Raw genomic sequence first — 113,647 nt, 5'->3', positions numbered from 1 at the left:
CGTGGACCGGATCTCCGGGCGACTCCCCCGCTGCGGTCGGTGCCGCCGCGACGGCGGCGACGCTGCGGGCCCACGGCCTCGATGCGTCGGTGGCGGCGATGGCGCAGTCGAGTCCGCGGTGGCTCGCCGAGGCGCTGACGCGGTCGTGGCGAGCACAGTGGCCGCAGCTGCCGACGGCGCTGGACGACGCCGCCCGGTACGTGGCACCCACCCTCGACGACCTGCGATCCCTCGCGGTGCCGGTCGGCGTGGTGGCAGCGATCGACGACCCGGTGCATCCGCTCGGCGTCGCGCAGGACTGGTGCGCGGCTCTTCCCACGGCGCACCTCGACACCTTCGCGCTCGACGTCCTCGCCGCGTCCCCGGGCGAGCTCGGCAGGCTGGGCGTCACCGCGTTCCGGCGTGCGACGGGCGGGTCCTAGTCGAGCTGCTCTCGCCGAGAACTCAGTCGAGCTGCTGCATCGCCGAACCGGAGGGCCCGCGCCGACGTTGCGCCTCGGCAGCGGCGTCCACGTCGGGGGCCTGCTGCTGAGGTACCTGCTGCTGGGGCACCTGCTGCTGCACCGCCGCCTGTGCCTGCGCCTGTGCGGCCGCCATCTGCTGTTGCTGCGCGGCCGCGAGTTGCTGAGCGAGTGTCGGCGGCAGACTGATGGGCAACGGCGTCCGCACCGGGTGCGGATCCGAGCCGCGATCGACCACGGTCGCCGCCACGACGGCACGCGCCTGCTCGACCAGCGGCGATCCGGCCTCGACACTGCCTGCCGGTCCGCTCGCCACGCCGCGGATCATCCAGCGGTACCCGTCGACGCCGATGAAACGCAGATCCCCGCCGGCCGCGGAGCCCACCACCTCACGGCCCCACGGGCCGGTCTCGGTGGCCACCCGAGCGTTGTCGCGGCGCAGCGTGTCGGCCAACTCGGCGGCGACGTCACGCCACTGACCGGGCGACTTCGGAGCGGCGAAGGCCGCCACGGTGATGCGCCCGTTCGGAGTGACGATGTGGACGGCCTGGGGTGCGCCGGCCTGCGTCATCTCGACCTGCAGCTGTCCGCCGGCCGGAAGCATCAACAGCACGGATCCCAGATCGAGCCGTCCCTCCGCGATGCTCTCGCGGTCGCCGTCCAGGTCGTCGATCGACCACGGCCCGGTGGTGTCGTCCGCCGTACCGTCCACCTCGTCGACCTCGTCCACCTCCTCGACCTCGACGTCCTGTGCGGAGTCGAGATCGGTGGCGTCGACGTCGTCGCGCCCCTTCTTCTTGCGTCCGAACATGCTCAGTTCTCCTTCTCGCTGGCGGTGACGGCATCGAGAACCGCGTGTCCGCCGCTGGAGCCGTAGCCGCCGACACCACGGGTGGTGTCGTCCAGCTCCGCCACCTCGACGAAGTCGGGCAGTTCGACCCGCTGCACCAGCAGCTGGGCGATGCGGTCCCCGCGCCGCAGTTCGATGGGGGTGCGTGGATCGTGGTTGATGAGGCAGACCTTGATCTCGCCGCGATAACCGGCATCGACCGTTCCCGGCGTGTTGACCACCGACAATCCCGCTCGCGCGGCGAGGCCGGACCGGGGGTGGATCAGGCCGACGGTGCCGACCGGCAGCGCCACGGCGATGCCCGTACCGACCATGGCACGCTCACCGGGTTCGATGACGACGTCGACGGTGGAACACAGGTCCACACCCGCGTCACCGGCGTGTGCACGGACGGGCAGCGGGATGTCCGGATCGAGTCGTCTGACGGCCACCGTCTCGACGGCCGGTGCCGATCCCTGGTCTCCGCGGGTCGTGCGTGTCGCCGTCTCGGCCGTCAGATCGCTCACATCGGTCGAGATTACTCGCAGATGCACCGTCGACCTCCCGCCCGTCCGACCCTCTACTCTGGAGACGTGTCCGACGCAGCTTCGAGAGAGACCTCAGCAGATCACGCAACCCGGACGTCCGGGACGGCACACGACGGCGGGGGTGAGACGGTCGTCTACAGCGAACGGCTCCGCGTACCCGTCTGGTACTGGGTGGCCGCGATCGGCGTCGCGGCGATCCTCTCGGCCGAGGTGCACATGGGATCACCCGGCGTGATGGCCTGGCTGCCGTACGTGGTGCTGGTGCCGTTCGCGATCTGGGTAGTCACGTACCTGGGCCGGATGCGCGTCGAGGTGACGGAGCAGAACGGCGAGCGCATGCTGCACGCCGGCAAGGCTCGGCTCCCCGCATCGGTGATCGATCGGGTGGCGGTGGTGCCGGGGACGGCGAAGAGTGCCGCCCTCGGACGCCAGCTCGACCCCTCCGCCTTCGTTCAGCATCGTTCGTGGGTCAAGCCGATGGTGTTGGTCGTCCTCGACGACGAGAACGACCCGACACCGTACTGGTTGGTGAGCACCCGGAACCCGGATGCAGTGGCTGCGGCTCTGACTCCGCAGCCACCGACCTCCTGACGGAGGTCTCCTCGGTCAGGCCGCGCAGTCGCGGCAGACCAGAACGCCGCCGTTGTCGGACGACAGCCGCGAGCGGTGATGCACCAGGAAGCAGCTCGAGCACGTGAACTCGTCGGCCTGCTTGGGCACGACACGCACGGACAGTTCCTCACCGGACAGGTCTGCGCCCGGCAGTTCGAAGGACTCCGCGGTGTCCGTCTCGTCGATGTCGACGACGGCGGACTGCGCCTCGTTGCGGCGTGCCTTCAGTTCTTCGAGGGAGTCCTCCGACACGTCGTCGGACTCGGTACGGCGTGGTGCGTCGTAATCGGTGGCCATGTTGTTCCCCTTACCTTCCTGCTGAGACCGGGTGTGCCCGGTCTCCTTCGATCGCCTTCATGGGGGATGTTCAAGACGTCGACCGCTTCTTGTTCGACGAACTCGTCCTCTGTCGGACTCACACCCTCGGATCCCGATGCAGGTCGTTCGTGTTCCTCGTCTGCTGTTCGTGGCAGAACATCGATCCGGTCGGACTTCTTCCCGACTTCCGCCGGGAGGATCTCCGTCCTTCTCGCTCACCTATTCGCAGCCGTCGTCCTGACGGATGACGGCCGGCGTGCGGGTGAGCCGACTGTGCCCGAATCCCCGTGACGGGAAACATTCTCTTGCTGCGGGCGTGCAGGCCCGAGGAGCCCGACCGGCCGTGAGTTCGATCCGCCGGGCCGCCAGACAATAGCCGACGACGAGCCGGTGTGGAAAACACCCTGCCCAGCGCGGTGTGTCGTGGCGCGAACGGCTCCCGCAGGAACCGCATCTCCCCTGTTCACCCCGCCCAACGCCGTCGACCGTGCAGACGTTCCCACCCGCCGTGCGTCGCGCATCACATGCCGGCGCGGCCCACTACAGTGAGCGAGTCACCGCCCGTGACACGACAGCGCGACACGTATCAGCAGAAGGGCACGCTCCCGTGGTCTCACTCATCACTCACGGCTCCTCGACCGACGACAAGGGGCGGCCGTACGCGCGGCGTCGGGCCTTCCCGATCCTCGTGGTGCTCGTCGTGCTCGCCCTCGCCGGTGCGGCCGTGTGGGTGAACATCCTGACCACGACCGAGACCGGCACGGACGCCGTCGCCTGCAACGCCCCCCAGCCGGCCTCCGATCCCGCCGCCCCCGCGGCCGCCGAGCCCGGCAGCGTCGTGGACGCCTCGGTGGTCACGGACACCCAGCCCGCCCCGTTGTCCGCCACCCGCGTGCGCGTGTTCAACGCGAACGGACAGGGCGGCCAGGCCGCCGAGATCGCCGCCGATCTCAGCGATTTCGGCTTCGCCAGCGCACCGGACGTGCAGGTGGGCAACGACCCGGTCTACGTCGACCAGAACATGCAGTGCATAGCTCAGATCCGGTTCGGCGCGGCCGGCGTGGCCGCCGCGGGCACCGTCGCACTGGTCGCGCCGTGCGCCGAGTTCGTTCAGGACACCCGCGAGGACGACACCGTGGATCTCGCGCTGGGCACCAACTTCCGTGCGCTGGAACCGAACACCGACGGTGAGGAGGTCATCCGCTCGCTCGCGGACGTCGCTCCGGGCGCCGCGGCACCGAACCTCGACGTCGATCTGCTCGCCGCCGCGCATCGCGTCAACTGCTGACGCGGGTCAGGCCTTGGCGATGGCGGCGACGCCACCGAGACGGTCGAGTACGGACAGGAACCCGTCCGCCACACCTTCCGCCACGGCGATCGTCACCTCGCCGTCGTCGCTGCGGGAGTGCGGCGACGGAGTGATCACCCGCGCACCCGCCTCCGCCGCGACCAGAGCGCCCGCCGCCCAGTCCCACGGGCTGAGCCCGTGCTCGAAGTGGGCGTCGACGCGCCCCGCCGCCACCATGCACAGATCCAGTGCCGCCGAGCCGATGCGACGAACGTCCCGCACCTCGGGGAGCAGAGCCGCGATCAGCGCGCCCTGACGGCGGCGGCGCGCCGCGTCGTAACCGAATCCCGTGGCCACCAACGTGAGTGCCACGTCGTCGATGTCGTTGACTCGCAGGCGCACCCAGTCTCCGCCCGCGTCCGAGCACCACGCGCCGCCGCCGAGCGACGCCGCGTACGTGCGATCCCCCACCACGTCCTCCACGGCGCCCGCCACCGACGCACCGTCGATCTGCGCGGCCACGGAGACCGAGTAGGCCGGGATGCCGTAGAGGAAGTTCACGGTGCCGTCGATCGGATCGAGGACCCACCGGACACCGGACGGGGCGATGTCCTCCCCGCCGCCCTCCTCGCCCAGTACCGCGTCGTCGGGACGCAGCCGGCTCAACAGGTCCCGGATGACGTGTTCGGTCTCGGTGTCGACCACCGTCACCGGATCGGTGGGCGTCGACTTCGACCGGACGGCGTCCACCGCCGCACCGCCCGCGCCGAACACCTCCGGCCGACGCCGACGTACGTGGCGTCCCGCCTCACGTGCGACGTCGACGGCGATGCGGCGCAACATCTCCGGGTCGAGGGCGCTCGTCGAGTCGTCCTGCGGCAGATCGTCATGAGGAGTCACCCGGTAATCCGAACACATCGGGCGGCGGAACGGTACGGCGCGCCACCCGCCGCGGTGCCGCGCGACCGGGAACGCCGCCAGCAACTAGGGTGACGTGCGCGCACCAGATCTCGCACGAACGCGCCGGTCGCCGACGCGTGCGTACGCCACCAGGAGGTTCTGTCATGACGAACGACCACACCGAACCCGGCCCGGTCTCCATCGCCGGGAAGACGGGCTCGCACCCCGAGGGCCGAGGCTTCGGTGTCGACGTCGGTGGCAGTGGCGTCAAGGGTGGCGTGGTCGATCTCGCCACCGGCGAACTGATCGGCGAGCGCTACAAGATCGAGACCCCGCAACCGTCGACTCCCACGGCCGTGGCCGAGACGGTCGCGGCCATCGTCGACCACTTCGAGTGGACCGGGGACGTGGGCATCACCCTCCCCTGCGTCGTCACCGGTGGCGTGGCGCGAACCGCCGCGAACGTCGACAAGGGCTGGATCGGGACCGACGCCGGCGCGCTGTTCCGCGACCATCTCGGGGGTCGTTCGGTGACCGTGCTCAACGACGCCGACGCCGCGGGTATCGCGGAGGACAAGTTCGGCGGCGGCAAGGACTCCAAGGGTGTGGTCATCCTGCTGACCTTCGGCACCGGCATCGGATCCGCGATCCTGCAGAACGGTGTCCTCCTGCCCAACACGGAGCTCGGGCACATGGAGGTGGACGGCAAGGAGGCCGAGCACCGCGCCGCGTCGTCGGTCAAGGACGACAACGGACTGTCGTACAAGGCGTGGGCCAAAGAGGTCTCGCGCGTGCTCGAGCGCATCGAGGATCTGTTCTGGCCGGACCTCTTCATCGCCGGCGGCGGCATCAGCCGCAAAGCCGAGAAGTGGATCCCCCTGCTCACCAACCGCACCCCGGTGCAGCCCGCGACGCTGCGCAACGCCGCCGGAATCGTCGGCGCGGCCCTCGCCGCACAGTCCGGTGTGGCGCCCTGATTCTCGTCGAGGGCGACCACGCGCCCCTCTGACCTGCGCCGCGTCGGCTCGCCGATGCGCGATGTGACTCACACCCCACTGCCGGTGAGCCGGGAACCTCGGCGTCCTCCCGCGCGTTGGTGCTGTGCACTCGCGGCGGTCGTTACAATGGTCCACGCCCCGGTTTCACGCCGGGAAATCCACAGACCTCTCCGCCGGATCATCACTCTGGCGTGACGCCGCACGACACCGTCACGAAAGGGCGTACGTGGCAGCCATCGATATTCGTCAGACCGCGGACACCGCGCCGGCAGTCGACAGCACTCCGGCCGTCGACACCGCGTCGGCCGACGGCACCGCACCCGGCGCCGTCGGAACCGCACCCGCGAAGGCCCCGGCCAAGAAGGCGGCCCCGCGCAAGGCAGCAGCCAAGAAGGCCGCGCCGCGCAAGGCCGCAGCGAAGAAGACCGCAGCGAAGAAGGCGACGTCTCCTGCGACCGGCGACGACGCCGACGAGCCCACCGCGGACATCGAGGACATCGACGTTCCCGAGGGCGAGCTCGCAGCCGAGTCGGACGTCGTCGAGGTCGTCGCCGTCGGCGACGAGGTCGAGGACGACGCGACCACCGAACCCACGCCGGAGGACAAGGCGTCGGGCGACTTCGTGTGGGACGAGGAGGAGTCCGAGGCGCTGCGACAGGCCCGCAAGGACGCCGAACTCACCGCCTCCGCCGACTCCGTCCGCGCCTACCTCAAGCAGATCGGCAAGGTCGCCCTCCTCAACGCCGAGGAGGAGGTCGAGCTCGCCAAGCGCATCGAGGCCGGTCTCTACGCCGTCCAGCTCATGGCCGAGTCCGCCGAGAAGGGCGAGAAGCTCCCCGTGGCCCAGCGCCGCGACATGACCTGGATCTGCCGCGACGGCAACCGGGCGAAGAACCACCTGCTCGAGGCCAACCTGCGCCTCGTGGTCTCACTGGCCAAGCGCTACACGGGCCGCGGCATGGCGTTCCTGGACCTCATCCAGGAGGGCAACCTCGGTCTGATCCGCGCGGTGGAGAAGTTCGACTACACCAAGGGCTACAAGTTCTCGACGTACGCGACGTGGTGGATCCGTCAGGCCATCACCCGCGCCATGGCGGACCAGGCCCGCACCATTCGTATCCCGGTGCACATGGTCGAGGTCATCAACAAGCTCGGACGCATCCAGCGTGAGCTCCTGCAGGACCTGGGTCGTGAGCCCACTCCCGAGGAACTCGCCAAGGAGATGGACATCACGCCCGAGAAGGTGCTGGAGATCCAGCAGTACGCTCGCGAGCCGATCTCCCTCGACCAGACCATCGGCGACGAGGGCGACAGCCAGCTCGGCGACTTCATCGAGGACTCCGAGGCCGTCGTCGCAGTCGACGCGGTGTCGTTCACCCTCCTGCAGGACCAGCTCCAGTCGGTTCTCGAGACTCTCTCCGAGCGCGAGGCGGGTGTCGTGCGACTGCGTTTCGGCCTCACCGACGGCCAGCCGCGCACGCTCGACGAGATCGGCCAGGTCTACGGGGTCACGCGTGAGCGCATCCGACAGATCGAGTCGAAGACCATGTCGAAGCTGCGGCACCCGAGCCGGTCGCAGGTGCTGCGCGACTACCTCGACTGACAGTTCCGCACCTCACCCGACGGCGACGAACGTCCCGTCGTCGTCGGGCAGATAGGGCTGCACCTCGACCACCGCGGTGAGCGGGACCGGTCCGTAGAGGTGCGGGAACAGCATCGAACTCGGATCGCCGGGTACTCCCGGCTCCCATTCCAGACGGTCCTTCAGTCGAGTGGGGTCCAACGACAGCAGCACGATGTCCCGGCGCCCGGCGAACAGCCGGTTGGCCGGGAGATGAACCTGCTGCGGCGTCGACAGATGGACGAACCCCTGCTCGGCGAGCGACGCGGGTGCCACCTCCCCCGCGGCCACACTCGCCTCCCAGTCCGCCGCCGGGCACATGTGTACCAGGATCTCGGTCATCGGCCGTCCTCTCGTGTCGGGTCCTGCAGTCGCGTCGTGTCGGCCGGCGGCGCCGGTCGTGCGCGTCGTTCCACACCGCCCAGCGCGACGGCGACGATCACACACAGGATGCCCGCGAGTTCGGCGATCGAGGGCACCTGCCTCAGCACCACGACGCCGACCACCGTCGCAGTGGTGGGCAGCAACGCGAGCAACAACGCGAACCGTGCCCGTCCGACCGTACGCAGGACCACCTGGTCGAGCGCGTAGGGGATCACGCTCGACAACACACCCACCCCGACACCCAGCAGCCACGTGGACGGCGCGGTGAACACCGACGGATCGTCGAGTACCTGGGGCGTCAACGCGAGCGGGGCGAGGATCACCGACGCCACCGCCATGCCGACGGCGAGGGAGTCCAGCCCGTCGCCCGCCGTCGCGACCGACTTCCCGAGCACCACGTAGCCGGCCCACAGTCCGGCGGCGAGGAGTGCGAAACCGACCCCGACCAGGCCCACGTCGAATCGCGCTCCGGCCACCAGCGCGACTCCCGCGACCACCAGGACGAGTGCGAGCACGTCGCGAGCGCGCCGCGATCCGAGTGCGGCGACGAGGACAGGACCGAGGAACTCGATCGCCACGGCGGTGCCCAACGGGATGCGGGCGATCGCCTCGTAGAACGCCAGGTTCATTCCCACCGTGACGACACCGAACCCACCGGCCACCGCGATGGTGCGGGCCGTCCATCGCGTGCGCCAGGGACGACGCCAGGCCAGCAGAACGGCCGCTGCGCCTGCCGCGCGCAGCCACGCCACGGCCGCCGGCGAGATGGTGTCGAACAGATGGACGCCGATGGCGGCACCGAGATACTGCGCGAGCGCTCCGACCACGAAGACGAACGGCACCGACCACGGCGGGAACGAACGCCCCACCGACGCGAGGCCGCGCGCGTCCACATCCGTCATGGTCGAACCGTATCCACCGGTCGCGACACGGGCGCACAGGGGCGGGTGAGTTCTGCCGACAGCGAACGATGCTCGGGAGGGACGTGATTCACCAGCATGTTTCGTGTCTGTGACAACACACGGCCATCCGCGTGGGAACAACGCACGAACCCCATACGTCTGTAAGAGTGAACGAACCGCGTCGAACCGACGTGGCGGACCGACCCCAGGACCGTGGTAGTCACGGTCAGTACGGAGGAGTCATGCCCGAATTGTTGACCGACACCACCCTCACCGCTGCCGACAGGTGTGATCGTTGCGGAGCGGGAGCGCGGGTGCGTGCCGTCCTCCCCACCGGCGGAGAACTGCTGTTCTGCCGTCACCACGCCAACGAGCACGAAGCGCGTCTCCTCGAGATGAACGCCACCATCGTCGCTGACGCGGATTCCGACGCCATGGCGTGATGACCGGGGCACTCGGTCCCACAGCATCAGCACTCGACTCCTGACACCACGAAGGGCGACCACCGATCCGGTGGTCGCCCTTCGTCGTGCGCGGGGCTCGCGCAGTGCTGCGATCACCACGAACGCAGGGCCGAGATCCTCTCGGTGAGCTGCTCCGCCGTCGCGATCGCGGTGGGCGGCCCACCACAGCTCCGTCGGAGTTCGCCGTGGATGATGCCGTGGGCCTTGCCGGTGCGGTGGTGATGCATCGCCACCAGGCCGTTGAGCTCCTTGCGCAGATCGGCCAGCTTCGCGGCGTCCGCGGACCGCCCGGCGGGCGGGAGGGTGACCGGAGCCGGAGTCTCCGTGGGCGTCGCCGGGCGTGCCAGCTGCGTCTCCTGCCGTTTCCGCAACAGCGCGCGCATCTGGTCGCCGTCCAACAGGCCCGGCAGGCCGAGATAGTCCGCCTCGTCGTCGCTGCCCGAGAACGTCGCGGTGCCGAAGGAGGAGCCGTCGAAGATCACCTGGTCGAGCTCTGCGTCGGCACCGAGCGAGGTGAACGCCTTCTCCTCCTCGCCGGGCTCGTCCTTCTGCTGGTTCGCCTCGATGAGCAGGTCGTCGTCGAGACCGTCCTTCTCCCGGTGCGGCTTTCCGATGACGTGGTCGCGCTGCGCCTCGAGCTGGCTGGCCAGGTCCAGGAGCACCGGCACCGAGGGCAGGAACACGCTCGCAGTCTCACCCTTGCGGCGAGAACGCACGAAGCGCCCGACGGCCTGGGCGAAGTACAGCGGTGTGGAGGCGCTGGTCGCGTAGACGCCGACCGCGAGGCGCGGGACGTCCACGCCCTCCGACACCATGCGCACGGCCACCATCCAGGTCGACGTTCCCGCGCCGAACTCGGCGATGCGGGCCGAGGACCCGGGATCGTCGGACAGCACGAGCGTCGGGGTCTCCCCCGTCGCCGCCTCGAGGATTCCCGCGTAGGCGCGCGCGGTGGTCTGGTCCGACGCGATGACGAGGCCACCCGCGTCGGGAATGCCGCCCTGCCGGAGTTGGTGCAGCCGGGTGTTGGCCGCGGCGAGCACCGACGGCACCCACTCACCGGACGGGTCGAGAGCGGTACGCCAGGCCCGCGCCGTCTGCTCGGCGCTGAGCGGCTCCCCGAGACGGGCGGCGAACTCCTCGCCCGCACTGTTGCGCCAGCGTGCCTCGCCCGAGTACGCGAGGAAGACGACCGGCCGCACGACACCGTCCGCCAGCGCGTCGGCGTAGCCGTAGCTGTGGTCCGGGCGCGACCGGGGCAGGCCCTCGTCGTCCGGCTCGTAATTCACGAAAGGAATGGGGCTGTCGTCGCTGCGGAAGGGCGTTCCCGTCAGTGCCAGGCGGCGCGTCGCGTCGCCGTAGGCCTCGCGAATGCCCTCGCCCCAGCTCTTGGCGTCACCGCCGTGGTGGATCTCGTCGAGGATCACGAGCGTCTTGCGGTTCTCGGTCCGCACCCGGTGGCGGGAAGGGTGCGACGCCACCTGTGCGTACGTGACGACGATGCCGTGGAAGTCGCTGGACGTCTGCCCAGTGCTGTTGGAGAAGCGGGAGTCGAGGGCGAGTCCGACGCGCGCCGCCGCCTCCGCCCACTGGTGCTTGAGGTGCTCGGTGGGAGCGACGACCGTGACCTGGTCCACGGTGCGGTCGCTCAGCAGCTCGAGCGCCACGCGAAGCGCGAACGTGGTCTTGCCGGCTCCCGGAGTGGCGACGGCCAGGAAGTCGGTCGGACCCGCCGACAGGTACTTCGTGAGCGCTCGCCGCTGCCAGGCGCGCAGTGGCGGCAGGGTGACTCCGGCCGGCCCTGTCACAGGGAGACCTCCTGCGCTGTCGACCTTCTCGCCGATCTCGGCCGTCATGAACGGGCCTCGTCCGGCGCCGTACGTCCACCTGAAAGGATGCGAACCACCCGTGGCATGGAACTCCCGTTCGGCTCGTCGTCTCGTGTGCACATCCGTCGATCAGACTATCGCGGACGTCGGCACGCCCACCAATGCGCACGTCGCCGCCGGTGCCCGCGACGGCGACACACCGGGCCGGGACGTGCCCGAGCGACGCCGGTGGGCCATGCTGGAGTCATCATGAGCGCACCCGCCGACAACACGTCCGATCGGGACACCGCGGCAGCGTCGACGCCCGACGGAGAGCCGGGGCCCGGTCCCGTCCCGGGACGGCCGCTGCGCACGGCCTGGCGCGTCGTCGCGAGGACGGCGGGCAAGGCGTGGGACGACTCCATCTTCGGCAAGTCCGCCACCGCGGCCTTCTGGCAGACCCTGTCGCTGCCGCCGCTGGTGCTCGCACTCCTCGGCAGCCTCACCTACATCGCGGGGTGGTTCGGACCGAACACTCTCGACATCATCGAGTCGAAGATCGTGACGTTCAGCTCCACGCTGTTCAGCGACAACGTCGTGGACGAGATCATCGCCCCCACGCTGACGGACATCCTCAACAGCGGACACGGTCCCGTCGTGTCCGTGGGCTTCCTGCTGTCGTTGTGGGCCGGCTCGTCGGCGATCTCCACCTTCGTCGACTCCATCGTCGAGGCACACGGTCAGCAGGACGCGCGCAACCCCGTGTGGCAGCGCATCTTCGCCCTGCTGCTGTACGTCGCGTTCCTGATCGTCGCGGTGTTCGTCCTGCCCCTCGTCGCGCTGGGGCCCACCATCATCGGTCGGGTGCTGCCGTCGTCGTGGTTCGAGATCGGCTCGCAGGTGATCGACATCGCGTACTACCCGGGTGTCGGACTGCTGCTCATCGTCGGCCTGACGACGCTCTACAAGGTGGCTCTGCACACCTCGCTGCCGTGGCACCGCCTGCTCGGCGGATCGCTGCTGGCCGGAGTGTTCTTCATGCTGGCGAGTGCGGTGCTGCGCACCTACCTGTCCTGGGTGACCGGAACGGGCTACACCTACGGCGCGCTCGCGGCTCCGATCGCCTTCCTGCTCTTCACGTTCTTCCTGGGATTCGCGGTGGTGCTGGGGGCGGAGTTCAACGCCACGGTCCAGGAGTTCTGGCCGGCGCGCGCCACACGCATGGACCAGGTCAAGGGATGGATCGCCGAGAAAGCAGCCGATCCGGGTGCGGGCACCGTCGGCGCTCTCGGCCGGCTGGCCACCGGCCCGATCCGCATCGCACGGTCGGATCGGGACGGCGGCGAGTCACCGGAGAAGCGTCAGGTGACGCGTGATCGGCAGGATCACTCGCCCTTGCGCAAGCCGTCGTAGACCTTCTTGCAGTCGGGGCACACGGGTGACCCGGGCTTGGCCGACTTCGTGACGGGAAAGACCTCGCCGCACAGTGCGACGACGTGGGTGCCCATCACCGCGCTCTCGGCGATGCGGTTCTTCTTCACGTAGTGGAAGAACTTCGGAGTGTCGTCGTCGGTGGTCTCGTCGGTGCTGACGTCGGGGCGTTCCTTGGTCTGCGTGCTCATGCATCGATTATGACGGTTGTTCCCGACACGCGCGTCGCACATCTCACCACCTCCGATTACTGCACACTTCGTTCAGTAGTGACACAGTGGAGTCATGGCACACGACGGCATCTCACCCCGCGACAGCGTTCGCGAGGCCGTACTGATCACCGAGGCACGAACGTCGGTCGAGGAACAGCACCGAGCGCGCGTGCGCAAATACCTCTTCATCATGTCTTTCCGTATCCCGGCGCTGGTCCTCGCGGCGCTGTCGTACGGCGCGTGGCAGAACCCGTGGATCGCCATGGCCATCGTCGGCGTGTCCATTCCTCTCCCGTGGATGGCAGTCCTGATCGCCAACGACCGACCGCCGCGGACCGCGGACGAGCCCAGCCGCTACGGCTGGCGGGCGACCGACTCCACCGCGCTGGAGGCCCGCAGCCACCCGGTGGTGAACCTCGACGAGGAACCCGATCTCGACCGCCGCGCGATCTCGAATCCGCGCGCCACGTCCTGAGACGGGTCCGTCCCGAGATCGGTCTGCTGACACACTGACGCGGTGACCGACTCGAACCACCGCACCTCGCCTCCCCCGTCCGTCCCGGTGGACGCGGACCGCCTCGTCGACCTCGCGTCCACGTTGCGGGTCGCGTTCGACCGAGCGGACTTCACTGCGGACGGGATCCTGGAGGCACTGGGCGACTCGGTTCATGCCGCGTTGGGACGTGGCGAACCCGCACCGGTGCGACGCCGGTGCGGAGAACTCGGTCCCCTCGGCACTCTCGTCCTGCTGTTCCTGCTCTCCGACGACGTGGCGATCGATGCCGCGACCACCGCCCTCGCGCCGACGACACTCGACGGAGCGGTTGCTGCCGGCCTCCTCGAGACCGGCAGCGACACCGTGCGCAGTCTGCTCGACATCCGCCCCCTCGATCTCGGCACGGGCACGCGGTGGGTGGTGTCCGACATCGACGGCAGCATGCGCGACGTCCGTATCGGATCCGATCACGTGCTCGGCGTCGGGCACGCGTCGCTGTCGCTGGTCCGCGGGACACCCACCCGTGTCGACGGGAGTCTGCCCACCGTCCTGGATCTCGGTACCGGCTGCGGCATCCAGGCGCTCCACGCGGCGCCGTACGCCCGGTCGATCACCGCCACCGACGTCAGTGATCGGGCCATCGCCCTCACCCGCATGACGGCTGCCCTCAACGGTCTGGACTTCGAGACGATCCCGGGCTCGTGGTTCGCACCCGTCGCGGGGCGGACCTTCGATCGCATCGTCGCCAACCCGCCCTTCGTCGTCGGATCGGGCCGAGTCTCCCACTCCTACCGCGATTCCGGCCTGGACCTCGACGGTGCCAGCAGCCTCGTCGTGGGAGCGGCACCGGACCATCTCGCTCCCGGCGGGACCGCGTCGTTGCTCGCCTCCTGGGTTCACGTGGACGGTAAGGACTGGCGGTCACGGGTCGCCTCCTGGCTGCCGGACCACGGTGTCGACGCGTGGATAGTGCAGCGCGACATCGCGGACCCCGCTCTCTACGTGGGCACGTGGCTGCGGGACGGCGGACTCGATCTGCGAGACCCGGCCGTCGACGAGACGGCGACCGCCTGGCTCGATCACCTCGACGCCGCCGGCGTCACGGGTGTCGGCTTCGGCTTCGTGTACCTCCGCCGGACCGACCGGCCCACCAGCGTCCTCGCGGAGGACCTGATGCACGGGTACGAGGATCCCCTCGGCGACGAGGCACTCGACGTCCTGGACCGGGTGGACTGGCTCCGCACACACGATCTGCTCGACGAGTGTGTGGCCGTCGCCCCGACCACGGCACTCGAGGAGGTCTCCACCCCCGATCCGGACGGTGGGTGGACCACCGTCGTACGCCGGGTCCACCGCGGCGACGGGCCCGCGTGGTCCCACGAGATCGATGCGGACGGGGCGGCACTCCTGGCCGGGATGCGCGCGGGCGGACTGACGGTCGGCGACCTCACCGAGCTTCTCGCGGCCGCACGCGGTGTGGACGCCGCGGAGCTGACGGACTCGGTCGTCGCGTTGGTCGCGGGGCTCATCGTGCACGGGTTGGTGATCCCCACCTGAGCCGAGCAGTCGTTTCTCTCAGCAACTTCTCAGGGCTGAGGTGGTGAAACCGCAGCTCAGAGTGTTTGACGGAGGTGGGCTTCGGGAACTTTTCTGACGTGTCCCGGCGTTGTAGCCAGTGAGACACCACCGATCAGGAGGCACGTCATGACCAGCCCCACCACCATTCGCCCTCGACCGAGTGATGCCGACCTGGATGCACAGAGCCCGGCAGCGGACCTCGTTCGCGTCTACCTCAACGGTATCGGCCGCACGGCTCTGCTGACGGCCGCGGAGGAAGTCGATCTGGCGAAGAAGATCGAGGTGGGTCTGTACGCGACCCATGTGCTCGCGACCGGGAAACGCCTCTCCCCCGCCAAGAAGCGTGACCTCGCGCTCATCGTCCGCGAGGGCCAGTCCGCTCGGGCACACCTCCTCGAGGCCAACCTCCGTCTCGTCGTCTCACTCGCCAAGCGATACACGGGCCGCGGGATGCCGCTGCTGGACCTCATCCAGGAGGGCAACCTCGGTCTCATCCGTGCGATGGAGAAGTTCGACTACGCCAAGGGCTTCAAGTTCTCGACGTACGCCACCTGGTGGATCCGTCAGGCCATCACGCGCGGCATGGCGGACCAGAGCCGCACCATTCGTCTCCCCGTGCACCTGGTGGAGCAGGTGAACAAGCTCGCGCGGATCAAGCGTGAGCTGCACCAGCAGCTCGGCCGCGAGGCCACAGACGACGAGCTCGCCGAGGAGTCCGGCATCCCGGTCGAGAAGATCGCGGATCTGCTCGACCACAGCCGAGACCCGGTGTCGCTCGACATGCCCGTGGGCAGCGACGAGGAGGCGCCGCTGGGCGACTTCATCGAGGACTCGGAGGCCACGTCCGCCGAGAACGCCGTGATCGCCGGGCTGCTGCACACCGACGTGCGCAGCGTGCTCGCCACGCTGGACGAGCGTGAGCAGCAGGTCATCCGGTTGCGCTACGGCCTCGACGACGGTCAGCCGCGCACCCTCGACCAGATCGGCAAGCTGTTCGGCCTCTCGCGTGAGCGCGTTCGCCAGATCGAGCGTGAGGTCATGGGCAAGCTGCGTCAGGGCGACCGCGCCGAGCGACTGCGGTCCTACGCCAGCTGATCGACCCCCGCATCACGAGACAGGCCCCCGGCTCTCGCCGGGGGCTGTCGTCGTTCACGGGCTCAGCGCAGGCGACGGGGGCCCAGATCGATACGGCTGGGCTCGGGCCCGATGCGGATCCGTGCGTCGGTGGTCTCCGCGCCACTCGGTGACGCGAGGACCGGGTCGCACACCAGCTCGCGCACCTCGGACAGATCGTCCGCCAGTGTGGAGACCCGGAGCACGACGTCCACCAGCGCGCCCTTGTTCACCGGGGACGCGGTGCGGTACCCCGACAGCATCGGCGCCGCCCGCGGCGCGTCGATGAGCTCCGCGGCTTCCCTCTCGGTGAGTGGGAGCACGCGGTACGCCCTGTCTCCCAGCAGATCCGACATGATGCCGGACAGCCCGAACGACACCAGTGAGCCGAACGACGGATCGTCCTGGACCCGCACCAGGCACCCGATCCCCTTGGTCGCCATCCGCTGCACCTGCATCACCGGGGTGCCCGATGCCTCGAACAGATCCCGGTACGCGCGGGCGACGGCGTCCGGCCCCACGACGTCGAGGCGGACACCGCTCAGGTCGGGGCGGTGTCGCCACTGATCGCCGGTGGCCTTCACCGCGACGGGTCCTCCCAGCTCGCGGGCCGCCTCCACCGCCTCGGCCTCGTCCGTCACCGTGCGGAAGGCGGCGATCTCCACGCCGTAGCACCGCAGCAACTGCTCGGTCTCGACGTCCGAGAGCCACCGCCCCGAAGGACTGGCCGCCATCCAGCCGGCCACCAGTGCGCGCGCCGCGTCGGCGTCGACGCCGCCGGGCCGCACCACGCTGTCGGCCGGTCGATTCAGCCACGAGGCGTACCGCCACGCCTTCTGCAGCGCGTAGACCGCCCGCGCCGGGTCGGGATACGACGGCACCGATCCGCGGATCGGCGTTCCGTCGTCGCCGCGGACCGCCAGCACGTCCGGAATGCCCTCGGCGGCGAGGAAGGTCGTCAGCACCGGCTTGTCGGCGCCGCGGACCGCCGCGCCGAGTGCCTCGGCGTAGGAGGCGACACGGACGGCGACCGGAGGCACGAAGACCGCGAGAACGGTGTCCACGTCGTCCGACCGCAGCGCCGTGGTGACCGCGGCCGCGAACTCCTCGGGCGTGGCCTGCGCGCCCACGTCGACCGGGTCCGGTGCGGTCATGCCGCTGTCGCGTGCGGCGTCGACGGCGAGGACGCCGAGCGCCGTCGAGTTGCCCACCACCGCGACCCGCGGACCTGCCGGCAGCGGCTGATAACCCAGAAGGATGGCGCAGTCGAACAGTTCCGCGATCGAGTCGACCTGGATCACCCCCGCCTGCTCGAAGAGGGCACGCACGATCGTGTCGTCGATGTCCGTGCCGGTCGCCAGCGCGGGCGGCACGGCTCCGCGTCCGCTCTTGACGGCGACGATCGGCTTGGACCGCGCGACCCGGCGCGCGATGCGCCAGAACTTGCGGGCGTTGCCGAAGCTCTCGAGGTAGAGCAGGACCACCTCGGTCGCCTCGTCCTGGTCCCAGTACTGCAGCAGGTCGTTGCCGGACAGGTCGGCGCGGTTGCCGGCGGAGACGAACGTCGACAGTCCCAGGAGCCGTTTCGACGCCTGCGCCAGGATGGCGATACCCAGGGCACCCGACTGGCAGAAGAAGCCCACGCGTCCGCGACCCGGGAGGTCCGTCGCCAGCGTGGCGTTGAGCGACACCGCGGGATCGAGGTTCGCGACGCCGAGAGCATTGGGGCCGACCAGGCGCATGCCGTGTGCACGAGCGGAGTGCACCAGGCGCCGTTCGTTCGCGCGCCCGTCCTCTCCCGTCTCACCGAACCCGGACGAGACCACCACCAGCGCCTTCACGCCCTTGGCGAGACAGTCGTCGAGCACCGCGTCGATCTGGTCGGCCGGCACGGCGGCCACCGCGAGATCCACCTCGTCGGGAATGTCCCGCACCGTCGGGTACGCGCGCACTCCGCGCACCGACGTGTGTTCCGCGTTCACGGGATAGACAGGTCCGGTGAACGACCCGCGCAGCAGGTTGGTCAACACCGCGTTGCCCACCTTCTCGGGGTCCGTCGAGGCACCGATGACGGCGACGGAGCGTGGGCCGAGCACGTTGCGGACGCTGCGGGCCTCGGCCGCGCGCTCGCGGGAGTTGCGCACCTGGACGAGCGCGTCGCTGGGATCGATGTCGAAGTCCAGGTTGAGCACGCCGCCGTCGAAGCTGCGACTGACCTGGTAGCCGGCCTGCCGGAACACGGTGACCATGTTGCGATTCTCCGCGAGCACCTCGGCGACGAAGCGGCGCACCCCGTTCTCCGCGGCCGCCCCCGCCAGATGCTCGAGCAGGATCGGACCGAGCCCACGACCCTGGTGCGCGTCGGCGACGACGAAGGCCACCTCGGCGGAGTTGCCGTCGCCCTGCGGCAGGCGCTCGTACCGGCCGACGGCGATGATCTCGTCGCCGAGCGTCGCGACGAGGGCCACCCGCGACGTGTGATCGACCGTCGTGAAGTTGAGGATGTCGCGCTTGGGCATGGTGGGGTACGGACCGAAGTAGCGCAGGTACCGCGTCCGCTCGGACAGCTTGCCGTGGAACTCGACCAGGGTGTCCGCGTCACCGGGCACGATCGGCCGCAGATGCACCACGCGGCCGTCGGACGCGAGCACGTCGGCGGCCCAGTGCCGCGGGTAGTTCTCGGCCCGCTGCCGCTCGAGCTCCTTCGGATCCGGCGGCGTCGGCGCGTCCGGTGCCGTCTGCGCTGTCGGTGTCTCGGGTGCGGGTGTCTCGTCAGTCACGCGGATCCTCCGGGTCGAGTCCCCACAGCGGGTAGACGGCGCGGCGGGTGGCCACGATGGCGGTGTCGATGCGTTGGATGGCGCGATCGACGTGCTCGACACCCGACTCCGGGGAACCACCCGGCCCGTCCCACGGCGGGTAGTCCACGTCGCCGTCGTCGCTCATCGTGGACGGCAGGTCGATGCTCGGCGCGGCGAGCCGCACCTTCTCGTGCCACTCGTCCGGAATGGACGTCGTCGGATCGAGATCGCGGTCGAGCACCGCGGCGATGAGATGGGTCCAGGCACGGGGCACCACCCGCACCAACCCGTATCCGCCACCCCCCACCGCGAGCCACCGACCCTCACAGACCTGGTCGGCGAGGTCGCGCATCGCACGGAACGCGGCGCGCTGCCCGTCCACGGTGAGTCCGAGATCGGCGAGCGGATCCTCCCGATGACTGTCCACGCCGCACTGGCTGATGATGATCTGCGGCTTGAACGCCGCCACCGCTCCGGGCACCACCGCGTGAAACGCTCTCAACCACAACCGGTCTCCCGTGCCGGGCAGGACCGGCACGTTGACGGAGGTGCCCTCCGCGGCGTCGGCACCCACCTCGGTGGACCATCCGGTGTTGGGCCACAGCGTGGCCGGGTGCTGGTGCACCGAGACCGTCATGACGCGGGGATCGGCGAGGAACGCCGCCTGGACACCGTCACCGTGATGAGCGTCCACGTCGATGTAGGCGATGCGGTCGTACCCGTTGTCGAGCAGCCACGAGATGGCGATGGCCGCGTCGTTGTAGACGCAGAAGCCCGACGCCCAGTCGGCCATGGCGTGGTGCATGCCCCCGCCGATGCTCACCGCGCGGCGCGAGCGTCCCGACGCGATGGCCCGCGCGGCGGTCAGGGTGCCACCCGCGATGACCGCGCTGGCCTCGTGCATGTCGGGGAACACCGGGTTGTCCTCGGATCCGAGACCGTGCAGCACCTCGGACGCCCGCGAACCCAGCGGCAGGTCACGCGGCGCGCGTTTGACCGCTTCGACGTACCCCGGTGTGTGCACCCGCAACAGCTCACTGTCCGACGCGACCTCCGGCGGCAGCAGTTCGGTCCCCTCGAGAAGACCGATCCCCCGTGCCAGATCCATGGTGAGTGCGAGACGGGTGGGATTCATCGGGTGGTCGTCGCTCCACCGGTAGTTCAGGTAGTCCGCGCTCCAGACCAGAGCGGGCTGCCCCGGAGGCGACTGCGATGTCGAGGACGACTGCAGAGTCATGGCCCTCAACCTACGTGTCCGATTCGGCGTTCGTGATCGACTCGCGCACACGTGCTCGACGGGTCGTGGCAGGGCGGACGCACCGCGGCTCACCACGCCGCACCTGGACCCACCGGTGAACCGTCCGTACCGGTAGAATCCACGACGACGAAGGGTGTGATTGTGAAGGATCTGGTGGACACCACCGAGATGTATCTCCGGACCATCTACGACTTGGAAGAAGAAGGGGTCGTTCCCCTGCGCGCCCGCATCGCCGAGCGCCTCGAGCAGAGCGGACCGACCGTGAGCCAGACCGTGGCTCGGATGGAGCGCGACGGGCTGCTCCTGGTCGCGGGCGACCGGCATCTGCAGCTGACGGAGAAGGGCCGCGAGCTCGCGGTCGCCGTGATGCGCAAGCACCGGCTCGCCGAGCGGCTGCTCGTGGACGTGATCGGCCTGCGCTGGGAGGACGTGCACGCCGAGGCCTGCCGCTGGGAGCACGTCATGAGCGAGGAGGTCGAACGTCGCCTCGTCGAGGTGCTGGACAACCCGACCACCTCGCCGTACGGGAACCCGATTCCCGGTCTGGCACTGCTGGGTTCGTCCCGGCCGACCGAGCAGCCGGAGGATCTGGTGCGCCTCAGCGACATCGCGCCCGGAACGCCCACCGCCGTGGTGGTGCGCCGCCTCGCGGAGTACGTGCAGTCCGACCCCGACACGATCGCGCGCCTGCGCGAGGCCGGAGTCGTCCCGGACGCGCGCGTCACCGTGTCCGTCACGCCGGGCGCGGTCACCATCACCGTGCCGGGCCACGACGACGTCGACCTGTCCGAGGAGATGGCGCACGCCGTTCAGGTCCGCACCATCTAGCTGCTCGGGTCTCTCGCGGAGTTCCCAGACACAGGAATCGGAGTTCGAGTGAAGTTCGTGGTGACCGGCGGCGCCGGCTACGTCGGCAGCGTGTGCGCGGCCGTCCTGATGGAGAACGATCACGACGTCGTCGTGGTCGACGATCTGTCCACCGGCAACGCCGACGGGGTGCCCTCGGGTGCGGAGTTCGTCGAGGGCCCCGTCGCCGAGGTCGTCTCGTCCGTGCTCGGACGCGAGAAGGTCGACGGGGTCCTCCACTTCGCGGCTCAGTCGTTGGTCGGCGAGTCGGTGGAGAAGCCGGAGAAGTACTGGCGCGGCAACCTCGGTGCGGCGCTGGAACTGCTCGATGCCATCGTCGAGCACCAGGTTCCGCGCCTCGTGTTCTCCTCGACCGCCGCGACGTACGGGGAGCCCGAACGCACGCCCATCACGGAGGACTTCCCCACTCGGCCCACCAACCCGTACGGAGCCAGCAAGCTCGCGATCGACCATGCGATCACGGGATACACGGCGGCGCACGGGTTCGGGGCGACCAGCCTCCGGTACTTCAACGTGGCCGGAGCACACGCCGGCCTCGGCGAGAACCGTGTCGTCGAGACCCACCTCATTCCTCTCGTCCTGCAGGTCGCTCTCGGACACCGTGAGTCCATCTCGGTGTTCGGCACCGATTGGCCGACACCGGACGGTACGGCCGTCCGTGACTACATTCACGTCCGCGATCTGGCCGACGCGCACCTGCGCGCCCTGTCCCAGAGCGTCCCCGGGAGTCACCGGATCTTCAATCTGGGTAGTGGCGAAGGGTTCTCGGTGCGCGAGGTCATCGACGCGTGCCGCCGCGTCACCGGGGTCGACATCGCCGTCACGGACGCACCCCGGCGAGCCGGCGATCCGGCAGTGCTCGTCGCGTCGAGCGAGAAGGCCATGGCCGAGCTCGGCTGGAAGCCCGAGCTCACCGATCTCGACGTGATCGTCGCGGACGCCTGGGCGTTCCTGCAGTCTCTCGGCGACAGGGCGCACTCCGCCCGTCGTTGACCCCGGGCCTCACACCGCGTCCGGCGGCAACTCGACCCCCAGGTCCTCCGCCAGTGACCGCGCGGACAGCACGAGCTCACGCACCACGGTGGGTCGCACACCGTTCTGCAGAGCCGTGTCCAGCAGTTGCGCGAAGCGGTACTCCGGATCCGCGGTCAACGCCGTCTGCAGCGCCACCCCGGCGAGCGGTCCGTCTCCGCGCAGGTACGCCCACGCCCCCAGCATCGTCGCGGGGTGCGCTCGGTCCGGTCCGCTGACCCGCCGCGTCAGCTCGACCCACACCGCCTCGGCCGTGGGTCCCAGCGCGGTCGTCGCGAGGCCGAGAACGGCGTCCCGCACCGCGATCGTGCTGATCGCCACCATGATGCGTGCCGCCGTCAGGTGGTCGAGCTCGTCGGAGGCGTGCAGTGCCTCGAGGAAGACGACCGTGTCCGCCAGCAGGTCCGAGTGGCCGACCGGCCCGTCCTCCAGCTCGACCCGCAGTCGGCTGTTGCGGAACCGTTCGCACTCCGACTCCGGAACGGGTTGCAGCAGCAGCGCGATCTCCGACCGGGACGTGCGGATCTGCCGTCCCGCCATCACTCGGCACGCCGCGACCTGCGACGAGCCGGGATCGGGCAGCGTGCCGCACCGCGGATCACCACCCAGGCTGCGCCACCGCTGACCGACCGCCAGGTGGGACACGTGGTGCACACCGAACAGGTCGATCCCGCGCGGGTCGAGTGTGTCCCGCAGCGCATCGGCCACCACCTCGTACGGCATCGTGAACTTCGACCCGGTGATCAGCACCGCGACGACCGCGTCCAGACCCTCTCTCGTGCAGACCTCGCCGCACCGCTCGATCACGTCGGCGAGCTCGGGTGAGTCGAGCCGGTCGGAGAGGTCCTGCCGCATGCACATCTCCACGACGGTGGGGCTGCCGGTGCTGAGGCAGATGAGCACGATGGACCGCGCCGGCACGAAGCCGAGCAGAGCCGGAACGGCGGCGATGAGGTCGCCCACCGACGTCACGACGGGGTGGTCCGCCGTCGTGGACGACGGGGATCGATGGCGGGGAACGGGGTACGGGCGTCGAGTCATGAGGAGGACTGTCCGCGTGCGGCCGACAGGTCCTCCGGGGTCGACCTGGGCCGATGAAACGGCCTGTGGATCGGCCCGCGCCCGGGGATGGACGCTCGCGCGGCTGCCACACTCGTCAGGAGACGACGAGAGGCAACCGTGCGCGCAGTGATTCAGCGAGTGAGCGAAGCGACCGTTCGAGTCGACGGCGTGGAGGTCGGACGTATCGGCGCCGGACTCCTGGCCCTCGTCGGGGTGTCACCGTCGGACGGCGCCGCGGACGTCGAGCACGTCGCCCGCACGATCGCGGATCTCCGCATCCTGCCGGACGAACGATCCGTCTCGGACGATCCCGACGCAGCCGAGGTCCTCGTCGTGTCCCAGTTCACGCTGTACGGGGACACGCGCAAGGGCCGTCGGCCGTCGTGGAACGGTGCGGCGTCGGGCGACATCGCGGAACCGCTGGTCGATGCGGTGGTGGCGTCGCTCCGTGCGCGCGGCATCACGGTCGCGACAGGTGTGTTCGGCGCACACATGGCGGTGCAGTCGGTCAACGACGGGCCCATGACCGTCCTCGTCGACAGCCCCTGACTCATCGGCCTCGTCGGCGCCGCGGACGGCGCCACACCACTTCCTCCGGCAACATCCAGCCGCGACGGCGCGCGAGGAGACACAGGGCCGCGCCGACCACGGTCGCGGCGATCAGAGCGATCGTCGGTTGCCCTGCAGCTTGCACCACCACGAGGGTGGCGCTCGCGATCAGGGCGCACGACGCGTAGAGCGTGTTGCCACCGAAGATGGTGGGGATGCGCCCCACCGCGACGTCGCGGATCGCACCGCCGCCCACCGCGGTGACGGCGCCGAGCCCGATGGCCGGGAGCCACCCGAGCCCGACGCCCAAGGTCTTCTGCGCTCCCGCCGCGGCCCAACAACCGAGTGCCAGCGCGTCGACGTAGGGGAAGACGCGGTCCCACCCACGCCCTTCGAAGCGCACGGCGAACGCGACGACGGCACCGATCAGCGCCACCGTCAGATAGCGGTAGTCGGTGAGTGCGACGGGCGGCCCGGCCTGGAGCAGCGTGTCGCGGATGATGCCGCCGCCGAGCCCCGACACGATGGCGAGAACCGAGAAGCCGACCAGGTCGAAGCGGAAGGCCCGAGCGACGGCGCCGCCGAGAAGGGCATTGGCGAAGACACCCGTGAGGTCGAGGACCCGGAACAGCTCGGGCACTGCCCATGACATGGGCTATCCCCCGGCCTTGACCTTCTGCACCGCGGCGGTGAACGTCCGGTCGAGCGTGGCGGAGTCGGGCGTCAGTTCCCCGAAGGACATGTACGTCGCCGTGACGCGGACGTCGTCGACCTGGGCGAGCAGCGACAGCATGGACTGCGTGACCTCGCCCGCCTGGCCACCGGAGGTGACGGTACGACGTAGCGCGAGGGTGTCGTCGGCACCGATGGGCGGGGGCGGGACGATGTCGGTGGTCACCAGGCTCGTCACACCGGCTGAGGTGGCCTCGACCTCGGAGCACTGCTCCCAGAGTGCCTTCCGATCCTCCAGCGTCGTGTCCACCCGCGACAACTCGATGGAGATGGTGGCCCGGTCGTCGGGATCGGTCGCGACGAGCAGTGCCGTCGAGTCGGGATCGGACGATCGTGCCTCGGGCTTGCATCCCGTCGGTTCGACGGACGCGTCGGCCGCGATGCCGTCGAGGTCCTGAGCCGCCTGCGCCACGGCCTGCGGGGGCAACACCACGGCCTGGTACGGCGCCGTGAAGGTGCTGGGATCGAGGAGCAGGGCCGACAGCGATCCCGCCGCGTCGGGACTCGCCGAGGTGCTGGACGAAGAGCTCGACGGTGTGGTGGTGGTCGACGACGACGAGCCGGGTGCACTGGACGGCGCGGCGGAGGGCGGCGGACCGCCGGCCTCCGGCGTCCCGCTCACCGTGGAGCCACCGCATCCCGCCAGCACGGCGGCGGCGAGGGCGACGAGCGCACCGGCACGCACCGCGGACACTCTGCTGGTGGCACCGGTACTCGTCGCTCGCGTCTGCATGTCTCCCCTGTCGGTGAGGTCCCCGGGCGTCCGGTGACCGTGCGTGGCCTCGACGCTGCCACACCGGCGCCCGCCCGCCCGCGGGCCACACCGAGGGGTGTCCGGTTCGTTACCCGGCACTCGGCTCAGGATCCGCGTGCGATCCATTCCTCGAGATGGGGCGATTCGTCGCCGATGGACGTCCCGTCCCCGTGTCCGGTGTTGACCACCGTCTCCGGTGACAGGGCGAACAGTCGTTCCCGGATGCTGCCGATGATCGTCGGGAAGTCCGAGTAGGACCGCCCGGTGGCACCGGGCCCGCCGGAGAACAACGTGTCGCCGCTGAAGAGCTGACCGGCCTCGGGGAGATACAGGCAACTCGATCCCGGTGAGTGACCCGGCGTGTGCAGGACCTCGATCTCGGTGCCGGCGACCGAGATCCGGTCCCCGTCCGCCAGATCACGGTGAGCCAGTCCCGGGTGCGTCTGTTCCCAGAGCACGTCGTCTGCCGGGTGCAGCAGGATCGGTGCGTCGAGCCGCTCCGCGAGCTCGGGCGCGACCGTCACGTGGTCGTTGTGTCCGTGGGTGCACACCACGGCGACGACCTTCCGGCCACCGACCGCGTCGATGATCGGGGCCGCGTCGTGCGCTGCGTCGACGATCACCACCTCGGAGTCGTCGCCGACGATCCAGATGTTGTTGTCGACGGCCCAGGATCCGCCGTCGAGCTCGAACGTGCCCGTGGTGACGACCTTCTCGACACGGAAGCCGGAAGGCGTGGTCACAGGACCACCACCGAACGCAGGACCTGACCCTTGGCCATGGTGTCGAACGCCGCCTCGACGTCGTCCAGCGCGATGCGCTCGGTCACGAACTTCTCCAGCGGCAGACGACCCTGCTGGTACAGGTCGACCAGCATCGGGAAGTCGCGCTCGGGAAGGCAGTCGCCGTACCAGGAGGACTTGAGTGAACCGCCGCGACTGAAGAAGTCGATCAACGGCATCTCGAGCGTCATGTCCGGCGTCGGGACACCGACCAGGACGACGGTGCCGGCCAGGTCGCGGGCGTAGAAGGCCTGCTTCCACGTCTCGGGACGTCCGACGGCGTCGATGACCACGTCGGCACCGAAGCCGCCCGTCAACTCCTGGATGGCCTCGACCGCGTCCACGTCGGAGGCGTCGACGGTGTGCGTGGCACCCAGGCCCGTCGCCCACTCGAGCTTGCCCTTGTCGCGGTCCACCGCGATGATCGTGCCCGCTCCTGCCAGCCGGGCACCGGCGATGGCGGCGTCGCCGACACCACCGCAGCCGATCACTGCGACCGAGTCGCCGCGACCGACGTTGCCGGTGTTCATCGCCGCACCGAGGCCCGCCATGACGCCGCAGCCGAGCAGTCCGACGACGGCGGGGTCGGCGGAGGGATCGACCTTGGTGCACTGGCCCTCGTGCACGAGGGTCTTGTCGGCGAAGGCGCCGATGCCCAGTGCGGGCGAGAGTTCCGTGCCGTCCTCGAGTGTCATCTTCTGCGAGGCGTTGTGCGTGTCGAAGCAGTACCAGGGCTCACCGCGCTTGCAGGCACGACACTGACCGCACACCGCGCGCCAGTTGAGCACCACGAAGTCGCCGACCTCGACGTGGGTGACCGCGTCGCCGACCGTCTCCACGATGCCGGCCGCCTCGTGGCCGAGCAGGAACGGGAACTCGTCGTTGATGCCCCCCTCGCGGTAGTGCAGGTCGGTGTGGCAGACGCCGCAGGCCTGCACCCGCACGACCACGTCGTTGGAGCCCGGATCGGGAATGACGATCGTCTCGAGGGACACCGGAGCACCCTTGCTCCGAGCGACGACGCCGCGGACCTGCTGTGGCATTTCTTGCCTCCATCTGTCGGTACTGCCGGGTGCTGCGAACGTGACCGCCACCCTAACGATGCACAGGTGCGAACTGCTGCATCGGAGAGGTGTTCACCCAGTCGTGACACGCACGGCACACCGGATTCTCCTGACGGGACTACTTGTTGGGGCATGTCGGACCAACTCGAATACGACCTGGTAGTCATCGGTTCCGGACCGGGAGGGCAGAAGGCCGCGATCGCGGCGGCGAAACTGGGCAAGCGCGTCGCCATCATCGAGAAGGGCAGCATGCTCGGCGGCGTGTGCGTCAACACGGGCACCATCCCGTCGAAGACGCTGCGCGAGGCGGTTCTCTATCTGACAGGCCTCAATCAACGCGAGCTCTACGGAGCGAGCTATCGCGTCAAGGCGAACATCACGCCGTCGGATCTGCTGGCCCGGACGTCCCACGTGATCGGCAAGGAGGTCGAGGTCGTCCGATCGCAATTACTGCGCAACCGAATAGAGATGATCACCGGCGAGGGCAGGTTCCTCGACGCGCACACCATCGCGGTGGACGACCGCAGCCGCGGCGAGCGCATCACGGTCGGCGCGCGGAACGTCGTGATCGCCACCGGGACGGCGCCTGCCCGTCCCGACGACGTCGAGTTCGACAACTACCGAGTGCTGGACTCCGACGGCATTCTGGATCTGCAGTTCATCCCGTCGTCGATGGTGGTGGTCGGAGCCGGCGTCATCGGGATCGAGTACGCATCCATGTTCGCGGCGCTCGGATGCAAGGTGACCGTGGTCGAGAAGCGCGACACCATGCTCGACTTCTGTGACCGTGAGATCGTCGAGTCGCTGCAGTTCCACCTGCGCGACCTCGCGGTCACGTTCCGCTTCGGCGAGGCGGTCACGGCCGTCGACGTGGGTCCGTCGGGAACGGTGACCACGCTGGCGAGCGGGAAGAAGATCCCGGCCGAGACGGTGATGTACTCGGCCGGACGTCAGGGCATGACCGACGGGCTGGATCTGGAGAAGGCCGGACTCGAGGCGGACGCCCGAGGACGGATCGACGTCGACGACGACTTCCAGACCAAGGTGGACACGATCTACGCGGTCGGTGATGTCATCGGATTCCCCGCGTTGGCCGCGACGTCGATGGATCAGGGCCGACTGGCTGCTTATCACGCCTTCGGCGAGCCGGGGAACAAGCTCACCGACCTCCAACCCATCGGCATCTACTCCATCCCGGAGGTGTCCTACGTCGGCGCGACCGAGGTGGAACTGACGAAGAACTCGGTTCCCTACGAGGTGGGCGTGTCCCGCTACCGCGAACTCGCGCGCGGACAGATCGCGGGAGACTCCCACGGGATGCTGAAACTGATCGTGTCCACCGTCGACCGACGGGTCCTCGGCGTGCACATCTTCGGTTCCGGCGCGACCGACCTCGTGCACATCGGCCAGGCGGTCATGGGGTGCGGGGGCACGGTCGACTATCTGGTCGACGCCGTCTTCAACTATCCGACCATGTCCGAGGCGTACAAAGTCGCGGCACTGGACGTCGCCAACAAGATCCGGGCTCTGGAGGCCTTCACGCGCTGACCGGCGACGGCGGGGAATGTCGGGGTCCCCGCCGTCGTTGGGAGGAGAAACGGGTGAAGCCCGGTCGCGCAGGGTCGCTGTGGGAAAATGGGGTAACCGCACAGTGGTGACCCGGCAGGACACGCACGGCGACGAGGAAGGACACCGGCATGGACGAGAAGTCGAGAATGTACGAGCTGGAGTTTCCAGCGCCCCGAGTGTCGTCCGAGGACGGTGTGGGCCCGGTGCTGGTCCACGGCCTCGAAGGTTTCTCCGACGCAGGTCACGCGGTCAAGCTGGCCACCACGCATCTGCGCGAGACCCTCGAGACCGAACTGGTGGCGTCCTTCGACGTCGACGAGCTTCTCGACTACCGCTCGCGTCGCCCGATGATGACGTTCTCCGCCGACCACTTCTCCGACTACGACGAGCCACACCTCAACCTCTACGCGGTGCAGGACGCCGTGGGTACTCCGTTCCTGCTGTTGGCGGGTCTCGAGCCCGACCTGAAGTGGGAGAAGTTCACCACCGCGGTGCGTCTGCTGTCGGAGCAACTGGGAGTGCGCCGCACCATCGGCTTGAATTCCATTCCGATGGCGGTGCCGCACACCCGGCCGCTGGGCGTCACCGCCCACTCCAGCGACACCGACCTGGTGGGTGAGCACCACAAGTGGTCGGGCGAGCTGCAGGTGCCGGCCAGCGCCTCGTCCCTGCTCGAGTACCGCATGGCTCAGCACGGCCACGAGTCGATGGGCTTTTCGGTGCACGTGCCGCACTACCTGGCACAGACGGCGTACCCGAGTGCGGCGGAAACGCTGCTCGAGCTGGTCGCGGAATCGTCGAAGCTGACCATCCCGTTGAACGCACTGACGGAATCGGCGGCACGGGTACGCGAGCAGGTCGACCAGCACGTCGAGGGCAACCCCGAGGTCCAGTCCGTGGTCCAGGCACTCGAGCGTCAGTACGACACCTTCGTCACGGCGCAGGAGCAGCAGTCGACGCTCCTCGCCGCGGACGAGGAACTGCCCAGCGGCGACGAACTGGGTGCCGAGTTCGAGAAGTTCCTCGCGGAGCAGACCGAGTTCGTCGAGGACGAGCCGTCGCCCGAGGGTCCCGAGGACGGAACAGACCGCTCCTGACGTCACGAGTTCTTACCCAGCCGTAACCCGAGGGCTGTGTGAACGGTGAGGATCCCGGTTTAGGCTCGGTCGGCGACACACACGGTGCCGCCGATCGAGAGGGGCCGGGATGTCCGACACACGCCGCCGCGCCCTGCGTCCGGTTCCCGATGCGGAGCCGCGGCTGCACTTCCGCACGGTGCACGGTTATCGACGTGCCTTCCGGATGGCGGGAGAAGGGCCGGTACTGCTGCTGATCCACGGCATCGGTGACAGCTCCGAGACCTGGCTGGACGTTCTCCCCCATCTCGCGTCGAAGTACACCGTCATCGCGCCGGACCTGCTCGGGCACGGACTGAGCGACAAGCCTCGTGCCGACTACTCGGTGGCCGCGTACGCGAACGGCATCCGCGATCTGCTCGTCACCCTGAACATCGATGCGGTGTCCGTGGTGGGCCACTCGCTCGGCGGCGGTGTGGCCATGCAGTTCGCGTACCAGTACCCGGACATGGTGGAGCGCCTCGTCCTCGTCTCGGCGGGCGGCGTCACCAAGGACGTCCACCCGGCATTGCGACTCATGTCCACGCCCATCGTCAACGAGGCGTTCAAACTGCTGCGCCTGCCCGGAGCCATGCGCCTGCTGCGCATGGCGGGCGCTGCGATCGACCAGTTGGACGGCACTCCCCTGCATCCGGGAGCCGTCCTGCACGACACGCCCGATCTGGTCCGCGTCCTCGGCAACCTCCTCGACTCCACCGCCTACGACGCCTACCTGCGCACGCTGCGGGCCGTCGTCGACTGGCGCGGGCAGGTGGTCACCATGCTCGACCGGTGTTACCTGACCGAGAACCTGCCCGTGCAACTCATCTGGGGTGATCAGGACACGGTCATCCCCATCGCCCACGCGACGCTCGCGCACGCCGCGATGCCCGGCTCCCGCCTCGACGTCTTCGCCGGCGCCGGCCACTTCCCGTACCGCGACGATCCGATGCGCTTCCTCGAGGTCCTGGAGAACTTCCTCGGGACGACGATGCCGCTGAAGTTCGACGAACAGCGATGGCGGCAGATGCTCGTCTCCGGTGTCGGCGAGGACGCCATCACCGGCAGTGCGACGACGAGGCAGGCGGTCCTGGGTGCCATGGGGTCGGACGAGAGGTCGGCTACGTAACCTGTAGTGATGCTGCTGACCGAGATGGTTCCTGACTCCGCGTCGGCCGACGATCTGTACGACGCGTTCACCACCTGGGTCTCCGACCGTGGACTCGAGCTGTATCCGCTGCAGGACGAGGCCGTCATCGAGTTGGTCTCCGGCAACAACGTCGTGCTCGCCACCCCCACGGGGTCGGGAAAGTCGATGGTGGCCATCGCCGCTCACTTCGCCGCGTACGCGGCCGGCATCCGATCGTTCTACACGGCGCCGATCAAGGCGCTCGTCAGCGAGAAGTTCTTCGCACTGTGCGAGATCTTCGGTGCGGACAAGGTCGGCATGGTCACGGGCGACGCCTCGGTCAATGCGTCGGCACCCATCATCTGTGCGACAGCGGAGATCGTCGCCAACATGGCACTGCGGGAGGGGCCGGACTCGTCCATCGGCCAGGTGATCATGGACGAGTTCCACTACTATTCCGAGCCCGATCGCGGCTGGGCGTGGCAGGTGCCGCTCATCGAACTCCCCCACGCCCAGTTTCTGCTGATGTCCGCCACTCTCGGCGACGTCTCCTTCTTCCGCGACGACCTGACCCGCCGGACCGGACGGGTCACCACCGTCGTCGAGGGCTCCGAACGCCCTGTGCCGCTGATGTTCTCCTACCGACTCACACCCGTCGTCGAGACCATCGAGGAACTCGTCTCCACGCACCTCGCACCCGTCTACGTCGTGCACTTCACGCAGGCCTCGGCACTCGAACGGGCTCAGGCGCTCACCTCGATCACCGTCGCCTCCAAGGAGACCCGTGCGGCCATCGCCGAGGCCATCGGTGGCTTCCGGTTCACCACCGGATTCGGTAAGACGTTGTCCCGCTTGGTCCGTCACGGCATCGGCGTGCACCACGCGGGCATGCTGCCGCGCTACCGGCGGCTCGTCGAGAAGCTGGCGCAGGAGGGTCTGCTCGCCGTGATCTGCGGAACGGACACTCTCGGCGTCGGAATCAACGTGCCCATCCGCACCGTGCTGCTCACCGGACTGACGAAGTACGACGGTGTTCGCACGCGCCAGTTGCGCGCCCGCGAGTTCCATCAGATCGCCGGTCGCGCAGGCAGAGCCGGGTACGACACCCTGGGTACCGTCATGGTGCAGGCACCCGAACACGAGGTCGAGAACGCCCGACTCGTCGCCAAGGCGGGCGACGATCCCAAGAAGCTCAAGCGGATCCAGCGCAAGAAAGCACCGGACGGGTTCGTCTCGTGGGGCAAGCCCAGTTTCGAGAGGCTCGTGGCGGCGAGCCCCGAGCCGCTGACGTCGAAATTCACCGTCAACAACTCGATGCTGCTCAACGTCATCGCCCGCCCGGGCAGTTGTTTCGACGCGATGCGGCATCTGCTCGAGGACAACCACGAGACCAGGGCGAACCAACGGCGACACATTCTCCAGGCGGTGCGGTTGTACCGGGGTCTACGCGACGCCGGCATCGTCGAGCAGCTTCCCGAGCCGGACGAGGACGGGCGCACCGCACGGCTCACCGTCGACCTGCAGCGCGATTTCGCTCTCAATCAGCCGCTGTCGCCGTTCGCCCTCGCGTCGTTCGAGCTGCTCGACCAGGAGTCGCCGTCCTACGCGCTCGACGTGGTGTCCGTCATCGAGGCCACCCTGGACGACCCCCGCCAGATCCTGATGGCCCAACAACACGCGGCGCGCGGCGAGGCGGTGGCGCAGATGAAGGCGGACGGTCTCGAGTACGAGGAGCGTATGGAGCTGCTCGAGGAGGTCACGTGGCCCAAGCCGCTGGCCGATCTTCTGGGCCCCGCCTTCGAGATCTACCGCGGTGGGCACCCCTGGCTGTCCGAGTTCGGCCTCTCCCCCAAGTCCGTGGTGCGCGACATGATCGAGAAGTCGATGACGTTCACGGAGCTGATCTCACACTACGGCCTCTCCCGCTCGGAGGGCTCCGTGCTGCGGTACCTCGCCGACGCGTATCGCGCTCTGCGACAGACGGTTCCACCGGAGGCGCGGACCGAGGACGTGCAGGACATCACCGAGTGGCTCGGCGAGACCGTGCGCCAGGTCGACTCCAGCCTTCTCGACGAGTGGGAGAACCTCACCGATCCGACGTTCGAGGAGGACGGCACACCCGTCGTCGCGTACGGAGCAGACACACCGAAACCCATCTCTGCGAACCCCCGAGCGTTCCGAATCATGGTGCGCAATGCCCTGTTCCGACGCGTCGAGCTGGCGTCCCGTCGTCGCTGGGACCTCCTCGAGGAGCTGGGCGACGAGGTCGACTGGCAGGACGAGCTCGAGCCCTACTTCGAGGAGTACGGCGAGATCGGCATGACGCCCGCCGCCCGCGGACCGCACTTGTTCTCGTTCGTCCAGACCCGCGAGGAGACCACTGCGCGTCAGGTTCTCGACGATCCGGACGGCGACCACGGCTGGTCGCTGGACGCGACGGTGGACGTCGAGGAGTCCGACGCCCTCGCCGAGATCGTGTTCGACGACATCACCGTCACCGCAGGCTGAGAGGAAGACCATGTCATTCGACGTCCATGTCGTGCGGGTGTTCACCGACGACCAGGGTCGATGGGGCAACCCCCTCGGCATCGTCGACGCTGTGTCCGTTGCCCCGGTCGACCGCCAGTCCGTGGCGCACGACCTGCAGTACAGCGAGACGGTGTTCGTCGATGTTCCCGAGGGCCCCGTCGACTCCGCCGCCCTCCGCATCCACACGCCCGCCGTCGAGTTGCCGTTCGCCGGGCACCCCACCGTGGGCACAGCAGCATGGCTGGCCGGCCGCGGCACTCCGGTGGAGACGTTGCTCGTCCCCGCGGGCGAGGTTGCCGTCCGAGTCGCCGGCGACACCACCTACGTCCGTGCACGGCCCGAATGGGCACCACACTTCGAGTTCCGTCAGGTCCGGGGCGCCGACGACGTTCTGGCCGTGGACCCCGCCGAGTTCACCACGGGCCACCACTACGTCTGGGCATGGGTGGACGAGGAGCGCGGGGCGATCAGGTCACGCATGTTCGCCCCCGACATGGGCGTCCCGGAGGACGAAGCAACGGGCGCGGCCGCCGTCCGGGTCACCGAACTGCTCGGGCGCGATCTGAGCATCGTGCAGGGCCGCGGGTCGGTGCTGTCGACCACGCTGTCCGACGACGGGTGGGTGGAGCTCGGCGGGCGGGTGGTGGTGGACGAGTCGCGCACTCTCTAGTCCAGCACGACCGCGATCTCACGCCCCAGCTCGACGCCCTCCGCCAAGGGAAGGTGATCGCCGCTCCAGAACCGGCCGGGGTCGTACCAGTTCGCGCGGCGCCGCGGTGGCTTCAGGCCCACCTTGTCGAAAGGTTTCAGCGGCGTCGGTGACTCTCGTGGATCGAGCAGGCCCATCGCCTCGTACGTCAGGGCCACCACCTCCGCGCAGTAGGCGGTCTCGAGTCGACGGTCGTCCTTGGCCGACACCGCAGGGAGCCGCCCCGCGAACCATCTACCCGCCAGCTTCGCGGTGGTCGGGAATGCGGTGCCGTCGAGTCGCGCGATGGTCCGCATCAGCTCGTCTTCTTGTTCACGCGTGATCGGCGACTGCAGTTGCCGGAACCAGCATTTCTGGTCGTAGCGCTCGCCCCAGTGAGTGACGGCGTCGCGTAGGTCGTGCAGCTGCACGCCGCGCTGATGGCGCCCGGTCCACATGTCGGGCAGTGACTGGCCCAACTCGGCATGCCACATCAAGGGCGGCAGGTCGTCGAGGACCACGGCCATGCCCACGTGATTCACCGGGCTGTTCGTCAGCGTCTGGATCGCTCGATCCGCCGCCGACCGGCCGCGGAAGATCCAGAGATCGCCTGTCCGCGTGGTCTCCACGGCGGTGGCGAGGTTGACTGAGGACACTCCGTCGACGCTCATCGACGACGAGCCTAGTTCGTGGCGCTAGCCTTCATGAATGGCTGCACGATCCCGAAAGATCTCCGTGCGCGGTCTGCTGAAGGTCGCAGGTCTCGCCGGCGCCGTCGGCGTGGCAGCGTCCGGCGTCCTCGTCGCCCGCAACGAGCGTCAGCGTCGTCAGTACGAACCGGACGAAGTGCGCGAGCGGTTGCACCAGCGGCTGGCCGTGGCCACGTCCACGAAGCGCTAGCGTTCGATCGTCACCTCGTAGCCGATCGGAGTGGTGATCGAGCGAGCGAGCGCAGTCGCGGGAAAACGCTCGTCGCGCCGATAGTCCCCCAGTCGGCGCGCGAGCGCCTCGGCAACCTGTCCGGGCGCGTCATCGCCCACCAGCAGTCGCAGCCTGTCGTCGCCCGGGCTGCGGACATGGTCGACGATCGCCGCCGCAGCATCCGCGGGCGCCGTCCCACCGCCCGTCCCCTCTCGCGGCCACGGCACGGCGGGAGTGCCGAACACCGCGGTCCGCAGATCGTCGTAGTCGGGAGACGGAGCGCTGAATCGCATGCTTCCTGTGCCCCACTGGGTGTCGACCGCGCCGAGCTCCGCGATGCTCACGCGAATCCCGAAATCCTTCACCTCAGCTGCCATCGCCTCACTGAAGGCTTCGAGCGCCCACTTCGACGCGGCGTACAGACCCAGGGTGGGCATCGTGCCGACGGCTCCGACGGTCGATATCTGCACGATGTGGCCGGACCGCCGAGGCCGCATGACCTCGACAGCCGCTTGACTGAGCCAGAGCGCACCGAAGAAGTTCGTGTCGACGATGTCGCGGGCCTCCTGCTCCGTCGTCTCCTCGATGGCACCCACCGCCCCGTGACCCGCGTTGTCGACCAGTACGTCGAGGCGGCCGAACTTCTCGACGACGGAGGAGACGACCGCCCGCGCCGCGCCGCGATCGCGCACGTCCAGGTGATCGACGACGAGTCTCTCGTGTGCGGGAAGGTCCGCCTCGCCCCTCACGGTCGCGATCACGGTGTCCCCCACGTCGAGCACACGGTCCACCAGCGCGCGACCGAGCCCTCGACTCGCACCGGTGATCAGCCACACCCGGTCGCTCATGATCCGACCCCCGCTCGACGGGTGTACTCGGCGATGACGACACCGGAGTCGAACGCCCGCAGTCGGGTGCGCTCGAACGATCGATCGGCGTACCGAGCACCGGCGAACAGGCGCACACCGTCTCCGAGAACAACCGGGTTGATCTTCAGGACGAGTCGGTCGATCCGGTCGACGAGGTCACCCGCCAGCGCTCCCCCACCCGCCAGCCAGATCCCGGCGCCGTCCTCCCCACGAAGTCGGTCTAGGGTGGCTGCCGGATCGTTCGTGACGGTCACGTCGTCGGACTCGGATCGGCGGTGCCGGGATGCCACGAACTGCCGCAGGTGCGGATAGGGGCTGACGATGCCGACGTCCAGGGCCGCGGAATATGTCGTCCACCCCATGATCACCGTGTCGAACATCGTTGCGTCCGAATGGATCCCGAGCGCGTCCTGCACGTGTCCGGGAAGAGTGTCCGCGAACTCGTCCAGGAGCACTTCCATATGGTCGCCCTCGTCGAGGAACGCGCTCCAGGTGCCGTCGGGAGCCGCGATGAATCCGTCGAGGCTCGTCGCCACGTAGTACGTCACATCGCGCATGGGTGATCCCCTTTCGATCGGGCCCTTGCACGGTAGGTGCTCGACGGCCCCGCGCGCGACCCATTTCCGCAGTGGCGCAGGTCCTCGGCCGCATCTGATGCCACCCGATCGTGGTCGATTCTGCCGATTGGCAGAATTTCCGACGATCGGGTGCCGAAAAGTGCACAGTGCACGGGTCACTACGTGTCCGAACACACGTATCCCGACGTGAAGGAGTTTCGTACGGTCTAGCGGTGCGGCTTCGTCGATCTGTTCGGGACAACCTGGTCGCGCCCGGGGCGATCCGTGCGGCCGCGCACGCCGACGGCCTCACCCTGGACATGTATCAGCTCGCCGCGGCCGACGCGCTCGAACAGCTTCGGAATCGCGGCGTCTACCTGTGGGGTCCGCCCGGTCGCGGCAAGACATGGCTGATGGATCAGTATTTCGCGCTGGCGTCGACCGACCGGAAGACGCGCACTCACTTCCATCGCTTTCTCGCCGACCTCCATACGGTTCTACACAAGAACCGCCACGACCTGGCTGCCGCACTGGACCATCTCGTCGGCGACGTCGATGCCCTGTGCTTCGACGAACTGCACGTCCACGATCCAGCGGACGCGATCTTCGTCAGTCGACTCCTGACAGCGCTGTTCGAGCGTTCGACGGTTGTCGTTGCGACATCGAACTACGCTCCCAGCGGACTACTTCCGAACCCGTTGTTCCACAACATGTTCGAGCCGGCAATCCGTCTCATCGAACGGTCGATGAACGTCGTGTGTGTCGACGGACCGATCGATTACCGCACCGTCGAACCCCCGTCGACACGCACCGGCTTCGCTGCAGGTCGGTGGATCAGCCTCGAGGACACCCAGCCGAGCCGGATGCCTACTCCCGAACCTCGAGAGGCCGAGCTTCTCACTATCGGCGGTCGAACCGTCGAGACACTCGCCGTGCGCGCAGACCTGGTGTGGTTCACCTTCGACTCGTTATGCGTCCGGCCCCACGCCCCGACAGATTTCCTCGCCCTGGCAGAACGCTTCCCCCGGTGGGTGATCAGCGAAATCCCGGGGCCGAGCCGACTCGCCCGCGACGCTGCTCATCGTTTCGGCAGTCTCGTCGACATCCTTTACGACGCGTCCATCCGAACGGACTTCCTAGCGGATGTCCCTCTGAAGGAGTTCCTCGGCAGTCGACACCTGCCCATCGACACCAGTCGCATGGCCAGCCGGCTGGGTTCGGTCGACGCAGCGACGCGGGACTGACACGCTCGACACGTGCCGACTGCTGTGCGTCACACAAGCTACGGTTTCAAGAATCTGCTGACATCCCCGGGAGCCGCTGATGCTGCAACATCCGTACACCCCGGGTAAGTCAGCGAGCAGGACCTTCCCGCAACTCTGCCCCTGCAGGGAAGGCGAGAACGAACTCCTCACCCACGTCTCCCACCGCGTCCGAGACTGCTGTGGTCACGACGATGCGGTGATCGTCGACGGTCCGGATCCGCACCGTTCGACCCTGATATGTGAACTTGTCCATCAGGAATCGGAGGCCGCGGGGCTCGAGCGCCTCTTCGGCCTCTGGCCACTCCGATACCGCGGCCAACGGTCGGCCGAGCCGGTCGACCGGCACCAGATCGGGTGCCTGCGACTGCATGTCGATCCACCCGATCACCTCGCCGTCCTCGCGGGCGTGCGGGATCCAGTGATCGGGAACTGCCACGACGCTCAGCTCACCGTGGCGTCCAGCGCCCGCGCGGTGGCGGACGCCATCTGTTCGACCTGCTCGTCGGTCATGACGAACGCCGGCGAGAACTGGATCGCGCCGTTTCCGGCCGCTCGCGCGGAGACACCTTCGCGGCGCAGAGTCTTGACGAACGGCATCGCGTAGGACGGATCGGCGAACTGCACCGCGGCGACGACACCCATCCCACTGCGGACCTCGCTGACCAGGTCGTGCGAGGCCAGGGGCGAGAGATGCCGGTGCAGCGTGGCTTCGAGGCGCGACGCGTGCGTCAGCAGGTCCTCGTTCTCGATGATGTCGAGGTTGGCCATGGCCGCGGCAGCGGCGCCGGCGTGACCGCCGTACGTGTAGCCGTGGCGCCACCAGGCGCCGCCCTCGTAGAACGGCTCGGCGACCCGCGGGGCGACGAAGACCGCACCCATCGGCACGTAGCCCGACGTCAGACCCTTCGCGGTGCACATCATGTCGGGCTCGAGGCCCAGCTTCGACGACGCGAACCACGCTCCGCCGATACGACCGAATCCGGTCACCACCTCGTCGGCCACGAACAGGATGTCGTGGTCGCGGCAGATCTGACGCACCTCGTGCAGGTAGCCCTCGGGCGGCAGGTAGACCCCGCCGGCACCGATGATCGGCTCGGCGAAGAACGCGGCGATGGTGTCCGCGCCCTCCTTCTCGATCAGTTCGAGCAGCGCCTTGCCCTCGTCCCACGCGACCGTCCGCGCGTCCGTCATCAGCTCGCCGTAGTTCTCCCGGTTCAGCGGGAGTCCGGACAGTGCGGTGCCGGCGACGTGCATGCCGTGGTACGCCTTCTGGCGGCCGACGACGACGGTCTTGCCGGGCTTGCCCATCTGGTGCCAGTAACGCCGGGCCAGTTTGGCAGCGGTGTCGATCGAGTCGGAGCCGCCCGAGGTGAAGAAGATCTTGCTGCCCGCGACGGGCGCGATCGCTGCGAGGCGGTCGGCGAGTTCCAGCGTCACGTCGGGAACGACGTCGCCGAACGTCGAGTAGTGCGCGAGCGTGGACAGCTGCCGCGCCACGGCGTCCGCGATGGCGGTGCGGCCGTGACCCACGTTCGTGAACCACAGACCCGCGGTGCCGTCGAGATACTCGGTGCCGGCCGTGTCCCAGATGCGCGCGCCCTCACCTCGGGCGACGACGAATCGGCCGCCGGACTCGACGGTGTGCATGTCGGCAAAGCCGTGCCAGAACGCGGAGGACGTGTGCTGGGGAGTGGTCACGAGAGGTCAGCCTAGGCCACTCGTGGCGTGCTTCCGCGACCGGCGGGACGCCGCCAGTTCGCCCACTCTGTCGACCGCCAGGGCGATGAGCAGGAACGCCACGACCAGGACGGCGAGCCCGATCGCGAGGGGGCCGTACCCCCGCTCCCGCGGGTCCAGGAACGGATACGGGTACCACTCGACGATGGGCCCGCGGATCAGGCTGTAGACCCCGTAGACCACGGGAAAGACCAACCACAGCACCGGCCCGCTCTCCGCGCTGCGACGACGTGGTGGCGCCAGGATCCAGTCGAGAACGATGAGGACGGGCACGATGCGGTGCAGCACCGAGTTGGTCCACGCGTCCTGGATCTGCACGTCGACGTTCGACAGCAACACCGCGTACACGATCCCGGTGATCACCATGTAGGTCGTGGCCGCCCCGCGAAGCCTGTCGAAGGTCTCGGAGCGGGGATCGACGACCCCGCCGATCACGAAGACCACGACGGCCAGCACGTTGCTCAGCACAGTGAAGTAGCTGAAGAAGTTGGCTAGCGAGAATCCGGGGACGTCCGCGGACCGGACGGGGATCCAGATCAGGGCGGCCAGCCCGAGCAGCGCGGCGACGACTCGGAGAACGCGCAGCGCGACAGGGGTGGCGACGCGATCGTCCGGCGGAGTCATGGAGCGATCCTCACACGAGCGCGGTCCTCGGCGCCGAGCAACGAAGCACTAGATCGCGACGCGATGCTCCCTGTCGCCCTGCCATGCGTCCACCGCGTCGGAGACCGGCAGTCCCAGTGCCGCACAGATCTGCAGCACGGTCCCGAAGCTGGGGCTCGCGATCCGACCCACCTCGATCTTGCGGAGCGTCTCGGGTGAGATCCGGGCGTCACGGGCGACGATCTCGGGGTCTCGTCCCGCTCGTGCGGCGCGCAGGACGGCGCCGAGGCGACGACCGGCCTCGACCTGCTCGGGACTCAGGGGAATGCGGACCACGAGGTCAGCATAGCGGTATTCCTGTACCGGTCTGCTACCGTTCGTTGGTATTGAAATACCGACAGGAAGCGATGGACGGATGATCGAGCTCAAGGGCCCTGCCGAGATCGACAAGATGGCGGTGACCGGCGCGTTCGTGGCCGAGACACTGACGACGCTGTCGGAGCAGGCGCAGCCCGGCGTGAACCTGATGGATCTCGAGCATCACTGCCGCGACCTCGTCGCCACCCGCGGCGCGGTGTCCTGCTACTGGGACTACGCCCCCGAGTTCGGCAGCGGGCCGTTCCGCAACGTCATCTGCCTGTCGGTCAACGACCGTGTACTGCACGGCCTCCCGTTCGACCACACGCTCGCCGCTGGGGACGTCCTGAGCCTGGACTTCGCTGTCTCCATCGACGGATGGGTCGCCGACTCGGCGCTGACCGTCGTCGTCGGCGACAACCCTGATCCCGCGGACGTCGAATTGATCGAGAGCACCCGGCGCGCACTGGATGCCGGCATCGCCGCGGCCGTCGTCGGTGGGCGACTCGGGGACATCTCGGCGGCGATCGAGAACGTCGCCCGGGAGACCGGAAAGCAGGTCAACACCGATTTCGGTGGTCACGGCCTGGGCCGGACGATGCACGAGGACCCGCACGTGGCCAACGCCGGCCGTGCGGGATCGGGATTGACACTCCGGGCGGGCATGACACTCGCGTTGGAACCCTGGTGGTCCCGCGGGACGGCGAAGCTCGTCATGGACCCGGACGGATGGACCCTCCGGTCGGCCGACGGATCCATGACCGCCCATTCCGAGCACACCATCGCGATCACGGACGACGGGCCACGCATCCTGACGCAGCGGTGACGGATAAACTGGCGTGAGCCATGTCGACATCTGCTCCCCCGTCCTCCGGACCCACCCGCCGCGACCTCACGGCCCGCCTGTCCGACCTCACCTTCCGTGACGCGCACAGGCTGCGCCGTCGGCTCGACCGCAGCCGCAAGCCCGCCGAACTCGCATCGATCGCTGCCGACATCGGCCGCGCCGAAGCCACGATCGCGGCTCGTCGAGCCTCCGTTCCCACGATCACGTATCCCGAGGCACTGCCGGTGTCCGCCCGCAAGGACGACATCGCAGCCGCCATCGCAGAGAACCAGGTCGTCATCGTCGCGGGCGAGACCGGCTCGGGCAAGACGACACAGATTCCCAAGATCTGCCTCGAGCTCGGTCGCGGCGTCCAGGGCGTCATCGGACACACACAGCCCCGGCGACTGGCCGCCAGGACGGTCGCGGAACGTATCGCCGACGAACTAGGGCAGGAGATCGGCGACGCCGTCGGTTACACGGTGCGCTTCACCGACCACTCCAGCGACAACACCCTCGTCAAGCTGATGACGGACGGCATCCTGCTCGCCGAGATCCAACGGGATCGGCTGCTGCGTCGGTACGACACGATCATCATCGACGAGGCGCACGAGCGCAGCCTCAACATCGACTTCATCCTGGGCTATCTCGCCCGGTTGCTCCCCCAGCGTCCCGATCTGAAGGTCATCGTCACCTCGGCCACCATCGACCCTGGCCGCTTCGCGCACCACTTCGCGGTGAACGGGGTCGACGCGCCGATCGTCGAGGTGTCGGGCCGGACGTTCCCCGTCGAGGTCCGGTATCGGCCGCTCACGGTCGAGAACGGCGAGCAGACCATCGAACTCGACCCGGTCGACGCCACGTGCGACGCCGTCGAGGAACTGCTCACCGAACCGGAGGGCGATGTCCTCGTGTTCCTGTCGGGCGAGCGCGAGATCCGCGACACCGCCGATGCTCTGAAGGATCGCCGACTGCGCAACGTCGAGATTCTTCCGCTCTACGCCCGGCTGTCGGCAGCCGAGCAGCACCGCGTCTTCACCGGCCACACCGGTCGACGAGTCGTGTTGTCCACCAACGTCGCCGAGACGTCGCTCACCGTGCCCGGCATCCGGTACGTCGTCGACCCCGGAACCGCGCGCATCTCGCGGTACTCGCTGCGCACCAAGGTGCAGCGTCTGCCGATCGAACCCATCTCGCAGGCGTCGGCCCGCCAGCGTGCCGGCCGGTGCGGTCGCGTCGCGGACGGCATCTGCATCCGGCTGTACTCGGAGGAGGACTTCGAGGCCCGCCCCGAGTACACGGATCCCGAGATCCTGCGCACGAACCTCGCATCGGTGATCCTGCAGATGGCCTCGCTGGGACTGGGCCGCATCGACGCGTTCCCGTTCGTCGAGGCACCGGACCCGCGCAGCATCCGTGACGGCCTGGGCCTGCTCGACGAACTCGGGGCGCTCGAGTCGCAGGGCGAGGACGGGCCCGTGCTCACCTCGCTCGGCAAGGAGCTCGCCGGCCTCCCGGTCGACCCGCGCATGGCGCGCATGCTGGTCGAGGCCAACCGCAACGGATGCCTGCGGGAAGTTCTCGTCATCGTCTCGGCGCTCTCGATCCAGGACGTGCGCGAGCGGCCCGCGGAGCATCAGCAGGCCGCCGACGAGATGCACAAGCGTTTCGTGGTGGAGGGTTCGGACTTTCTCGCACTGTGGCAACTGTGGACGTATCTGGGAGACCAGCGCCGAGAGCTGTCCTCCAACCAGTTCCGACGCATGTGCCGATCGGAATTCCTGCATTACCTGCGCATCCGCGAATGGCAGGACCTGCACGGTCAGCTGCGCCAGATCACGCGCGGCCTGGGCTGGACCATGCCTGACGCGGGCGACTCCTCGGAGCCGAACCATGCCGTGATCCACCAGGCACTGCTGCCGGGCCTGTTGTCGCACATCGGTCTTCGTGAGGGCGACAAGAAGGATTTCCTCGGAGCACGTGGGTCGACCTTCGCCGTCTTCCCCGGTTCGAGTCTGTTCCGCAAGCCGCCGCGCTGGATCATGGCGGCCGAACTCGTGGAGACCAGCAGACTCTGGGCCCGGATGGGTGCGCGCATCGAACCCGAATGGGCCGAGAAGCTGGCCCCGCACCTGATCAAACGCCAGTACTCGGAGCCGCACTGGTCGACGAAGCGCGAAGTGGCGATGGCCTACGAACGCGTCACGCTGTACGGCATTCCTCTCGCCGCCCGCCGGCCCGTCACCTTCAGCGGTATCGATGCCGAGGTGTCTCGCGACTTGTTCATCCGCCACGCTCTCGTACAGGGCGAGTGGCGGACGCACCACCGCTTCTTCCACGCGAACCAGGAGATGCGCAGCGACGCCGAGGAACTGGAGTCGCGCGCCCGCCGACGCGACATCGTCGTCGACGACGACACCCTCTTCGCTTTCTACGACGAGCGTGTACCTGCGACCGTGGTGTCGGCCCGTCACTTCGACCGGTGGTGGAAGAAGGCGTCCCGCACGACGCCGGACCTGCTCGACTTCGACCGCGCCACCGTCGTCAACCCGGACGCCGCCGCGGTCGTCGAGGGCGACTACCCCGACGCCTGGCGTCAGGGCGAGGCGCAGTTCCCCCTGACCTACCAGTTCGAGCCGGGCAAGGAGGACGACGGCGTCACCATCACCATTCCCATCGCCCTCCTCCCCCGCGTCGCCGACGTCGGATTCGATTGGCTCGTCCCCGGCATGCGCGTCGAGTTGGTGACGGCCCTGATCAAGACTCTTCCGAAGGAGTTGCGCCGCAACGTCGTCCCAGCGCCCGACCACGCGGTGGCCGCCGTCGCGGCGATGCGACCGAGGACGGAACCACTACTGGTCGCACTGTCGCGTGAACTCACCCGCATGGGCGCCGTGCCGATCGCACCGTCGGATTTCGACCCGTCCGCGCTGCCCCGCCACCTGAAGATGACGTTCGTGGTGGTCGACGATCGCGGCCGTCGACTGGACAAGGACACGTCCCTCTCCGCCTTGCGCACCCGACTCGGTGCTGCCGCGGCCGCTGCGGTCGGCGTCGCCGCCAAGGACTCGGAGAAGGCCCCGGTGACACGGTGGACGTCCGAGACCATCGGCACACTCGAGCCCACCGTCACCCGAACGGTCAACTCGCAGAAGGTGACCGGGTATCCCGCCCTGGTTCCCGAGAAGGGCGGGGTCGCCGTTCGTGTCCTGGGCACCGCCGCCGAGCAGCGAGCAGCGATGCGCGAGGGCACCCGACGCCTCCTGCTCGACGCCATCCCATTGTCGACGAAGAACCTGCTCACCGGACGCTCCCCGGCTCAGCGGCTCGCGCTGGGGCAGAATCCGCACGGAAGCATCGAGGCGTTCGTCGAGGACTGCCGCACCCTCGCGGCCGACGAGCTCATGATGAAGCACGGCGGCCCGGTGTCCACGCCCGAGGCGTATGCGGTGCTGGAGAAGGCGGTCCGGGGCGAGCTCGCCGGCCGGACGGCCGCGGTGCTCCGGGTGGCGGAACCATCTCTCGGTGCCGCGACGAGGGTCCGCCTTGCACTCGACGACGCGACGGGAGATGCCGCGGACGACGTGCGCCAGCAGCTGGACGGGCTGATCTTCCCCGGATACGTCTTCGAGACCGGCGAAGCGCACCTGCCACATCTTCCGCGCTACCTCGAGGCGGCCGAGCGCCGACTTCGCGCATTCCCGTCCAGCGCTCGCCGCGACGCGGCGGGGATGGACGTGCTGGACCGCGTCTATGCGGACTACGACGCCCTGCTCGGGTCGGTACCGGACTCGGTGGGCCGCAGCGATGCCGTGCGGGAGATCGCCTGGATGATCGAGGAGCTGAGGGTCAACCTGTTCGCTCAGACCCTGGGAACGCTGTACCCGGTGAGCGAGAAGCGGGTGCGCAAGGCCATCGACGACGTCCGACGTGCGGTGCGGCGCTGACTCACCGCTGAGCGGCGGGCTCCGCGTCCTCGGCGAGGGCAGCATCGTGCTCGGCGCGGTGGCGACGAAGGTCCTCGATCTCGCGCTCGAAGTCGTCCGCACTGCTGAACGAGCGGTAGACGGAGGCGAATCGGAGGTAGGCCACCTCGTCGAGATCGCGCAGTGGCCCGAGGATGGCGAGCCCTACCTCGTTGCTGGGGATCTCGGCCGACCCGGAAGCCCGCACCGTGTCCTCGACCTGCTGGGCGAGGAGGACGAGCGCGTCGTTGTCGACCTGGCGGCCCTGGCAGGCCCGACGGACTCCCTTGACCACCTTCTCGCGACTGAACGGCTCACTCACGCCACTGCGTTTCACGACGGAGAGCACTGCTGTCTCCACCGTGGTGAAGCGTCGACCGCACTCGGGGCAGGAACGACGCCGCCGGATCGCCTGGCCCTCTTCCGCTTCACGCGAATCGACGACGCGCGAGTCGGGGTGACGGCAGAACGGGCAGTGCATCGGACAGAGACCCCTCGATGGCTCGGGCATTTCCCGAGCGCCACGGCGGCTCTCGGTGTGTCCAGCGTACCGGGACGGCCTTCCGCGGCCCCGGGGGCGTGTCCGGCCGGTGTCAGCGTCCGGAGACGACGCCCATCTCCACCTGCTCCGAGATTGACGGCTGTGCCGGAACGTCGGCGGAGCGCATGTTCGCCAACCCCACCAGCCCCAGAACGGACACTGCTGTGATCAGCGCCACAGCGATGGGCGTCGCGAATCCGTGCCCCCGACGAGTGCGGTGTTCGACCTGCGAGACACCGTTCGAGCGGCGACGGTAGTCGACAGTGCCGCCGTCGGGGCGGCGGGAGTCGCGCGGAGCGGGGCTGCGGCGGACCGTGGTGCGCTCGCGCACGTCGGTCGTCGTGGACCCGGCCGCGCGGTCGGCCACACCCCAGTAGGAATCGTCGTCGCAGGTCCAGCGCGTGCGAACGGGTGCATGCATGTCGATGGAACGTGCGGTGCCGACAGTCAGCAGGTCACTTCGAGTCATTGCAACCACTCCTCGTGGATAGCCGGTGGCCGTCCGCGTCGCCGATGCACCGAGGTGTTCGAACAACACATTCGCCCACGCGTTCGAATGAACGCATGTTCGATGTATAGCAGTCCGGTCCGACAAAGTGCATCGAACACGCGACACGCTTCGAACAGGTGTTTGATCCGAGTCCCGTTTCGGTTTAGGTTCGACACACGCACAACGGACGTGACACCAGCACCACCTGCCCCACGTCCACTGCTACCGATGGAGGTATCTCGATGAAGGACGACAGCTCATCCGGCACGGTCGGCGGGCGCGCGTCAGCGACCGGCTCGGCCACGACCGCCGACACCGAGTCCGGTCTCACCGAACGTCAGCGGCGAGTGCTCGAGGTGATCCGTGCGTCGGTCGTCGAGCGCGGCTATCCGCCGAGCATCCGGGAGATCGGTGACGCCGTCGGATTGACGTCCACCTCGTCGGTCGCGCATCAACTGCGCACCCTCGAACGCAAGGGGTTCCTGCGCCGCGACCCCAACCGTCCCCGCGCCGTCGACGTGCGTCTGCCGGGCGAGAACGGGCGCCCCGAAGAGGTCTCTGCCGTCGCGCAGGACGATCTCGTCGCCACGGACACCACGAATCACCTCGACAGCGCGGACACACCGTCGTCGGACGACGATCGCCTGCCCGCACCGACCTTCGTCCCCGTCCTGGGACGTATCGCCGCGGGTGGTCCGATTCTCGCGGAGCAGGCCGTCGAGGACGTGTTCCCGCTTCCGCGCGAGCTCGTCGGGTCCGGCTCGCTGTTCCTTCTCCGCGTCGTCGGTGAGTCGATGATCGACGCCGCCATCTGCGACGGTGACTGGGTGGTCGTGCGTCAGCAGAACGTGGCCGACAACGGGGACATCGTCGCCGCCATGATCGACGGAGAGGCCACCGTCAAGACGTTCAAGCGGACTGGTGGGGACGTCTGGCTGCTCCCCCACAACGACCTGTTCGAGCCCATTCCCGGGAACGACGCCGTGGTGCTGGGCAAGGTCGTCACCGTGATGCGCAAGCTCTGATTCCGGACACACGAACGCCGGCGCTGGATGTCCAGCGCCGGCGTCGTCGTGTTCGAGGTTCCTACAGGTCCAGACCGCGACCAATGATCTCCTTCATGATCTCCGTCGTGCCGCCGTAGATGGTCTGCACGCGGGAGTCCATGTACGCCTTGGCGATCGGGTACTCCTTCATGTAGCCGTAGCCACCGTGCAGCTGCAGGCACCGGTCGATGAGCTTGACCTGGTTCTCGGTGGTCCACCACTTCGCCATGGCTGCTTCCTGGACCGACAGCTCGTTCGCGTTGAGCTGCTCGATGTACTTGTCCACCATGATGCGGACGGCAGTCGTCTCGGTCGCGCACTCCGCCAGCACGAATCGCGTGTTCTGGAACTTGCCGATCGGCTTGCCGAACGCCTTGCGGTCCTTGCAGTACTGGATCGTCATCGCGAGCGCGGACTCCATCGCGGCAGCCGCGACGACGGCGATCGACAGGCGCTCCTGCGGCAGGTTCTGCATCAGGTAGATGAAGCCCATACCCTCCTGACCGAGCATGTTGGCGGCAGGGATGCGGACGTCGGTGAAGCTGAGCTCCGCGGTGTCCTGCGCCTTCATACCGATCTTGTCGAGGTTGCGGCCGCGCTCGAAGCCCGGCATGTCGCGCTCGACGACGAACAGGCTGAAGCCCTGCGCGCCCTTCTCCGGATCGGTGCACGCCACCACGATGACGATGTCGGCGTTGATGCCGTTGGTGATGAACGTCTTGGAGCCGTTGAGCACCCAGTCGTCACCGTCACGGACGGCCTTGGTCTTGATGCCCTGCAGGTCACTGCCCGTGCCCGGCTCGGTCATCGCGATCGCGGTGATCAGCTCACCGGAGCAAAAGCCGGGCAGCCAGCGCTGCTTCTGCTCGTCGTTCGTCAGCTCGATGAGGTACGGAGCGACGACGTCGTTGTGCAGCGTGAACCCGATGCCGCTGTACCCACCGGCCGTGGTCTCCTCGGTGACGATGGCGTTGTAGCGGAAGTCCTTGACTCCGCCGCCGCCGAACTCCTCCGGCACTGCCATGCCCAGGAAGCCCTGCTTGCCGGCCTCGACCCAGACACCTCTGTCGACGATGTTCTGCGTCTCCCACTCCGCGTGATGCGGCGCGACGTGCTGCTCGAGAAACTTCTTGTACGAGCTGCGGAACAGGTCGTGCTCGGGCTCGAACAACGTGCGCTTCATGATTCTCCTCGTCGTGCGTACGGCGGATCTGTCTCGAGCCTAGAACCAGGTACGAGCGGGGTCGATGACCAGTGCGAGCACGTTCGGTGACCTCGGCGTCAGCCGATATCACCTGGCCCGTCCGCAATCGGCTCCGTAACCTCTGCGCGATGCCTTCTCACTTCCATGTCTCGTCGTCACGTAACCGCAACTCGATCTCGCGGTTCGGGCTGGACTGGCAGCGCATGGGTGCGGCACGGGGCATCGCAGGCAGCACTGAGCCCGAGCAGCAGGGATGCTTTCTGGCGCGAGACGAGTGGGAGTGTGACTGGTTCGTCCGGATGAACAACACCGGCGGGCCGGTCGATGTCTGGGAAGTGGCAGGTATCCGTTCCTCCGATCTCGTCGAGTCGCCTCACCACTACTTCTACTACCCCGGCGTGATTCCGCCCGCGCAGCTGACACGGCGTCACTGACTCGAATCCTGTGTGCTGAGCCGCGGTATCCGCGGCTCAGCGCACCCAGCCGCCCTAGAGCTCGAGCACCCATCGGTGCCCGACGCGCTCGGCCACCACACCGCCGCTGGTCGCGGACGCGAGGACACCGTCGATCCGGTCGCCGTCACCGATCACCCGGAGCCGCACGTCGGATCCGTAGGCGACGTCGTCGACGGCGAATCCGTGCACTCGCAGAACGCCCTCCACCCGACCGGCATCAGCATGGGACAAGCTCATCTCGAGAACGTCGACTCGCGCGAGTTCGCCCACCTCCACGCGGTCGAGCGCCGCACTCACCGCGCCCGAGTAGGCGCGCACCAAGCCACCGGCGCCGAGCTTGACGCCCCCGAACCACCGACTGACGACGGCCACCACATCGACGAGGTCGCGGCCGGTCAGCACGCCGAGCATCGGAACACCTGCCGTACCGCCAGGTTCGCCGTCGTCCGATGCGCGCTGACGACGGTGCTCCTGATCTGCGCCGACGACGAAAGCCCAACAGTGGTGGCCCGCATCGGGGAACTCTGCCGACACCGCAGCGACCACGTCGAGCGCCTCGGACTCGGTGTGGACGGTGACCACGCGGGCGAGGAACCTGCTCCGCTCGATCACCGTTTCCGCATCGACGTGTCGGGTCGAGACGAGGGCATGCGGCACGGAGCCAGCCTAGACGCGGCGATTGTGCCGAGCCTGCAGGACGAGGGGCGGCAGAACCCAGGCGACGATTGCCAGAGTCACCCACCAGTACTGACCCGGCACGCCGTTCAGAGCGAAGCCGACGACGACCACCGCCGAACCACTGGCACTCCGCAGCAGGTCGACGTCACGGCGACGCACCGCGGGGCCGCGCAACCAGGAGATGCGCTGGTCGCCGCTCTCGCGCACGGTCCGCCTCGTCGACGCAACGGCGAGAACCACAGCAACGATCAGGGCAACAGCCGCAACGGCCGCACGAGCAACAGAGTTCGGCAGCGCGAAGGTCGCCACGACGATTGCAACCCAGACGACGCCGATCAGCGGAACCTTCCACGCCGGCGTCGACGGCCACTCGTCCGGCGCGAGGCGCACGGGTCGCATCGGGTCGAGGTGTGGGTGGCTCACCGCTTCAGCGTGGCACAGACCGCTCAGTCTCGTCGCCGCTCCGACAGCGCGCGCAGCACCGGGTACGCGACCAGGATGCCGACCGAGCCCCACACGATGCCGCCGAGTTCGACGGATCCGATGGTCAGCGTCAAGTCACCGACACCGGCGACGAGGGCGGCCGCCGCGACCATCAGGTTGAGCGGCTTGGTGAAGTCGATCCCCGCTTCCTGCCAGATCCGCACGCCGAGAAGGCCGATGAGACCGTAGAGCACGAGCGTCGCGCCGCCGATGACACCGCTCGGGACCGTGAAGATCAGAGCGCCGAACTTCGGGGAGAACGAGAGCACCAGCGCCGTGGCGGCGGCGACCCAGTAGGCAGCGGTGGAGTACACGCGGGTGGCGGCCATGACGCCGATGTTCTCCGCGTAGGTCGTGGTGCCCGAACCACCACCGGCACCGGCGAGGACGGTCGCCGCGCCGTCCGCCATGAGGGCGTCACCGGCGACGTCGTCGAGGGACCGACCCGTCATCGCCGCGACCGCCTTCACGTGACCGACGTTCTCGGCGACGAGCACCACGACGACGGGCAGTGCGACGAGCACGACGGACAGCTGGAACGAAGGGCCCGTGAACTCGGGCAGTCCGATCCACGACGCGCTACCGAGTGCGTCGACGCGTGCGGGATCGAGAGCACCGGTGACGGCAGCGAACACCCACCCCACGACGACGCCGACGAGGATGCCGAGGCGACCGATCAGCCCCGGCACCGCGACGGTGACCAGCAGGACCGCCACGAGGGTCACGGTCGCGACGAGCGGCTGAGCCTCGTACGAGGTCGCGGCGGTGGACGCGAGGTTCAGGCCGATGAGCGCCACGATCGCGCCGGTCACGAGCGGCGGCATGACGGCGTCGAGGACGCGGCTCCCCGCCAACCGGACGAGCAGGCCGACCAGGAACAACACCACGCCCACCACGAGCACCGCGCCGAGCTGCGCAGCGGGACCGTCGCCCGCCGTCGCCGCCAAGGGTGCGATGAAGGCGAAGGACGAGCCCAGGTAGCTCGGGATCCGGCCGCGCGTGGCCAACAGGAAGATCGCGGTACCCAGACCGGAGAAGAACAGCGTCGTCGTGACCGGGAACCCGGTGATGGTCGGCACCAGCAGAGTGGCGCCGAACATCGCGACGACATGCTGCATCCCGATCCCGATCGTGCGCGGCCACGAGAGCCGTTCGTCCGGAGCGACGACCGCGTCGGGCGCCACGGTGCGACCGTCACCGTGGACGGACCAGCGAGGGAAGAACTGCCTGGATCGAGTTGTCGTCACGGCGGAAATGATGTCATGCGGGAAGGCCGGAGGCCGGTCGGCAGGTCACCGGGAAGGCCGGAGGCCGGTCGGAGGGCGGGAGCGCATCACCCGAGCAGGCCGGCGGCAACCTCGCGTGCTTCGGCCGGGCTGGAGGTGGACAGCACGGCCTCGGCCGCGGCCTTGCACTGCTCGAGGGTCACGGTGCCGAGCTTCGCGCCGACACCGGCCACGGCGGCCGACGCGGCCGAGAGGGACGTGACGCCGAAGCCGACGAGGACACAGGCCAACAACGGGTCCGCGGCGGCCTCTCCGCAGACTCCGACAGGCTTGTTCACCGCTGCGCCGGCCTTCGCCGCGTGGGCGACGAGCGTCAGGACTGCGGGCTGCCACGGATCGGTCAGTGCGGCCAGGTCGGCGGACATGCGGTCGGCCGCCATCGTGTACTGCGCGAGGTCGTTGGTTCCGATGGACAGGAAGTCGACGTGATCGAGGATCCGGTCCGCGAGCAGCGCCGCGGCGGGCACCTCGATCATGACGCCGGGGGTGAGCCCGCGTTCCCGCACGTCGGCGGCGAAGGCCTGCGCCTCGGCGGACGTGGCGATCATCGGGGCCATCACCCACGGGGACGACTCGGTCGAGGCCGCCGCGGCCGCGATGGCGTCGAGCTGGCGGTGCAGGATGCCGCGATTGCCCTCGGCGATACGGATGCCGCGCACTCCGAGGGCCGGGTTGGCCTCGTCGGCGTGGTTCGCGAAGCGCAGCGGCTTGTCCGAGCCGGCGTCGAGCGTGCGGACGACCACCTTGGTGCCCTCGAACGCGGTGAGCACCTCGGCGTAGATCGAGGCCTGCTCGTCGACGGTGGGCTCGACGTCGCGGTCGAGGAAGCTGAGTTCGGTGCGGAAGAGTCCGACGCCGTCGGCCGCGGTCGACCGGGCTGCGCGAGCGCCGGCGCCGTCCTGCACGTTCGCGAGGATGTCGACACGGTGACCGTCGGACGTCCGGCCCGGCCCGCTCCAGTCGGCGACCTCGGCGAGGTGGGTGGCCGATTCCTCGACCGCGGAGCGTGCCGTGGACGGATCGGGCTCGATCTCGATGCGGCCGGTGGTGCCGTCCACCATGACGAGCGTCCCGGCGGGGACGTCGTCGAGGCCCGTCGCCGCGACGATGCACGGGATGCCGAGCTGACGGGCGATGATCGCGGTGTGGCTGGTGGGTCCACCGAGCGAAGTCGCGAGGCCGACGACCAGCGTGGCGTCGAGTCCCGCGGTGTCGGCGGGTGCGAGGTCCTCCGCCAGGAGAACCGAGGGCTCCGACGGGGTGGGCACGCCGGGCTCCGGGAGATCGGACAGCTCGGCGATCACGCGGTCGCAGATGTCCATGAGGTCGGTGATGCGCTCGGCCATGCGTCCGCCGAGCTTGGCGAACATGGCGACGAACTGGTCCGTCGCGGTGACGGCGGCGTACGCGGCGTCGGAACCCTTGCCGATGGCCTTGACGCCGGCGCCGATCCACCCGCGGTCCTCGGCCATCGCGGCGTTGGCGGCGAGCACCTCGGACGCGGAGCCGGTTGCCAGTGCGGCACGGGCCTGCAGACGTCGACCGACCTCGGCCGCCGCGGCGCGGAAGCGCTCCTTCTCTGCATCGCGCGCGTCCTCGGCGATCTCGACGGCCGTGTCGGGACGTGAGGGGCGCGGCGCCGGGCGGATCGCGGGGCCGTAGCCGACGCCGGGCACCACCGGCGTGCCCTGCACCGCGTGGGCCGTCGGCTGTGCCTCGTTCACGGTGAGCGATCCCGTCATCTGCTTCCTCCTGCTGCGCGGTGGTGCGGGGGCATCTCGCCTACCCGCTGTGCATCGCGTCTCCCGCGATGGCTCTTGTGACTCAGATTACTCGAACCTCTTGACATGTCAACAGAGACGGGCGTAAAACAACATAAACCAACAGTGAAACAACGGATCGGACGGAGGGGCGGTGAACACGATGTACGCGGAAGAGCGGCAGAACGCCATCGCCGGCCTCATCGGACAGCGCGGTCGCGTCTCCGTCGCCGACCTGGCCGACACGTTCGGTGTCACCACCGAGACCGTGCGCCGTGACCTGGCCTCGCTCGACCGTATGGGCGTCGTGCGCCGAGTCCACGGTGGCGCGGTGCCCGCCACGTCGGTCACCGCGGTGGAGCCAGGGATGGCCGAGCGCGAACACACCCGCGCGAAGGAGAAGGACCGCATCGCCGCTGCCGCCCTCGCCTACCTGCCTGCACCCGGCGGATCCATCGCGCTCGATGCCGGCACCACCACCGGTCGCCTCGCCGCGCTGATCCCCGTCGAGTCGGATCTGACGGTGGTGACCAACTCGCTTCCCATCGCGACGCGTCTCGCCGCGGTTCCGTCCCTCGATCTCCACCTGCTCGGTGGCCGCGTCCGCGGTGTCACGCAGGCGACCGTCGGCGAGGACACCCTGCGAGTGCTCGGGACCGTGCGTGTCGACGTGACGTTCATGGGCACCAACGCGATCAGCGTCGGCCACGGTCTCTCGACTCCCGACACCGACGAGGCCGCCGTCAAGCGCGCGATGGTGAGCGCGGCGGACCGCGTGATCGTCGTCGCGGACTCGGCCAAGATCGGCCTGCAGTTCTTCATGTCCTTCGCCGCACTCGACTGTGTGGACGTCCTCGTCACCGACGACGGCATCACCGACACCGACTGCACCCGTCTGCAGCAACACGGATTGGAGGTGGTGGTCGCATGATCCTCACCCTGACGGCCAACCCCAGCATGGATCGCACGGTCTCCCTCGACGTGCCGTTGGTGCGCGGATCGGTGCATCGCAGCGCACTGACCACGACGGAGCCCGGCGGCAAGGGGGTCAACGTCGCACGCGTCGTCACCTCCGCCGGACGGACCGCCACAGCGGTGCTCCCGTGCAGCGGTTCCGATCCGCTGCTCAGCGCGCTCGGCACCCTCGGAGTCCGGTACCACGCCGTACCCACGTCGGGTGTCGCGCGCACGAACCTGACCATCAGCGAGTCCGACGGCACGACGACCAAGATCAACGAGCCCGGGGCCGGACTGGCACCCGAGACGGTCGACGCCCTGATGGCGTCGGTCCTGGAACTCGCGCAGCGTGCCGACTGGGTCGTCCTGTCCGGATCGATCCCGCCCGGAATCGACGCCACCTGGTACGGCCGCCTCGTCACCGCGCTGCACGAGGTGTCGGCCAAGGTTGCCGTGGACACCTCCGACGATCCCCTCTCGGCGCTCGCCGCGGGCTTCCCCGCCACGGCACCGGACCTGATCAAGCCGAACGCGGAAGAACTCGCACACCTCACCGGACACGACGGCGCGGCTCTCGAAGCCAGTGCCGCACAGGGTGACCCGTATCCCACGGTCGAGGCCGCGCGCGTTCTCGTCGACCGCGGAGTGGCTGCCGTCCTGGCGACACTCGGTGGGTCCGGGGCCGTCCTGGTCACCGCGACAGGGTCGTGGTTCGCCACCCCTCCCCCGATCACCCCGCGAAGCACCGTCGGCGCGGGCGACTCGTCGTTGGCCGGATACATCCTGGCCGATCTCGACGGCGAGGACGGTGCCGGTCGACTCGCCCGGGCCGTCGCCTACGGATCCGCAGCCGCCGCCCTACCGGGCACCCGGTTGCCGACGCCGTCCGACGTCGACGTCACTGCCGTCCCCGTCCACACCCTCGACTCGTCACCCGCCGTACCCCAGTCCTGAAAACCCCAGTCCTGATCCCCCAGCTCCACTCCACTCCCAGAGGAAACGACATGTCCAGTCCCACCACGGCTCACGATGCCAAGCCCGGCATCATCGCCGAGGACCTCATCCTGCTCGACGCCGATCTCGGCTCGACGAAGGACGATGTCATCGCCCGCCTCGCTCGCGTCCTCACCGACGCGGGCCGTGCATCGGATGCCGACGCCCTGCGTGACGCCGCGATGGCTCGTGAGGCGCAGTCGGCCACCGGCCTGCCCGGCGGCATCGCGATTCCACACTGCCGCTCCGCCGCGGTCACGACGGCATCGCTCGGATTCGCTCGCCTGAACCCGAAGGTCGAGTTCGGCGCACCCGACGGCGACGCGGACCTGGTCTTCCTCATCGCCGCACCGGAGGGCGCAGGCGCGGAGCACATGAAGCTGCTGTCCTCGCTCGCACGCGCGCTGGTCAAGCCCGCATTCGTGACGTCGCTGCGCGAGGCGGCCACCCCTGCCGACGTCGTCGCACTGGTCGAGGGCGTTCTGGCCCCCAAGCCTCCGAAGGCTGCGACTCCCGTCACGACCACGAAGACCGCTCCTCCCGCTCCGACCGCCACGGCGGACGCTGCCAAGCACATCGTCGCCATCACCGCGTGCCCCACCGGCATCGCCCACACCTACATGGCCGCCGACTCCCTCAAGGACGCCGGCGACCGTGCGGGCGTCACCGTGCACGTCGAGACGCAGGGCTCGAGCGGCTCCACGGCACTGGACCCGGCTCTCATCGCGTCGGCCGAGGCCGTCATCTTCGCGACCGACGTGGGCGTCAAGGGCCGCGAGCGCTTCGCGGGCAAGCCCGTCATCGAGTCCGGCGTCAAGCGCGCGATCAACGAGCCCGACAAGATGGTTGCCGAGGCTCTGCGCGCCGGAGGTGACCCGAACGCCGCACGCGTCTCCGGTACCGCACCGGGAGCGTCCGCTGCGGCCGCTGCCGGTGGACTCGGCTGGGGCACCCGGTTGCGCCAGATCCTCCTGACCGGTGTCAGTTACATGATCCCGTTCGTCGCGGCCGGTGGACTCCTCATCGCCCTCGGCTTCCTTCTCGGTGGATACGAGATCAAGGGTGTCGCCGAGGACATCATGACCAACAACAGCCTCACCAACCTGCCCGACGGCGGGCTCCGCATCTTCATCGGCGCGGTGCTGTTCCAGCTCGGCGGCCTGGCCTTCGGCTTCCTCGTCCCGGCCCTCTCCGGTTACATCGCCTTCGCCATCGCGGACCGTCCCGGTCTGGCTCCCGGCTTCACCGCCGGTGCGGTGGCCCTGTTCGTCGGTGCCGGCTTCATCGGTGGCCTCGTCGGTGGCCTCATCGCCGGCTTCGTGGCGCTGTGGATCAGCCGGATCGCGGTGCCGCCGTGGCTCCGTGGCCTGATGCCCGTCGTCATCATCCCGCTGGGTGCGACCCTCGTCGTCGGCGGTCTGATGTTCCTCGTGCTGGGTCGCCCGCTCGCTGCCATCACCACCGGCCTGACCAACTTCCTCAACGGCCTCTCGGGCTCGTCGGTCATCATCCTCGGCATCATCCTGGGCCTCATGATGTGCTTCGACCTCGGTGGACCGGTGAACAAGGCCGCCTACGCCTTCGCCACCGCCGGGCTCAGCGTCGACAACGAGGCATCGCTGCGCATCATGGCCGCCGTCATGGCTGCCGGCATGGTTCCCCCGCTCGCCATGGCACTCTCGTCGACTCTGCGTCCGAAGCTCTACAGCGAGGCAGAACGCGAGAACGGCAAGGCTGCATGGCTTCTCGGAGCTGCGTTCATCTCCGAAGGTGCGATCCCGTTCGCCGCGACCGACCCTCTGCGCGTCATCCCCTCGATGATGGCCGGCGGCGCTGTGACCGGCGCCCTGATCATGTCCTTCGGGACGACGCTCAGCGCGCCCCACGGCGGACTGCTGGTGTTCTTCGCGATGAACAACTTCTTCCTGTTCCTGCTGGCTCTGGCGATCGGCACCGTGGTCTCCGCGGCGCTCATCACCGCGGCCAAGCAGTTCGCCGGCAAGAAGCCTGCGGAGATCGTCGACGAACCCGTCGCCGTCGCAGCCTGACACCCACGTCACCACCCCCACAGCTGGCAGTATCGACACCAGCACTCACCTGACGAAGAAGGAGATCACCACGATGCCCAGCACCACGGTCACGGTCGGATCCGCCATCGGCCTGCACGCCCGTCCCGCCGCCGTCATCGCCGAGGCGGTCGCCGACTCCGGCGTCGACGTCACCCTCGAGGTGGAGGGCGAAGAGGCCGTCGACGGCGGCTCCGCGCTCATGATCATGACGCTGGGGGCCACCAAGGGCACCGAGGTCACGATCACCAGTGATGATCAGGCCACGCTCGACAAGGTCGCCGCACTGGTCGCGTCGGACCTCGACGCCTGATCTTCCGCACAGACGACGACGGCCCCCACACACCGTGGGGGCCGTCGTCATGTGTGCTTCTGTGTCTACCGCGACCGGAACAGTCGACGCACGAAGAACAGGGTCAGCACCACGACCACACCGACCGACGCCGCGGCGGCGATCAACGGAACGAGGATGGACCCGGTGGGCTCGGCGGGTGATTCGGAGTCCGCGGTCTCGGTGGCCTCCGGGCCGGCCTCGGCGGAGGGTGCCACATCGCGCAGGACGAGGACGGCGGGAAGAGCTGCAGCCGTGTCCACACCCTGCTCGGACCCGAGCAGCACCTCGTCGTCCGAGGTGAAGGCGATCGACTCGCCCTGCGGCTGCGGCGGGAGCGCGACGACGCGGGCGGGGGCCGACGCGAAGGCCGCGGCCACGTCACCGTCCCGCACGGACCACAGGTACAGATCGGTGTAGGTGCGCACGGCAGCGATGGACCCGTCGGCGCTCACGGCGCCGCCGGTGACCAGGCGACTGCCGTCGAGCAGCGGCGGACCCCCGGGTGTGGTCGTCGCGGACGGCGCGAAGTCGGCCACGCGGCGCAGCGGGGTGGGACCGGGACTCGGGAGATCGGACACCGACGTGTCCGCGGTGTACACGGCACCGGTTCCGAGACCGTCCTTCGTGACGACGACGGGACGGCCGTCGGGCCCGATGAGGAGTGCTTCGGCATCGTGCGCACCGTCGGGATAGGTGAGCCGGTGCAGTTCACCGGCACCACCGGCCGCAGGATCCATCCGGGTGAGCGCCACGGCGTCGCGTCGACGGTCGTTGTCGCCGATGTCCGCGAGCCACAACGACCCCTCGAACGACGAGAGATCCTCGACGTCGTACGGATCCACCGGATTCGGAAGCCACTCCGCGACAGCACACTCGGAGTCGAGGCGCGCGACACGGTCGTCGGCGCCGCTGTCCTCGATCGCGTACACCGTCCCGTCGAGCACCGTCATACCCGAGAGTTCGGACAGTCCCGGATCGGTCGGCACACAGTACGGCTCCGCATCCGGTGCCTCGGTCTGCGCCGCCGCGGGAGACGCTGCCACGAGCGCCACCACGGCAGCGCCGAGCACCGGCGCGAACCGACGGCTCACGCGCTGTGGGCGTATCGCGTGAGTATCGAGGCCAGCGCCGTCGGCACGGTCGCGTCGATGCGCGTACCGCCGCTCTCGTGACTCGTGCTCGAGATCCGTCCGTCCGCATGGATGCGCGACACCAGGTCGCCGCGGTCGTAGGGCAGCAGGACGCTGACCGACACCTCGGGCGGGCGGACCAGCTCGCCGAGTCGTGTCCGCAGCTCCTCGATGCCCTCACCGGTCTTCGCGGACACGAAGACCGCACCCGGCAGCAGGCCCCGCAGCTGCGTCAGCGTGACGGGATCCGCGGCGTCGATCTTGTTGACCACGATCAGTTCCTCGGGCGCCGCGGCGTTCTGCTCGCGCACCACCGAGACGATGACCTCGCGGACCGCCTCGATCTGCCCGATGGGGAGCGGGTCGGACCCGTCCACCACGTGCAGCAGCAGATCGGCGTCCGTCACCTCCTCGAGCGTGGAGCGGAACGCCTCGACCAGCTGGGTCGGCAGGTGGCGGACGAAGCCGACGGTGTCGGTGAGCACGCACTCGCGGCCGTCCTCGAGCGTCGCCTTGCGCGTGGTCGGATCCAGGGTCGCGAACAGTGCGTTCTGCACCAGCACACCGGATCCGGTCAACGCGTTGAGCAGCGACGACTTCCCCGCGTTGGTGTAGCCGACGATGGCGATGGACGGCACGTTGCCCTGCAGCCGGCGCTCACGTTTGGTGTCGCGGGCCTGCTTCATGCCCCGGATCTCGCGACGTAGCTTCGCCATGCGCTCGCGAATGCGACGACGATCGGTCTCGATCTTCGTCTCACCGGGACCACGCAGGCCCACACCGCCGTTGCTGCCGGCGCGGCCACCCGCCTGACGCGACATGGACTCACCCCAGCCGCGCAGACGCGGAAGCATGTACTCCATCTGCGCCAGGGCGACCTGCGCCTTGCCCTCGCGGGAGGAGGCATGCTGAGCGAAGATGTCGAGGATCAGCGCGGTGCGGTCGATGACCTTCACCTTCACGATCTTCTCCAGTGCCGTCAGCTGCGCAGGCGTGAGTTCACCGTCGCACACGACGGTGTCCGCGCCGGTCGCGATGACCACCTCGCGCAGTTCCTTCGCCTTGCCGGAGCCGATGTAGGTGGAGGCGTCGGGTCGGTCGCGACGCTGCACCAGCCCTTCGAGCACCTCGGAACCCGCCGTCTCGGCCAGAGCCGCGAGTTCGGTCATGCTGGACTCCGCCTCCTCGGCGGAACCGCTGGTCCAGACACCGACGAGCACCACGCGCTCGAGCCGCAACTGGCGGTACTCGACCTCGGTGACATCGGTGAGCTCGGTGGAGAGTCCGGCCACACGGCGCAGTGCGCTGCGATCGTCGAGCTGCATGTCGCCGGTGGACCACTCGGCGTCCTGCTCGAACCCGTCGCTGTGGGAGGAACCTGTCGTGTCGGCCCTGTCGGCCGCTGCATTCGTTGTCGTCATACGAGACCCATGATCCACGAGAACGTCCTGACGTGCATTGTCATTTACGCAACCGTGTCGCGGGGAATACCCGCACCCCGGCCGTCACGCTTCCAGCCCCGCCCACCAGGCGTCCGACAGCTCCCCCGACGCCACCAGCACCGACGGCCCCCGCATCGACGCGGAACCGTTCGACACGCGCACCGACACGACACCACCGGGAACGTGGACGGCCAGCTCGCCGTCGCCGGACCCGTCGAAGCGCAGGGCCGCGACCGCGGCGGCGACGATGCCCGTGCCACACGATCTGGTCTCCCCCACGCCGCGCTCGTGGACACGCATGCTCACCGCACCGTCCTTCGGCACGGTGACGAACTCGATGTTGACCCCGTGCGGGTACACCGCACCGTCGAAGGTGGGTTGCGCCGTGAGGTCGAGGTCGCCGAGGGTCTCCGCATCGAGATCGGCGGACACGCAGGCCAGGTGCGGATTGCCGACGTCGACGCCGATGCCCGTGAAGGACCTGCCGTCGACCTCGGTGTCGGAGGTCTCGAAGACCTGCGGGGTGCCCATCTCGACGGTGACCACGGCGTCGGTGGCGTCGTGCGAGTGCACCGTGACCGGTTTTCCGCCGGCGCGCGATCCGACGACGAACTCGTCCGAGTCCACGAGACCGGCCGCACGAACGTAATGGGAGAACACCCGGACACCGTTGCCGCACATCTCCGCGATGGACCCGTCCGCGTTGCGGTAGTCCATGAACCAGTCGCCGGCGGACACGCCCTCGGGCAGCGCGTCGAGCACGCCGCGGTCGACGAGAGCACCGCTGCGGGCGACCCGCAGTACCCCGTCCGCGCCGAGCCCGGCTCGGCGATCGCACAGTGTCGCCACACGGTGTGCGCTCAGATCGAGGAGTGCGTCCGGATCCGGCAGCACGACGAAATCGTTCTGCGTTCCGTGTCCCTTGGTGAACTGCATGGGATCAGTCTCCCACCGGCGCGGACGTCCGCGCGATCAGCCGTTGGCGGGTGATCTCGTACAGCCCGACGGCGCCGGCGGACGGTGCTCCGAGGGAGCTCGCCGCGCCGCCTATCGGGATGGACACGACGACGTCGCAGGCATCCCGCCACGCGGCACTCATGCCGCGGGTCTCGTTGCCCACCACCAGCACCGTTCCTCCTGTGAAGTCGTGCTCGTGCGCTGCCACCGTGCCGGTCTCGTCGGTGCCCACGATCGTCATGTCGGTGCCCTGCTGCCGCAGCCTGTCCACCATCGCGCGAACCTGCTCCGGACCTCCGACCTGCCCCACTGGGAGTGCGAACAGGGAGCCGGTGGTCGCGCGGACGCATGCGGGATCGAACGGGTCCGCGGCATGCCCGCTGACCAGCAGCCCGGACGCTCCGAAGGCGTCCGAGGACCGGATCAGGGTGCCGAGATTGCCCGGCGACGTCGGCCGGTCGAACGCGACCACCACCGGCGCGTCGCCCGTCGGAGTCCAGTGGCCGGGATCGAGGAGCCGGGACCGTGCGAGGAGCAGGATCTCCGGTGGTTGATCGACGCGTTTGCCGAGCTCCGCCATCAACTCCGGCGCGACACCCACCGCGGGCACGCCTGCGGCCCGGCAGCGGTCCACGGTCGACGTGGCCCAGGACGACAGGGAGTCGCCGGTTCGATAGAGCACGGACTCGAGAGGCCACTCGTGCTGGACGGCCAGTGTGACCGGCCGCACTCCCTGCACGAGGAAGACTCCCGCCTTGGTGCGCTTGCCGCGGGTGACGAGGTAGGACTGCCACTGCTGGAACCGCGCGTTCCTCGACAGGACGAGCGCATCGCTCATCGGTGTTCTCCCCTCGTGCGCAGTGCGGCGTCCAGCAGGTCCGATGCGCCCCCGCGCAGCCAGTGCACGCGGGGATCACGACCGAACCAGGACCGTTGGCGGCGAACATAGCGACGGGTACCGACGAAGGTCGCCTCGCGCGCGGCCGCCTCGTCGATCTCGCCGTCCAGCAGCTGCAGCACCTGCGCGTAGCCGATCGCCCTCGGGGCGGTGACTCCCTCGCGCAGTCCCTGCCCCACGAGGGTCTCGACCTCGGCGACGAGCCCCTCGGCGAACATCGCGTCGGTGCGTGCCGCGATGCGCGCGTCCAGCTCGTCGGTGTCACGGTCGATGCCGAGGACGACGGTGTCCCAGCGCGGCTCGCCGATGGTGGGCGCCGACGCGGCGAACGGCTTCCCGGTGAGGCGTCCCACCTCGAGCGCGCGGACGATGCGTCGGCCGTCGGTCGGCAGGATCGATGCCGCGGCCGCCGGATCGGACTCGGCGAGTGCGCGATGCAGCGCCGCGACCCCCTCGGCGGCGAGCCTGGCCTCGAGTTCGGCACGCACCGCGGCATCCGTGGCCGGGAACTGCCATCGGTCCAGCAGAGCCTGGACGTACATCATCGATCCGCCGACGACGACGGGCACGACGGACTGCTCGAGCAGCTCCTCGATCTCCCGCACCGCGGCGTCCTGGTACGCCGCCACCGTTGCCGTCTCCGTGACGTCCAGGACGTCGAGTCGGTGGTGCGGGATGCCGCGACGCTCCGCCACCGGCGTCTTCGCGGTACCGATGTCCATGCCTCGGTACTGCTGCATCGCGTCGATGTTCACGATGTGCCCGCCGAGGCGCTCGGCGAGATCGAGCGCGAGGGCCGACTTGCCCGTGGCCGTGGGTCCGATCACCGCGACCGGTGTCGGTCGCGTCACAGCGACCACGAGGCGACGTGATACCCGACTCCGTAGGGGGCACCGCGAAAGAGACTGTGCGGCACCACTCGTGCGGGTCCGACCAGCGTGGCCGCCACCTGCCATGCCACCCGCCCGTCCACGCCGAGGGCATCACACAGAGCAGGGTCCAGGGACGCCAGCGCATCGACGTCGGCTCTGCCGAGCGCATCGTCGATCGCGTGCTGCACCGCCTCGGCCCGGTCGTCGAACGCGCCGGGCGCCTTGTCGGTCAGGGTCGTCGCCCCGTCACCGACGACGAGCAGCCCCACCGGGCCGGGCGCGGCGTCGACGCGGCCGCGCAGGTCGAGCGCCACTGCCGCCACGTCCTGGACACTCGCGTTCCGAGCGACGAGCTGTACGGGGACCGACCACTGCGGAACAGCCTGCTCGCGAAGCAGCCCGACGGTCAGCGCGGCCAACTCCATCGCGCGATCGACAGGCCCGCGATCCGGGGCGAGACCGACCACGACATCGGCCCCGAAACCGGCGTACGTACCCGCGGCATCGCCGTCGATCCAGGTCGTGGTCGCACCGACCCCGACCCCGATCCAGTCGTGACAGGACTGTCCCAGGTCGTCGCACACCTCGCGCACGGCTGCACGCAGATCGTCCAGTTCGCCTGTGGCGGAACCGGCGAGCTCCGCGAGCAGCAACGGAGGCGACGGGACGAAGGCGAGGGCGGACAGCACGGACGCCACGGTAGTCGACCGTCCGAGGGCGTCCCTTTTCCACGCGTCCCTCGGGGTTTGCATGGTCGCCGACGCGCGGAGGGGGTTGAATGGGCCGAGAACGACCGAGCAGAGAACCACGTAGCGCCAGGCAGCCGTGACGCGCGGCAGAGACGGAGAGAATTATGACCGAGCACGAGACGACCGAGAACGCCCCCGGCGAGGCGCAGGCGAGCCCCACACCTCCCCGGCCCGGGCCCCGACCGGGTCCTCGACCCGGCGGCGCACCGCGCCCGGCGCCCACCCGGCCCAGTGCCCCGGCCGATCCGTCCGCACCGTCGTCGTCCACAGGCGACGGGGAGTCGCACCCGACGCCGCATCCGGCTGCACACCACGTGCCGACGACGCCCGCTGTCGTCCCGGTCGTCACCGATCCGTCCCGCTGGGGCCGGGTCGACGAGGACGGTTCCGCGTGGGTACGTACCACCGACGGAGAGCGGCAGGTCGGTTCCTGGCAGGCCGGTGACGCGGCCGAGGGCCTCGCACACTTCGGGCGCCGCTACGACGATCTCGCCACCGAGGTCGCACTCCTCGAGGCGCGACTCGCCTCCGGCGCCGGCGATGCCAAGAAGACGAAGACCGCCGCCGTCGCGCTCGCCGAGACCCTGCCCACCGCTGCTGTGATCGGCGACATCGACGCGCTGGCGACCCGCCTGCAGGCCGTGATCGAACACTCCGACGAGGTCGCCGCCGAGCATCGCAAGCGCAAGGATTCCGAGCGGACCGAATCGACGGCACGCAAGGAGGCGCTGGCCGTCGAGGCCGAGACCATCGGCAGCGAATCCACGCAGTGGAAGGCCGCGGGTGACCGTCTTCGCGTGATCCTCGAGGAGTGGAAGACCATCCGCGGCGTCGACCGCAAGGTCGACGACGCCCTGTGGAAGCGCTACTCCAAGGCACGAGAGGCGTTCAACCGCCGCCGCGGCGCGCACTTCGCCGATCTCGACCGCGAACGCGGTGCCGCCAAGGTGCGCAAGGAAGAACTGGTCGCCAAGGCCGAGGAACTGTCGTCGTCCACCGACTGGGTGGGCACCGCGCAGGTGTTCCGCGATCTCCTGACCGAGTGGAAGGCCGCCGGCCGGGCTCCCCGCGACGCCGACGACTCGCTGTGGCAGAAATTCAAGGGCGCCCAGGACGTGTTCTTCGAGGCACGCAACGCGGCTCAGTCCGAGCAGAACGCGGAGTTCGAGCAGAACGCCGAGGCGAAGGAACGGCTGCTGGCCGAGTCCGGTCACATCGACCCGTCCAAGGACATCGAGGCGGCCCGCGCAGCACTGCGGACATTGCAGGACAAGTGGGACGCCATCGGCAAGGTCCCGCGCGAGAAGATGCACGATCTCGAGGGCAAGCTCCGCGCGATCGAGAAGCGCGTCCGCGACGCCGCCGACTCCGAGTGGCGACGCACCGACCCCGAGGCGATGGCGCGCGCGGCTCAGTTCCGCGAGCGGGTCGCGCAGTTCGAGGAGCAGGCCCAGAAGGCCGAGGCCGCGGGCAAGGCCAAGGACGCCGAGAAGGCCCGTGCGCAGGCACAGCAGTGGCGCGAGTGGGCCGACGCCGCCGACAGCGCCCTCGGCGGTCTGTGACTCCGGAGGATCAGTTGTCGCGGCGCCGGGACGTGTCCAGCACGTTCTCGCGCCGCGCCTCGTCCATCACGGCCGCGTCCCGCCGGGCGGCGGCAGCCGCCCACTGAGCGTTGGAGCGGTTCCACACCACCTTGAACCAGTGGAACGCCAGCACGACCACGAGCAACCAGCCGAGGACGAGGCCCAGCCCGGGGCCGGCCCCGGTGAGGCCGACGGGAACGGTCTGACGCGACCAGATGGCCAGGATGCCCAGCACCGTCGCCACCCCGGACCCGTAGAGCGCGACCCAGGCCAGCGCCCAGCGTTGAGTGACCAGGGCGAGGGCCGAGAAGCCGACCGCGAACACCAGGGTCAGCCACACGAAGATGCGTGACGGCAGTGCCACCGACTCCGCCACGGCGTCCTCGTCGTGCACCAGCACGTCCCACGCGTTGGCCGAACCTGTGTGCGGCAGTGCGAAGCTCAGTAGCAGCAACAACACCACCACTGCCACGACGACGGCGCGGACCCCCGGGTCGATACGCCCCGAGATCCGCTTCTCGGCGGCCGCCGGATCGGACCCGGTCGTCGGCTCGGTACTCACAGTGAACATCCCATCGTCGTGACCGGCTCGGGCGCCGGGGCGCCGACGGACGGCAACCCCAACCCGACACCGACCGGTGCGGTCCGGGGCATCGTGCCCCGCTCGTGTCGGTCGCCGGCCGTGGTGCGCCGGTGCGAGCGCACCGGGACGTCGGCGACCAGGTGATACGGCTTCGCGTCGGTCACCGTGGTGACGACGACGTCGCCGGGCCGGACGGCGCGGTCGATGGCGCCCGTCGGGGTGAAGTGCACGAGTCGCCCGTCGCGGGTGCGTCCACTCATCCGCTCGGTGACGGCGTTCTTGCGTCCGGCCCCGTCGGCGACGAGCAACTCCACCTCGGTTCCGACGACGCGACGGTTCTCCTCGTGGGAGATCTCCTCCTGCAGAGCGGCGAGCCGTTCGTAGCGTTCCTGCACGACGGCCTTCGGCACCTGATCCGGCATGTCGGCGGCCGGCGTTCCCGGTCGCTTGGAGTACTGGAACGTGTAGGCGCTACTGAAGCGAGCGCGACGGACGACGTCGAGGGTCTCCTGGAAGTCCTCCTCGGTCTCCCCGGGGAAGCCCACGATGATGTCCGTGGTCAGTGACGCGTGCGGGATGGCTTCGCGCACCCGGTCGATGATGCCGAGGAACTTCTCCTTGCGGTACGAGCGGCGCATGGCACGCAGCACGCGGTCCGATCCGGACTGCAGAGGCATGTGCAGCGTCGGGCACACGTTGGGCGTCGACGCCATCGCCTCGATGACGTCGTCGGTGAACTCGGCGGGATGCGGCGAGGTGAACCGGACGCGCTCGAGACCGTCGATCTCCCCGCACGCGCGCAGGAGCGATGCGAACGCACCCCGGTCACGCGGCTGCTCGGGATCCGCGAAGGAGGCGCCGTACGCGTTGACGTTCTGTCCGAGCAGCGTCACCTCGAGCACGCCCTCGTCGACGAGGGCCTGCACCTCGGCGAGGATGTCGCCCGGCCTGCGGTCGACCTCCTTGCCGCGCAGTGCGGGCACGATGCAGAAGGTGCAGGTGTTGTTGCACCCCACCGAGATGGACACCCACCCGGAGTAGGCGGAGTCGCGCTTGGCCGGGAGAGTCGAGGGGAACGCGTCCAGCGACTCGAGGATCTCGACCTCGGCGCGCTGGTTGTGGCGCGCCCGATCGAGCAGCGCCGGCAGGGATCCGATGTTGTGGGTGCCGAACACGACGTCCACCCACGGCGCCTTCGTGACCACGACGTCGCGGTCCTTCTGTGCGAGGCACCCACCGACGGCGATCTGCATGTCGGGGTTCTCGTCCTTGGCCGGCCGGAGTTGGCCGAGGTTGCCGTACAACTTGTTGTCGGCGTTCTCCCGTACCGCACACGTGTTGAAGACGACGAGATCGGGGGACGACCCGGAGTCGGCCTTCTCGTAACCGGCCTCCTCGAGAAGGCCGGACAGTCGCTCGGAATCGTGCACGTTCATCTGGCAGCCGTACGTGCGCACCTCGTAGGTGCGCGCAGTCCCGGACCGCGCAGGCAGAGTCTGGGTGTCGATCGTGTCCACCCCCCCAGGGTACGGCGGCGCACGTACCCGACCCACCGAGCGGTCCGAGTAAAGTTTCCATTACATATCCGCGGTCCCCGCACCAAAACGAGCAGTGGCGGAGGAAACTACCTCTAGGGTCATCGCCATGACCCACCCTGACGGCGAGCGCGAACATCGCTCGTCCACAGCATCGTCTGCCCCCATGATCGCGATGCACGGCGTGCAGAAGCACTTCGGTGATCTGCACGTCCTCAAGGACATCGAACTCGACGTTCCCAGCGGCCAGGTCGTCATCGTCCTCGGCCCCTCCGGGTCGGGTAAATCGACGTTGTGCCGCACCATCAACCGGCTCGAGCCCGTCGACGAGGGCACCATCGAGGTCGACGGCAAGGCTCTCCCCTCCGAGGGCAAGTCGCTCGCCGCGTTGCGTGCCGACGTCGGCATGGTGTTCCAGTCCTTCAACCTCTTCGCGCACAAGACGATTCGAGAGAACGTCATGCTCGGGCCGACGAAGGTCCGCAAGATGAAGAAGGACGAGGCCGAGAAGACCGCGCAGCGTCTGCTCGAGCGCGTCGGCATCGCCAACCAGGCGGACAAGTACCCCGCACAGCTCTCCGGCGGCCAGCAGCAGCGGGTCGCCATCGCTCGTGCCCTCGCGATGAATCCCAAGGTCATGCTCTTCGACGAGCCTACGTCCGCCCTCGACCCCGAGATGGTCAACGAGGTGCTCGACGTCATGACCTCGCTGGCCAAGGAGGGCATGACCATGGTCGTGGTGACCCACGAGATGGGCTTCGCCCGACGCGCCGGCGACCGTGTCATCTTCATGGCCGACGGCCAGATCGTCGAGGACACCGATCCCGAGACCTTCTTCACCACACCGAAGTCCGATCGCGCCAAGGACTTCCTCGGCAAGATCCTGAGTCACTGATCTCCCACCCGCTCGTCCCACCTTCTGGAGGATCTCGATGAGAATCACCCGTACCGCCCGTGTCGGCGTCGCCGCACTCGCGCTCGCCTTCGCCGCCACCGCGTGTGGTGGCGACGAGGCCACCAGCGCGTCGTCCAGCGCCGAGAGCGGCAAGCTGACCGTCGGCATCAAGTTCGACCAGCCGGGCCTCGGCCTGCGCACCCCCGACGGCTCGTTCAGCGGCTTCGACGTCGAGGTGGCGAAGTACGTCGCCGGCAAGCTCGGTGTCACGCCCGAGAACATCACGTTCAAGGAGTCGCCGTCGGCGCAGCGCGAGACGCTGATCGAGAACGGTGAGGTCGACTACATCGTCGCCACCTACTCGATCACCGACGCCCGCAAGGAGAAGGTCGACTTCGCCGGACCGTACTTCGTCGCCGGACAGTCGCTCCTCGTCGCCGACGGCAACACCGACATCACGGGCCCCGAGTCGCTCAGCGGCGGCAAGCGCCTCTGCTCCGTCTCCGGCTCCACCCCCGCGCAGAAGGTCAAGGACCAGTACGCGCAGGACGTGCAGCTGCAGGAGTTCGACACCTACTCCGCCTGTGTCGAGGCACTGCGCAACGGCGCCGTCGACGCGGTCACGACCGACGACATCATCCTGGCCGGCTACGCGGCTCAGTACCCGGGTGAGCTCAAGGTGGTCGGCGAGCCGTTCACCGAGGAGCGCTACGGCATCGGCCTGGCCAAGGGCGACGACGAGACCCGCACCAAGATCAACGACGCGATCGACGCCATGATCGAGGACGGGTCGTGGCAGAAGGCGTTCGAGGACACCGTCGGACCGTCCGGGTACCCGCTGCCCGCACAGCCGACCGTCGATCGTTACTGATCACCACTCTTCGCGAGACCCGAACGGGCGGTTCACACCGGTGAACCGCCCGTTCGACTCGTCACCGCTCTCGGAAGGAGTCGCCGGTGGACATACTGAGTGACTACGCGCCCGAACTCCTCGACGCGTTCTGGATGACGATCAAGCTGACGGTGCTCTCCGCCATCGGCGCTCTCGTCCTCGGCACCCTGCTCGCGGCGATGCGGGTCTCCCCCGTTCCCGTCGCGCGGTGGATCGGTGCCACCTACGTCACCATCTTCCGCAACACCCCGCTCACGCTGATCCTGCTGTTCTGCGCCTTCGGCCTCTACCAGACCCTGGGCGTCACGCTCGCCGATCAGGCGTCCCCGACCGGCCAGGCGGACAACAACTTCCGGCTCGCCGTTCTCGGTCTCAGCATCTACACGGCCTCGTTCGTGTGCGAGTCGCTGCGGTCCGGAATCAACACCGTGAACGTCGGTCAGGCGGAGGCCGGGCGTTCGCTCGGTCTGACGTTCTCGCAGAACCTGCGCTTCATCGTGCTCCCCCAGGCGTTCCGTGCGGTCATCGGCCCGCTGGGCAGCGTGCTCATCGCCCTGACGAAGAACACGACCGTCGCCGCGGCGATCGGCGTCCTCGAAGCGGCCATCCTGATGAAGGAAATGATCGAGAACGAGGCGGCGATCTTCGTCGTCGGCGGTATCTTCGCGCTCGGCTTCGTCATCCTGACCTTCCCCACCGGCCTCTTCTTCGGCTACCTCGGCAAGCGATTGGCGGTTGCCCGATGACCACAGCGAACGCACCTCTGAGCACCGAGGCACCGCCCAAGAAGGTCGCCTCCGCCGAACGCGCCACCGTTCTCTACGACGCTCCGGGGCCCCGCGCCAAGGTGCGCAATCACATCATCTCGGCCGTCGTGCTCGTCCTGGTACTGCTGGCGGCGTACGTGATCTACGCGAAGCTGGACGAGAAAGGCCAGTTGACGTCGGAGAAGTGGAGTCCCTTCACCGAGTCCTCGACCTGGACGACGTACCTGGTTCCCGGCATCCAGGGGACGCTGATCGCCGCGGGGCTGTCCATCGTGTTCGCGCTGATCCTCGGCGCCGTTCTGGGGATCGCTCGCCTGTCCGACCACCGGCCGGTGCGGCTGGTCGCCGGATTCTTCGTCGAACTGTTCCGCGCCATCCCGGTGCTGATCCTGATGATCTTCCTGTACCAGTTCTTCGCCGAGTACCAGGTGTTCAAGTCCCGCTACCTGGCCCTGGCCGCGGTGGTGACGGGCCTGACGCTCTACAACGGCTCGGTCATCGCCGAGATCGTGCGGTCGGGCATCCAGTCCCTGCCGAAGGGTCAGACCGAGGCGGCCATGGCCATCGGCCTGCGCAAGGGCCAGATCATGCGCATGATCCTGCTTCCCCAGGCCGTGACCGCGATGTTGCCGGCCATCATCTCGCAGATGGTGGTGGCGCTGAAGGACTCCGCGTTGGGCTACATCATCGGCTATGTCGAGGTGGTCCGGTCGGGCCAGCAGGTCGGTGCCTTCTACGGCAACTTCCTGCCGGCGCTGATCATCGTGGCCATCATCATGATCATCCTGAACTCGCTGCTGACGTACCTCGCCACGAAGGTGGAGAAGCGACTGCGACGAGCGAAGAAGAGTCCGGTTCCTGTCGATCAGGGTGCCGCCATGGGTGGCGCGACAGTCTGACGTTCTAGTACTCGAGGCCTTCGGAATCGTTTCCGAGGGCCTCGAGTTCTGTCCGAACCACGTCGAAGGCCATGCCCTGGGCGAACCCGCGACGCGCGAGCATCGACACGAGCTTGCGCACCACCTTGTCGCGTTGCGCACGCCGCTCCCGCGGATCCTCGATCTCCTCGTTCAGAGCGGACAGCAGAGCCGGGGCTCGGAGCTTCTTGACGACCAGTTCGCGCGCACGCTCCCGCTCGTCCTCGGGCTCGATCATGTCGAGTGCCTCGGTGGCCAGCACCGGATCGATGCCCTTGGTGCGTAGTTCTCTGCGCAGCGCCTGCTTGCCTCGGCCCGAGTACGTGTGTCGCGAGCGGACCCACTGATGGGCGAAGTCGCGATCGTCGACCAGCTTGATCTCGGTCAGCCTGTCGAGCACGGACGTGATGATCTCGTCCGTGAATCCTTTGGCGGCCAACCGCTGTTCGAGCTCGACGCGGCTCCGGGCGCGATCGGTGAGCAACCGCAACGCGGCATCCTTGGCCTGCACCGCCGTGCCCCCGCCCGGGGGCGGCGTCTCGCCCGATCGGCGGCCGGAACGGGACCGGGCGCCCGACGTACGTCGGGCGCCCGGTGCACGCGAGTCCGGAAACTCGTCGTCGTTCACAGTCGAGAGACCTGCTGTCAGAAGTCGACCGGAGCAGCGACGGCCTCGTCGGGCGTACGCACGTCTGCACCGATGCCGAGCTTCTCCTTGATCTTCTTCTCGATCTCGTCACGGATGTCGGTGTTCTCGAGCAGGAACTTGCGTGCGTTCTCCTTGCCCTGGCCCAGCTGATCACCCTCGTAGGTGAACCAGGAGCCGGACTTGCGCACGAAGCCGTGCTCGACACCCATGTCGATGAGCGAGCCTTCCTTGCTGATGCCCTTGCCGTACAGGATGTCGAACTCGGCCTGCTTGAACGGCGGCGACACCTTGTTCTTGACCACCTTGACGCGGGTGCGGTTACCGACTGCGTCGGTTCCGTCCTTGAGCGTCTCGATACGACGGATGTCCAGGCGCACCGATGCGTAGAACTTCAGCGCCTTACCGCCCGTCGTGGTCTCGGGCGAGCCGAACATGACGCCGATCTTCTCGCGCAGCTGGTTGATGAAGATGACCGTGGTGCCGGACGAGCTGATGGCGCCGGTGATCTTGCGCAGGGCCTGGCTCATCAGGCGGGCCTGCAGACCGACGTGACTGTCACCCATCTCGCCCTCGATCTCGGCACGGGGAACCAGGGCTGCCACGGAGTCGACGACCAGGATGTCGATGGCACCGGACCGGATCAGCATGTCCGCGATCTCGAGCGCCTGTTCACCGGTGTCCGGCTGGGAGACCAGCAGCGCGTCGGTGTCGACACCGAGCTTGGCGGCGTAGTCCGGATCGAGAGCGTGCTCCGCGTCGATGAACGCGGCGATGCCGCCGGCGGCCTGTGCGTTGGCGACCGCGTGGAGCGCGACCGTCGTCTTACCCGAGGACTCCGGGCCGTAGACCTCGACGATGCGGCCGCGCGGGAGTCCGCCGATGCCGAGCGCGACGTCCAACGCGATCGAACCCGTGGGGATGACGGCGATGGGCACACGGGCCTCGTCGCCGAGACGCATGACCGACCCCTTGCCGAAGTTCTTGTCGATCTGCGCGAGCGCGAGATCGAGCGCCTTGTCCCGATCGTATGCAGCTGCAGCCATCATGGTCTCCTTCTCGAAGTTCTTGTCCCCGAAGCGTCTGTACCCCGTCGATCTGTCGCCAAGGTAGAGGGGGGTACCGACAAGAACCGCTGCCGTGCGATTCCCGTCGACTCTGCACACGACTATAAGCGAACAGGTGTTCGATACCCAGCGACACGCCGGAGGTTCACCACCGCGATCGGGGAACGTCGAACTCGACGCACAGTGCACGCCACACGTCCTTCGGATCCTCGCCGTCCTCGATGGCCTGCGCGGCGGTGCGGTTCCCGAGGCTCAGCAGCAGGTGGTCGACCAGCATCGAGTCCCCGGTCACGGTTCCGAACTGTTCGGCGACACGGTCGTGGAAGTCGGTCAGGCGCACCATGTCACCGTAACCCGGGACGTCCGCGCTCCCCCTCAGCGCGGGCGGGAGTCGACGATCACGCTGCGGCACACCGCGACGGGATCCTCGACCGCGGCGGCGGTCGCCGCGGCACGACCTGCCGCGGCGGCGTACGTCGAGTCGTTCAGCACCCGGTCGATCGCCTCCGCCACGGCGTCGGCGGACACCGGACGCACGATCGTGGCGCTTCCCTGCCGGGCCGCGCGGTTGGCCAGTTCCCACTGATCTCCCCCGCCGGGGATCACGACCACCGGGACGCCGGCGGACAGCGCCTTCGCCAACATCCCGTGGCCGCCGCCGCACACCACGACCGACGCCAGCGGCAGCAGCGCGTCCTGGCGCCCCAGTCCGCCCACCGCCCAGGACGGTAGACCGGCCGGAACGTCGTCCACCGTGGTGATAACCAGTCGACGACTCCGGCCGCGCGCACGTGAGGCCGCCGTCGCCTCGACAGTGGCCTCGACCATGGACACGGCGCCGGTCGCGGCCGTCGACGGTGCCAGCAGGATCAGCGGTTCGGTCCCCGGCGGCGGGTCGAGGAGAGCGGTCGTCGGCTCCCACAACAACGGACCGACGACCCGCGCCTCGGCCGGCCAGTCCGTCCGCGGCACCTCGAGCGCGGGGATGGTCGCGACGAGGCGCCGCGCGGGGCCGGGGTCCGACGCGGGCAGACCGACGCCCTCGCGCGCCCGAGCGCGCTGCGCCAGCCCCGCTCGGACGGAGCGGTCGGTCAGAGCTCGCATCACGGTGTCCCGCAACCGACCTCGCAGTCCCGTGCCCGGTGCGAGGCCACTCCCGATCGGGGGCAACGACACGGAGGGCCGGTAGAGCGGGTGCGGAGACAGTTCCACCCAGGGAACTCCCAGCCGCTCGGCGGCGAGACCGCCGCCGGCCGTGAGAATGTCCGAGACCACCAGATCGGGAGCCGACTCGGAGAGCACCGGCAGCAGCATCGAGGACATGTGGGCCGCTCGCTCGTGAATTCTGCGGCCGGCGTCCGCGTCGTCGTCCTCGGGCCGCGGTTCCAGTCCCGGCAGCAGGCGAGTGTCCACCCCGTCCGCTCGCGCGGCGTCGAGCCACCGATGGCCGGTGTAGACCACGGCCGTCTCTCCTGCGGCCGTCAGCGCCTTCGCGAGCGCGATGGCAGGGAAGGCGTGCCCCGCATCGGGGCCGGCGACCACCGCGACGAGCATGGGCGAAGCCTAGGTCAGCGCGGCACCGGGGACGTCAGAAGGGTGACTTCGCCGAGTCGCGATCGCCGCTCATCGCGCGGAAGAGGAAGTAGAGACCGGTTCCCACCACGGCCAGCGCCACCAGGGGGAACAGCGCCTTCAGCAGGGCGCCGAGAACGACGATGCCGATCCACACCAGAACGATCGCACCGAAAATCTTCCAGAACATGTCGAACTCCTTCTCGTCGGGGACTCCCGTCGCCGGCCGCGGTGGAGTTCACCGGCGATCCGTCGACGAGTTCGACACTGCCAGAACCGAACTGGCACAGCACCGAATCGTCCCGGAGTTCAGGGTGAAGATCGGGGTCGACCCCGAGGACGGTACGTCGATCTCAGGGTCGCGGTCGGGGTGAGACCGTCGCCGAGGTCAGGGCTTCTGCAGGTTCTCGAGGCCGAATGCCCAGCCCTCGAGGCGATCGGACGCGAACTGGAGGGCGTCCCGTCGCGCGTCGAGTGCGGTGAGCGAACCGGAGGAGCCCGGTGCGGTGAGCAACGCAGCCGCGGCGACGAGTCCGTCGAACTGATGCACACCGTCCGTCAACCGGGCCGCGGTGGACCCGATGGACCCGGACAGATGGACCGCTGCAGCCGGACTTCCCAGCGCTGCTCTCTCCATCGCGACGATGTCGTGCGCGACCTCGGTGAGAGCTGCTGACGCGGCCGCGGCGATCCGAGTCGTGTCGTGCACGTCGTCCGCGGCGACCGCCCCGGATCGAGCGAGGATGCCCGTCAGCTCGTGCAGACTGCGTTCGGCGGCCGCGAGACGTTCGATGGGCTCGCGAGCGGCGGAGCCCACCGGAGGCAGAGCACGGCGGACCGGCGCTGCTGCCGGCAGTGGCTGGGCCCGCAGCCGTCGGTAGGCCGCCGCCGCGGCCACGGCGGGCACCGCGAACAACACCGTGGTGCCCGATCCCCCGACGACGATCCAATCGGGTGCCGACGTGGCCGCCACCGTGACGGTGGCGACGCCCATGGACCCGGACGCCGCGCCGAAGAGCGTGGCCCGCCGGCGAGTCCGACGGATCCGCCGTTCGGCCTTCTTCCGCGGGTCGTTCCACGACTTGGCGGCGTCGAGGAACGGCCGCGTGACGTCGACGGCACCACGGGCTCGAGCGCGCACCAGGTCGGCAGCGCGCCCCACCTCGGCCGGTGCAGCGGGCCGCTCGTGCCACATCTGCCGTCGGTGCGGGTCGCCGTGTCCGGACATCAACGCTCCGTGAGGGTCTCGTGCAGGCAGATCAGTTGGCCTGAGGAGGCTCGGGGGTCGCCTGCGGGGACGACAGGTTCTTCTGCGTGGACACGCCGTCCGCGGAGGGGCCGGCGGTGAGCGAGTCGCCCGCCATGGAGGCACGGATCTGCTCGAGGCGGCTGTGTCCGGCCATCTGGACGCTCGCCTGCTGGACCTCCATCATGCGGCCCTGCACGGAGTTCTGAGCGAGCTCGGCGGAGCCGAGCGCGTTGGCGTAGCGGCGCTCGATCTTGTCCCGGACGGCGTCGAGGCTGGGCGTGTTGCCGGGCGCGGACAGCGTGGAGTCCATCGAGCGGAGCGACTCGCTGACGCGCTCCTGCATCTTGGCCTGCTCGAGCTGGCTGAGCAGCTTGGTGCGCTCGGCGACCTTGGCCTGCAGCGTCATGGCGTTCTGCTCGACGGCCTTCTTGGCCTGGGTGGCGGCCTGGAGCGCCTGGTCGTGCAGAACCTTGAGGTCCTCGACGCTCTGCTCGGCGGTGACCAGCTGGGCCGCGAACGCCTCGGCGGCGTTGGTGTACTGGGTGGCCTTCTCGACGTCGGCAGCCGCATTGGCCTGGTCGGCGAGGGTGACGGCCTGGCGCGCATTGGCGTTCAGCTTCTCCACCTCGTCGAGCTGGCGGCTGAGCTTCATCTCGAGCTGGCGCTGGTTACCGATGACCGACGCGGCCTGCTGCGAGAGCGCCTGGTGCTGACGCTGAGCGTCCTCGATGGCCTGCTGGATCTGGACCTGCGGATCCGCCTTCTCGTCGATCTTGGAGTTGAACAGAGCCATCAGATACTTCCAGCCCTTGACGAAAGGATTGGCCATCGGTTCTTCCTGCCTCCATGTGATCCGCCGCGTACGCGACCCGGCTGGCGACCGTCACCGCCGGTGATGCTGCGCGTGTCCGGGACACGCGGTCTGTCTGTGATCGGTACCCGCCATGATCCCATGTCGAACCACGAATGGTCGGAAACGGGACGCGAAGATCAGGCAGCGGCGAGTGCTCGCGCGGTCGGGGCCGGGATGACCACGCGCGTCTCGTCCGAGATGTGGGCCGCACCGCGCTCGGCGGGAACACCCGTCGACGCGGCCGCACTCGCCATCGTGTCCGTGAGCGATTCGCTCACATCGAACAGAACGTCCGACAGTGGGACGTCGAGGGCATCGCAGATGGCGTTGAGCAGTTCGCTCGACGCCTCCTTGCGGCCACGCTCGACCTCCGAGAGATACCCGAGGCTGACGCGCGCCGTGTTGGAGACCTCGCGCAACGTGCGGCTCTGAGCGACCCGTGTGCGGCGAAGACTGTCGCCCAATGCCTCACGCAAGAGCAGCGCCATGTGGCCCCTCCTTCATCGTGTTCGAACTACGTCGTGGTCGACCGCGGGAACGCCTGTCGGTGCACCGTCGCTCGACCCTCGTCCACCTACAACGCCGGAACGGTCCGATCGGTTCCCGCGACGCGTGTGGACACCCGTCGGAACGGGTGAGAGAACCCTAACCCCCGCCCGCGATCCGCACGCGGCGGAGCACCGGACGGCTCATCGCCCGTCGTGTGGTGTCCGGACCCGCGGCCGCACTGCCTGCACCACGTAGTCGAGGCCTGTGATCACGGTCAGCGCCACGGCCACGATCATCAGCACCATCGCTGCCGGGATCACAGCGTCGGGAAGCGGCAGAACGTAGACCCCGATGGCCACGCTCTGGACGAGGGTCTTGAGCTTGCCGCCGCGTCCCGCGGGGATGACACCGTGCCGCAGGACGGCGAACCGCAGGAGCGTGATGCCGATCTCGCGGGCACCGATGACGAGGGTGATCCACCAGGGCAGGTCCCCCAGCATGGACAGTCCGACCAGGGCCGCCCCGATCAGTGCCTTGTCGGCGATGGGGTCCGCCATCTTGCCGAACTCCGTCACGAGCCCGTGCTTGCGCGCCAGTTGGCCGTCGATGCGATCGGTGATCGCCGCGACGACGAAGATCCCGAAGGCCGCGAGCCGCCACCCGGTCTCCTGGCCACCGTCCGCGAACAGAGCCCACAGGAACACCGGGACCAGCGCGATCCGCAGGACGGTCAGGACGTTGGCGATGTTGAGCAGTGGAGCCGGAGTGAGCGGGCCCGAGCCGACGACGGCGTCCGGCGTCGGCGCGGACGCGTCACCGGGGCCACGACCGACGTCGTACTGAGCGCTCACGTCGCCGAGCCCGCTCTCGGGACGTGACGTGAGTTACCGGCGCGGGACACACGGTCACAATATCGGTACGCCCGATGACTACTGTTCACCCCATGACTTCCGACCTCGATCCGGAGACGGACTCCCGGGCGGCGCAAGATCGCGCAGACGTCCGGACCGCGTCCGGGTCCACCACCGAGCGCGTGCGCCTGCGCCGTGCCCGCACCTCCGACATCCCGGAGATCAAGCGACTCATCGACATCTACGCGGGCCGGATCCTGCTCGAGAAGAATCTCGTGACCCTCTACGAGGCGGTCCAGGAGTTCTGGGTCGCCGAGGTCGACGGTGTCGTCGCCGGCTGCGGCGCGCTGCACGTGCTGTGGGCGGATCTCGGCGAGATCCGCACGGTCGCCGTCGATCCGTCGGTCAAGGGCCACGGCGTGGGCCACCTCATCGTGTCCCGGTTGATCGACGTCGCCCGCGAACTGCAGCTCTCCCGCATCTTCGTGCTCACCTTCGAGGTGCCGTTCTTTGCCCGCCACGGGTTCTCCGAGATCGACGGGACCCCGGTCACCGCCGAGGTCTACGCGGAGATGTGTCGCTCGTACGACACCGGTGTCGCCGAGTTCCTCGATCTCAGCTACGTCAAGCCGAACACTCTCGGCAACACCCGCATGCTGCTCACGCTCTAGATCACCCACCACCCGCTCACACCGCAGGAGAACATCGATGGCCCATTTCCTCGTCAACTACACCTACTCGTCGGCCACCGCCGAGGGACGCGACCGCGTCCGCGCCGAGCACCGCGACTGGCTGCGGGATCTCCTCGCTCGCGACATCGTGGTGGTGGCGGGGCCGTACGCAGACGACAGCGGCGCCACCATCATCGTCAAGGGTGAGAGTGCGGACCAGGTGGGCACGCTGTTCGCCGAGGACCCGTTCGCGGTGGAGAAGCTCGTCGACGCCGTGGCGATCCAGGAGTGGAAGCCGGTGATGGGCGTCCTCGCGGAGTGACCCCCCTCCGGCACCCACCGGACACACGAACAGCCCGGCACCTCTCGGTGCCGGGCTGTTCTCGTGCGGGACGGATCAGCGCGAGTCGCGCTCGGTGTCCGTGACGCCGGTCGACGTGGTACCGGTCGAGGCGGCCGTGGTGTCGTCGCCGAGGACCGGGCTTCCGGTCTCGCCGTCCTTCACCGCGGGCTTCGCGTCGCCGCGGGTCTTGAGCAGGCTGGCCACGGTGGTGACGATCAGGATGCCCATGATGACACTGAGCGACACTCCGGTGCTGATCTCGGGGACCGACAGGTTCTCGCCGCCGTTGATGAAGCCGAGCTCGTTCTCGTGGAGCGCGTGGAGGACGAGCTTGACGCCGATGAACGCCAGTACCAGGGACAGGCCGTAGGACAGGTAGACCAGGCGATCGAGCAGTCCGCCGATCAGGAAGTACAACTGGCGCAGACCCATGAGGGCGAACGCGTTGGCCGTGAAGACGATGTACGGCTCGGTGGTGAGACCGTAGATCGCCGGGATCGAGTCCAACGCGAACAGGATGTCGGTGAAACCGATGACGACCAGGGCCAGCAGCATCGGGGTGACCACGCGCTTGCCGTCGATCTTCACCGTCAGACGATCACCGTGGTACTCGTCCGTGGTGGGGAGGATCTTCTTGGCGAACTTCATGATCTTGGTGTCCTGCTGGACCTCGTTCTCCTCCTCTTCCCCGGCCTCCTTGATGAGCTTGTAGGCCGTGTAGATGAGGAACGCACCGAAGAGGTAGAAGACCCAGCTGAAGTTGTTGATGGCCGCGGCACCGAGGGCGATGAAGCCACCGCGCATCACGAGCGCCATCACGATGCCGATGAGCAGCACCTTCTGCTGGTACTGACGCGGTACGGCGAATGTCGTCATGATGATGAGGAAGACGAACAGGTTGTCGACGCTGAGCGCCTTCTCGGTGACGTACCCGGCGAAGTACTCACCGCCGTAGGTCGCGCCGTACTGCCAGAACACGATTCCGCCGAAGATGATGGCGATCGTGATGTAGACGACGGACCACGTCGCCGATTCCTTGAAGGTCGGCTCGTGGGGGGTCTTCACGTGAGCGAAGAAGTCGAAGACGAAGAGTCCCAGGATCACCACGATGGTGACGATCCAGACTGTGGACGAGACATTCATGTGAGCAACTACCTCCGGTAGTCCATGGGTGGGCTCCGGAGGTCTCTCCCACAGAACCAGTGATGATGTCTCGTGTGACCACTGTGTCTGCCGATGACCCGGATCGAGGCAGGGCTCGATCGTGCTGACGGGTCCTTCGCAAGCTGGGGATACTCCCCTCCTGAGAACAACCATGCCACAGCCCCGGCCGTATGGAGGCACGCGAAGGGTAATGCACAGGTAAAACTCAGCTAGCGTGAGAGTCAATTCACAACGGGGCCACCGTCACTCGTCCGGATTGTCCGACTCTCCCGGATCCCCGCCCTTGATCGACCACAGCAGCCCGTCCAACTCGTCGGGCTTGACCAGGACGTCGCGGGCCTTCGATCCCTCGCTCGGGCCGACCACGCCGCGCGTCTCCATCAGATCCATGAGCCTGCCGGCCTTGGCGAAGCCGACGCGCAACTTACGCTGCAGCATGGACGTCGAGCCGAACTGACTCGTCACGACGAGTTCGACGGCTTGGAGCAGCACGTCGAGATCGTCGCCGATGTCGGCGTCGACGTCCTTCTTCTCCGCGGCCTTCTGCGCGGTGACGCCCTCCTGGTACTCCGGCTCCGCCTGGTTCTTGGCGAAGTCGACGACCGCGGTGATCTCCTCGTCGGTGATGAAGGCGCCCTGCAGACGGGTGGGCTTGCCCGCGCCCATCGGCAGGAACAGGGCGTCGCCCATACCGATGAGCTTCTCCGCACCCTGCTGATCCAGGATGACGCGGGAGTCGGTCAGCGACGACGTGGCGAACGCGAGCCTGGACGGGACGTTGGTCTTGATCAGGCCCGTGACGACGTCGACGGACGGGCGCTGGGTCGCGAGCACGAGGTGGATGCCGGCCGCGCGCGCCTTCTGCGTGATGCGGACGATCGCCTCCTCCACGTCCCGCGGCGCGGTCATCATCAGGTCCGCGAGCTCGTCGACGATCGCGAGGATGTACGGGTAGGGCTTGTAGACGCGCTCGCTGCCGAGCGGTGCGGTGATCTCGCCCGACTTCACCTTCTTGTTGAAGTCATCGACGTGGCGCACCCTGTTTGCCTGCATGTCCTGGTAGCGCTGCTCCATCTCCTCGACCAGCCAGGCGAGGGCCGCGGCAGCCTTCTTCGGCTGCGTGATGATCGGCGTGATGAGGTGCGGGATCCCCTCGTACGGGGTCAGCTCGACCATCTTGGGGTCGATGAGGATCATCCGGACCTCCTCCGGCGTCGCCCGCGCGAGCAACGACACCAGCATGGAGTTGACGAAGCTCGACTTGCCCGAGCCGGTGGAGCCCGCCACCAGGAGGTGCGGCATCTTCGCGAGGTTGGCGCTGACGAAGTCGCCCTCGATGTCCTTGCCGAGGCCGATGACCAGAGGATGGTGATCCTTGCGGGTCGAGGGCGCCGTCAGCACGTCGGCCAGGCGGACCATCTCGCGGTCGGAGTTGGGCACCTCGATGCCCACCGCCGACTTGCCGGGGATGGGGGCCAGCAGACGCACGTTGTCGGTGGCCACCGCGTACGCGATGTTGCGGGCGAGCGCCGTGATCTTCTCGACCTTGACGCCCGGTCCGAGCTCGACCTCGTAGCGCGTGACCGTCGGTCCGCGGGTGAAGCCGGTGACGGCGGCGTCGATCTTGAACTGCTCGAGGACCTCGGAGATCGCCTCGATCATCGCGTCGTTCGCCTGGCTGCGCGTCTTCGGCGGGTCGCCGTCGATCAGCAGGGACAGCGAGGGCAGGACGTAGTCGCCGTCGACGACCCGGTCCACGACGAGTTTGTCGTCCTCCTTCGGCTTCGCCGGAGTCGCCGCGACGACCGGAGCGGGCTTCGGCTTCGGCGTCGGCTCGACCACCGGTTCCTTCGCACGCGTGCGGACGGGCGGCGGCACCGGCACGTACTCGGTGGGAGCGTCGTCCACCGGTGCCGACTCCTCCACCGGGTACGCGTCGGTCGGCGCGGACGATCGGCGGCGGCGCGACCTCGCCGGCTTCTCGTCGACCGGGTAGCCGTCGGCGTCGAACAGGGCCGGGTCGTACTCGTCGTACGAGGAGCCGTAGCCCGCGGAGTCGTACCCGTTCGGTGCGAAGTCACCGAGGTGCGACTCCTCCTCCCAGTCCTCGTAGTCGCTGTACTCGTCGCCGCGGTTCGCCGTACCGAACAGGGTCCGCAGACGCGCGGGGATGTCGCGCACGGTCGTCCCGGTGAGGAGAAGGACGCCGAACAGGACCGCGAGCAGGAGCAGCGGCACGGCGAGCCAGACGGTGACCCCGCTGCTGAGCGGACCGCCGACGACGAAGCCGACGAAGCCGCCGCCGGACGCACGCCCGGCCAGGTCGTCCGGTGATCCGGAACCCAGATGCCAGAGTCCGAGCATCGGCAGGCCGACGAGCAGAGACCCGAGGACGAGCCGGGGGCGGTCGTCGGGAGCGGGTTCGGTCCGCATCAGGGCTACGGCGACGCCGATGCCGAGCAGCGGCAGCAGGATGGCCGCGCTGCCGACGACGGCGCGCAGCCCGATCTCGATCCACTCCCCGACCGGGCCACCGGCCGAGAACCAGAGACCGGCGGCGACGACCACGCTGACCGCGAGGCACCCGAGGGCGATGCCGTCGCGGCGGTGGCCGTGTTCGATGTCGGCGGCCTTGCCGACGGTGCGAGTGGTGGCACCGAGTCCGCGCGCGGCGAGGCCCCACCCCTTGCCGATGCCGCGACCCACGGAGTTCAGGGCCGCGCGACCGGGCGAGATCGTGCGCTTGGGGGCGCTGCGAGGTCGGGCTCCGGACGACGACCGTGCGGTACCGGACGAGCGAGTCGCCGGGGTGCGCCCGGTGGACGACCGGGGGGCGGTGGGCTTGCGCGGCGTCGTGACCGTCCGCCCGCGTCCGGTGGAGGCACCACTCGTGCCGGTGCCTGCCTTGCTCGATCCGGCCGCGCCGGATCGGGACGCGCGCGTACTCGTCTTGCCTGCCATACCCGTCAGGCTAGTCGGTCGACCCCATCCGGACCATCCGCAACACCAGTAACAGCTCGACCGCTGTCACACGCCGCGGTCGAGGCCCTTCACCGCGGCGACGTCCGCTTGGTCGCCGTCGAACTCCAGCACCACCGCATCGCGGCCGAACGCATGCAGCACCAGCTCCGACGGCTCCCCGCGCAGCGCCACCCGGCGCGAGGCCGACTTCTTCCCGAACGTCCGCCGACGACCGTCCGGGGTCTCCACGTCCACGGCCACGGGGGCTCCCCTGTAGGCGACACGGCCGAGCAGACCCAGCAGACCCCACAGGGCGGTCTGCATCTCGGCGCTCAGTTCTCGCGGAGTCGGTGCGGATCCGTCGGCCCGCCGGACGTCCTCGTGGTGGACGAACATCTCCCCGAGGTTGATCTGCGCGTCGAGGAGCTTGTACGGCGACCACACCGGAGGTCCCGTGCGCACGTCGTCGACGAGACCCACCCACTCCCCCGCGGCGACCGAGTCCTGCACGCGGCGCGTGTACCCCGCCAGCGGCGGTAGGAAGATGCCCGGAGCCGCATCCAGGCGGCGTTCGCGGATCACCAGATGCGCCGCAAGATCCCGGACGGTCCAGTCACCGCACAGGGTGGGAGCGTCCGGACCGACCTTCGCCATCGTGTCGGCCAGTTCCAGACGTTCGTCGTGCGCAAGGCTCATGACACACGAATCTAGCCGTGTCGTACGGTCGCCGGTGTGCCCGTCTCCGAAATAGTCCTCGTGCTGCTCGCGGGGTTCGCCGCCGGTGGCATCAACGCCGTCGTCGGGTCAGGAACGCTCATCACGTTCCCCACTCTCATCGCCTTCGGTTACCCACCCGTCACGGCGACCATGAGCAATGCGATCGGACTGGTGGCAGGCAGCGCCTCCGGCGCATGGGGCTACCGACGCGAACTACGCGGCCAGTGGTCGCGGTTGCGCTGGCAGCTCCCCGGATCGCTGCTCGGCGGCGTGCTCGGTGCCTGGCTCCTGCAGCACCTGCCCGAGAAGACCTTCACCGCCGTGGTTCCGGTGCTGCTGATCCTGGCGCTGGTCCTGGTGGTCACCGGCCCCCGCATCCAGGCCTGGGCCCAGAAGCGCTCCGAGCCGGACACCGCCGCCGGGATCGGCCGCGGACGCTTCGTGCTGCTGGTGATCGGGACGTTCGCCGTGGGTGTCTACGGCGGCTACTTCACCGCGGCCCAGGGCATTCTGCTGATGGGCGTCATGGGCGCGTTGCTGCCGGAGAACATCCAGCGCATGAACGCGGCCAAGAATCTGCTGTCGCTCGTGGTCAACGTCGTGGCGGCGGCATCGTTCATCATCTTCGCCTTCGACCGGATCAGTTGGGCGGCAGCCGGTCTCATCGCCGTCAGCTCCCTGATCGGCGGCGCGGTGGGAGCACGGTACGGCCGGCGTCTGTCACCGCGGGTGCTGCGTGCCTGCATCGTCCTGCTGGGCCTCGTCGGTCTGTACAACCTGCTCGCCTAGCCGGCCGACGACGGGGCGAGAGACACGACAGGCCGGCGCCGGGGTGTCCCCGGGGCCGGCCTGTCGAGTGCGACCGTGTCAGCTCGGCGTGACCTCGAGCACGGTCGGCACGATCATCGGCTTGCGGCGGTACTTGTCCGCCACCCAGCGACCGACGATGCGGCGGACCGACTGCGCGATGCGGTGCGTGTCCCGCACACCCTCGCCGGCGAGACGCACCAACTCCGCCTCGACCAGCTGCGCCGCTTCCTTCAGTGCCGCGGGATCGTCGGAGAAGCCGCGACCCGAGACTTCGGGAGTGCCGACGGACTTGCCGGTGGTGGTGTCCACGGCCATGGTGATGGCGATGAAGCCGCCCTCACCGAGGACGAGGCGGTCGGACAACGTCGAGTCGCCCACGTCGCCGACGGACAGGCCGTCGACGTACACGTGGCCGACCGGCACCTGGCCGACGATCTCGGCGAGGCCGTCGACCATATCCACGACGACGCCGTCCTCGGCCAACACCACGCGCTCCTCCGGCACACCCGTCGACACCGCGAGAGCGGCATTGGCGCGCAGGTGCCGCCACTCGCCGTGTACGGGCATCGCGTTGGTGGGACGGACCGCGTTGTAGAGGTACAGCAGCTCGCCGGCCGACGCATGGCCGGAGACGTGCACCTTGGCGCTCTGCTGCGTGACCACCTTGGCGCCACGCTTCGCGAGCCCGTTGACGACGGCGAACACGGAGTTCTCGTTGCCGGGGATCAGCGACGACGCGAGGACGACCAGGTCGTCGGCGCGGATGTTGATCTGACGATGCTCACCCCGCGCCATCCGGGACAGCGCGGAGAGCGGCTCGCCCTGCGAGCCGGTGGAGACCAGGACCAGCTTGTCGTCCGCGAGTTTCGTCGCGGTGTCCATGTCGACCTCGACACCCGAGGGCACCGTCAGGTACCCGAGCTCCTGGGCGATGGCCATGTTGCGCACCATCGACCGCCCGACGAAGGCGACCTTGCGGTTGTAGCGGTGTGCGACGTCGATGACCTGCTGGATGCGGTGCACGTGGCTCGCGAACGACGCGACGATCACGCGGTTCCTGGCCTTGCCGATGACCGTGTCCAGGACACCGCCGATCTCACGCTCGGGCGTGACGAATCCGGGCACCTCGGCATTGGTGGAGTCCACCAGGAAGAGGTCGACACCCTCGTCGCCGAGTCGCGAGAACCCGCCGAGATCGGTCAGGCGGCCGTCGAGCGGCAGCTGGTCGAGCTTGATGTCGCCGGTGTGCAGCGCGACACCGGCATCGGTACGGATGGCGACGGCGAGCGCGTCGGGGATCGAGTGGTTGACCGCGAAGTACTCGAGCTCGAACGGTCCGTGGTTCGTGCTCTCGCCCTCGCGCACCTCGACGAGCTTCGGCTTCTGGCGGTGCTCACGGCACTTCGCCGCCAGCAGCGCCAACGTGAACTTGGAGCCGATGACCGGGATGTCCGGGCGCAGGCGCAGCAGGAACGGCACGGCACCGATGTGGTCCTCGTGACCGTGGGTGAGCACCAGGGCGACCACGTCGTCCATCCGGTTCTCGATGTGACGGAAGTCCGGGAGGATCAGGTCGACACCGGGCTGTGCGTCCTCGGGGAAGAGCACACCGCAGTCGACGATGAGCAGCTTGCCCTTGTGCTCGAAGACCGTCATGTTGCGGCCGATCTCGCCGATGCCGCCGAGGGCGACGACGCGGAGACCGTTCTTCGGTGCCTTGGGCGGAGCTCCGAGTCGCTGCGTCTTGTCCACGACCGTGCGCGCATCGGGTCGCTGGATGGCAGCGGAGTTCTGCGGGGTGCGCGCGGGACGCGACCGAGGACCGCGGCCCCCACCCGAGCCCGAGTTGCCGTTCGACGATCGCGAGCCGCCCGACTGGCGGTCGCGGCCGGTCGGCGCGTCCTTCACGGGCGCCTCCTTCACGGGAGCGGCTTTCGCCGGCGCCTGCGCCGCGGGGGCGTCCTGCACGGGCGCGGCCTCGGCCTTCGGTGCAGGAGGAGCGGGCTGCTGTTCCTGCGGAGGAAGTTCCGCGGGCGGTCCGGCACTACGGGTGGCACTGCGCCGCCTGGGCGGTCGAGTCATCAAAGAACTCCTGCACGGTGAAGATCGGCTGCCAGAGCATCGATCTGATCGGTGGACGGTGGAACTTGCGGCAGACGGGGCTCCCCCACGTCGATGCCGAGAAGACGAAGGCCCGCCTTGGAGCCCGTGACGCCGCCGAGTCGGGCGAACGACCGCACGATCGGGAGCAGACCGACGTTGATGGCTTGCGCTGCGGCGATGTCGCCCGCGGCCCAGGCGGAGTGGAGATCCCGGAGCTTGCCGGGCACGAGGTGCCCGATGACGCTGACGAAGCCGACGGCCCCGACGGACAGCCAGGGCAGGTTGAGCGGGTCGTCGCCCGAGAAGTACTCGAGACCGGTCGAGGCGATGAGTTCGGCTCCCGCGGCGAGGTCGCCCTTCGCGTCCTTGACGGCGAGGATGCGCGGATGATCGGCGAGGCGACGCAACGTCTCCGTCTCGATCGGCACCACCGAGCGGGGCGGGATGTCGTACAGCATGACGGGCAGATCGGTCGAGTCGGCCACGGCGACGAAGTGGGCGTACAGGCCGGCCTGCGGCGGGCGCGAGTAGTACGGGGTGACGACGAGCAGTCCGTGTGCCCCGGCGTCGGCGGCGGCACGAGCGAGTTCGATGCTGTGCGCGGTGTCGTTGGTACCGGCGCCGGCGACGATGCGAGCGCGATCTCCGACGGCAGCGACCACGGCGCGCAGCAGGTCGGCCTTCTCGCGATCCGTCGTGGTCGGCGACTCGCCCGTCGTTCCCGAGATCACGAGGCTGTCGCACCCGCTCGAGACCAGATGCGCGGCCAGTGCGACGGAGGCGTCGATGTCGAGAGCACCGTCCGGAGTGAACGGTGTCACCATCGCGACGGAGACGGCACCGAACGGCGAGGGCGTGCTGCTCGTCTGCACTCGTGCCGCAGTGTCGACAGTCCCCGCAGCGTCGACAGTCCTCGCGGTGTCACCGATGGTCATGGTCAGGAAGGTTACCCGGTCCCCGTCCGGCCGCCGGACCCCCACGACCCGCGCCGCCTATTCCCCCGCGTACGAACTCCTGGCGACTTCCGTTCCGTCGGCCAGTGTCTCGATCTCGAAGTCGGCGAAGACGTCGGGTGCGACCTCGACGAGGCGCCGCAGGCAGGCCACCGCGAGCCGTCGGATCTCGAGATCCGCGTGCTCGGAGGCCCGCATGGTGACGAAATGCCGCCACGACCGGTAGTTCCCGGTCATCACCAGGCGCGTCTCCACGGCGTTCGGGAGCACTGAGCGCGCGGCCTGCCGCGCCTGCTTCCCGGCGACGACCGCAGGCGAGTCCGCACCGGTCTCCGCTTCGAGTGCGGACAGCAACGCGTCGTACGCGGCACGGGACGAGTCGGTCGCATTCTGGAACAACTCACGCAACGTCGCGTCGGACTCGAGAGCTGGAGGCACGACCATCAGCGCGTCGCGTTCGGACACCGAACGCTGGGAGAGCTGAGAGAAGGAGAAGTGGCGGTGCCGGATCAACTCGTGACTGCAGGATCGTGAGATGCCGGTGATGTAGAAACTCGCGGACGCGTGCTCGAACACCGACCAGTTCCCCACGGCCAGTAGATGGTTGAGATACCCGGCGTTGGTCGCGGTGCGCGGATTGGGCTTCGACCAGCTCTGGTAGCAGGCCCGGCCGGCGAACTCGACCAACGCCTGACCGCCGTCGGCGTCGGTCCCCCACGGCACCTCCGACGGAGGGGTGAAGGACGTCGCGGCCACGAGCTGAACGGACAACGGGGCACCGGCTCGATGCTCTGACACTGGACGCTGGGACATTCGACACAGACTATGGGGTGGCGGAGTCATCGAGAGACGGCGCGTACCTCGCGGCCCAGGTCGGCCGCGAGATCACCACGGTCACCGACCACGACGTCGGCCACGTCCAGCCATCGCGCCATCTCCGTCACCGACGCGGCCAGCGCCGCCGCCACCTCGCCACGGCGGCCGCGGGCGTCGACGGAGGGCTCGGTGAACGCACCGGGCACCGTGAGCACTCCGGCGGAGCGATCGACCCGGATGTCGACGCGGGCGACGAGCTCGTCGTGCAGCAGGAACGGGAAGACGTAGTACCCGTACGTCCGCTTCGGCTCGGGCGTGTAGATCTCGATGCGGTAGTGGAAGTCGAAGAGACGCTCGGTGCGCGGACGCCCGAAGATCAGCGGATCGAACGGGCACAGCAGTGCGGCCGACTCGACCGACCGCGGTACCCGGGTGTCTCGATGCAGGAAAGCCTGATCCCGCCACCCGGTCACGGTCACGGGCACCAGCACGCCCGCGTCCACCAGGTCGGCCACGGCCCGAGTGGTCTGGGCCGCCGACAGCCGGTAGTGATCGCGCAGGTCGGCCGCCGTGGCGACCCCCATCGCCTCGGCCGACTTCTCGACGAGCTGACGCACCGCGTCCACCTCGTCCACCCGTCGCGACACGACGTCCGGGGGCAGCACGCGCTCGGCGAGGTCGTACAGCCTCGTGAACCGTTCCCGCCGCGGTACCGACAACACGCCGCCGGCGAAGAGCTGTTCGCACACCACCTTGACGTCACTGTGGTCCCACCACGGCCCCTTGGGGCCGGGTCTCCGGCGATCCAACAGAACTTCGAGCTCTCGCGCGGTGACGGGCCCCTGGTCGCGGATCGCGTCGAGCACGTCCTCCACCAGTCCGGGACTGCGCGCAGCGACCCTCGCGGCGCCGCCCCACCGACCGTGCTCGTACTGATCCATCCGCCACCGCATCAGCGGCCACTCGGCGACGGGCAGGAATGCCGCCTCGTGCGCCCAGTACTCGACGAGCAGGCGCGGCGATCGCGCCGTGTCGGTCCACGCCGCATCGTCCAGCGCCTGACGGTCGTAGGGGCCGACACGACTGAACACCGGCGCGTAGTGCGCCCGCACCGCCGCGGACACCGAATCGATCTGCAGCAACTTCGTCGAGCGCACCACACCCGCCACCGCGCGCCTGCCGGAGACCGCACCGGACCGCGCTCGACCGAAGCCCTGGGCCGCGACGGCCGTGCGACGCGCTGCCGCCGCGGACAGCTCACGCATGGGCACCGCCCGCGTTCGTCCGGGCGTGGGTCACTCCGGCGTCGACGACGGACACCAGGAGCAGCACCGCACCGACGGCGCCCACCGCCGTGAGTCGTTCGTCCAGCAGGATCACTGCCAGGACGGTACCGGTGAGAGGTTCGAGGAGTGCGACGACCGCCGCCGTCGACGCCGCCGCGGTCCGCAGTCCGCGGAAGTACGCGCTGTAGGCCACAGCCGTCGGGACGAGGGCGAAGCTGAGCACGAGGAGAATGCTCGTCACCGACACGACCGGGAGCAGCGCCGTGCGGTCCGTGGCTGTCGCTGCCACCGCGAGCAGCGCCCCGCCCAGCACGAACGACCATCCGGTGACGACGGTGTCGTCGCCCTGCGCGGCATGTCGACGACCGACGAGGGTCATCGTCGCGAACGCACTGCCCGACACCACCGCCAGAGCGCCGCCCACGACGGTGGACCGCAGATCGCCGTCGGCCGGGGAACCGACGAGCAGCCCGAGCCCCGCGACACCGACGACGACGGTCCGCACGACGGCACCCGCCGGGCGGCGACGTGCCGTCAGCGACTCCACGAGGACGACCACCACGGGAGCCGACCCGATGGTCACCAGGGTCGCGGCCGCCACGCCCGCCGTGATGGTGGCCGCGAAGTAGGCACCCTGGAAGACCGCGGCGAGTGTTCCGATGACGGCGATGCGACGCCACACAGGTCGGCCGCGCGGCAGGACGCCCCCGGTCGCGGCCACGACCGCGAGGAGCATCAGCCCGCCGAGGCCGAGCCGGTACGCGGCGACCGCGGTGGACGGGAGGTCCGCGGAGCGACCCAGCGCGGTTCCGAGAACACCGCCGGTCCCCCACAGCACGGCGGCGACGACGAGCAACGCCACACCTGATCGCGGCGCACTCGTGTGCGGCACCGGCAGCCTCCTCACCCTCACGTGTCCAGCGACCGTAGCGCCGGTGGACAGTACTGCTCACTCCGGCGTAACGTGCGTAACAGTACAAGCGTACTGTTTGCCGGCCCGTCGAAGGAGCCATCATGTGGAGCCCGTCCGACTACCTCACCTTCGCCGACGAGCGCACCCGTCCGTTCCGCGAACTGCTCGCACGCATCTCTGTCGGGAGTCCCCGGCGCGTCGCCGATCTCGGCTGCGGCCCGGGCAATGCGACGGCGTTGCTCGCGCACCGCTGGCCGGACGCCGCCGTCGAGGCGTCGGACAACTCGCCGGACATGGTCGCGGCCGCGCGCGCTGCCGGTCTGGACGCCACCGTGCTCGACGTGCGGGACTGGGTGCCGTCCTCCGACACCGACGTCGTCGTCTCCAACGCGACTCTGCAGTGGGTGCCCGAACACCGGGAACTGCTGGCGCGCTGGCCCGGCCAGTTGCCGGACGGTGCCGTGATCGCCGTCCAGATGCCCGGCAATTTCGATGCACCGTCGCACCGCATCATCCGGGACCTCGCGACATCGGACGCCTGGGCACCGCGACTTCCCACTCTCGAGCTGCGGCACGCGAACGCCGTGGACGATCCCGAGCAGTACGCCGACCTGCTGGCCGCCCGGGGTTGCGCCGTGGACGCCTGGGAGACCACGTACGTCCAGCAACTCCGTGGTGCCCGGCCCGTTCTCGACTGGGTCTCCGGCACCGCTCTCACCCCGATCTTCGACCTCCTCGACGAGAAGGGTCGGGACGAGTTCCGCGACGACCTCGCTCCGTTGTTGGCCGAGGCCTACCCGGCACGATCCGACGGGACCACCTTCTTCCCGTTCCGACGCGTCTTCGTCGTCGCGGTGGTGCGGAACGGCTGACGAGCAGGACGGTGCGGCCGGACGGATACTCTCGAATCATGCATCGGTCGGCGCTCGTTCCCCTGATCCTGTCGGCCGCCCTCCTCGCCGGGGGCTGCGGCAGGGCCGTCGAGGGACGTCCGACGGCCGACGCGTGGGTGCCCACCGCCGACAATCCCGACCCCTCTCTCGCGCTCGACGGCATCGAGGTGGTCGACTACCCGCCCGCCTACCACGTACTGCCGAACTACCGTGTGGCGTACGCCTTCTCACCGCCGATGGGCGGTCGACACGACAACGCGTGGGCGACGTGCACCGGCGTGGTCTATCCGGAGGCCGTGCGCACCGAGAACATGGTGCACTCCCTCGAACACGGTGCCGTGTGGATCGCATACGACCCCGCAGCGCTCGACGACGGCGAGATCGCAGCCCTGGCCGCGCGGGTGGAGGGCGAGCCGTACCTGATGATGTCGCCGTATCCGGGCATGGATCGCCGGATCTCGCTGCAGTCGTGGGGGCATCGCCTGGCAGTGGAGAGCAGCGACGACGAGCGCATCGACCGTTTCGTCTCGGCACTGCGCCTGAATCCGAACACTTTCCCGGAGCCCGGCGCGACGTGCGCGACCCTGCCCACCACGTTCGACACGGCGAACCCGCCGGCGTTCGTCGAGAGCGCGCCGGATCCCGCATCCCCGCTGACCCTTCCGGAGTGATCAGGCAGGCATGATCGTCGCGGCCACCGTGCCACCGAGTTCGACGAGCCGTTCCCGCGCAGCGGCGTCGAACCCGGTCACCTCGACGGGCACCGCGGCCGGCTCGAGGCCCCATCCGCTCACGATGCTCGTCAGTGCGCGCACCGCGCCCGCAGTGTCGTTGTTGCCGTACACCCAGGCGCCCCAGAGCTTTCCGTTCATCGACCCGAGCGTCGGGTAGTACACCGTGTCGAGGAAATGCTTGAGAGCACCCGACATGTACCCGAAGTTCGCGGGAGTGCCGAGGAGGATGCCGTCCGCGTCGACCACGTCGGCGATCGTGGCACCCAGGGCCGGGCGCACCCGGACGTCGACGCCCTCGATGTCCGGATCCCGCGCCCCGGCCAGCACCGCCTCGAGCATCTCCGCCATGGGCGGCGACACCGTGTGGTGCACCACCAGCAGGACGGTCACGCGCTCTCGGTGCGCTCGAGTTCCACGGCGCGCCGCATGATCTCGCGTGCGCGCCCGCGATCGCCCGCGTAGTCGTACGCACGGGCGAGACGGTAGTTCGTGCGCCAGTCGTCGGGCGACTTCTCGTACTCCGCCTTGACGTCCGCGAAGAGCGAATCCGCCGCGCCGCGCTCGATGCGCCCGGACGGCATGCGCGGAAGGTCGTCGACGTCCAGCTCGAGATTCTCGTCGTGAATCCGACGGGCGAGGTGCTGGTGCCGGAAACCCGCCCGCAGCGTCGCCGCCACGATCCACAGGCCCAGCAGCGGAAGGATCAGCACACCGATACCCAGCCCGATGTTCACCGGACCGCCGAGCTGGATGAAGTCGATCCCGCGCCCGCCCAGAATGACGAAGTAGACGCCGAGAACCAACACCATCACGGCGATGATCGCGACCACTCGCGAATACTTGCTCACTCCGACCGTCCTCCGGACTTCCCGCTGCTCATCACAGATCCATCAGCGGTTCGATGCCCAACGTCAACCCGGGCCGCGCCGCGATGGACCGGACGCCCAGCAACACACCGGGAGTGAAGGAGGTGCGGTCGATCGAGTCGTGCCGGATGGTGAGAGTCTCGCCCTGCGTTCCCAGGAGCACCTCCTGGTGCGCCACCAGACCGGCGAGGCGCACGGAGTGCACACGCACTCCGTCGACGTCGGCGCCGCGCGCACCGTCGAGTTCGGTGGTGGTCGCGTCGGGACTCGGGCCCACTCCCGCCGCGCGCCGCGCGTCCGCGATGAGCGCCGCCGTGCGGTACGCGGTGCCGGACGGCGCGTCCGCCTTGTTCGGGTGGTGCAGCTCGATCACCTCGACCGAGTCGAAGAAGCGTGCCGCCTGCTGCGCGAACGCCATCGACAGCACGGCGCCGATGGCGAAGTTGGGAGCGATGAGCACTCCGGTCGCGGGCGAGTCCGCGAGCCAGGACCGCACCTGATCGAGTCGCTCGTCGTCGAACCCGGTGGTGCCCACGACGGCATGGATCCCGGCGCCGATCAGGTACTGCAGGTTGTCCATGACGACACTGGGATGGGTGAAGTCGACCACGACCTGCGCGCCGTTCTCGGCGAACGTCTCGAGCCGGTCGTCCTTGTCCACGCGAGCGACGAGCTCCGTGTCGGCCGCGGCCTCGACGGCCTCGCACACCGCCTGGCCGACCTTGCCGGCCGCGCCGAGTACTCCGACACGTATCGCCTCTGTCACCTGTTCACCCCTCACCTGGAACCGTCGGGGACAGCCTAGTGGTCGAACTCGATGACCTGACGAATCGCCTTGCCGTCCGCCAGTTCGTCCATCGCCCGGTTGATCCCGTCGAGCGTGATGCGTGAGGACACCAGTTTCTCCACCGGGAAGCGGCCCTCGCGCCACATCTGCTCGTACGTCGGAATGTCCCGTTCGGGAACGGCGGACCCGAGGTAGCTCCCGACGATGGTCCGCGCCTCGGCCACGAGCGTGAGGGGCGAGATCGACGCTCGGGCGTCGGGCGACGGCAGGCCCACTGTCACGGTGGTGCCGCCCGGAGCCGTGGCAGCGAGAGCGGTCTCGAAGGCGCGCGCGTTGCCGGCGGCCTCCACGACGATCTGGGCACGCACGCCGGACTCGGCCAGTTCCTGCGGGGTGTACACGGACGTGGCGCCCAACTCGCGGGCCGTCTCCAGCTTCTCCGGCATCGAATCGACCCCGATGACGTCGCCCAGTCCGAGCGAGGCCGCGGTGAGCACCGCGGCCATGCCCACTCCGCCGAGCCCCACCACCATGATGGTGTCGCCCTCGGTGAGGGACGCGGCGTTCAGCAGTGCGCCGCCGCCGGTGAGCACCGCGCACCCGAGCACCGCGGCGACGGCCGGCGGGACGTCGTCGCCCACGGGCACCACCGACCGGCGGTCCACCACCGTGTGCGTCGCGAAACCGGACACCCCGAGATGGTGCTTGATCTCGACGCCGTCGCGGCGCAGCCGCACGTCTCCGCCGAGCAGAGTGCCGGCGTTGTTGGCCGCGCTCCCGGGGATGCACGGTGTGCGCCCGTTCGACCGGCACCCCGAGCACTCACCGCATCGAGGCAGGAAGGTCATCACCACGCGCGTGCCGAGCGCGAGATCGACCCCCGGGCCGACGCCCTCGACGATGCCCGCGGCCTCGTGCCCCAGCAGCATCGGGACGGGGCGCACGCGGTTGCCGTCGACCACAGACAGATCGGAGTGGCACAACCCCGCCGCCTCGATGCGTACGAGGATCTCCCCCTCACCGGGAGGATCGAGCTCGAGCTCGGACACCGTCAGGGGACGCGACTCCGCGAACGGCCGCGAACGGCCGATCTCTTCCAGGACAGCTCCGCGAATCTTCATGCCGCCACGTTAACCCGGCGGCGTCGGCGGTTGCGGCACTCTGGGATTGAGAAGATGCGCGACCAGAGCGGTCCAGCCGGTCTGATGGCTGGCGCCGAGCCCCTCTCCGGTGTCCCCGTCGAAGTACTCGCTGAAGGTCGGATGCTCCGACCACAGCGGATCGTCCGAGGACTCGATGCGATCGCCGTCCGACGGCCGACCGGATCCGCGCACGCGGAACAGGTCCGCGAGGCCGTTCTCGATGATCTCGGCGGCCTCGACCAGGGTGTGCTGCACGCCGGACCCGGTGGGGATCTCGATGGTGAACGTGTCGCCGAAGTAGCGACCGTAGGCGCGGAGCTTGTCGGCGAGCAGCACGTTGACGGGGAACCACACCGGGCCGCGCCAGTTCGAGTTCCCGCCGAACATCGACGTGCGGGACTCCCCCGGCTCGTACTCGATGGACAGTGATCGGCCCTCGACCTCCATCGTGACGCCGTCGCGGTAGGACGCGGACAGCGACCGGATACCGAAGGACGACAGGAACTCGTCGCTGTCGAACATGCGCTCGAGGATGCGCCGCAGCCGATCGGGATCCACGAGGGCGAGGAGCATGCGCCAGGTCCCGTTGTCGTTGCGCGACATCATCGGGGACACCAGATCCGGTCTCCGGTGCTGCAACCACCGCAAGCGAGACGTCAGGTCCGGACACTCCTTCGGCACCCACGACGGGATCTCGGTGGCCCCCAGGATCGGCAGGAGGCCCACCATCGAGCGCACCCGCAGCGGCACCGCGTCACCGTGCGGTGGGGCGAGGACGTCGTAGAAGAATCCGTCCTCCTCGTGCCACAGCGACATCTGCGCCGACCCGAAGGATCCCACGGCCTCCGCGATGGACAGGAAATGCGCGAAGAACTTCGTCGCGACGTCGTCCCAGGCGGAGTCGTGGCGTGCCAGTTCGATCGCGATCTTGAACATCTGCTGGCAGTAGAACGCCATCCAACTGGTCGCGTCGGACTGCTCGAGTCGGAAACCGGGAGGCAGTGGCTCCGAGCGGTTGAACATCCCGATGTTGTCCATCCCGAGGAAGCCGCCCTCGAAGATGTTGGAGCCGCCCGCGTCCTTGCGGTTGACCCACCACGAGAAGTTCAACAACAGCTTGGTGAACACCCGGACCAGGAACTCACGGTCGCGGTGTCCGTCGATGCGGTAGACCTGCCACACCGCCCACGCGTGGACCGGCGGGTTGACGTCTCCGAACTCCCACTCGTACGCGGGCAGTTGACCGTTGGGGTGCATCGCCCACTCGCGACACATGAGCACGAGCTGTTCCTTGGCGAAGTCCGGGTCGACGTGCGCCAGCGGGATGGTGTGGAAGGCGAGATCCCATGCGGCGAACCACGGGTACTCCCACTCGTCCGGCATGGAGACGACGTCCGCGAGCGAGAAGTGCGACCAGGCATGGTTGCGGGCGGTCGCGTCGAGTCGCGACTGCGGCGCCGACGCTCCCACCGGATCACCCTGCGCCCACTCGCGTACGTCGTAGCGGTAGAGCTGTTTGCACCACAGCAGGCCGGCGTAGGCGCGCCGTGCGACGTGGCGGTCGGCCGCGGACAGATCCGGGCCGATGACGTGGTCGTAGAACTGGTCCGCCTCGTACCGTCGGTCGGCGAGGACCGCGTCGAAGCCGGGGCCGAACGTGAACGAGTCCGGCACCGCGGTGCTCAACCGGAGACGGATGCTGCGGGTCTCGCCGGGCGCCACGTCGTCGAGCGAGTACCAGAACGCACTCTTCGTCCCCGTGCCGTCCGGATTGACGGCCGACTCGTCGCCCTCGACGATGCGCCGCCCGATGCCGTCCTTCGTCCAGGCCGAGAGGTTCTCCGCGGCGCCGAACAGCTCCACCGCATTGGTCTCGTTGTCGCAGAACAGCACTCGCGCATCACCCTGAGCGGCGAGGTGGTACCGGCCGAGAAAACCGTGCTCCGCACGCACCACGGCCATGTCTCCGGGAAGCGCGTCCGCCGTGACGTCGACGATGGAGGCGGTGCGATCGTCGCGCCCCCAGGACCACGTGTTGCGCAACCACAGATGCGGCACCACGTCGACCGATGCGGCCTCGGGCCCGTGATTGGTGACGTCGACGACGATGCACACGTCGTCCGGCGACGCCTTGGCGTAGGTGACGACCACGTCGAAGAACCGGTTCTCGTCCAGCACCCCGGTGTCGGCCAGTTCGAACTCGCGGTCCATGCGTGTGCGCGCGCGGCTCGCCTCACGCAGCCCCTCGTAGGGGTACTCGGCCTGCGGGTAGCGGTAGAGCCAGGTCATCCAGCTGTGGGTGGGCGTTCCGTCGAGCGCCCACCAGTACTCCTTGGCGTCCTCGCCGTGATTGCCCTCACCGTTGGTGAGTCCGAACAGCCGCTCCTTGAGGATCGGATCGCGCCGGTTCCACAGGGCCACCGAGAAATTGAGGAAGCCGAAGCGGTCGCAGATGCCCCCGAGGCCGTCCTCGCCCCATCTGTAGGCGCGCGAGCGGGCGTGGTCGAAGGGGAAGGACTCCCAGGCGTTGCCGTCCTCGGAGTAGTCCTCGCGCACGGTGCCCCACTGACGGCCCGCGAGATACGGGCCCCAGGTACGCCAGGCGCTCTGTGCTCCGGGCGATTCGGCGAGCCGAGAGTGCTCGACGGTCGGGTGTGCAGGCTGATCTGCGGCGTCGGTCACCGCCACAGTGTGCCCCGACGGACGCGGACGTGCATCGCACCGGAGGCCCGGGCGTCACACCGCCGCGGGAAATCCCCGTCCGGGCGCGCTGACGGTGCAGCCGGTGACCAGACCGGCCAGAAGTCCGACGAGACCCGCGACCGAGGCCGACGGGTGGGACAGGTCGAAGAGAGTGCCCGGCGCGAGCCCCGCACGGACGGCGAGATCGGACACCGACGCGGCCAACTCCTCGTGCGTGACGGTGACGCGTCCGGTCGTGCCCGGACCGAGCGCGACGAGGGCGGGCCGCCAGGCGTCGAGTGCGGTGGGCCGGCCGGCTTCGGTGAGACCCTGGTCCCAGGCGGGCGACTCCCACCAGACACCCTCGTGATCCACGACGGCGTCGCGACGAGCATCGAACGTCACCGACGCGGCCGGTACGGCGCCGACGGCCGCGCAGGCGTGCGCGCGGAGCACGTCGGGGAGTTCGGCGTCGACGGCGAACAGGGGATGCCCGGAGGCGAGGACGGCCAGGACGGAGGTGACCGCGTCGACCGAGCCGTCGGCGAGTACGGCGAGCGGGACGCGGTCGCGGGAGTGGGCACGGCGCAGCGCGGCTCCGCGGTTTCTGGCGGCCACGGCGAGCTCGCCGTAGGTGATCGAGTCGGCGGGTGAGACCAGCGCGAGACTCGACGGGTTCCGCCGCGCCACCGCGTCGATCGCGGCGACGACACCGCTCTGGAGCGCCGACGACGGCGGTGCGTCGAGCACGCCGCGCGGGTGGAGACCGGTCATACCGCAACACCGCCAACTGCCGAGGAAACTATCGGCGATCAGGTCAAGGACTCCGTAACCATACCTGAAGTATGTTTCCATTCGTAACACTCACCGCCGAGACTGTGAGAAGTCATGGTGTCAGTCGCCGCCGTATCCCAGCTTGCGGCTGATCTCGAGGGCCGCACTCATCGCGTCCGCCGCGACGGACGCGAAGTCGTCCGGTTCGAGCCGGTAGGCCGGACCCGAGACGCTGAGCGCAGCCACGACGTCCCCGGTGTGGTCACGCACGGGCGCGGACACCGCGTTCAGACCGATCTCGAGTTCCTCACGCACTGAGGCCCAGCCCCGCGAGCGCACCGCCTCGAGCTCCTGCTCCAGCGCGGTCGACGAGGTCACCGTGGTCTCCGTGAAGGAGTCCAACCGGGACGGGAGCCGCCGACGCACCTCGTCCCGCGACAGTCCGCTGAGGAGGATCTTCCCGCTCGACGTGGCGTGGACCGGGCTGCCCTGGCCCACCCACGTACGCAGCGCGACCTCGGACTCGGACCGAGCCTTGACGATGTTCACGGCGCGGTCCTCGTCGAGCACCGCGAGGTTGGTGGTCTCCCCCACCTTCTCGGCCAACATGTCGCAGATGCCCTGCGCTGCCTTCGCGAGGTCGCGTTCGGCCGTCGCGGACCCGGCGAGGCGGACGATGGTGAACCCCAGCCGGTACTTGCCCCGTTCACCCACCTGCTCCACGAAGCCGCGGGCGTCCAACACCCCCAGCAGCCGCGAGACGGTGGACTTGTGCACCCCGAGTTCGTCGGCGATGGCCGTGACACCGGCCGTCCCGAGTCGAGCGACGATCTCGAGGACCTCGAGAGCGCGGTCGACCGACTGCACCGCGGTACCGCGCGTCACCGCTCTCCCCGCGTCGTCGCCGTCGTCGGTGCCGGACGTGTCGGACACGGAGATCTCGGAAGAAGCCATGATGGTGTCCGATTCTATCCGGCACCGGGTGTCAGCGGTCGCGCACCGCGCGGGGCACGGGGACACCGACGGTGGACGCCACGTGGCCCACCCTGCGCTGGACCGACGCGATCTCCCGGATCGCGTCCATCACCATGCTGCGCTCGAGGGGTGTCAGCTCACCGAGGGCCACGACGTCCGTCGGGGTGCGCCCGTCGCTCAGGCAGTTCACCTGATGGCCGAAACGCAGGTGCTGCAGCCGCTCGAACACGTCGACGAGCACGCGTGAGTCCAGTTCCGACAGCAATCCGTTGCCCGCCGCCGCGGTCAGCCGGGCGGGTGTCGACGCGCAGGCGACGCCGACACTCATACCGCCCCACCGCGCCAGGTTCACGATCGGCGACACCGCGTGCGACTTGAGATCCACCGTCGTACCGCGCCGCGCGAGCACGTCCCGCACCGACCGCACCCGTGCTCGGGTGGCCAGCGCATCGCGGAGCTGGAGCCGCAGCGCCTCGGGATGCTCGACGGCCATCTCGCGGTACGCGTCCGGAACCGAGTGGAGATCGGGATCGCCCCACACCACCCGGCCGTCGACCAGGAGCGAGGACATGACGATGCCGCGATCGCCCAGGGGGTCGTCGAGCCAGCCGCTCGCGGCCGCGCGCCACGCGGAGGCCGACCGGGCGAAGCGGGGGCTGGACGCGATCGCGTTGTTGGTGTCGGCGGGCAGTCCACAGGCGTCGAGCGTGCGGTGCACGGCGCGGGCGAGGCGGCGGAGCGCCTCCTCTCGGCCGGCGAGGCCGTCGCTCCACGACAACGCGCTGTCGACGTCGGACGACGGCATCGCCTCCCGTCGTCCGACGCTTCCCAGCGACAACCACGCGAGATCTCGGCCGCGGAGCGGGGTCGGCGATGCCGCGATCGCCAGCTCCACGGCACGACGGACGAGGGCGTCCACCACCACGGACAGGATCCCGGACGCGGCCCCCGCGGTGGTCCCGGTGCGCCACAGATCGACGATCAGCGGACGCAGACCCGCACTCACCTCGATCAACGCGTCGGTGGACACGGCTGCCTCGACGTGCCGACGCAACGAGAAGCTGCGGGTGGTCGAGTTGGCCAGCAGATCGGCGCTCTCGAGGACACCGACCAGACCGCCCCGGACATCGACGACCGGCATGTGTTGCACGCCGAGCTCGAGCATCTCGAACAGGACGCCGGTGGGCGTCCGGTCCGCGTCCACCACGGCCGCCGGCGCTGTCATGACGGATCCGATCCGCGTGTCCACCGGCACACCGGCGGCGACCACCCGCGTCCGCAGGTCTCGATCGGTGAAGATGCCGTACCGGCCCCGCGTCGTCGGGATCACCACGCACGACGACCCGCGCTCCGTCATCAGGCAGACCGCGTCGCGGATCGAGGTGTCGGCGTCCACGGTCGCCGCCGCACGACGCACGAGGGCGGCCGCGGTGCCGCCGGGCGCCGCCGACAGACCGGCGCCGTCGGGACTCGGTGAGGCGATGGACCGGCCGCCGAAGGACTGCGCGATCGTGCGAGCCAGGTACGTCACGCCCGCAGGGCTCGCGAACACCGGTCGCACGGACGGACCCGGCAGGCGCACGACGACCGACGGCCGCGCCGCCGTCGCCGTGAAGGTCGTGCGCAGACCGACGAGCATGGCCGAGAAGCCGAACAGCCCACCCGGCTCGATCGTGTCGAGCGGCGCGGCGCCGTCGACGTCGTCGGGGTGCAGCAGGTCGACGCTGCCGGACCACACCACCCACACCGCGTCGATGTCGTCGACACCCGGTCCGACCACGACGTCGCCCGCCGCGTACTCGGCGGTGGACGCCGTCGCCGCCAGATCGGCGAGATCGCTTCTGGTCAGCGAGTCGAACGGCGAGTGACCGGCGAGGAATTCTGCGAGCGTGTCAGCCGGTGACGAGGTCGGCACACCGTTCCGCCATCGTCATAACCGTGATGTTCGGGTTCACCGCCGGCAGCTTCGGCATCGCCGACGCATCGACCACCCGCAGATTGTGCACGCCCTTGACGCGCAATTCGGGATCGAGCACCGCCATCGGATCCGACGCGGCACCCATCTTCGCGGTGCCGGCCGGGTGATACACGGTGTTGTGAGTGCGATGCACGTAGTCGAGGAGATCGTCGTCGGTGACGGCGTCCGGCCCCGGCGCCAACTCGCGGGCGATCCAGTCCTTCAGCTGCGGCTGGTCGGCGATGCGTCGAGCGAGCTTGAGACCCGCGAGCATCACGCGGTCGTCGTGCCCCTCGCTGTCGGTGAAGTACCGCGGATCGACCTTGGCGCGATCACGGAAATCGCGTGAGCGCAGTCGGACGGTTCCGCGTGAACGGCCCTGTGTCACATTGGGAGTCAGGCAGAAGCCGTTGTCCGTGGTGGGGTAGCCCCAGCGCAGGGTGTTCATGTCGAACGGCACGCTGCCGTAGTGCATCATCACGTCCGGATACGTCAGATCGTCCTCGGTCGTGGCGAACAGGCCGATCTCCCACCACTGCGACGACGTGGTGACCATCGGCTTCGACGCCTCCCAGAACACCAGGCCCTCGACGTGGTCGTCGAGGTTCGCGCCGACGCCCGCCGAGTCGACACGCACCGGAATCCCCATCTCGCGCAGGTGCACCGAGGGCCCGATTCCCGACAACATCAACAGTTTCGGAGTGTCGATCGCACCCGCGGTGACGATGACCTCACGGCGTGCGGAGACGACGTCGTGCCCCGTCAGATCAGGACGCTGATACCGCACTCCGGTGGCCGTGAGCGAGTCGTCGATGACGATCTCGCTGACCCAGCAGCCCGTGCGGACCTCGAGATTGGGGCGCGTCGCCATGATCGGATGCAGGTACGCGTGCGAGGTGGACATGCGCAACCCGTCGTCGGACGAGTTGATCTGGAACCAGCCGGCCCCGTTGAGCACCGTCTCACCGCGATTGAACTGCACGGTCGGCAGTCCCACGCCGGCCGCGGACTCGAGGACGGCGGCACCACACGGATCGAGTGGCGGAACGTCCCGCAGCGTCACCGGTCCGGTGACGCGCGAGACGTACGGGAGGATCGACTCGGCGTTCCAGCCCGTGGCGCCCATGGCCTCCCAGTCGTCCAGGATCCCGGCCGGTGGGTGGAACGCGATGCACGAGTTGTGAGACGAGCAGCCGCCCAACACCTTCGCCCGCGCGTGGCGCATGAAGCTGTTGCCGCGTTCCTGCGGCTCGACGGGATAGTCCCAGTCGTAGCCGGAGTCGAGCAGATGCATCCACCGGTCGAGCACCAGGATGTCGTCGTTCCCGACGTCCGTGGGTCCCGCCTCGACTAGACACACGGTCACGGTGGGATCCTCGCTGAGGCGTGCGGCGAGAACACATCCCGCTGTTCCACCGCCCGCGATGACGTAGTCGAAGATCGCGTCCGTCATACCTTCTCGCCTTCCGCCGTACCCGCTGTGGTGGTCGCTGCGTGTGACGTCAACGTACCGATGTGTCCGCGACCGACGGTGAAGTACCACAGATATCCGAGCCCGAGGATGACACCGATGTAGACGAACGCACCCCAGGTGTTGTACCAGGGTGTCCCGTAGACGGCTTCGCGCGGCCACGCCAGATTCAGCGCCATACCGGCGCCCCACACGACCGCAAAGATGTTGACGGGCAGACCCCAGCGACCCATCGTGAAGTAGCCACCCTCCTTCAGGTCCTTCGGCGGCCACTCGCCCTTCAGTCGCTTCTTCAAGAGCGGTCCCGTGACCATCAGATACGCCAGGTAGATCATGATGATCGCGATCGACGTGAGCACCGTGAAGATCTTGGGCTGCCCCACGTTGATCACCAGGATCAGGATCGAGAGCAGACCGATCACGACGGCGGGCACCACGGGCGTCTGGTACTTCGGATGCACGGTGGCCAGCCGCTCGCCGAACGGCAGCGCGTTGTCACGCGCCATCGCGAAGGTGAGGCGGATCGCCGCCGTGTGCACCGCGAGCGAGCACACCGTGACGGCCACCAGGATGCAGATCAGGAACACCGTTCCCAGGGGTCCGGACAGCACCGAGGTGACGATGGACTGCAGTCCACCCTGCGGCGTGCCCAGCTCGGGATCGTTCAGATCCGGCGCCGCCATGACGGCGAACACGAGGATGGCGCCGCCGATGACGAACGACGCGAGGATGGCCCGCAGGATCGCCTTGGGGGCGGTACGCCGCGGTTCGACGGTCTCCTCACCGAGCGAGCTCGCCGTGTCGAAGCCGTACATCACGTAGCCCGACGCCAGCGACGCCACGAGGAACGCGCCCAGGTACCCGGCACTCTCCTCGGTTCCGTACCCGTTGGTGGAGAAGAAGATCTCCGGGCCGCGCTGAATGTTGAACGCCAGGATCACGGCGATGAGCACGGCCGCGACGAGTTCGATGAAGACGCCGGCACTGTTGATCCGCGCCATCAACCGGATGCCCGCGGCGTTCACCAGAGTCGTGAACGCGATCATGATGGTGCCGAGAACGACGGCATTGGTGGCGTAGTCGTACTCCCCCGTGCCGTCCCCGATGAGCTGGAAGCCGGACCACAACCGAGGCAGGTTCACCTGCAGGGCGAGCACCACCGCCGACAACGTGACGATCGACGCGGTGAGCATGAGCCACCCCGACGACCATCCGACGATGCGGCTGCCGAGCAGCTTCGCCCAGTTGTAGACCGAGCCCGCCACCGGATACTTGGCCGCGAGTTCCATGAAACACAGCGCCACGGCCATCTGCCCGACGAAGACGATGGGCCAGGACCACAGATAAGCCGGGCCCGCGGACCCGAATCCGAAGTAGAACAGCTGGAACGTGCCGGTCAGGATCGAGATGTAGCTGACGCCGGCCGCGAAACTCGCGAACTTGCCCAGACTGCGGTCGAGAGATTCCTTGTATCCGAAATCGCCGAGACCGCCGTCCTCGACGTCGGAAGTGGAAGACACCATGTCGCCTCGCTCACGTGAGAATGGAAGAAACTAGCTGGTGGTGCCGAACCACTCCGCCCGAGGTGCTGCGGTGTTGTTCCAGATGTGCTTGGTCTCCTGGTACTCGTGGAGTCCCGCGGGCCCGAGTTCGCGCCCGTTGCCCGACTTCTTGAAACCGCCCCACTCGGCCGCGGCCGTGTAGTACCCGAAGTCGTTGAGCCACACGGTTCCGTGTCGCAGCCCGCGCACCATGCGTTCGCCGCGTTCGGGATCGGTGGTGCGCACACCGGCCGCGAGACCGTAGTCCGTGTCGTTGCCCAGTCGCAGTGCCTCTTCCTCGGTGGTGAACCTTTCGACGGTCAGTATGGGCCCGAACGTCTCGAGCTGCACGATGTCCATCTCACGAGAGCAGTGGTCGAACACCGTGGGCAGGAAGTAACTTCCGTCCGCCAGAGCCGGATCGGACGGTGCGCGGCCGCCCGTGCGCAGAACTGCACCCTCCGCGAGGGCGGTCTCGACGAACGCCTCCATCTTGTCGCGCTGAGTCGTGGAGACCAGTGGCCCCGTCTCGCTGGACGGATCCGTTCCCGGTCCCATCCGGATGGCTTCGGCGCGGCGCACGATCTCGTCGACGAACCGATCCGCCACCGAGTCCTCGACGATGAGACGTGTTCCGGCCGAACACACCTGGCCGGAGTGCAGGAAGACGCCGGTGAGCACCTGGTCGACGGAGGCGTCGAACGTGTCCTCGTCGGCGGCGTCCGCGAACACGATGTGCGGATTCTTGCCCCCGAGTTCCACCGCCACCTTGGTCACGTGCGGCGCGGCACTCGCGAGGATCGCACTGCCGGTCGCCAGTCCACCGGTGAACGACACGAAGTCGACGTCCGGATTGTCCGTGAGCGCCGGCCCGATGGTCGCGCCGCTGCCCTGTACCAGATTGACGACACCGTCCGGCACCCCCGCTTCCTCCAGCAGATGGGTGAACGCGATGGTGCTCAGCGGGGTGACCTCGCTCGGCTTGAGCACCATCGTGCAGCCGGCAGCCAGCGCAGGCGCGATCTTCCACGAGATCTGCAGCAGAGGGTAGTTCCAGGGCGCGATCATCACGCAGACACCGATCGGCTCGTGCACCACGCGCGAGATGACCGCAGGATCACCCACGTCGACGAGACGATCGCTCGAGACGGCGGCGAGCTGAGCGTAGTACCGGAACACCGAGGTGACGTCGTCGATGTCGATGCGGCTCTCCGCCAACGTCTTCCCGGTGTCGAGGGTCTCGATGACCGACAGTCGCTCCTTGTCGCGCTGCAGGAGATCCGCCACGCGGTCGAGCACCGCACAGCGTTCCGCGACCGGGGTTGCGGGCCAGTCGCCGCGATCGAAGGTGGCACGGGCCGCGGCGACGGCGGCGCGGGCGTCGTCCGGCGAGGCCTCGTCGACCGACACCAGGACGCGACCGGTCGCGGGGTCGATGCAGTCTCGGGTCTCCCCCGAGGTGGCAGGGACCCACTCACCCCCGATGAGGAGAACGCGCTCGAACAGTGTCGGATCGACGTCGTGCTCGGTCTGTTGATTCACTGCCCCACCCTTTCACCGATCGGTCACCCCTGCAGGCGCCCGTCCTCCCGCAGGCGTTCCGCCAGCCAGTCGTGGAAGAGCCCGATGTGATGCTCGGCCGGCACCAGAACGCCACCGTCACGGTATGCCCGTGAGCTCATCGCCGGTTGGGTTCGCTCACATGCGTCGAAATCCTGCACGTTGACGCGATGGAACAACTCGACCGATCGGCTGACGTCGCGGCCGGACTCGACGACGTCCCGCGTGTACAGCCAGTCGCACTCGACGACGGTGCGGTCCGCGGACACCGGGTACATGCGGTGCAGGATCACGTGGTCGGGAACCAGGTTGACGAAGACGGTCGGCTTGATCGTGATGGCGTAGTACCGCCGGTCCTGATCCTCCGAGAGCGTCGGCAGGGCGCCGAACCCCGCGGACCCGTCCACGGTGAATCCGTCGATCTCCGCGCCGAACTCCGCACCGTGGCCGACGAAGTACTGGGCCGCGAGCCCGTCCGCGAACTCGGGGAGGACCTCGGTCAGCTCCGGGTGGATCGTGGCGCAGTGATAACACTCCATGAAGTTCTCGACGATCAGCTTCCAGTTGGCCGCCACGTCGTAGACCTCGCGGCGACCGAGTTCGAGAGACGGCATGTCGTACCGGTTGATGGCCGTCGGGTCGCCGAGCCGCTCGGTGACCGCGCCGATCACCTCGTCCTCGAAGGACGGCGGCTCGTCCGCAAGGCACAGCCACGCGTAGCCGAGCCACTCCCGGAGCGCGACGGGGATCAGACCCCACTCCGTACGGTCGAGCGGGGCACCGGACCCGTCCGACAACGCGGACAGATTGGGAGCGGCCACGAGCTTCCCGTCCAGCCCGTACGTCCAGGCGTGGTACGGACACTGCAGATTACGCTTGACCTGGCCCGACTCCTCCGTGCAGATCTGTGCGCCGCGGTGGCGGCACACGTTGAGGAACGCGCGCAGGGCCCCGTCACGCCCGCGCACCACCAGCACGCTCTCGCGGCCCACGTCGACGCGGCGGAAGGCGCCGGGTGCCGCGAGATCGGCACTGCGGACGGCGCAGAACCACATCGTCTCGAACACGTGCTCCTGCTCGGCCAGGAACGTCTCCGCGCTGGTGTACCAGGATCCGGGGAGAGTGGGGATCAACGACTGAGTGCGGGGCGCGGCGCTTGTCATACGGTCACCAATCGGCGGGGATCGAAGAGGGTGATGGGGTGCGCGGTCGTCCCGGTGGTAGCGAGGTCGGCCAGGATCTCACCGACGACGGGCACGAACTTGAAACCGTGGCCGGAGAACCCGCACGCGACGGTGACGTTGGTGGCGTCGGGGTGCCGCGCGATGACGAAGTGCTCGTCCGGAGTGTTGGAGTACATGCACGTCGCGGAGTGCACGCTCGGCCCGTCGAGGCCGGGCACCGTCTGCCGCACCCGGGTCTGCATCGCCTCGATCTCGTGCGGGTGCACCGTACGGTCGATGGTGTCCGGCGTGCACTCGATGCCCTTGCGGAAGAAGGCCACCTTGACGCCGCCGTCGGGACCGTCGATCGCCGGGAAACCGTAGTCCTGCATACCGTCCGCGGCCTCGTGGATGAAGATCGGATTGTTCTCGTACGCGGCGGTACCGGCGCTCGCGCCGAACCAGTGCAGTACCTGGCGCTCGACGACGATCGGTACCGCGAACTGCTCGAGCAACTGCGGCGCCCAGGCACCGGGGCAGATCACCACCTGGCCCGCCGTGTGGGTCCCCTTGTCGGTGGTGACGGTGACACCGTCCCCCGACTCCTCCCAGCCGAGCACCGTCTCACCGAACTGCAATGTCGCACCGCGGTTCTCGGCGAGGTCCAGATGGGCCTGAACGGTGAGTTCGGGCCTCGCGAAACCCGCGGCGGCCTCGAACAGTGCCACCTCGTCGGGGTCGGGATCGAAGGTGGGGAACGCCTCGCGCACCTGCGCGGCATCCAGGATCTCGTGCGGCAGCGACCATTGCCGTGACGCCAGCAGCGAGCCCGAGAACGTCACCGAGCTCTCGCGCCCGAGGAACAGTCCTCCGGTGATCCGATGCACCTCCTTCCCGGACATGCTCCTCAGTTCGTCCCACAGTTCGTAGGACCGCAGGAGGAGCGGGACGTAGGCCGGGTCCTCGAAGTAGGACTGCCGGATGATCCGCGATCCGCCGTGGCTCGATCCCTTGTCGTGGGCGGGGGTGAACTTCTCGAGCCCCAGCACCCGCTGTCCGCGGTCGGCCAGATGGAAGGCGGCGGCGCTGCCCATGCCGCCGAGTCCGATGACGATGACGTCGTAGCTCACGTGGCTCATCTCCTGATCAGCTGTCCGGCGGGATCGACGACCGCGTCGTCGGACACCGTCGCACCCAGTGCGGCGGCGAAGTAGGTCACCGACACCGCGGTGCCGAGTGGAGTGTCCAGCGGAAGCCAGGCGTACGCGACGCACCGCCCGAGGGTCGCCGACCATCCCGCGCTCGTGACGTACCCGACGACCATGCCGTCGAGCGAGACCGGCTCCTTCCCGAGCACCACGGCGTCCGGGTCGTCGAACACGAGGGTCCGCAGCCGTCGCGTCGCGGGCCGAGCGGCCAGGGCCGACCGACCGACGAAGTCCGTGGCGTCCTTGACGGCGAACTCGACGCCCGCGTCGGCCGGGGTGTCCTCGGAGGTCATGTCGTGCCCCCACGCGCGGTACCCCTTCTCGAGTCGCAGGCTGTCGAACGCGAGCCGACCGGCAGCGATCACCCCGTGGTCGGACCCGGCCTCCCACAACAGGTCCCACAGGGCGCCGCCGTACTCGGCGTCGGTGTAGATCTCCCACCCGAGTTCGCCGACGTACGACACCCGCATCATGATCACGGGAATCGCACCGAGGTACGTCCGCACTGCGCGGAAGTAGCCGAAGGCCTTGTGTCCCAAATCCGCGTCGGCCAGCGGTGCCACCATCGCGCGGGCACGGGGACCCCACACTCCGACACAACACGTCGCTCCGGTGACGTCCCGCACCGTCACCGGACCGTCGGGCGTTCCCGTCCTGGCGCGGCGCAGCATCGCATCGAGGTCGAGTGGACCGTTCGCTCCGACGCGATAGTGATCGGCGCCGAGTCGCGCGACCGTGAGGTCGCTGCGGATCCCGCCTCTCTCGTCGAGCATCAGCGTGTAGGTGACACGGCCGATCGCGGTGTCCACGTCGTTGGTGGTGAGGTGCTGCAGGAAGTGGGCTGCGCCGGGTCCTTCCACGTCGTACCGGGTGAGCGGTGTCATGTCGTACATCGCGACCCGGCTCCTCGTCACCGCGGCCTCGGCCACGGCGATGTCGGAGAAGTGACGCGCGGACCACTCGTCGCGGACCGGAAGGTGGAACCCGGTCTCGAGGAGCGCCGCGAGTTCGCCCGCGTTGCTCTCGTACCAGGCGGGGCGCTCCCAGCCTCCGCCCTGGACGAAGCGGGCGTCCAGCGCGACCTCCGCGGCGTGGAACGGGCTGCGCCGCAGTCCTCGCAGCGCCGTGCGCTGCTGGCGGGGGTGCACGATGTCGTACACATCCACGAACGCCTGCGCGCTGGTCGCGGCGATGAAGGCGGGACTGCGCTCGACCGATTCGAAGCGATACAGATCGGACTCGTGGAGGTCGATCTCCGAGGCGCCGTCGATCAGGGTCTGGGCGAGAGCGCGCGCGATACCGGCGGAGTGCGTCACCCACACCGCCTCCGCCACCCAGAAGCCGGCCAGATCCCGGTGCTCCCCGACGATCGAGTGACCGTCGGGAGTGAAGGAGAAGATGCCGTTGAATCCGGATTCGACCTTCGACTCCCGCAGCGCCGGAAGCACTCTCGCGGACTCACGCCAGGCCGGCGCGAAATCGTCCTCGGTGAACGGCAGCATCGACGGCATCGGTGGGGGCGCCACGGACGACGCGTCACCGTCCGCGTCCCACGACAGCGCGCCCATGTCCGCGGGCATCGGGTCGTGGCCGTAGTAGCCGATACCGAGACGATCCCCGTGCTCCCGGTAGTAGAGGTCGCCGTCCTGGTGACGAAGGATCGGCAGACTCGCGTCCGTCGCACCGGTGTTCCGGCCGACCAGCGCCTCGATCTGTCCGGTGTAGGCGTACTGGTGCGCCATCGGGACCAGGGGAACCGTGAGTCCCACCGTGCGCCCGAGCTCGGCACCCCAGAAGCCCGCGGCCGACACGACGATGTCCGCCGGCACGTCGCCGTGCGGGGTCCGCACTCCCGTCACACGTCCACTCGCCTGGAGGATCTCGGTCACCGGACTGTCCCCCCGGAACACCGCCCCGCGGGCCTGCGCCGCACGCGCCTGCATCTCGGCGGCCCGCACCGCCCGGGCGAGACCGTCGCTCGGAGTGTGGAACGCGCCGAGCACGACGTCCGGGTCCACGAGCGGGTGCAGAGCCGCTGCGGCCGCGGCGTCGACGAGCCGTCCCTCGATGCCCCACGAGCGCGCCCACCCGGCCTTGCGTTGCAGATCAGTCCACCGAGCCTCGGTCGTCGCGATCTCGAGGCCGCCGAGCGTGTCGAAGCACGGCCCGTCGTCGTGCGTGAGTGCGCGGAACTTGTCGGCCGTGTAGGCCGCGAAGTGGGCCATGGAGCGCGAGGGATTCGTCTGGAACACCAGCCCGGGGGCGTGCGACGTGGATCCGCCGGTGGAGAACAGCGGCCCCTGGTCGAGCACGGTGACGTCAGTCCACCCACGGGCGGTCAGTTCGTCCGCCAGGGAGGTCCCGACGATGCCGGCGCCGATGACGACGATACGAGGTGTCACGAGCGTCCCCCTGGGACCTGTTGCGATCAGCGCAACGATGGGTGGTTTACGCAACACAGACTCGACGCCCCGGGCCGGGCTGTCAACCCGGCACGCTGTGGTTCGACACACCGGTGCAGCGATTGACGCGGTGGATCGTCCTGGTGCATCCTGTTGCGCAGATCGATCACAGTTGCGATCGACGCAACACCGTCACACTTGCGGGAGGCATCATGCCGGACACCGTTCATCGCGTCGCCGTCTGCTCCGCATCGGCCCTCCCCGTCGGCGAGGTCGCCACCGTCACCCCGCCGGGTCACACCGCGATCTCCGTCTTCCACACCGAGGAGGGCCTCTTCGCGATCGACGACACGTGCACACACCAGGACGCCTCGCTCGCCGACGGATGGGTGGAGAACTGCGCAGTCGAGTGCCCGCTCCACGAGTCGTGCTTCGATCTGCGGACCGGCGCCCCCTCGGGCACACCGGCGAAGACTCCCGTTCGGACATATGCGGTGCACGTCGTCGACGGCGCGGTCGTGCTCGACCTCCCCGGCTCGTGACGACCCCCGACAGGCCCGACGTCGAGACGGTGAACTCCGTCCTGGTCGTCGGGGCGTCGCTCGCGGGCTCGACCGTCGCGACCGCTCTCCGCGAGGACGGGTTCACGGGTCGCGTCACCGTCGTCGGCGACGAGCCCCACCTGCCGTACGATCGCCCGCCCCTCTCCAAGGCCTTCCTGCAGGGATCGGCTCCCGACCCGTGGCTCGTTCCCGAACCCGATGCGCTCGACGTCGACTGGGTGCTCGGGACACCGGCTGTCGGCATGACCGGTCGGAGCGTGGAGCTCGCGGACGGGCGGGAGGTGAGTGCCGACGTCGTCGTCATCGCGACCGGCGCGCGCGCACGGACCCTGCTGGGCGCCGACGACCTCGGCGGCGTCCACACGCTGCGCACGTTGGACGACGCCGCCGCACTGCGCTCGTCGCTGGCCACGGCGACCACCATGGTGGTGATCGGCGCGGGATTCATCGGAGCCGAGGTGGCCTCCACGGCCGCCGGCCTCGGCATCTCCGTCACCATCGTCGAGGCGTCCACCGCTCCCCTGTCCGGCCCGCTCGGCCTGACGATGGCGGAGGTCTGCGTCGATCTGCATCGTGCGAACGGCGTGACCCTCCTGCTCGGCGCCGCCGTCGACTCTCTCGAGGGCCGCGACGGGGCCGTCACCTCCGTCCTGCTGGGGGACGGGACGGTACTGCCCGCCGACGTCGTGGTGATCGGAATCGGTTCGATCCCCAACACGGAGTGGGCGGCAGCGTCCGGTCTCGCCATCGACGGCGGTTTCGTCACCGACGCGCAGTGCCGCACCACCGTTCCGGGCGTCTACGCGATCGGGGACTGCGCTCGCGCGTTCGACGAGGTGCTGCAGGACCACCATCGCAGCGAACACTGGTCGCACGCGGTCACCCAGGCTCGGCGAGTGGCGCGGTCGATCGTGGGGGCGCAGCCCGCGCCGTCCGGTGTTCCGTATTTCTGGTCGGACCAGTACGGCTCTCGCATCCAGTTCGCCGGCCGTCGCCAGTCGACCGATTCGGTGCGCGTGGTCGAGGGCGACCCGGAGGCCGGCTCGTTCGTCGCCGTGTACGAGCGAGCGGACGACGTCGTCGCCGTCCTGGCGATGAACAACGCCCGATCGTTCACCAGGATGAGGAAGAGTCTCGGGGCCTGATTCTCCGCATGCCGATCAGCATTGGGTGCGTATAACAATCTCGAAGTCGCTTTTCTGTGATCAGCCCGGAGAACTCCGTTGGCACTGCACAGCGCTCGTCGCCGGGGATAGGTTGCCGTCATGACTGCCGAGATCCTGGCCACCGACGCCGTCGCGAGCGACACCACGTTCGACCCGGCGCAGCATGCGCTGGACATGGTGGGCTACCACTACCGCGCCGACGACTACTACGAGGTCGGCCGCGAGAAGGTGCGGGAGTACGCGAAAGCCGTCCGCGACTTCCATCCGGTCCACTGGACCGAGGAGGGCGCACTCGAGGTCGGCTATCCGGCGCTGATGGCGCCGCCCACGTTCTTCTCGCTGGTCGGCATCATCGCCCAGCAGAAGCTGCTCGAGCGCATCGCCACCGGATACGACCTCAGCCGGATGCTGCAGACCGACCAGCATGCCGAGTACTTCGCGCCGATTCTGGCGGGCGACCGGCTCACGTGCGACGTCTCGCTCGACTCCTTCCGCACGGTCGTCGGCCGCGACATGATGGTGACCAAGACCGTCATCACCAACCAGCGCAACGAGCTGGCGCAGATCACGTACACCACCCTGCTCATCGGGCGCGCCGACGACGGCGACGACAGCATCGCGGACGTCGCGCGCGGCATGGTCATGAACGGCATGTTCACCCTGTCCACCTCCGACGAGGTGGCCGACGTCAATCCCGGCGGTGACGACCTCGAGACGGTCTACGCCCCGCCCGTCGTCGTCCCGCACACCGGCCATGCCCGTCGGCGCTTCGAGGACGTGGCGGTCGGCGACGCACTGCCCACCAGGACAGTGCTGCTCTCGCGCGGCGATCTCGTGAACTACGCGGGCGTGGTCGGCGACAACAACCCCGTGCACTGGAGCGACCACTTCGCGTCGCTGCTCGAGCTCGACACCGTCGTCGCCCACGGCATGCTCACCATGGGCCTCGGCACCGGCTTCGTGTCCGAGTGGCTCGGCGACCCGGGTGCCCTGAAGGACTGCACCGTGCGCTTCACCAGCCCCGTCATGGTCGACCCGGTGTCCAAGTCGGAGATCGTCATCGACGGCACGGTGAAGTCGAAGGACGAGGCGACCCGGACTGCGGTGGTCTCCATCGACGCGCGCTACAAGGGCAAGCGCATCCTCGGCCACAAGGCCATGGCCACCGTTCACCTGGCCTGAGACGCCTCAGCTCCCGGCCACGGCTCCGCGTACCGAGGCCGGGAGCTTCGTCACCTTCGAGAACGGCCCGACCACGGCGGCCGCCATGGGCCGCGCCAGCAGGGTCCGGGCGACATCGCGGACCTCGTCGTTGGTCACCTGATCGATGCGCGCGAGCGTCTCCTCCACCGACCTGTGGTCGCCGTAGTTGAGCTCGCTGCGACCGATCCGGTTCATTCTCGATCCGGAATCCTCCAGTCCGAGAACCAGTCCCCCGCGCATGCTCCCCTTCGCGCGAGCGCACTCCGCGTCCGTGATGCCGTCGGTGGCCACCGACGCGAGCACGTCGCGGATCACCGAGGTGACCTCGCCGAGATTCTCGGGCTGGCATCCGGCGTACACCGAGAACGCACCCGTGTCGGAGAACGTGTCCACCGACGAGTACACCGAGTACGCGAGACCGCGCTCCTCCCGGATCTCTTGGAACAGACGCGAACTGAGCCCTCCACCGATGGCGGTGTTCAGAACCGACAACGCCCACCGATGACCCTCGTGGCGTCCGAACGCCCGCACGCCCAGGCACAGGTGCGCCTGTTCACTGTCCCGCGTCGTCAGGCTCAGGGCCGGGCGC

The 113,647-nt window shown here is 68.9% G+C and carries 110 protein-coding genes (2 of these 110 only partly in view); 41 read left to right on the top strand and 69 right to left on the bottom strand.

What is annotated here, in order from left to right:
* Positions 1-422: the 3' portion of an alpha/beta fold hydrolase gene (locus J4E04_RS10155; protein ID WP_490150431.1), read on the top strand. The gene continues 283 nt to the left of window position 1, outside the view; the window shows 422 of its 705 coding nt (coding positions 284-705); its start codon lies beyond the left edge, outside the window; it ends in the stop codon at positions 420-422.
* A gap of 22 nt (positions 423-444) precedes the next feature.
* Here the strand turns inward: J4E04_RS10155 and J4E04_RS10150 are convergent, their stop codons facing one another.
* Both J4E04_RS10150 and dut read right to left on the bottom strand, forming a co-directional pair.
* A complete protein-coding gene (locus J4E04_RS10150; RefSeq protein ID WP_490150430.1) occupies positions 445-1,272 on the bottom strand; it encodes a DUF3710 domain-containing protein in 828 nt (275 codons plus the stop codon).
* A 2-nt stretch (positions 1,273-1,274) separates the two neighbouring features.
* Positions 1,275-1,742 carry a dUTP diphosphatase gene (gene dut / locus J4E04_RS10145; protein WP_490150531.1) on the bottom strand — a complete coding sequence of 156 codons (468 nt, stop codon included), beginning with the start codon at positions 1,740-1,742 and terminating at the stop codon, positions 1,275-1,277.
* A gap of 141 nt (positions 1,743-1,883) precedes the next feature.
* On the opposite strand from dut, the gene J4E04_RS10140 reads away from it, so the two are divergent.
* Entirely contained in the window at positions 1,884-2,429 is a 546-nt protein-coding gene (locus J4E04_RS10140; protein WP_268788562.1) for a DUF3093 domain-containing protein, read from the top strand.
* Between the two features lie 15 nt (positions 2,430-2,444).
* Here J4E04_RS10140 and J4E04_RS10135 read toward each other — a convergent pair whose 3' ends face one another.
* On the bottom strand, positions 2,445-2,747 hold the full coding sequence (locus J4E04_RS10135) for a DUF4193 domain-containing protein (protein WP_027505182.1): 303 nt from the start codon (positions 2,745-2,747) through the stop codon (positions 2,445-2,447).
* A gap of 628 nt (positions 2,748-3,375) precedes the next feature.
* Here J4E04_RS10135 and cei point away from each other — a divergent pair.
* Positions 3,376-4,056, top strand: coding sequence for an envelope integrity protein Cei (gene cei, locus J4E04_RS10130; RefSeq protein WP_027505181.1), 681 nt, complete (start codon positions 3,376-3,378; stop codon positions 4,054-4,056).
* A gap of 6 nt (positions 4,057-4,062) precedes the next feature.
* Here cei and J4E04_RS10125 read toward each other — a convergent pair whose 3' ends face one another.
* Entirely contained in the window at positions 4,063-4,974 is a 912-nt protein-coding gene (locus J4E04_RS10125; protein ID WP_037185531.1) for an inositol monophosphatase family protein, read from the bottom strand.
* Between the two features lie 146 nt (positions 4,975-5,120).
* On the opposite strand from J4E04_RS10125, the gene ppgK reads away from it, so the two are divergent.
* Together ppgK and J4E04_RS10115 are read left to right on the top strand one after the other, a co-directional pair.
* The gene (gene ppgK / locus J4E04_RS10120; protein ID WP_081821182.1) at positions 5,121-5,933 is read left to right on the top strand and encodes a polyphosphate--glucose phosphotransferase; all 813 of its coding nucleotides are present in this window, start codon (positions 5,121-5,123) and stop codon (positions 5,931-5,933) included.
* Between the two features lie 247 nt (positions 5,934-6,180).
* Positions 6,181-7,557 (top strand): RNA polymerase sigma factor, encoded by a 1,377-nt coding sequence (locus J4E04_RS10115; RefSeq protein WP_056444837.1) that lies wholly within the window; start codon positions 6,181-6,183, stop codon positions 7,555-7,557.
* A gap of 12 nt (positions 7,558-7,569) precedes the next feature.
* Here the strand turns inward: J4E04_RS10115 and J4E04_RS10110 are convergent, their stop codons facing one another.
* Both J4E04_RS10110 and J4E04_RS10105 read right to left on the bottom strand, forming a co-directional pair.
* Positions 7,570-7,917 carry a DUF952 domain-containing protein gene (locus J4E04_RS10110; RefSeq protein ID WP_027505177.1) on the bottom strand — a complete coding sequence of 116 codons (348 nt, stop codon included), beginning with the start codon at positions 7,915-7,917 and terminating at the stop codon, positions 7,570-7,572.
* The gene (locus tag J4E04_RS10105; protein WP_082544481.1) at positions 7,914-8,861 is read right to left on the bottom strand and encodes an EamA family transporter; all 948 of its coding nucleotides are present in this window, start codon (positions 8,859-8,861) and stop codon (positions 7,914-7,916) included. The genes J4E04_RS10110 and J4E04_RS10105 overlap by 4 nt, the downstream gene beginning before the upstream one ends.
* A 242-nt stretch (positions 8,862-9,103) precedes the next feature.
* Between J4E04_RS10105 and J4E04_RS10100 the strand changes: the two genes are divergently transcribed.
* A complete protein-coding gene (locus J4E04_RS10100; RefSeq protein WP_027505176.1) occupies positions 9,104-9,304 on the top strand; it encodes a DUF7455 domain-containing protein in 201 nt (66 codons plus the stop codon).
* Between the two features lie 113 nt (positions 9,305-9,417).
* On the opposite strand, the gene J4E04_RS10095 is transcribed toward J4E04_RS10100, so the two are convergent.
* Positions 9,418-11,181, bottom strand: a complete 1,764-nt coding sequence (locus J4E04_RS10095; protein WP_222637635.1) for a DEAD/DEAH box helicase — start codon at positions 11,179-11,181, stop codon at positions 9,418-9,420.
* A gap of 222 nt (positions 11,182-11,403) precedes the next feature.
* On the opposite strand from J4E04_RS10095, the gene J4E04_RS10090 reads away from it, so the two are divergent.
* The gene (locus J4E04_RS10090) at positions 11,404-12,546 is read left to right on the top strand and encodes a YihY/virulence factor BrkB family protein (RefSeq protein ID WP_081821180.1); all 1,143 of its coding nucleotides are present in this window, start codon (positions 11,404-11,406) and stop codon (positions 12,544-12,546) included.
* Here the strand turns inward: J4E04_RS10090 and J4E04_RS10085 are convergent.
* Entirely contained in the window at positions 12,519-12,755 is a 237-nt protein-coding gene (locus tag J4E04_RS10085) for a DUF3039 domain-containing protein (protein WP_027505173.1), read from the bottom strand. The genes J4E04_RS10090 and J4E04_RS10085 overlap by 28 nt on opposite strands.
* Before the next feature lie 94 nt (positions 12,756-12,849).
* On the opposite strand from J4E04_RS10085, the gene J4E04_RS10080 reads away from it, so the two are divergent.
* The 3 genes from J4E04_RS10080 to J4E04_RS10070 all read left to right on the top strand — a co-directional run bounded on the left by J4E04_RS10080 (position 12,850) and on the right by J4E04_RS10070 (position 15,945).
* Positions 12,850-13,251 (top strand): DUF3099 domain-containing protein, encoded by a 402-nt coding sequence (locus J4E04_RS10080; protein WP_056444840.1) that lies wholly within the window; start codon positions 12,850-12,852, stop codon positions 13,249-13,251.
* Between the two features lie 87 nt (positions 13,252-13,338).
* Entirely contained in the window at positions 13,339-14,829 is a 1,491-nt protein-coding gene (locus tag J4E04_RS10075; RefSeq protein ID WP_490150530.1) for a DUF7782 domain-containing protein, read from the top strand.
* Positions 14,830-14,976: 147 nt separating this feature from the next.
* Positions 14,977-15,945 carry a sigma-70 family RNA polymerase sigma factor gene (locus J4E04_RS10070; protein ID WP_027505171.1) on the top strand — a complete coding sequence of 323 codons (969 nt, stop codon included), beginning with the start codon at positions 14,977-14,979 and terminating at the stop codon, positions 15,943-15,945.
* 62 nt (positions 15,946-16,007) lie between these two features.
* On the opposite strand, the gene J4E04_RS10065 is transcribed toward J4E04_RS10070, so the two are convergent.
* Positions 16,008-18,743, bottom strand: coding sequence for a bifunctional acetate--CoA ligase family protein/GNAT family N-acetyltransferase (locus J4E04_RS10065; RefSeq protein ID WP_490150429.1), 2,736 nt, complete (start codon positions 18,741-18,743; stop codon positions 16,008-16,010).
* Positions 18,736-20,001, bottom strand: coding sequence for an acetoin utilization protein AcuC (locus J4E04_RS10060; RefSeq protein WP_027505169.1), 1,266 nt, complete (start codon positions 19,999-20,001; stop codon positions 18,736-18,738). Before J4E04_RS10060 ends, J4E04_RS10065 begins: the two co-directional genes overlap by 8 nt.
* A gap of 162 nt (positions 20,002-20,163) precedes the next feature.
* Between J4E04_RS10060 and J4E04_RS10055 the strand changes: the two genes are divergently transcribed.
* A complete protein-coding gene (locus tag J4E04_RS10055; protein ID WP_027505168.1) occupies positions 20,164-20,850 on the top strand; it encodes an iron-dependent transcriptional repressor DtxR in 687 nt (228 codons plus the stop codon).
* A gap of 48 nt (positions 20,851-20,898) precedes the next feature.
* Complete coding sequence (gene galE, locus J4E04_RS10050) at positions 20,899-21,882, top strand: UDP-glucose 4-epimerase GalE (RefSeq protein WP_027505167.1); 984 nt, start codon at positions 20,899-20,901, stop codon at positions 21,880-21,882.
* Between the two features lie 9 nt (positions 21,883-21,891).
* On the opposite strand, the gene J4E04_RS10045 is transcribed toward galE, so the two are convergent.
* Positions 21,892-22,962, bottom strand: a complete 1,071-nt coding sequence (locus J4E04_RS10045; RefSeq protein WP_490150428.1) for a DUF4192 domain-containing protein — start codon at positions 22,960-22,962, stop codon at positions 21,892-21,894.
* Positions 22,963-23,100: 138 nt separating this feature from the next.
* On the opposite strand from J4E04_RS10045, the gene dtd reads away from it, so the two are divergent.
* Entirely contained in the window at positions 23,101-23,532 is a 432-nt protein-coding gene (gene dtd / locus J4E04_RS10040; protein ID WP_490150427.1) for a D-aminoacyl-tRNA deacylase, read from the top strand.
* A 1-nt stretch (position 23,533) separates the two neighbouring features.
* Here the strand turns inward: dtd and J4E04_RS10035 are convergent, their stop codons facing one another.
* From J4E04_RS10035 to J4E04_RS10020, 4 genes are all read right to left on the bottom strand, one after another.
* Positions 23,534-24,184 carry a trimeric intracellular cation channel family protein gene (locus tag J4E04_RS10035; RefSeq protein WP_027505164.1) on the bottom strand — a complete coding sequence of 217 codons (651 nt, stop codon included), beginning with the start codon at positions 24,182-24,184 and terminating at the stop codon, positions 23,534-23,536.
* 3 nt (positions 24,185-24,187) lie between these two features.
* Positions 24,188-24,997, bottom strand: a complete 810-nt coding sequence (locus J4E04_RS10030; RefSeq protein ID WP_307108805.1) for a sensor domain-containing protein — start codon at positions 24,995-24,997, stop codon at positions 24,188-24,190.
* 125 nt (positions 24,998-25,122) lie between these two features.
* Positions 25,123-25,761, bottom strand: a complete 639-nt coding sequence (locus tag J4E04_RS10025) for an MBL fold metallo-hydrolase (RefSeq protein ID WP_285185048.1) — start codon at positions 25,759-25,761, stop codon at positions 25,123-25,125.
* Entirely contained in the window at positions 25,758-26,843 is a 1,086-nt protein-coding gene (locus tag J4E04_RS10020) for an S-(hydroxymethyl)mycothiol dehydrogenase (RefSeq protein WP_027505161.1), read from the bottom strand. The genes J4E04_RS10025 and J4E04_RS10020 overlap by 4 nt, the downstream gene beginning before the upstream one ends.
* Positions 26,844-26,996: 153 nt before the next feature.
* Here J4E04_RS10020 and sthA point away from each other — a divergent pair, with 153 nt between their 5' ends.
* The 5 genes from sthA to J4E04_RS09995 all read left to right on the top strand — a co-directional run bounded on the left by sthA (position 26,997) and on the right by J4E04_RS09995 (position 33,876).
* The gene (gene sthA / locus J4E04_RS10015) at positions 26,997-28,412 is read left to right on the top strand and encodes a Si-specific NAD(P)(+) transhydrogenase (protein ID WP_027505160.1); all 1,416 of its coding nucleotides are present in this window, start codon (positions 26,997-26,999) and stop codon (positions 28,410-28,412) included.
* Between the two features lie 149 nt (positions 28,413-28,561).
* Complete coding sequence (locus J4E04_RS10010; RefSeq protein WP_056444855.1) at positions 28,562-29,530, top strand: proteasome assembly chaperone family protein; 969 nt, start codon at positions 28,562-28,564, stop codon at positions 29,528-29,530.
* A gap of 109 nt (positions 29,531-29,639) precedes the next feature.
* Entirely contained in the window at positions 29,640-30,677 is a 1,038-nt protein-coding gene (locus J4E04_RS10005) for an alpha/beta fold hydrolase (protein ID WP_204867688.1), read from the top strand.
* A gap of 9 nt (positions 30,678-30,686) precedes the next feature.
* Complete coding sequence (locus J4E04_RS10000) at positions 30,687-33,185, top strand: DEAD/DEAH box helicase (protein WP_222645295.1); 2,499 nt, start codon at positions 30,687-30,689, stop codon at positions 33,183-33,185.
* Positions 33,186-33,195: 10 nt separating this feature from the next.
* Positions 33,196-33,876, top strand: a complete 681-nt coding sequence (locus tag J4E04_RS09995) for a PhzF family phenazine biosynthesis protein (protein ID WP_490150426.1) — start codon at positions 33,196-33,198, stop codon at positions 33,874-33,876.
* On the opposite strand, the gene J4E04_RS09990 is transcribed toward J4E04_RS09995, so the two are convergent.
* A complete protein-coding gene (locus tag J4E04_RS09990) occupies positions 33,873-34,565 on the bottom strand; it encodes a hypothetical protein (RefSeq protein ID WP_027505155.1) in 693 nt (230 codons plus the stop codon). The two genes, J4E04_RS09995 and J4E04_RS09990, sit on opposite strands and share 4 nt — an antisense overlap.
* A 37-nt stretch (positions 34,566-34,602) precedes the next feature.
* Between J4E04_RS09990 and J4E04_RS09985 the strand changes: the two genes are divergently transcribed.
* Entirely contained in the window at positions 34,603-34,794 is a 192-nt protein-coding gene (locus J4E04_RS09985; RefSeq protein ID WP_037185345.1) for a hypothetical protein, read from the top strand.
* Here the strand turns inward: J4E04_RS09985 and J4E04_RS09980 are convergent.
* Together J4E04_RS09980 and J4E04_RS09975 are read right to left on the bottom strand one after the other, a co-directional pair.
* A complete protein-coding gene (locus J4E04_RS09980; RefSeq protein WP_490150425.1) occupies positions 34,791-35,663 on the bottom strand; it encodes an SDR family NAD(P)-dependent oxidoreductase in 873 nt (290 codons plus the stop codon). The genes J4E04_RS09985 and J4E04_RS09980 overlap by 4 nt on opposite strands.
* A complete protein-coding gene (locus tag J4E04_RS09975) occupies positions 35,660-36,241 on the bottom strand; it encodes a dihydrofolate reductase family protein (RefSeq protein ID WP_490150424.1) in 582 nt (193 codons plus the stop codon). The genes J4E04_RS09980 and J4E04_RS09975 overlap by 4 nt, the downstream gene beginning before the upstream one ends.
* Before the next feature lie 233 nt (positions 36,242-36,474).
* Here J4E04_RS09975 and zapE point away from each other — a divergent pair, with 233 nt between their 5' ends.
* Positions 36,475-37,485, top strand: a complete 1,011-nt coding sequence (gene zapE, locus J4E04_RS09970; protein ID WP_490150423.1) for a cell division protein ZapE — start codon at positions 36,475-36,477, stop codon at positions 37,483-37,485.
* Positions 37,486-37,594: 109 nt separating this feature from the next.
* On the opposite strand, the gene J4E04_RS09965 is transcribed toward zapE, so the two are convergent.
* From J4E04_RS09965 to J4E04_RS09950, 4 genes are read right to left on the bottom strand one after another with little or no spacing between them, the layout of a single operon-like run.
* Complete coding sequence (locus J4E04_RS09965; protein ID WP_222630919.1) at positions 37,595-37,942, bottom strand: hypothetical protein; 348 nt, start codon at positions 37,940-37,942, stop codon at positions 37,595-37,597.
* A 5-nt stretch (positions 37,943-37,947) separates the two neighbouring features.
* Positions 37,948-39,153 (bottom strand): aminotransferase family protein, encoded by a 1,206-nt coding sequence (locus tag J4E04_RS09960; RefSeq protein ID WP_056445275.1) that lies wholly within the window; start codon positions 39,151-39,153, stop codon positions 37,948-37,950.
* A 57-nt stretch (positions 39,154-39,210) separates the two neighbouring features.
* Positions 39,211-39,867, bottom strand: coding sequence for a Pr6Pr family membrane protein (locus J4E04_RS09955; RefSeq protein WP_222637646.1), 657 nt, complete (start codon positions 39,865-39,867; stop codon positions 39,211-39,213).
* A 48-nt stretch (positions 39,868-39,915) separates the two neighbouring features.
* Entirely contained in the window at positions 39,916-40,182 is a 267-nt protein-coding gene (locus J4E04_RS09950; RefSeq protein WP_027505150.1) for a helix-turn-helix domain-containing protein, read from the bottom strand.
* Positions 40,183-40,261: 79 nt separating this feature from the next.
* Between J4E04_RS09950 and map the strand changes: the two genes are divergently transcribed.
* Both map and hrpA read left to right on the top strand, forming a co-directional pair.
* The gene (gene map / locus J4E04_RS09945; protein ID WP_285185057.1) at positions 40,262-41,029 is read left to right on the top strand and encodes a type I methionyl aminopeptidase; all 768 of its coding nucleotides are present in this window, start codon (positions 40,262-40,264) and stop codon (positions 41,027-41,029) included.
* Positions 41,030-41,049: 20 nt separating this feature from the next.
* Positions 41,050-44,976 carry an ATP-dependent RNA helicase HrpA gene (gene hrpA / locus J4E04_RS09940; RefSeq protein ID WP_490150422.1) on the top strand — a complete coding sequence of 1,309 codons (3,927 nt, stop codon included), beginning with the start codon at positions 41,050-41,052 and terminating at the stop codon, positions 44,974-44,976.
* Between the two features lies 1 nt (position 44,977).
* On the opposite strand, the gene nrdR is transcribed toward hrpA, so the two are convergent.
* Entirely contained in the window at positions 44,978-45,475 is a 498-nt protein-coding gene (nrdR, locus tag J4E04_RS09935) for a transcriptional regulator NrdR (protein ID WP_490150421.1), read from the bottom strand.
* A 112-nt stretch (positions 45,476-45,587) separates the two neighbouring features.
* Positions 45,588-45,956, bottom strand: a complete 369-nt coding sequence (locus J4E04_RS09930) for a hypothetical protein (protein WP_155956975.1) — start codon at positions 45,954-45,956, stop codon at positions 45,588-45,590.
* 311 nt (positions 45,957-46,267) lie between these two features.
* Between J4E04_RS09930 and lexA the strand changes: the two genes are divergently transcribed.
* Positions 46,268-47,050 carry a transcriptional repressor LexA gene (lexA, locus tag J4E04_RS09925; RefSeq protein WP_222645304.1) on the top strand — a complete coding sequence of 261 codons (783 nt, stop codon included), beginning with the start codon at positions 46,268-46,270 and terminating at the stop codon, positions 47,048-47,050.
* 61 nt (positions 47,051-47,111) lie between these two features.
* On the opposite strand, the gene J4E04_RS09920 is transcribed toward lexA, so the two are convergent.
* Positions 47,112-48,254 (bottom strand): acyl-CoA dehydrogenase family protein, encoded by a 1,143-nt coding sequence (locus J4E04_RS09920; protein ID WP_027505144.1) that lies wholly within the window; start codon positions 48,252-48,254, stop codon positions 47,112-47,114.
* A gap of 149 nt (positions 48,255-48,403) precedes the next feature.
* On the opposite strand from J4E04_RS09920, the gene J4E04_RS09915 reads away from it, so the two are divergent.
* On the top strand, positions 48,404-48,709 hold the full coding sequence (locus J4E04_RS09915) for a hypothetical protein (RefSeq protein ID WP_490150420.1): 306 nt from the start codon (positions 48,404-48,406) through the stop codon (positions 48,707-48,709).
* Positions 48,710-48,763: 54 nt separating this feature from the next.
* Here J4E04_RS09915 and J4E04_RS09910 read toward each other — a convergent pair whose 3' ends face one another.
* The 4 genes from J4E04_RS09910 to J4E04_RS09895 all read right to left on the bottom strand — a co-directional run bounded on the left by J4E04_RS09910 (position 48,764) and on the right by J4E04_RS09895 (position 52,919).
* Complete coding sequence (locus J4E04_RS09910) at positions 48,764-49,387, bottom strand: IMPACT family protein (protein ID WP_490150419.1); 624 nt, start codon at positions 49,385-49,387, stop codon at positions 48,764-48,766.
* Between the two features lie 9 nt (positions 49,388-49,396).
* On the bottom strand, positions 49,397-49,831 hold the full coding sequence (locus J4E04_RS09905) for a hypothetical protein (protein ID WP_222637649.1): 435 nt from the start codon (positions 49,829-49,831) through the stop codon (positions 49,397-49,399).
* Between the two features lie 23 nt (positions 49,832-49,854).
* Complete coding sequence (locus J4E04_RS09900; RefSeq protein ID WP_027505141.1) at positions 49,855-51,138, bottom strand: uracil-xanthine permease family protein; 1,284 nt, start codon at positions 51,136-51,138, stop codon at positions 49,855-49,857.
* 86 nt (positions 51,139-51,224) lie between these two features.
* A complete protein-coding gene (locus J4E04_RS09895) occupies positions 51,225-52,919 on the bottom strand; it encodes a phosphoenolpyruvate--protein phosphotransferase (RefSeq protein WP_222645308.1) in 1,695 nt (564 codons plus the stop codon).
* A 181-nt stretch (positions 52,920-53,100) separates the two neighbouring features.
* Between J4E04_RS09895 and J4E04_RS09890 the strand changes: the two genes are divergently transcribed.
* From J4E04_RS09890 to J4E04_RS09875, 4 genes are all read left to right on the top strand, one after another.
* Positions 53,101-53,868 (top strand): DeoR/GlpR family DNA-binding transcription regulator, encoded by a 768-nt coding sequence (locus tag J4E04_RS09890; protein ID WP_027505139.1) that lies wholly within the window; start codon positions 53,101-53,103, stop codon positions 53,866-53,868.
* Positions 53,865-54,848, top strand: a complete 984-nt coding sequence (locus J4E04_RS09885; RefSeq protein WP_222649155.1) for a 1-phosphofructokinase family hexose kinase — start codon at positions 53,865-53,867, stop codon at positions 54,846-54,848. Before J4E04_RS09890 ends, J4E04_RS09885 begins: the two co-directional genes overlap by 4 nt.
* Before the next feature lie 50 nt (positions 54,849-54,898).
* Positions 54,899-56,935: a PTS fructose transporter subunit IIABC gene (locus J4E04_RS09880; RefSeq protein ID WP_056444900.1), complete on the top strand. Its 2,037-nt coding sequence runs from the start codon at positions 54,899-54,901 to the stop codon at positions 56,933-56,935.
* Positions 56,936-57,008: 73 nt separating this feature from the next.
* Positions 57,009-57,266 (top strand): HPr family phosphocarrier protein, encoded by a 258-nt coding sequence (locus J4E04_RS09875; RefSeq protein ID WP_027505136.1) that lies wholly within the window; start codon positions 57,009-57,011, stop codon positions 57,264-57,266.
* Between the two features lie 65 nt (positions 57,267-57,331).
* On the opposite strand, the gene J4E04_RS09870 is transcribed toward J4E04_RS09875, so the two are convergent.
* From J4E04_RS09870 to J4E04_RS09845, 6 genes are all read right to left on the bottom strand, one after another.
* Complete coding sequence (locus J4E04_RS09870; protein WP_490150418.1) at positions 57,332-58,378, bottom strand: hypothetical protein; 1,047 nt, start codon at positions 58,376-58,378, stop codon at positions 57,332-57,334.
* Positions 58,375-59,838, bottom strand: a complete 1,464-nt coding sequence (hflX, locus tag J4E04_RS09865; protein ID WP_027505135.1) for a GTPase HflX — start codon at positions 59,836-59,838, stop codon at positions 58,375-58,377. The genes J4E04_RS09870 and hflX overlap by 4 nt, the downstream gene beginning before the upstream one ends.
* A gap of 84 nt (positions 59,839-59,922) precedes the next feature.
* Complete coding sequence (gene dapF / locus J4E04_RS09860; RefSeq protein ID WP_027505134.1) at positions 59,923-60,795, bottom strand: diaminopimelate epimerase; 873 nt, start codon at positions 60,793-60,795, stop codon at positions 59,923-59,925.
* 4 nt (positions 60,796-60,799) lie between these two features.
* A complete protein-coding gene (locus J4E04_RS09855) occupies positions 60,800-61,654 on the bottom strand; it encodes a TrmH family RNA methyltransferase (protein ID WP_490150417.1) in 855 nt (284 codons plus the stop codon).
* Positions 61,651-62,565 (bottom strand): tRNA (adenosine(37)-N6)-dimethylallyltransferase MiaA, encoded by a 915-nt coding sequence (gene miaA / locus J4E04_RS09850; RefSeq protein WP_222645311.1) that lies wholly within the window; start codon positions 62,563-62,565, stop codon positions 61,651-61,653. The genes J4E04_RS09855 and miaA overlap by 4 nt, the downstream gene beginning before the upstream one ends.
* On the bottom strand, positions 62,562-63,284 hold the full coding sequence (locus tag J4E04_RS09845) for a class III extradiol ring-cleavage dioxygenase family protein (protein ID WP_490150416.1): 723 nt from the start codon (positions 63,282-63,284) through the stop codon (positions 62,562-62,564). Before J4E04_RS09845 ends, miaA begins: the two co-directional genes overlap by 4 nt.
* A 155-nt stretch (positions 63,285-63,439) precedes the next feature.
* Here J4E04_RS09845 and J4E04_RS09840 point away from each other — a divergent pair, with 155 nt between their 5' ends.
* Positions 63,440-64,897: a DUF349 domain-containing protein gene (locus J4E04_RS09840; RefSeq protein WP_051613197.1), complete on the top strand. Its 1,458-nt coding sequence runs from the start codon at positions 63,440-63,442 to the stop codon at positions 64,895-64,897.
* A gap of 10 nt (positions 64,898-64,907) precedes the next feature.
* Here J4E04_RS09840 and J4E04_RS09835 read toward each other — a convergent pair whose 3' ends face one another.
* Both J4E04_RS09835 and miaB read right to left on the bottom strand, forming a co-directional pair.
* The gene (locus tag J4E04_RS09835; RefSeq protein WP_037185326.1) at positions 64,908-65,489 is read right to left on the bottom strand and encodes an Rv2732c family membrane protein; all 582 of its coding nucleotides are present in this window, start codon (positions 65,487-65,489) and stop codon (positions 64,908-64,910) included.
* Positions 65,477-67,018, bottom strand: coding sequence for a tRNA (N6-isopentenyl adenosine(37)-C2)-methylthiotransferase MiaB (miaB, locus tag J4E04_RS09830; protein ID WP_027505131.1), 1,542 nt, complete (start codon positions 67,016-67,018; stop codon positions 65,477-65,479). The genes J4E04_RS09835 and miaB overlap by 13 nt, the downstream gene beginning before the upstream one ends.
* 184 nt (positions 67,019-67,202) lie before the next feature.
* Between miaB and gluA the strand changes: the two genes are divergently transcribed.
* The 4 genes from gluA to J4E04_RS09810 all read left to right on the top strand — a co-directional run bounded on the left by gluA (position 67,203) and on the right by J4E04_RS09810 (position 70,489).
* Positions 67,203-67,931: a glutamate ABC transporter ATP-binding protein GluA gene (gene gluA, locus J4E04_RS09825; RefSeq protein WP_027505130.1), complete on the top strand. Its 729-nt coding sequence runs from the start codon at positions 67,203-67,205 to the stop codon at positions 67,929-67,931.
* 37 nt (positions 67,932-67,968) lie between these two features.
* The gene (locus J4E04_RS09820; protein ID WP_027505129.1) at positions 67,969-68,802 is read left to right on the top strand and encodes a glutamate ABC transporter substrate-binding protein; all 834 of its coding nucleotides are present in this window, start codon (positions 67,969-67,971) and stop codon (positions 68,800-68,802) included.
* A gap of 86 nt (positions 68,803-68,888) precedes the next feature.
* On the top strand, positions 68,889-69,569 hold the full coding sequence (locus J4E04_RS09815; protein ID WP_027505128.1) for an amino acid ABC transporter permease: 681 nt from the start codon (positions 68,889-68,891) through the stop codon (positions 69,567-69,569).
* The gene (locus J4E04_RS09810; RefSeq protein ID WP_222637661.1) at positions 69,566-70,489 is read left to right on the top strand and encodes an amino acid ABC transporter permease; all 924 of its coding nucleotides are present in this window, start codon (positions 69,566-69,568) and stop codon (positions 70,487-70,489) included. The genes J4E04_RS09815 and J4E04_RS09810 overlap by 4 nt, the downstream gene beginning before the upstream one ends.
* A 4-nt stretch (positions 70,490-70,493) precedes the next feature.
* Here J4E04_RS09810 and J4E04_RS09805 read toward each other — a convergent pair whose 3' ends face one another.
* From J4E04_RS09805 to pgsA, 9 genes are all read right to left on the bottom strand, one after another.
* Positions 70,494-71,135 carry a regulatory protein RecX gene (locus tag J4E04_RS09805; protein ID WP_490150415.1) on the bottom strand — a complete coding sequence of 214 codons (642 nt, stop codon included), beginning with the start codon at positions 71,133-71,135 and terminating at the stop codon, positions 70,494-70,496.
* A 17-nt stretch (positions 71,136-71,152) separates the two neighbouring features.
* Entirely contained in the window at positions 71,153-72,199 is a 1,047-nt protein-coding gene (recA, locus tag J4E04_RS09800) for a recombinase RecA (protein ID WP_027505126.1), read from the bottom strand.
* 166 nt (positions 72,200-72,365) lie between these two features.
* Positions 72,366-72,560, bottom strand: a complete 195-nt coding sequence (locus tag J4E04_RS09795) for a DUF3046 domain-containing protein (protein WP_027505125.1) — start codon at positions 72,558-72,560, stop codon at positions 72,366-72,368.
* A gap of 35 nt (positions 72,561-72,595) precedes the next feature.
* Complete coding sequence (locus J4E04_RS09790; protein WP_056444911.1) at positions 72,596-73,774, bottom strand: glycosyltransferase; 1,179 nt, start codon at positions 73,772-73,774, stop codon at positions 72,596-72,598.
* Positions 73,775-73,808: 34 nt separating this feature from the next.
* Entirely contained in the window at positions 73,809-73,982 is a 174-nt protein-coding gene (locus J4E04_RS09785) for a hypothetical protein (RefSeq protein ID WP_490150414.1), read from the bottom strand.
* Between the two features lie 198 nt (positions 73,983-74,180).
* A complete protein-coding gene (gene pspM, locus J4E04_RS09780) occupies positions 74,181-75,020 on the bottom strand; it encodes a phage shock envelope stress response protein PspM (protein WP_490150413.1) in 840 nt (279 codons plus the stop codon).
* Positions 75,021-75,051: 31 nt separating this feature from the next.
* Positions 75,052-75,870, bottom strand: coding sequence for a phage shock protein PspA (pspA, locus tag J4E04_RS09775; RefSeq protein ID WP_027505120.1), 819 nt, complete (start codon positions 75,868-75,870; stop codon positions 75,052-75,054).
* Positions 75,871-76,031: 161 nt separating this feature from the next.
* Positions 76,032-76,382 carry a helix-turn-helix domain-containing protein gene (locus J4E04_RS09770; protein WP_027505119.1) on the bottom strand — a complete coding sequence of 117 codons (351 nt, stop codon included), beginning with the start codon at positions 76,380-76,382 and terminating at the stop codon, positions 76,032-76,034.
* A 201-nt stretch (positions 76,383-76,583) separates the two neighbouring features.
* Positions 76,584-77,138 (bottom strand): CDP-diacylglycerol--glycerol-3-phosphate 3-phosphatidyltransferase, encoded by a 555-nt coding sequence (gene pgsA / locus J4E04_RS09765; RefSeq protein ID WP_027505118.1) that lies wholly within the window; start codon positions 77,136-77,138, stop codon positions 76,584-76,586.
* A gap of 188 nt (positions 77,139-77,326) precedes the next feature.
* On the opposite strand from pgsA, the gene J4E04_RS09760 reads away from it, so the two are divergent.
* Entirely contained in the window at positions 77,327-77,905 is a 579-nt protein-coding gene (locus J4E04_RS09760) for an amino-acid N-acetyltransferase (RefSeq protein ID WP_155956972.1), read from the top strand.
* Between the two features lie 37 nt (positions 77,906-77,942).
* Positions 77,943-78,227 (top strand): YciI family protein, encoded by a 285-nt coding sequence (locus J4E04_RS09755; RefSeq protein ID WP_027505116.1) that lies wholly within the window; start codon positions 77,943-77,945, stop codon positions 78,225-78,227.
* A 75-nt stretch (positions 78,228-78,302) separates the two neighbouring features.
* On the opposite strand, the gene J4E04_RS09750 is transcribed toward J4E04_RS09755, so the two are convergent.
* The 3 genes from J4E04_RS09750 to J4E04_RS09740 form a co-directional block, all read right to left on the bottom strand.
* On the bottom strand, positions 78,303-79,391 hold the full coding sequence (locus tag J4E04_RS09750; protein ID WP_081821174.1) for a TerC family protein: 1,089 nt from the start codon (positions 79,389-79,391) through the stop codon (positions 78,303-78,305).
* Between the two features lie 264 nt (positions 79,392-79,655).
* A complete protein-coding gene (locus J4E04_RS09745) occupies positions 79,656-82,373 on the bottom strand; it encodes a DNA translocase FtsK (protein WP_490150412.1) in 2,718 nt (905 codons plus the stop codon).
* A 66-nt stretch (positions 82,374-82,439) separates the two neighbouring features.
* Positions 82,440-83,069: a TIGR03085 family metal-binding protein gene (locus tag J4E04_RS09740; protein WP_056444917.1), complete on the bottom strand. Its 630-nt coding sequence runs from the start codon at positions 83,067-83,069 to the stop codon at positions 82,440-82,442.
* 36 nt (positions 83,070-83,105) lie between these two features.
* On the opposite strand from J4E04_RS09740, the gene J4E04_RS09735 reads away from it, so the two are divergent.
* Positions 83,106-83,879, top strand: coding sequence for a sulfite exporter TauE/SafE family protein (locus tag J4E04_RS09735; protein ID WP_056444919.1), 774 nt, complete (start codon positions 83,106-83,108; stop codon positions 83,877-83,879).
* Between the two features lie 78 nt (positions 83,880-83,957).
* Here J4E04_RS09735 and J4E04_RS09730 read toward each other — a convergent pair whose 3' ends face one another.
* Genes J4E04_RS09730 through J4E04_RS09710 form a run of 5 tightly spaced genes read right to left on the bottom strand, consistent with a single transcriptional unit; the run spans position 83,958 to position 89,950 of the window.
* Positions 83,958-85,982 (bottom strand): ribonuclease J, encoded by a 2,025-nt coding sequence (locus tag J4E04_RS09730; protein ID WP_027505112.1) that lies wholly within the window; start codon positions 85,980-85,982, stop codon positions 83,958-83,960.
* Positions 85,982-86,938 (bottom strand): 4-hydroxy-tetrahydrodipicolinate synthase, encoded by a 957-nt coding sequence (gene dapA, locus J4E04_RS09725; RefSeq protein WP_081821173.1) that lies wholly within the window; start codon positions 86,936-86,938, stop codon positions 85,982-85,984. Before dapA ends, J4E04_RS09730 begins: the two co-directional genes overlap by 1 nt.
* Before the next feature lie 57 nt (positions 86,939-86,995).
* Positions 86,996-87,769: an FAD-dependent thymidylate synthase gene (gene thyX / locus J4E04_RS09720; protein ID WP_222645317.1), complete on the bottom strand. Its 774-nt coding sequence runs from the start codon at positions 87,767-87,769 to the stop codon at positions 86,996-86,998.
* Positions 87,770-87,795: 26 nt separating this feature from the next.
* Positions 87,796-89,037: a winged helix-turn-helix domain-containing protein gene (locus J4E04_RS09715; protein ID WP_490150411.1), complete on the bottom strand. Its 1,242-nt coding sequence runs from the start codon at positions 89,035-89,037 to the stop codon at positions 87,796-87,798.
* On the bottom strand, positions 89,030-89,950 hold the full coding sequence (locus tag J4E04_RS09710; protein WP_222649176.1) for a DMT family transporter: 921 nt from the start codon (positions 89,948-89,950) through the stop codon (positions 89,030-89,032). Before J4E04_RS09710 ends, J4E04_RS09715 begins: the two co-directional genes overlap by 8 nt.
* 122 nt (positions 89,951-90,072) lie before the next feature.
* Between J4E04_RS09710 and J4E04_RS09705 the strand changes: the two genes are divergently transcribed.
* Positions 90,073-90,843 (top strand): trans-aconitate 2-methyltransferase, encoded by a 771-nt coding sequence (locus tag J4E04_RS09705; RefSeq protein WP_056444928.1) that lies wholly within the window; start codon positions 90,073-90,075, stop codon positions 90,841-90,843.
* A 38-nt stretch (positions 90,844-90,881) separates the two neighbouring features.
* Positions 90,882-91,535 carry a thioredoxin-like domain-containing protein gene (locus tag J4E04_RS09700; protein ID WP_490150410.1) on the top strand — a complete coding sequence of 218 codons (654 nt, stop codon included), beginning with the start codon at positions 90,882-90,884 and terminating at the stop codon, positions 91,533-91,535.
* On the opposite strand, the gene J4E04_RS09695 is transcribed toward J4E04_RS09700, so the two are convergent.
* The 14 genes from J4E04_RS09695 to J4E04_RS09630 form a co-directional block, all read right to left on the bottom strand.
* Positions 91,536-91,988 carry a flavodoxin family protein gene (locus J4E04_RS09695; RefSeq protein WP_490150409.1) on the bottom strand — a complete coding sequence of 151 codons (453 nt, stop codon included), beginning with the start codon at positions 91,986-91,988 and terminating at the stop codon, positions 91,536-91,538.
* Entirely contained in the window at positions 91,985-92,407 is a 423-nt protein-coding gene (locus J4E04_RS09690) for a hypothetical protein (RefSeq protein WP_197027766.1), read from the bottom strand. The genes J4E04_RS09695 and J4E04_RS09690 overlap by 4 nt, the downstream gene beginning before the upstream one ends.
* 70 nt (positions 92,408-92,477) lie before the next feature.
* Positions 92,478-93,230: a 4-hydroxy-tetrahydrodipicolinate reductase gene (dapB, locus tag J4E04_RS09685; RefSeq protein ID WP_027505103.1), complete on the bottom strand. Its 753-nt coding sequence runs from the start codon at positions 93,228-93,230 to the stop codon at positions 92,478-92,480.
* Positions 93,231-93,265: 35 nt separating this feature from the next.
* The gene (locus tag J4E04_RS09680; RefSeq protein WP_490150408.1) at positions 93,266-94,372 is read right to left on the bottom strand and encodes a zinc-binding dehydrogenase; all 1,107 of its coding nucleotides are present in this window, start codon (positions 94,370-94,372) and stop codon (positions 93,266-93,268) included.
* 9 nt (positions 94,373-94,381) lie between these two features.
* Complete coding sequence (locus J4E04_RS09675) at positions 94,382-97,075, bottom strand: MGH1-like glycoside hydrolase domain-containing protein (protein WP_056445300.1); 2,694 nt, start codon at positions 97,073-97,075, stop codon at positions 94,382-94,384.
* 54 nt (positions 97,076-97,129) lie between these two features.
* A complete protein-coding gene (locus tag J4E04_RS09670) occupies positions 97,130-97,849 on the bottom strand; it encodes an AMP-binding protein (protein ID WP_056444942.1) in 720 nt (239 codons plus the stop codon).
* Positions 97,850-97,969: 120 nt separating this feature from the next.
* Complete coding sequence (locus tag J4E04_RS09665) at positions 97,970-98,803, bottom strand: IclR family transcriptional regulator (RefSeq protein ID WP_037185313.1); 834 nt, start codon at positions 98,801-98,803, stop codon at positions 97,970-97,972.
* 31 nt (positions 98,804-98,834) lie between these two features.
* The gene (locus J4E04_RS09660) at positions 98,835-100,739 is read right to left on the bottom strand and encodes a DUF294 nucleotidyltransferase-like domain-containing protein (RefSeq protein ID WP_490150407.1); all 1,905 of its coding nucleotides are present in this window, start codon (positions 100,737-100,739) and stop codon (positions 98,835-98,837) included.
* A complete protein-coding gene (locus tag J4E04_RS09655; protein WP_027505097.1) occupies positions 100,717-102,234 on the bottom strand; it encodes a GMC family oxidoreductase in 1,518 nt (505 codons plus the stop codon). The genes J4E04_RS09660 and J4E04_RS09655 overlap by 23 nt, the downstream gene beginning before the upstream one ends.
* The gene (locus J4E04_RS09650) at positions 102,231-103,775 is read right to left on the bottom strand and encodes an APC family permease (RefSeq protein ID WP_027505096.1); all 1,545 of its coding nucleotides are present in this window, start codon (positions 103,773-103,775) and stop codon (positions 102,231-102,233) included. Before J4E04_RS09650 ends, J4E04_RS09655 begins: the two co-directional genes overlap by 4 nt.
* 30 nt (positions 103,776-103,805) lie before the next feature.
* Complete coding sequence (locus tag J4E04_RS09645; RefSeq protein WP_051613194.1) at positions 103,806-105,335, bottom strand: aldehyde dehydrogenase family protein; 1,530 nt, start codon at positions 105,333-105,335, stop codon at positions 103,806-103,808.
* A 23-nt stretch (positions 105,336-105,358) separates the two neighbouring features.
* Positions 105,359-106,516, bottom strand: coding sequence for an aromatic ring-hydroxylating oxygenase subunit alpha (locus J4E04_RS09640; RefSeq protein ID WP_490150406.1), 1,158 nt, complete (start codon positions 106,514-106,516; stop codon positions 105,359-105,361).
* On the bottom strand, positions 106,513-107,655 hold the full coding sequence (gene solA / locus J4E04_RS09635; protein WP_027505093.1) for an N-methyl-L-tryptophan oxidase: 1,143 nt from the start codon (positions 107,653-107,655) through the stop codon (positions 106,513-106,515). Before solA ends, J4E04_RS09640 begins: the two co-directional genes overlap by 4 nt.
* Entirely contained in the window at positions 107,652-110,126 is a 2,475-nt protein-coding gene (locus tag J4E04_RS09630) for a GcvT family protein (RefSeq protein WP_490150405.1), read from the bottom strand. The genes solA and J4E04_RS09630 overlap by 4 nt, the downstream gene beginning before the upstream one ends.
* A 212-nt stretch (positions 110,127-110,338) precedes the next feature.
* Between J4E04_RS09630 and J4E04_RS09625 the strand changes: the two genes are divergently transcribed.
* The 3 genes from J4E04_RS09625 to J4E04_RS09615 all read left to right on the top strand — a co-directional run bounded on the left by J4E04_RS09625 (position 110,339) and on the right by J4E04_RS09615 (position 113,037).
* Entirely contained in the window at positions 110,339-110,668 is a 330-nt protein-coding gene (locus J4E04_RS09625; RefSeq protein ID WP_027505091.1) for a bifunctional 3-phenylpropionate/cinnamic acid dioxygenase ferredoxin subunit, read from the top strand.
* Positions 110,665-111,834 (top strand): NAD(P)/FAD-dependent oxidoreductase, encoded by a 1,170-nt coding sequence (locus tag J4E04_RS09620; protein ID WP_308123764.1) that lies wholly within the window; start codon positions 110,665-110,667, stop codon positions 111,832-111,834. The genes J4E04_RS09625 and J4E04_RS09620 overlap by 4 nt, the downstream gene beginning before the upstream one ends.
* 120 nt (positions 111,835-111,954) lie before the next feature.
* The gene (locus J4E04_RS09615) at positions 111,955-113,037 is read left to right on the top strand and encodes a fused (3R)-hydroxyacyl-ACP dehydratase subunits HadA/HadB (RefSeq protein ID WP_056444959.1); all 1,083 of its coding nucleotides are present in this window, start codon (positions 111,955-111,957) and stop codon (positions 113,035-113,037) included.
* A 6-nt stretch (positions 113,038-113,043) separates the two neighbouring features.
* On the opposite strand, the gene J4E04_RS09610 is transcribed toward J4E04_RS09615, so the two are convergent.
* Positions 113,044-113,647, bottom strand: partial view of a M16 family metallopeptidase gene (locus J4E04_RS09610; RefSeq protein ID WP_051613192.1) — the final stretch only. Its footprint extends 701 nt past the window's final position; only the last 604 of its 1,305 coding nucleotides appear in the window; its start codon lies off the right edge, out of view; its stop codon occupies positions 113,044-113,046.

It is taken from the genome of Rhodococcus sp. NFXS4 (assembly GCF_058139645.1).
The sequence above is the reverse complement of the archived record's forward strand: the minus strand, read 5'-3'. Positions and strand labels throughout refer to the sequence as shown.

Coding starts and splice junctions, on each gene's coding strand:
- J4E04_RS09715 (WP_490150411.1), bottom strand. CDS start 89,037: ATGCGTGAGCTGTCCGCGGCGGCAGCGCGTCGCACGGCCGTCGCGGCC.
- J4E04_RS09705 (WP_056444928.1), top strand. CDS start 90,073: ATGTGGAGCCCGTCCGACTACCTCACCTTCGCCGACGAGCGCACCCGT.
- J4E04_RS09730 (WP_027505112.1), bottom strand. CDS start 85,982: ATGACTCGACCGCCCAGGCGGCGCAGTGCCACCCGTAGTGCCGGACCG.
- J4E04_RS09690 (WP_197027766.1), bottom strand. CDS start 92,407: ATGGTGTTGGTTCTCGGCGTCTACTTCGTCATTCTGGGCGGGCGCGGG.
- J4E04_RS09745 (WP_490150412.1), bottom strand. CDS start 82,373: ATGGCAGGCAAGACGAGTACGCGCGCGTCCCGATCCGGCGCGGCCGGA.
- J4E04_RS10080 (WP_056444840.1), top strand. CDS start 12,850: ATGGCACACGACGGCATCTCACCCCGCGACAGCGTTCGCGAGGCCGTA.
- dapF (WP_027505134.1), bottom strand. CDS start 60,795: ATGCAGTTCACCAAGGGACACGGAACGCAGAACGATTTCGTCGTGCTG.
- J4E04_RS10085 (WP_027505173.1), bottom strand. CDS start 12,755: ATGAGCACGCAGACCAAGGAACGCCCCGACGTCAGCACCGACGAGACC.
- J4E04_RS09750 (WP_081821174.1), bottom strand. CDS start 79,391: ATGAATGTCTCGTCCACAGTCTGGATCGTCACCATCGTGGTGATCCTG.
- J4E04_RS10100 (WP_027505176.1), top strand. CDS start 9,104: ATGCCCGAATTGTTGACCGACACCACCCTCACCGCTGCCGACAGGTGT.
- J4E04_RS10035 (WP_027505164.1), bottom strand. CDS start 24,184: ATGTCATGGGCAGTGCCCGAGCTGTTCCGGGTCCTCGACCTCACGGGT.
- J4E04_RS09615 (WP_056444959.1), top strand. CDS start 111,955: ATGACTGCCGAGATCCTGGCCACCGACGCCGTCGCGAGCGACACCACG.
- sthA (WP_027505160.1), top strand. CDS start 26,997: ATGTCGGACCAACTCGAATACGACCTGGTAGTCATCGGTTCCGGACCG.
- J4E04_RS09930 (WP_155956975.1), bottom strand. CDS start 45,956: ATGCATGCACCCGTTCGCACGCGCTGGACCTGCGACGACGATTCCTAC.
- J4E04_RS09820 (WP_027505129.1), top strand. CDS start 67,969: ATGAGAATCACCCGTACCGCCCGTGTCGGCGTCGCCGCACTCGCGCTC.
- J4E04_RS09650 (WP_027505096.1), bottom strand. CDS start 103,775: ATGGTGTCTTCCACTTCCGACGTCGAGGACGGCGGTCTCGGCGATTTC.
- J4E04_RS09810 (WP_222637661.1), top strand. CDS start 69,566: ATGACCACAGCGAACGCACCTCTGAGCACCGAGGCACCGCCCAAGAAG.
- J4E04_RS10070 (WP_027505171.1), top strand. CDS start 14,977: ATGACCAGCCCCACCACCATTCGCCCTCGACCGAGTGATGCCGACCTG.
- J4E04_RS09840 (WP_051613197.1), top strand. CDS start 63,440: ATGACCGAGCACGAGACGACCGAGAACGCCCCCGGCGAGGCGCAGGCG.
- J4E04_RS09895 (WP_222645308.1), bottom strand. CDS start 52,919: ATGACGGGATCGCTCACCGTGAACGAGGCACAGCCGACGGCCCACGCG.
- J4E04_RS09670 (WP_056444942.1), bottom strand. CDS start 97,849: ATGACCGGTCTCCACCCGCGCGGCGTGCTCGACGCACCGCCGTCGTCG.
- pspM (WP_490150413.1), bottom strand. CDS start 75,020: ATGTCCGGACACGGCGACCCGCACCGACGGCAGATGTGGCACGAGCGG.
- J4E04_RS09890 (WP_027505139.1), top strand. CDS start 53,101: ATGTACGCGGAAGAGCGGCAGAACGCCATCGCCGGCCTCATCGGACAG.
- J4E04_RS09700 (WP_490150410.1), top strand. CDS start 90,882: ATGCATCGGTCGGCGCTCGTTCCCCTGATCCTGTCGGCCGCCCTCCTC.
- J4E04_RS10030 (WP_307108805.1), bottom strand. CDS start 24,997: ATGCAGACGCGAGCGACGAGTACCGGTGCCACCAGCAGAGTGTCCGCG.
- J4E04_RS09770 (WP_027505119.1), bottom strand. CDS start 76,382: ATGGCGCTGCTCTTGCGTGAGGCATTGGGCGACAGTCTTCGCCGCACA.
- J4E04_RS09835 (WP_037185326.1), bottom strand. CDS start 65,489: ATGTTCACTGTGAGTACCGAGCCGACGACCGGGTCCGATCCGGCGGCC.
- J4E04_RS09960 (WP_056445275.1), bottom strand. CDS start 39,153: ATGCACACCGTCGAGTCCGGCGGCCGATTCGTCGTCGCCCGAGGTGAG.
- J4E04_RS09785 (WP_490150414.1), bottom strand. CDS start 73,982: ATGTTCTGGAAGATTTTCGGTGCGATCGTTCTGGTGTGGATCGGCATC.
- dapA (WP_081821173.1), bottom strand. CDS start 86,938: ATGACCATCGGTGACACCGCGAGGACTGTCGACGCTGCGGGGACTGTC.
- J4E04_RS09980 (WP_490150425.1), bottom strand. CDS start 35,663: ATGAGCGACCGGGTGTGGCTGATCACCGGTGCGAGTCGAGGGCTCGGT.
- J4E04_RS10005 (WP_204867688.1), top strand. CDS start 29,640: ATGTCCGACACACGCCGCCGCGCCCTGCGTCCGGTTCCCGATGCGGAG.
- J4E04_RS09655 (WP_027505097.1), bottom strand. CDS start 102,234: ATGACGGACGCGATCTTCGACTACGTCATCGCGGGCGGTGGAACAGCG.
- J4E04_RS09740 (WP_056444917.1), bottom strand. CDS start 83,069: ATGAGCCTTGCGCACGACGAACGTCTGGAACTGGCCGACACGATGGCG.
- J4E04_RS09665 (WP_037185313.1), bottom strand. CDS start 98,803: ATGGCTTCTTCCGAGATCTCCGTGTCCGACACGTCCGGCACCGACGAC.
- J4E04_RS09990 (WP_027505155.1), bottom strand. CDS start 34,565: ATGAGCGTCGACGGAGTGTCCTCAGTCAACCTCGCCACCGCCGTGGAG.
- J4E04_RS10045 (WP_490150428.1), bottom strand. CDS start 22,962: ATGACTCGACGCCCGTACCCCGTTCCCCGCCATCGATCCCCGTCGTCC.
- J4E04_RS10110 (WP_027505177.1), bottom strand. CDS start 7,917: ATGACCGAGATCCTGGTACACATGTGCCCGGCGGCGGACTGGGAGGCG.
- J4E04_RS10020 (WP_027505161.1), bottom strand. CDS start 26,843: ATGCCACAGCAGGTCCGCGGCGTCGTCGCTCGGAGCAAGGGTGCTCCG.
- J4E04_RS10095 (WP_222637635.1), bottom strand. CDS start 11,181: ATGACGGCCGAGATCGGCGAGAAGGTCGACAGCGCAGGAGGTCTCCCT.
- ppgK (WP_081821182.1), top strand. CDS start 5,121: ATGACGAACGACCACACCGAACCCGGCCCGGTCTCCATCGCCGGGAAG.
- J4E04_RS10090 (WP_081821180.1), top strand. CDS start 11,404: ATGAGCGCACCCGCCGACAACACGTCCGATCGGGACACCGCGGCAGCG.
- J4E04_RS10135 (WP_027505182.1), bottom strand. CDS start 2,747: ATGGCCACCGATTACGACGCACCACGCCGTACCGAGTCCGACGACGTG.
- thyX (WP_222645317.1), bottom strand. CDS start 87,769: ATGTCCCAGCGTCCAGTGTCAGAGCATCGAGCCGGTGCCCCGTTGTCC.
- J4E04_RS09680 (WP_490150408.1), bottom strand. CDS start 94,372: ATGAAGATTCGCGGAGCTGTCCTGGAAGAGATCGGCCGTTCGCGGCCG.
- J4E04_RS09885 (WP_222649155.1), top strand. CDS start 53,865: ATGATCCTCACCCTGACGGCCAACCCCAGCATGGATCGCACGGTCTCC.
- nrdR (WP_490150421.1), bottom strand. CDS start 45,475: ATGCACTGCCCGTTCTGCCGTCACCCCGACTCGCGCGTCGTCGATTCG.
- J4E04_RS10150 (WP_490150430.1), bottom strand. CDS start 1,272: ATGTTCGGACGCAAGAAGAAGGGGCGCGACGACGTCGACGCCACCGAT.
- J4E04_RS10000 (WP_222645295.1), top strand. CDS start 30,687: ATGCTGCTGACCGAGATGGTTCCTGACTCCGCGTCGGCCGACGATCTG.
- J4E04_RS10125 (WP_037185531.1), bottom strand. CDS start 4,974: ATGTGTTCGGATTACCGGGTGACTCCTCATGACGATCTGCCGCAGGAC.
- solA (WP_027505093.1), bottom strand. CDS start 107,655: ATGAGCCACGTGAGCTACGACGTCATCGTCATCGGACTCGGCGGCATG.
- pspA (WP_027505120.1), bottom strand. CDS start 75,870: ATGGCCAATCCTTTCGTCAAGGGCTGGAAGTATCTGATGGCTCTGTTC.
- J4E04_RS09640 (WP_490150406.1), bottom strand. CDS start 106,516: ATGACAAGCGCCGCGCCCCGCACTCAGTCGTTGATCCCCACTCTCCCC.
- J4E04_RS09975 (WP_490150424.1), bottom strand. CDS start 36,241: ATGCGCGATGTGACGTACTACGTGGCGACGAGCCTCGACGGATTCATC.
- lexA (WP_222645304.1), top strand. CDS start 46,268: ATGAAGGACGACAGCTCATCCGGCACGGTCGGCGGGCGCGCGTCAGCG.
- J4E04_RS09995 (WP_490150426.1), top strand. CDS start 33,196: ATGTCATTCGACGTCCATGTCGTGCGGGTGTTCACCGACGACCAGGGT.
- J4E04_RS09880 (WP_056444900.1), top strand. CDS start 54,899: ATGTCCAGTCCCACCACGGCTCACGATGCCAAGCCCGGCATCATCGCC.
- J4E04_RS10010 (WP_056444855.1), top strand. CDS start 28,562: ATGGACGAGAAGTCGAGAATGTACGAGCTGGAGTTTCCAGCGCCCCGA.
- map (WP_285185057.1), top strand. CDS start 40,262: ATGATCGAGCTCAAGGGCCCTGCCGAGATCGACAAGATGGCGGTGACC.
- J4E04_RS09760 (WP_155956972.1), top strand. CDS start 77,327: ATGACTTCCGACCTCGATCCGGAGACGGACTCCCGGGCGGCGCAAGAT.
- J4E04_RS09790 (WP_056444911.1), bottom strand. CDS start 73,774: ATGCTCGTCGCGGTGGTCGCCGGCCCCGATGCGGGGCACGCCTTCCCT.
- J4E04_RS09915 (WP_490150420.1), top strand. CDS start 48,404: ATGCCTTCTCACTTCCATGTCTCGTCGTCACGTAACCGCAACTCGATC.
- hflX (WP_027505135.1), bottom strand. CDS start 59,838: ATGACGACAACGAATGCAGCGGCCGACAGGGCCGACACGACAGGTTCC.
- J4E04_RS09855 (WP_490150417.1), bottom strand. CDS start 61,654: ATGAGCGATGCGCTCGTCCTGTCGAGGAACGCGCGGTTCCAGCAGTGG.
- J4E04_RS09625 (WP_027505091.1), top strand. CDS start 110,339: ATGCCGGACACCGTTCATCGCGTCGCCGTCTGCTCCGCATCGGCCCTC.
- hrpA (WP_490150422.1), top strand. CDS start 41,050: ATGTCGACATCTGCTCCCCCGTCCTCCGGACCCACCCGCCGCGACCTC.
- J4E04_RS09920 (WP_027505144.1), bottom strand. CDS start 48,254: ATGAAGCGCACGTTGTTCGAGCCCGAGCACGACCTGTTCCGCAGCTCG.
- J4E04_RS10105 (WP_082544481.1), bottom strand. CDS start 8,861: ATGACGGATGTGGACGCGCGCGGCCTCGCGTCGGTGGGGCGTTCGTTC.
- gluA (WP_027505130.1), top strand. CDS start 67,203: ATGATCGCGATGCACGGCGTGCAGAAGCACTTCGGTGATCTGCACGTC.
- recA (WP_027505126.1), bottom strand. CDS start 72,199: ATGGCTGCAGCTGCATACGATCGGGACAAGGCGCTCGATCTCGCGCTC.
- J4E04_RS09755 (WP_027505116.1), top strand. CDS start 77,943: ATGGCCCATTTCCTCGTCAACTACACCTACTCGTCGGCCACCGCCGAG.
- J4E04_RS09875 (WP_027505136.1), top strand. CDS start 57,009: ATGCCCAGCACCACGGTCACGGTCGGATCCGCCATCGGCCTGCACGCC.
- J4E04_RS09955 (WP_222637646.1), bottom strand. CDS start 39,867: ATGACTCCGCCGGACGATCGCGTCGCCACCCCTGTCGCGCTGCGCGTT.
- J4E04_RS10060 (WP_027505169.1), bottom strand. CDS start 20,001: ATGACTCTGCAGTCGTCCTCGACATCGCAGTCGCCTCCGGGGCAGCCC.
- J4E04_RS09985 (WP_037185345.1), top strand. CDS start 34,603: ATGGCTGCACGATCCCGAAAGATCTCCGTGCGCGGTCTGCTGAAGGTC.